The sequence below is a fragment of the Shewanella sp. 8A genome (genome assembly GCF_023475945.1).
In the GTDB taxonomy this organism is placed as follows: domain Bacteria; phylum Pseudomonadota; class Gammaproteobacteria; order Enterobacterales; family Shewanellaceae; genus Shewanella; species Shewanella xiamenensis.
In genome coordinates, this window is the sequence record NZ_JAMDJP010000012.1 from 1 (window position 1) to 112863 (window position 112863).

The 112863-nt window shown below is 46.9% G+C and carries 125 protein-coding genes and 1 other annotated feature (1 of these 126 only partly in view); of the genes, 78 read left to right on the forward strand and 47 right to left on the reverse strand.

The features are described from left to right. Positions 1-592: two-component regulator propeller domain-containing protein (locus tag M0413_RS10940; protein WP_283771950.1), on the reverse strand; the 592-nt coding region annotated here is incomplete at its 3' end. A gap of 284 nt (positions 593-876) precedes the next feature. Beyond that, on the reverse strand, positions 877-3666 hold the full coding sequence (locus tag M0413_RS10945) for an insulinase family protein (RefSeq protein WP_249554130.1): 2790 nt from the start codon (positions 3664-3666) through the stop codon (positions 877-879). Positions 3667-3835: 169 nt separating this feature from the next. Between M0413_RS10945 and sixA the strand changes: the two genes are divergently transcribed. Next, the gene (gene sixA / locus M0413_RS10950) at positions 3836-4306 is read left to right on the forward strand and encodes a phosphohistidine phosphatase SixA (protein WP_249554307.1); all 471 of its coding nucleotides are present in this window, start codon (positions 3836-3838) and stop codon (positions 4304-4306) included. A gap of 65 nt (positions 4307-4371) precedes the next feature. Here sixA and smrB read toward each other — a convergent pair whose 3' ends face one another. Continuing rightward, entirely contained in the window at positions 4372-4902 is a 531-nt protein-coding gene (gene smrB, locus M0413_RS10955; RefSeq protein ID WP_218738853.1) for an endonuclease SmrB, read from the reverse strand. An 80-nt stretch (positions 4903-4982) separates the two neighbouring features. Between smrB and prmB the strand changes: the two genes are divergently transcribed. The 6 genes from prmB to M0413_RS10985 all read left to right on the forward strand — a co-directional run bounded on the left by prmB (position 4983) and on the right by M0413_RS10985 (position 10563). Then, on the forward strand, positions 4983-5927 hold the full coding sequence (prmB, locus tag M0413_RS10960; protein WP_249554132.1) for a 50S ribosomal protein L3 N(5)-glutamine methyltransferase: 945 nt from the start codon (positions 4983-4985) through the stop codon (positions 5925-5927). Positions 5928-6055: 128 nt separating this feature from the next. Then, positions 6056-7150, forward strand: a complete 1095-nt coding sequence (gene aroC, locus M0413_RS10965; RefSeq protein ID WP_249554134.1) for a chorismate synthase — start codon at positions 6056-6058, stop codon at positions 7148-7150. 69 nt (positions 7151-7219) lie between these two features. Continuing rightward, positions 7220-8389, forward strand: coding sequence for an MFS transporter (locus tag M0413_RS10970; protein ID WP_249554136.1), 1170 nt, complete (start codon positions 7220-7222; stop codon positions 8387-8389). A 65-nt stretch (positions 8390-8454) separates the two neighbouring features. Next, complete coding sequence (locus M0413_RS10975; RefSeq protein ID WP_249554138.1) at positions 8455-9585, forward strand: ATP-NAD kinase family protein; 1131 nt, start codon at positions 8455-8457, stop codon at positions 9583-9585. Positions 9586-9669: 84 nt separating this feature from the next. Then, positions 9670-9951 (forward strand): YfcL family protein, encoded by a 282-nt coding sequence (locus tag M0413_RS10980; RefSeq protein WP_011622202.1) that lies wholly within the window; start codon positions 9670-9672, stop codon positions 9949-9951. Positions 9952-9954: 3 nt separating this feature from the next. Continuing rightward, on the forward strand, positions 9955-10563 hold the full coding sequence (locus M0413_RS10985; RefSeq protein WP_249554140.1) for an RNA methyltransferase: 609 nt from the start codon (positions 9955-9957) through the stop codon (positions 10561-10563). 171 nt (positions 10564-10734) lie between these two features. Here the strand turns inward: M0413_RS10985 and mnmC1 are convergent, their stop codons facing one another. Continuing rightward, positions 10735-12834 (reverse strand): FAD-dependent 5-carboxymethylaminomethyl-2-thiouridine(34) oxidoreductase MnmC1, encoded by a 2100-nt coding sequence (gene mnmC1, locus M0413_RS10990; protein ID WP_249554141.1) that lies wholly within the window; start codon positions 12832-12834, stop codon positions 10735-10737. Between the two features lie 138 nt (positions 12835-12972). On the opposite strand from mnmC1, the gene fabB reads away from it, so the two are divergent. The 9 genes from fabB (at position 12973) to purF (ending at position 25357) form a co-directional block, all read left to right on the forward strand. Then, positions 12973-14184: a beta-ketoacyl-ACP synthase I gene (gene fabB, locus M0413_RS10995; RefSeq protein ID WP_037420122.1), complete on the forward strand. Its 1212-nt coding sequence runs from the start codon at positions 12973-12975 to the stop codon at positions 14182-14184. 150 nt (positions 14185-14334) lie between these two features. After that, positions 14335-15465 carry a 4-phosphoerythronate dehydrogenase gene (locus tag M0413_RS11000; RefSeq protein ID WP_249554142.1) on the forward strand — a complete coding sequence of 377 codons (1131 nt, stop codon included), beginning with the start codon at positions 14335-14337 and terminating at the stop codon, positions 15463-15465. Positions 15466-15467: 2 nt separating this feature from the next. Further along, positions 15468-16484, forward strand: a complete 1017-nt coding sequence (locus M0413_RS11005; RefSeq protein ID WP_249554143.1) for an aspartate-semialdehyde dehydrogenase — start codon at positions 15468-15470, stop codon at positions 16482-16484. A 179-nt stretch (positions 16485-16663) separates the two neighbouring features. Further along, entirely contained in the window at positions 16664-19990 is a 3327-nt protein-coding gene (locus tag M0413_RS11010) for a FimV/HubP family polar landmark protein (RefSeq protein ID WP_249554144.1), read from the forward strand. 112 nt (positions 19991-20102) lie between these two features. Continuing rightward, the gene (gene truA / locus M0413_RS11015; protein WP_037420111.1) at positions 20103-20888 is read left to right on the forward strand and encodes a tRNA pseudouridine(38-40) synthase TruA; all 786 of its coding nucleotides are present in this window, start codon (positions 20103-20105) and stop codon (positions 20886-20888) included. Between the two features lie 52 nt (positions 20889-20940). Then, positions 20941-22239: a bifunctional tetrahydrofolate synthase/dihydrofolate synthase gene (folC, locus tag M0413_RS11020; RefSeq protein ID WP_249554145.1), complete on the forward strand. Its 1299-nt coding sequence runs from the start codon at positions 20941-20943 to the stop codon at positions 22237-22239. Continuing rightward, positions 22232-23062 carry an SPOR domain-containing protein gene (locus M0413_RS11025; RefSeq protein ID WP_037420105.1) on the forward strand — a complete coding sequence of 277 codons (831 nt, stop codon included), beginning with the start codon at positions 22232-22234 and terminating at the stop codon, positions 23060-23062. Before folC ends, M0413_RS11025 begins: the two co-directional genes overlap by 8 nt. 110 nt (positions 23063-23172) lie before the next feature. Further along, the gene (locus M0413_RS11030) at positions 23173-23661 is read left to right on the forward strand and encodes a CvpA family protein (RefSeq protein WP_011072963.1); all 489 of its coding nucleotides are present in this window, start codon (positions 23173-23175) and stop codon (positions 23659-23661) included. 181 nt (positions 23662-23842) lie between these two features. Next, positions 23843-25357, forward strand: a complete 1515-nt coding sequence (gene purF, locus M0413_RS11035; RefSeq protein ID WP_037420099.1) for an amidophosphoribosyltransferase — start codon at positions 23843-23845, stop codon at positions 25355-25357. Between the two features lie 113 nt (positions 25358-25470). Here purF and M0413_RS11040 read toward each other — a convergent pair whose 3' ends face one another. Continuing rightward, complete coding sequence (locus M0413_RS11040) at positions 25471-26955, reverse strand: alanine/glycine:cation symporter family protein (RefSeq protein WP_144345085.1); 1485 nt, start codon at positions 26953-26955, stop codon at positions 25471-25473. Between the two features lie 372 nt (positions 26956-27327). Continuing rightward, on the reverse strand, positions 27328-27615 hold the full coding sequence (locus tag M0413_RS11045) for a hypothetical protein (RefSeq protein WP_037420093.1): 288 nt from the start codon (positions 27613-27615) through the stop codon (positions 27328-27330). A gap of 201 nt (positions 27616-27816) precedes the next feature. Here M0413_RS11045 and M0413_RS11050 point away from each other — a divergent pair, with 201 nt between their 5' ends. Together M0413_RS11050 and M0413_RS11055 are read left to right on the forward strand one after the other, a co-directional pair. Beyond that, positions 27817-29949, forward strand: a complete 2133-nt coding sequence (locus M0413_RS11050) for a DNA topoisomerase III (protein ID WP_249554146.1) — start codon at positions 27817-27819, stop codon at positions 29947-29949. 249 nt (positions 29950-30198) lie between these two features. Next, on the forward strand, positions 30199-31368 hold the full coding sequence (locus tag M0413_RS11055) for a porin (RefSeq protein ID WP_144345087.1): 1170 nt from the start codon (positions 30199-30201) through the stop codon (positions 31366-31368). 90 nt (positions 31369-31458) lie between these two features. On the opposite strand, the gene M0413_RS11060 is transcribed toward M0413_RS11055, so the two are convergent. After that, positions 31459-32985, reverse strand: coding sequence for a sigma-54 interaction domain-containing protein (locus M0413_RS11060; RefSeq protein WP_088585382.1), 1527 nt, complete (start codon positions 32983-32985; stop codon positions 31459-31461). Between the two features lie 165 nt (positions 32986-33150). Here M0413_RS11060 and M0413_RS11065 point away from each other — a divergent pair, with 165 nt between their 5' ends. From M0413_RS11065 to M0413_RS11075, 3 genes are read left to right on the forward strand one after another with little or no spacing between them, the layout of a single operon-like run. Next, positions 33151-34704 (forward strand): flavocytochrome c, encoded by a 1554-nt coding sequence (locus M0413_RS11065; RefSeq protein WP_047539251.1) that lies wholly within the window; start codon positions 33151-33153, stop codon positions 34702-34704. A 35-nt stretch (positions 34705-34739) separates the two neighbouring features. After that, positions 34740-36377 (forward strand): HAL/PAL/TAL family ammonia-lyase, encoded by a 1638-nt coding sequence (locus tag M0413_RS11070; RefSeq protein WP_172587743.1) that lies wholly within the window; start codon positions 34740-34742, stop codon positions 36375-36377. A 42-nt stretch (positions 36378-36419) separates the two neighbouring features. Then, positions 36420-36803 carry a cytochrome c3 family protein gene (locus M0413_RS11075; protein WP_224021916.1) on the forward strand — a complete coding sequence of 128 codons (384 nt, stop codon included), beginning with the start codon at positions 36420-36422 and terminating at the stop codon, positions 36801-36803. A 218-nt stretch (positions 36804-37021) separates the two neighbouring features. Here M0413_RS11075 and M0413_RS11080 read toward each other — a convergent pair whose 3' ends face one another. After that, entirely contained in the window at positions 37022-38311 is a 1290-nt protein-coding gene (locus M0413_RS11080) for an alpha/beta fold hydrolase (RefSeq protein ID WP_249554147.1), read from the reverse strand. A 179-nt stretch (positions 38312-38490) separates the two neighbouring features. On the opposite strand from M0413_RS11080, the gene M0413_RS11085 reads away from it, so the two are divergent. The 9 genes from M0413_RS11085 (at position 38491) to M0413_RS11125 (ending at position 50252) form a co-directional block, all read left to right on the forward strand. Continuing rightward, positions 38491-39135: an MBL fold metallo-hydrolase gene (locus M0413_RS11085; RefSeq protein WP_037420082.1), complete on the forward strand. Its 645-nt coding sequence runs from the start codon at positions 38491-38493 to the stop codon at positions 39133-39135. 324 nt (positions 39136-39459) lie between these two features. Then, positions 39460-41199: a methyl-accepting chemotaxis protein gene (locus tag M0413_RS11090; RefSeq protein ID WP_249554149.1), complete on the forward strand. Its 1740-nt coding sequence runs from the start codon at positions 39460-39462 to the stop codon at positions 41197-41199. 213 nt (positions 41200-41412) lie between these two features. Then, entirely contained in the window at positions 41413-42426 is a 1014-nt protein-coding gene (locus tag M0413_RS11095; protein WP_249554309.1) for an XdhC family protein, read from the forward strand. Next, a complete protein-coding gene (locus M0413_RS11100) occupies positions 42426-43148 on the forward strand; it encodes a nucleotidyltransferase family protein (protein WP_249554151.1) in 723 nt (240 codons plus the stop codon). Before M0413_RS11095 ends, M0413_RS11100 begins: the two co-directional genes overlap by 1 nt. Before the next feature lie 3 nt (positions 43149-43151). After that, the gene (locus tag M0413_RS11105) at positions 43152-43649 is read left to right on the forward strand and encodes a (2Fe-2S)-binding protein (protein WP_249554153.1); all 498 of its coding nucleotides are present in this window, start codon (positions 43152-43154) and stop codon (positions 43647-43649) included. Between the two features lies 1 nt (position 43650). Continuing rightward, the gene (locus tag M0413_RS11110) at positions 43651-45897 is read left to right on the forward strand and encodes a xanthine dehydrogenase family protein molybdopterin-binding subunit (protein ID WP_249554155.1); all 2247 of its coding nucleotides are present in this window, start codon (positions 43651-43653) and stop codon (positions 45895-45897) included. Between the two features lie 369 nt (positions 45898-46266). Continuing rightward, positions 46267-46758: a DUF1097 domain-containing protein gene (locus M0413_RS11115; RefSeq protein ID WP_172589119.1), complete on the forward strand. Its 492-nt coding sequence runs from the start codon at positions 46267-46269 to the stop codon at positions 46756-46758. A 113-nt stretch (positions 46759-46871) separates the two neighbouring features. Next, entirely contained in the window at positions 46872-48326 is a 1455-nt protein-coding gene (locus M0413_RS11120) for a methyl-accepting chemotaxis protein (protein ID WP_249554157.1), read from the forward strand. Between the two features lie 1278 nt (positions 48327-49604). Continuing rightward, entirely contained in the window at positions 49605-50252 is a 648-nt protein-coding gene (locus M0413_RS11125; RefSeq protein ID WP_140907269.1) for a hypothetical protein, read from the forward strand. A 463-nt stretch (positions 50253-50715) separates the two neighbouring features. On the opposite strand, the gene xthA is transcribed toward M0413_RS11125, so the two are convergent. The 16 genes from xthA to M0413_RS11205 form a co-directional block, all read right to left on the reverse strand. Next, a complete protein-coding gene (gene xthA / locus M0413_RS11130; RefSeq protein ID WP_249554159.1) occupies positions 50716-51528 on the reverse strand; it encodes an exodeoxyribonuclease III in 813 nt (270 codons plus the stop codon). Then, positions 51528-51827 carry a YciI family protein gene (locus M0413_RS11135; RefSeq protein WP_011072939.1) on the reverse strand — a complete coding sequence of 100 codons (300 nt, stop codon included), beginning with the start codon at positions 51825-51827 and terminating at the stop codon, positions 51528-51530. Before M0413_RS11135 ends, xthA begins: the two co-directional genes overlap by 1 nt. Then, positions 51827-52372 (reverse strand): septation protein A, encoded by a 546-nt coding sequence (locus M0413_RS11140; RefSeq protein WP_037420040.1) that lies wholly within the window; start codon positions 52370-52372, stop codon positions 51827-51829. The genes M0413_RS11135 and M0413_RS11140 overlap by 1 nt, the downstream gene beginning before the upstream one ends. Before the next feature lie 160 nt (positions 52373-52532). Further along, positions 52533-53555, reverse strand: coding sequence for a siderophore-iron reductase FhuF (gene fhuF / locus M0413_RS11145; protein WP_249554161.1), 1023 nt, complete (start codon positions 53553-53555; stop codon positions 52533-52535). 91 nt (positions 53556-53646) lie between these two features. Further along, positions 53647-55860 (reverse strand): TonB-dependent siderophore receptor, encoded by a 2214-nt coding sequence (locus tag M0413_RS11150; protein WP_249554163.1) that lies wholly within the window; start codon positions 55858-55860, stop codon positions 53647-53649. Positions 55861-55944: 84 nt separating this feature from the next. Further along, entirely contained in the window at positions 55945-57837 is a 1893-nt protein-coding gene (locus tag M0413_RS11155; protein ID WP_249554165.1) for an IucA/IucC family protein, read from the reverse strand. A 4-nt stretch (positions 57838-57841) separates the two neighbouring features. After that, positions 57842-58483: a GNAT family N-acetyltransferase gene (locus M0413_RS11160; RefSeq protein WP_249554167.1), complete on the reverse strand. Its 642-nt coding sequence runs from the start codon at positions 58481-58483 to the stop codon at positions 57842-57844. Continuing rightward, a complete protein-coding gene (locus tag M0413_RS11165; protein ID WP_249554169.1) occupies positions 58483-59979 on the reverse strand; it encodes a lysine N(6)-hydroxylase/L-ornithine N(5)-oxygenase family protein in 1497 nt (498 codons plus the stop codon). Before M0413_RS11165 ends, M0413_RS11160 begins: the two co-directional genes overlap by 1 nt. A gap of 577 nt (positions 59980-60556) precedes the next feature. Further along, a complete protein-coding gene (locus tag M0413_RS11170) occupies positions 60557-60841 on the reverse strand; it encodes a DUF2798 domain-containing protein (RefSeq protein ID WP_249554171.1) in 285 nt (94 codons plus the stop codon). Between the two features lie 193 nt (positions 60842-61034). Beyond that, on the reverse strand, positions 61035-61460 hold the full coding sequence (locus M0413_RS11175; RefSeq protein WP_037420023.1) for a hypothetical protein: 426 nt from the start codon (positions 61458-61460) through the stop codon (positions 61035-61037). A 226-nt stretch (positions 61461-61686) separates the two neighbouring features. After that, a complete protein-coding gene (gene trpA, locus M0413_RS11180; RefSeq protein ID WP_249554173.1) occupies positions 61687-62523 on the reverse strand; it encodes a tryptophan synthase subunit alpha in 837 nt (278 codons plus the stop codon). Positions 62524-62528: 5 nt separating this feature from the next. Next, the gene (gene trpB / locus M0413_RS11185; protein ID WP_037420018.1) at positions 62529-63719 is read right to left on the reverse strand and encodes a tryptophan synthase subunit beta; all 1191 of its coding nucleotides are present in this window, start codon (positions 63717-63719) and stop codon (positions 62529-62531) included. Positions 63720-63836: 117 nt separating this feature from the next. Then, entirely contained in the window at positions 63837-65246 is a 1410-nt protein-coding gene (gene trpCF, locus M0413_RS11190) for a bifunctional indole-3-glycerol-phosphate synthase TrpC/phosphoribosylanthranilate isomerase TrpF (protein ID WP_249554311.1), read from the reverse strand. A 77-nt stretch (positions 65247-65323) separates the two neighbouring features. Further along, positions 65324-66367 (reverse strand): anthranilate phosphoribosyltransferase, encoded by a 1044-nt coding sequence (gene trpD / locus M0413_RS11195; protein WP_249554175.1) that lies wholly within the window; start codon positions 66365-66367, stop codon positions 65324-65326. Continuing rightward, positions 66367-66975, reverse strand: a complete 609-nt coding sequence (locus tag M0413_RS11200) for an aminodeoxychorismate/anthranilate synthase component II (RefSeq protein WP_249554177.1) — start codon at positions 66973-66975, stop codon at positions 66367-66369. The genes trpD and M0413_RS11200 overlap by 1 nt, the downstream gene beginning before the upstream one ends. Positions 66976-66985: 10 nt before the next feature. Next, positions 66986-68695, reverse strand: coding sequence for an anthranilate synthase component 1 (locus M0413_RS11205; protein WP_249554179.1), 1710 nt, complete (start codon positions 68693-68695; stop codon positions 66986-66988). Positions 68696-68747: 52 nt separating this feature from the next. Further along, positions 68748-68853, reverse strand: a sequence feature (Trp leader region). A gap of 210 nt (positions 68854-69063) precedes the next feature. Here M0413_RS11205 and rnm point away from each other — a divergent pair. The 5 genes from rnm to M0413_RS11230 all read left to right on the forward strand — a co-directional run bounded on the left by rnm (position 69064) and on the right by M0413_RS11230 (position 73567). Further along, the gene (gene rnm, locus M0413_RS11210; protein ID WP_037420012.1) at positions 69064-69924 is read left to right on the forward strand and encodes an RNase RNM; all 861 of its coding nucleotides are present in this window, start codon (positions 69064-69066) and stop codon (positions 69922-69924) included. After that, complete coding sequence (locus M0413_RS11215; RefSeq protein WP_037420004.1) at positions 69921-70541, forward strand: L-threonylcarbamoyladenylate synthase; 621 nt, start codon at positions 69921-69923, stop codon at positions 70539-70541. The genes rnm and M0413_RS11215 overlap by 4 nt, the downstream gene beginning before the upstream one ends. Before the next feature lie 197 nt (positions 70542-70738). Then, the gene (locus tag M0413_RS11220) at positions 70739-71527 is read left to right on the forward strand and encodes a segregation and condensation protein A (protein WP_037420001.1); all 789 of its coding nucleotides are present in this window, start codon (positions 70739-70741) and stop codon (positions 71525-71527) included. 3 nt (positions 71528-71530) lie between these two features. After that, positions 71531-72127 (forward strand): SMC-Scp complex subunit ScpB, encoded by a 597-nt coding sequence (scpB, locus tag M0413_RS11225; RefSeq protein WP_037419998.1) that lies wholly within the window; start codon positions 71531-71533, stop codon positions 72125-72127. Between the two features lie 180 nt (positions 72128-72307). Further along, positions 72308-73567 carry a tyrosine-type recombinase/integrase gene (locus M0413_RS11230; RefSeq protein WP_249554181.1) on the forward strand — a complete coding sequence of 420 codons (1260 nt, stop codon included), beginning with the start codon at positions 72308-72310 and terminating at the stop codon, positions 73565-73567. Positions 73568-73572: 5 nt separating this feature from the next. Here the strand turns inward: M0413_RS11230 and M0413_RS11235 are convergent, their stop codons facing one another. The 14 genes from M0413_RS11235 to M0413_RS11295 form a co-directional block, all read right to left on the reverse strand. Next, positions 73573-73785, reverse strand: a complete 213-nt coding sequence (locus M0413_RS11235; RefSeq protein WP_011072917.1) for a Lambda phage DNA excisionase Xis — start codon at positions 73783-73785, stop codon at positions 73573-73575. Next, on the reverse strand, positions 73785-73982 hold the full coding sequence (locus tag M0413_RS11240) for a hypothetical protein (protein WP_249554183.1): 198 nt from the start codon (positions 73980-73982) through the stop codon (positions 73785-73787). The genes M0413_RS11235 and M0413_RS11240 overlap by 1 nt, the downstream gene beginning before the upstream one ends. Beyond that, the gene (locus M0413_RS11245; RefSeq protein WP_249554185.1) at positions 73979-74182 is read right to left on the reverse strand and encodes a hypothetical protein; all 204 of its coding nucleotides are present in this window, start codon (positions 74180-74182) and stop codon (positions 73979-73981) included. Before M0413_RS11245 ends, M0413_RS11240 begins: the two co-directional genes overlap by 4 nt. Before the next feature lie 261 nt (positions 74183-74443). After that, positions 74444-74620 carry a hypothetical protein gene (locus M0413_RS11250; protein ID WP_218678808.1) on the reverse strand — a complete coding sequence of 59 codons (177 nt, stop codon included), beginning with the start codon at positions 74618-74620 and terminating at the stop codon, positions 74444-74446. After that, complete coding sequence (locus M0413_RS11255; RefSeq protein WP_249554187.1) at positions 74620-75036, reverse strand: hypothetical protein; 417 nt, start codon at positions 75034-75036, stop codon at positions 74620-74622. Before M0413_RS11255 ends, M0413_RS11250 begins: the two co-directional genes overlap by 1 nt. Next, positions 75036-75161, reverse strand: coding sequence for a hypothetical protein (locus M0413_RS22940; RefSeq protein ID WP_283771951.1), 126 nt, complete (start codon positions 75159-75161; stop codon positions 75036-75038). Before M0413_RS22940 ends, M0413_RS11255 begins: the two co-directional genes overlap by 1 nt. A gap of 8 nt (positions 75162-75169) precedes the next feature. Continuing rightward, on the reverse strand, positions 75170-76840 hold the full coding sequence (locus M0413_RS11260) for a DNA cytosine methyltransferase (protein WP_249554189.1): 1671 nt from the start codon (positions 76838-76840) through the stop codon (positions 75170-75172). Continuing rightward, positions 76828-77754 carry an MT-A70 family methyltransferase gene (locus tag M0413_RS11265; RefSeq protein ID WP_249554191.1) on the reverse strand — a complete coding sequence of 309 codons (927 nt, stop codon included), beginning with the start codon at positions 77752-77754 and terminating at the stop codon, positions 76828-76830. Before M0413_RS11265 ends, M0413_RS11260 begins: the two co-directional genes overlap by 13 nt. A 16-nt stretch (positions 77755-77770) precedes the next feature. Next, positions 77771-78544 (reverse strand): hypothetical protein, encoded by a 774-nt coding sequence (locus M0413_RS11270; RefSeq protein ID WP_249554193.1) that lies wholly within the window; start codon positions 78542-78544, stop codon positions 77771-77773. Continuing rightward, on the reverse strand, positions 78532-79047 hold the full coding sequence (locus M0413_RS11275; RefSeq protein WP_249554195.1) for a hypothetical protein: 516 nt from the start codon (positions 79045-79047) through the stop codon (positions 78532-78534). The genes M0413_RS11270 and M0413_RS11275 overlap by 13 nt, the downstream gene beginning before the upstream one ends. Then, the gene (locus M0413_RS11280; RefSeq protein WP_502957298.1) at positions 79044-79409 is read right to left on the reverse strand and encodes a hypothetical protein; all 366 of its coding nucleotides are present in this window, start codon (positions 79407-79409) and stop codon (positions 79044-79046) included. Before M0413_RS11280 ends, M0413_RS11275 begins: the two co-directional genes overlap by 4 nt. Beyond that, on the reverse strand, positions 79406-80086 hold the full coding sequence (locus tag M0413_RS11285; protein WP_249554197.1) for an ASCH domain-containing protein: 681 nt from the start codon (positions 80084-80086) through the stop codon (positions 79406-79408). Before M0413_RS11285 ends, M0413_RS11280 begins: the two co-directional genes overlap by 4 nt. Then, positions 80083-80784, reverse strand: coding sequence for a hypothetical protein (locus tag M0413_RS11290; RefSeq protein WP_249554199.1), 702 nt, complete (start codon positions 80782-80784; stop codon positions 80083-80085). The genes M0413_RS11285 and M0413_RS11290 overlap by 4 nt, the downstream gene beginning before the upstream one ends. Next, a complete protein-coding gene (locus M0413_RS11295; protein ID WP_249554201.1) occupies positions 80781-81380 on the reverse strand; it encodes an ead/Ea22-like family protein in 600 nt (199 codons plus the stop codon). The genes M0413_RS11290 and M0413_RS11295 overlap by 4 nt, the downstream gene beginning before the upstream one ends. On the opposite strand from M0413_RS11295, the gene M0413_RS11300 reads away from it, so the two are divergent. Beyond that, positions 81381-81551, forward strand: coding sequence for a hypothetical protein (locus M0413_RS11300; protein ID WP_249554203.1), 171 nt, complete (start codon positions 81381-81383; stop codon positions 81549-81551). Here M0413_RS11300 and M0413_RS11305 read toward each other — a convergent pair. The 6 genes from M0413_RS11305 to M0413_RS11330 all read right to left on the reverse strand — a co-directional run bounded on the left by M0413_RS11305 (position 81548) and on the right by M0413_RS11330 (position 84339). Then, positions 81548-82174, reverse strand: a complete 627-nt coding sequence (locus M0413_RS11305; protein WP_249554205.1) for a hypothetical protein — start codon at positions 82172-82174, stop codon at positions 81548-81550. The two genes, M0413_RS11300 and M0413_RS11305, sit on opposite strands and share 4 nt — an antisense overlap. Positions 82175-82208: 34 nt before the next feature. After that, positions 82209-82946 carry a beta clamp domain-containing protein gene (locus M0413_RS11310; protein ID WP_249554207.1) on the reverse strand — a complete coding sequence of 246 codons (738 nt, stop codon included), beginning with the start codon at positions 82944-82946 and terminating at the stop codon, positions 82209-82211. Positions 82947-83005: 59 nt separating this feature from the next. Beyond that, on the reverse strand, positions 83006-83305 hold the full coding sequence (locus M0413_RS11315; protein ID WP_249554208.1) for a hypothetical protein: 300 nt from the start codon (positions 83303-83305) through the stop codon (positions 83006-83008). Next, entirely contained in the window at positions 83298-83723 is a 426-nt protein-coding gene (locus M0413_RS11320; RefSeq protein WP_249554210.1) for a hypothetical protein, read from the reverse strand. The genes M0413_RS11315 and M0413_RS11320 overlap by 8 nt, the downstream gene beginning before the upstream one ends. Positions 83724-83887: 164 nt before the next feature. Next, positions 83888-84127: a hypothetical protein gene (locus M0413_RS11325; protein ID WP_249554212.1), complete on the reverse strand. Its 240-nt coding sequence runs from the start codon at positions 84125-84127 to the stop codon at positions 83888-83890. Beyond that, on the reverse strand, positions 84124-84339 hold the full coding sequence (locus tag M0413_RS11330; RefSeq protein ID WP_249554214.1) for an SEC-C metal-binding domain-containing protein: 216 nt from the start codon (positions 84337-84339) through the stop codon (positions 84124-84126). The genes M0413_RS11325 and M0413_RS11330 overlap by 4 nt, the downstream gene beginning before the upstream one ends. An 870-nt stretch (positions 84340-85209) precedes the next feature. On the opposite strand from M0413_RS11330, the gene M0413_RS11335 reads away from it, so the two are divergent. Beyond that, positions 85210-85926 carry a tail assembly protein gene (locus tag M0413_RS11335; RefSeq protein WP_249554216.1) on the forward strand — a complete coding sequence of 239 codons (717 nt, stop codon included), beginning with the start codon at positions 85210-85212 and terminating at the stop codon, positions 85924-85926. A gap of 59 nt (positions 85927-85985) precedes the next feature. On the opposite strand, the gene M0413_RS11340 is transcribed toward M0413_RS11335, so the two are convergent. From M0413_RS11340 to M0413_RS11350, 3 genes are read right to left on the reverse strand one after another with little or no spacing between them, the layout of a single operon-like run. Next, positions 85986-86882, reverse strand: coding sequence for an exonuclease domain-containing protein (locus M0413_RS11340; protein ID WP_249554218.1), 897 nt, complete (start codon positions 86880-86882; stop codon positions 85986-85988). 12 nt (positions 86883-86894) lie between these two features. After that, the gene (locus M0413_RS11345) at positions 86895-87317 is read right to left on the reverse strand and encodes a hypothetical protein (protein ID WP_249554220.1); all 423 of its coding nucleotides are present in this window, start codon (positions 87315-87317) and stop codon (positions 86895-86897) included. Positions 87318-87351: 34 nt separating this feature from the next. Next, positions 87352-88011, reverse strand: a complete 660-nt coding sequence (locus M0413_RS11350; RefSeq protein WP_011789791.1) for a LexA family transcriptional regulator — start codon at positions 88009-88011, stop codon at positions 87352-87354. 90 nt (positions 88012-88101) lie between these two features. Here M0413_RS11350 and M0413_RS11355 point away from each other — a divergent pair, with 90 nt between their 5' ends. The 41 genes from M0413_RS11355 to M0413_RS11550 form a co-directional block, all read left to right on the forward strand. Further along, positions 88102-88359: a helix-turn-helix transcriptional regulator gene (locus M0413_RS11355; protein ID WP_249554222.1), complete on the forward strand. Its 258-nt coding sequence runs from the start codon at positions 88102-88104 to the stop codon at positions 88357-88359. 33 nt (positions 88360-88392) lie between these two features. After that, positions 88393-88956, forward strand: coding sequence for a phage regulatory CII family protein (locus M0413_RS11360; protein ID WP_249554224.1), 564 nt, complete (start codon positions 88393-88395; stop codon positions 88954-88956). Next, positions 88953-89147, forward strand: a complete 195-nt coding sequence (locus M0413_RS11365) for a hypothetical protein (protein ID WP_249554226.1) — start codon at positions 88953-88955, stop codon at positions 89145-89147. The genes M0413_RS11360 and M0413_RS11365 overlap by 4 nt, the downstream gene beginning before the upstream one ends. Next, positions 89147-89497, forward strand: coding sequence for a hypothetical protein (locus M0413_RS11370; RefSeq protein WP_249554228.1), 351 nt, complete (start codon positions 89147-89149; stop codon positions 89495-89497). Before M0413_RS11365 ends, M0413_RS11370 begins: the two co-directional genes overlap by 1 nt. Before the next feature lie 56 nt (positions 89498-89553). Next, positions 89554-90633, forward strand: a complete 1080-nt coding sequence (locus tag M0413_RS11375; protein ID WP_249554230.1) for a replication protein — start codon at positions 89554-89556, stop codon at positions 90631-90633. Then, on the forward strand, positions 90605-91165 hold the full coding sequence (locus M0413_RS11380; RefSeq protein WP_249554232.1) for a replication protein P: 561 nt from the start codon (positions 90605-90607) through the stop codon (positions 91163-91165). The genes M0413_RS11375 and M0413_RS11380 overlap by 29 nt, the downstream gene beginning before the upstream one ends. Next, the gene (locus M0413_RS11385; protein ID WP_249554233.1) at positions 91149-91535 is read left to right on the forward strand and encodes a hypothetical protein; all 387 of its coding nucleotides are present in this window, start codon (positions 91149-91151) and stop codon (positions 91533-91535) included. The genes M0413_RS11380 and M0413_RS11385 overlap by 17 nt, the downstream gene beginning before the upstream one ends. Before the next feature lie 43 nt (positions 91536-91578). After that, positions 91579-92280 carry a DNA-methyltransferase gene (locus M0413_RS11390; protein ID WP_249554315.1) on the forward strand — a complete coding sequence of 234 codons (702 nt, stop codon included), beginning with the start codon at positions 91579-91581 and terminating at the stop codon, positions 92278-92280. Then, positions 92277-92810 carry a hypothetical protein gene (locus M0413_RS11395; RefSeq protein ID WP_249554234.1) on the forward strand — a complete coding sequence of 178 codons (534 nt, stop codon included), beginning with the start codon at positions 92277-92279 and terminating at the stop codon, positions 92808-92810. The genes M0413_RS11390 and M0413_RS11395 overlap by 4 nt, the downstream gene beginning before the upstream one ends. Next, positions 92801-93382, forward strand: coding sequence for a hypothetical protein (locus M0413_RS11400; protein ID WP_249554235.1), 582 nt, complete (start codon positions 92801-92803; stop codon positions 93380-93382). Before M0413_RS11395 ends, M0413_RS11400 begins: the two co-directional genes overlap by 10 nt. Beyond that, positions 93383-93949: a TIGR02642 family protein gene (locus M0413_RS11405; RefSeq protein ID WP_249554236.1), complete on the forward strand. Its 567-nt coding sequence runs from the start codon at positions 93383-93385 to the stop codon at positions 93947-93949. Beyond that, positions 93949-94548 (forward strand): hypothetical protein, encoded by a 600-nt coding sequence (locus tag M0413_RS11410; RefSeq protein WP_249554237.1) that lies wholly within the window; start codon positions 93949-93951, stop codon positions 94546-94548. The genes M0413_RS11405 and M0413_RS11410 overlap by 1 nt, the downstream gene beginning before the upstream one ends. Further along, a complete protein-coding gene (locus M0413_RS11415) occupies positions 94548-95783 on the forward strand; it encodes a tyrosine-type recombinase/integrase (RefSeq protein ID WP_249554238.1) in 1236 nt (411 codons plus the stop codon). Before M0413_RS11410 ends, M0413_RS11415 begins: the two co-directional genes overlap by 1 nt. A gap of 60 nt (positions 95784-95843) precedes the next feature. Next, a complete protein-coding gene (locus M0413_RS11420; protein ID WP_249554239.1) occupies positions 95844-96044 on the forward strand; it encodes a hypothetical protein in 201 nt (66 codons plus the stop codon). Between the two features lie 258 nt (positions 96045-96302). After that, positions 96303-97169, forward strand: coding sequence for an oligoribonuclease (gene orn, locus M0413_RS11425; protein WP_249554241.1), 867 nt, complete (start codon positions 96303-96305; stop codon positions 97167-97169). Further along, on the forward strand, positions 97166-97783 hold the full coding sequence (locus tag M0413_RS11430; RefSeq protein WP_249554243.1) for a hypothetical protein: 618 nt from the start codon (positions 97166-97168) through the stop codon (positions 97781-97783). The genes orn and M0413_RS11430 overlap by 4 nt, the downstream gene beginning before the upstream one ends. Then, a complete protein-coding gene (locus M0413_RS11435; protein ID WP_249554245.1) occupies positions 97783-98106 on the forward strand; it encodes a DUF4406 domain-containing protein in 324 nt (107 codons plus the stop codon). The genes M0413_RS11430 and M0413_RS11435 overlap by 1 nt, the downstream gene beginning before the upstream one ends. Positions 98107-98131: 25 nt before the next feature. After that, entirely contained in the window at positions 98132-98467 is a 336-nt protein-coding gene (locus M0413_RS11440) for a hypothetical protein (protein WP_249554247.1), read from the forward strand. 28 nt (positions 98468-98495) lie between these two features. Then, on the forward strand, positions 98496-98813 hold the full coding sequence (locus tag M0413_RS11445; protein WP_249554248.1) for a hypothetical protein: 318 nt from the start codon (positions 98496-98498) through the stop codon (positions 98811-98813). A 131-nt stretch (positions 98814-98944) separates the two neighbouring features. Next, entirely contained in the window at positions 98945-99208 is a 264-nt protein-coding gene (locus tag M0413_RS11450) for a hypothetical protein (protein ID WP_249554249.1), read from the forward strand. 3 nt (positions 99209-99211) lie between these two features. Beyond that, positions 99212-99724 (forward strand): glycoside hydrolase family protein, encoded by a 513-nt coding sequence (locus M0413_RS11455; protein ID WP_249554250.1) that lies wholly within the window; start codon positions 99212-99214, stop codon positions 99722-99724. Positions 99725-100000: 276 nt separating this feature from the next. After that, positions 100001-100402, forward strand: a complete 402-nt coding sequence (locus M0413_RS11460) for a hypothetical protein (RefSeq protein ID WP_249554251.1) — start codon at positions 100001-100003, stop codon at positions 100400-100402. Further along, on the forward strand, positions 100317-100505 hold the full coding sequence (locus M0413_RS23110) for a hypothetical protein (protein ID WP_425290055.1): 189 nt from the start codon (positions 100317-100319) through the stop codon (positions 100503-100505). Before M0413_RS11460 ends, M0413_RS23110 begins: the two co-directional genes overlap by 86 nt. A gap of 13 nt (positions 100506-100518) precedes the next feature. Continuing rightward, a complete protein-coding gene (locus tag M0413_RS11465) occupies positions 100519-100788 on the forward strand; it encodes an HP1 family phage holin (protein ID WP_133178989.1) in 270 nt (89 codons plus the stop codon). Next, positions 100781-101173, forward strand: a complete 393-nt coding sequence (locus tag M0413_RS11470; protein ID WP_249554252.1) for a hypothetical protein — start codon at positions 100781-100783, stop codon at positions 101171-101173. Before M0413_RS11465 ends, M0413_RS11470 begins: the two co-directional genes overlap by 8 nt. Further along, on the forward strand, positions 101170-101499 hold the full coding sequence (locus M0413_RS11475; protein ID WP_249554253.1) for an HNH endonuclease: 330 nt from the start codon (positions 101170-101172) through the stop codon (positions 101497-101499). The genes M0413_RS11470 and M0413_RS11475 overlap by 4 nt, the downstream gene beginning before the upstream one ends. Before the next feature lie 11 nt (positions 101500-101510). Then, complete coding sequence (locus M0413_RS11480) at positions 101511-102023, forward strand: phage terminase small subunit P27 family (RefSeq protein ID WP_140906804.1); 513 nt, start codon at positions 101511-101513, stop codon at positions 102021-102023. Further along, positions 101980-104706: a terminase TerL endonuclease subunit gene (locus M0413_RS11485; protein WP_249554254.1), complete on the forward strand. Its 2727-nt coding sequence runs from the start codon at positions 101980-101982 to the stop codon at positions 104704-104706. The genes M0413_RS11480 and M0413_RS11485 overlap by 44 nt, the downstream gene beginning before the upstream one ends. A gap of 163 nt (positions 104707-104869) precedes the next feature. Further along, the gene (locus M0413_RS11490) at positions 104870-106123 is read left to right on the forward strand and encodes a phage portal protein (protein ID WP_249554255.1); all 1254 of its coding nucleotides are present in this window, start codon (positions 104870-104872) and stop codon (positions 106121-106123) included. Further along, positions 106114-107064 (forward strand): S49 family peptidase, encoded by a 951-nt coding sequence (locus tag M0413_RS11495; RefSeq protein ID WP_249554257.1) that lies wholly within the window; start codon positions 106114-106116, stop codon positions 107062-107064. The genes M0413_RS11490 and M0413_RS11495 overlap by 10 nt, the downstream gene beginning before the upstream one ends. A gap of 66 nt (positions 107065-107130) precedes the next feature. After that, positions 107131-108402: a phage major capsid protein gene (locus M0413_RS11500; protein WP_249554259.1), complete on the forward strand. Its 1272-nt coding sequence runs from the start codon at positions 107131-107133 to the stop codon at positions 108400-108402. Between the two features lie 92 nt (positions 108403-108494). Next, on the forward strand, positions 108495-108692 hold the full coding sequence (locus M0413_RS11505) for a hypothetical protein (RefSeq protein ID WP_249554261.1): 198 nt from the start codon (positions 108495-108497) through the stop codon (positions 108690-108692). A gap of 5 nt (positions 108693-108697) precedes the next feature. Continuing rightward, positions 108698-109042 (forward strand): head-tail connector protein, encoded by a 345-nt coding sequence (locus M0413_RS11510; RefSeq protein WP_144345151.1) that lies wholly within the window; start codon positions 108698-108700, stop codon positions 109040-109042. Between the two features lie 3 nt (positions 109043-109045). Beyond that, complete coding sequence (locus M0413_RS11515) at positions 109046-109384, forward strand: phage head closure protein (RefSeq protein WP_249554263.1); 339 nt, start codon at positions 109046-109048, stop codon at positions 109382-109384. Between the two features lie 2 nt (positions 109385-109386). Then, entirely contained in the window at positions 109387-109623 is a 237-nt protein-coding gene (locus M0413_RS11520; RefSeq protein WP_249554265.1) for a hypothetical protein, read from the forward strand. Between the two features lie 2 nt (positions 109624-109625). Continuing rightward, entirely contained in the window at positions 109626-110087 is a 462-nt protein-coding gene (locus M0413_RS11525; RefSeq protein ID WP_249554267.1) for an HK97-gp10 family putative phage morphogenesis protein, read from the forward strand. Next, positions 110084-110452 (forward strand): DUF3168 domain-containing protein, encoded by a 369-nt coding sequence (locus tag M0413_RS11530; RefSeq protein ID WP_249554269.1) that lies wholly within the window; start codon positions 110084-110086, stop codon positions 110450-110452. The genes M0413_RS11525 and M0413_RS11530 overlap by 4 nt, the downstream gene beginning before the upstream one ends. 94 nt (positions 110453-110546) lie before the next feature. Continuing rightward, the gene (locus M0413_RS11535) at positions 110547-111020 is read left to right on the forward strand and encodes a phage tail tube protein (protein WP_249554271.1); all 474 of its coding nucleotides are present in this window, start codon (positions 110547-110549) and stop codon (positions 111018-111020) included. Positions 111021-111103: 83 nt separating this feature from the next. Then, complete coding sequence (locus M0413_RS11540; RefSeq protein WP_249554273.1) at positions 111104-111598, forward strand: phage tail assembly chaperone family protein, TAC; 495 nt, start codon at positions 111104-111106, stop codon at positions 111596-111598. After that, complete coding sequence (locus M0413_RS11545) at positions 111493-111789, forward strand: phage tail assembly protein T (protein WP_249554319.1); 297 nt, start codon at positions 111493-111495, stop codon at positions 111787-111789. Before M0413_RS11540 ends, M0413_RS11545 begins: the two co-directional genes overlap by 106 nt. Positions 111790-111845: 56 nt before the next feature. Continuing rightward, positions 111846-112863, forward strand: partial view of a phage tail tape measure protein gene (locus tag M0413_RS11550; RefSeq protein WP_249554275.1) — the start only. The gene runs 1727 nt beyond the window's last position; the window shows 1018 of its 2745 coding nt (coding positions 1-1018); the start codon lies at positions 111846-111848; the stop codon falls past the right edge of the window.

A 112863-nucleotide genomic window follows, 5' to 3' on the forward strand; every position in this document is an offset into this window, starting at 1 on the left:
TAAATGATAAAAGTGTTGTGCCATTATGATTTTTTAGTAAATAACCATTATTTATTTTGATAATCTTTTTTATACTGTCAAATTCATTGTTTGAGATTCTATTAGTTATACTAAGAGTATTTTTATCTATTTCAATTATTTCTTTGTCAGTACCAATGATAATGATGTTTTTTACTTGGGTAAGTGACCACACGGGAATGTTTAAGTTTTTTACTTTTTCAAATTTATCAGTATCTTCATTATAAATATTAAGTCCATTATCTGTTCCAATGAGTAGTCTTTTACCATCAAAAATGATACTTTGAATAAAAGAACTGCTTAATCCTGAACTATCATTTGAATAATATTTTTTAAATTCTTTGCCATCAAATCGATTCAAACCATTTAAAGTGCCAATCCAAACATAGCCATCTTGGTCTTCAGATATTGCTGTGACAGTGCTCTGGGATAAGCCTTCTGCAACGCTAAAGGATTTTGTGTTTAGATTGGTCGGAATTGACGAAGAAGTATGAACCAATTCTTGGCTAATAGCGGGCATACAAAACAAAAAAACATTGATAATAAATAGATACTTTAAGAGTATTTTCGGCATAGTGTTGTTCTTAGTATTGTCCGAGGATGCCATGAAACAATTGTGTTACATCACTTTTCCAGAAATAGAAGCTTTTGTCAAAAGTGAGAATGTAAAAATTCCTTTAAATTGCAGACAGATGGCGTTAGATAGTGTGCAGCATTTGATCTAAGGGGCGGATTGGCCATGTTTTACATTAATTTTTACTACAAAGACCAGAGATACTACTGCACAAATGCATGAATGCAGCGGTTTTGTTTGTTTACAGTAAATGCTGGATTAATGATCTAACAGCTTTTTTTAGGTTAAAAATTGAACTTTTCAGCGTTTTGCTTGAACAGTTTTAGATCGGTAATCATATTGTCAGATTTGAGGGCTGATTGAGATACATGCTCAGAACCGGTACTAAAAAGCACTAAGCGATCACTATGCTTAGTGCGCATTTTTTGCATCATAAACTTGATTAAATCGGGGCGGGTGAGCTTGCTGATTTCAGCCACAACCAGTTCCCGTTGATTGAACTGATAATCTCGATTACCGACACTCACCCAATAACGTTGGCCACGAGTTTTAAGATTGGCATCATGTTCCATTACCTGGTTGATGAGTCCTTGTTTTGTGCTTTCCCATTCTTCATTCGTTATTTGCATAACAGCATAGTTAAAGTCCGCGATAAACTCGTCGATTGCTTCCAGTAAATGCAATGGACCTGTTGTGGGTGATTGAATATAGAAAATGAGCCCAGGATGGCGATTCAGCGGAAGGTAACCTGTGCCAACCATGTAGCCTAATTGTTTTTCAGTGCGCAGTTCATGGAAGAAGGTTGAAGACATCGCGTGATTGAGTAAGCTAAACAGTGCCATTTTTTCTGGCGTTGCCCTTGCTGATTGGTAATAGACGATAATGGCGCTGTCTTGATGATCTATCGCCAGTTCTCTTAAAAGGGTGCCTTGTCCGGTTAAATTAATTAATTCACGGGTGGATTCTGCGCTAGGGCTAGAGACCAGAGACAAGATATGCTCCAGACGTTTGCCGAGTGCCTGAGCCTCTGAGACTAACCAATCGCCGTAAATTAATCCTTCTAGATAAATTTTTTCGTAAAATGCCCTTACATGGTTATGTAGATCATTCAAGGTTATATTTTCAAGTGCTTGGGCCATTCTGGCTGGTTCGTAACTGCGCTTCTGTAATGTTGCTGTCAGGCTGGTAAACAGTTGTGAAATCGGTTTAGCTTGAGCCAAATTTTGCCAACTACGTAACAGCTGAGACTTGATTAAGGCAAACCGTTCTTCGGTAAAATTACGTTCTCTTGCTTTATGGATAAGCAAAGCTAACAGTGTCTCTTGATTACCGGTAAAACCGGATAAATGTAGCGTTATACCCCCTTGGTGTGGATAGATGTTGTAGCTTAATCCTGCGACTTCAGCTTGATAAGTAGGCTCGGTTAGATAATCGAGTAACATCTCGACATACAAGCGGGTGAGAGCGGCATGTTTGGGGGTTTTACTTGCTTGCTCAGAGTCGAGTGATAAATACATATGCCCTTTAGGGACATTAAATTCATCGTCTTTTTTATGCCAAATCCGGTATCCCGTGGATTCCGCAACGATAACAGGGACTGCGACTTCGCTTTTATCGGGACGAGCAATAGAATCAGCCACAATGAAGGGATTCGCTGTGGGTAACTGGAGTTCTGGACGAATCTGAGTGACTTGCCAACGGGCGAGGGACTGAGGCTTTATCGGCAAAATTTGGTATGGCGTGTGATACCAGTTAGCTTTACGGTCGTTCTTAACGGACTGTGCAATAAGTTGCAACCGCATATTTTGCGGTGTCATTAGTGCCAATAACTCGAGTGTTTCGGGCACGTCTAAACCATCCATACGATAATCACCAAAGAGCAGATCTTCCACTTCATAGTGGTGCATATTGATGCTTAAGTGGCTGGCCAAATCGAGGGATTTAACGTGTTCTTGATAGCGAAATGCCATTTTTAGCAGATTTGCTCGCTCCAAATAGCGCCAGTCTTCAAGGCCTTGAGTTTTGATTAACTCAATATACTCAAAACAGCTGCAAACAATGTCTTCAATATTGCTCATGCCTTTATCTGTGAGCTGCAGGCCAATGCAATAGTCCTTGAAGTTATAGCCATTGACACCGCCACCTGCCGATAAATTATTCACTAAACCTTGTTCTTTAAGATACGACAACAGGCTGCCTTTACTCTCATTACCGAGAATATGGCTAATGTAGGTGAGTGGTTTACGTTTGTAGTAGTGGTCGATGCCTGGGAAATTAAAGCTGATGCTTAAACGTTTTTGTTCCTTTAATGGGACAATATTGATTTGCTTAAGCAGTTCATTTTGTGAAAACAGCGGAACATCAGGATACTGTTTGACTAAGTTTAAGTTACGGATCTCGCTGAAATATTGTATTGCAAGTGCTTGCAACGCATCTAACGACATAGGTGCAACTAAACACAGTGTCATTAAATTAGCACTGTAGTGAGTTTGATAAAACGCCAATAACTCGCTTCTAACCTGTGCCTGCGTTCCTCCTAAAGTAACTAAGTTTCCCACGGAGAACTTTGAGAATGGATGCTGTTGATTGACGGTTTCTTTTAGCACTTGATAGCTGCGGCGGATATCATCTTTCAGCTTTAAACTAAATTCAGATTCAATGGCTTGGCGTTCTCTATCTACCAATTCCAAGTCAAATTTCGGCGCGATAAAGAATTGGCTAAATCTGTCTAAGGAGTCGGCGAAAACATCAGCATTGATAGTAAAAAAGAAATTGGTATGCTCGGTGCCTGTCCAAGCATTATTGCTGCCACCATGCTGATTGATAAATGAGTGGTATTCGCCTGAGTCGGGGAATTTTTCGGTGCCTAAAAAGAGCATATGCTCTAAAAAATGCGCCATACCGGGTCTATCTACAGGATCATCAAAATGTCCCACTGCGACCGCCATGGAGGCGGCGGCTTGGCTAGCGTCCAAATCTTCCACCAATAATACCCGCAGCGCATTATCTAACACGAGATAACGGTACTGGCGATGATCGTTTGGACTTTTGTAAATAGACTGAGAGGCTTGCAAAGAGACACTCCGATGACGATGGCTTGTTATATATTGATAGTCTTAATGGTTTTTGGCAAATATCTCCTGTGCTTATCGACTAAAGATTAACTCTTGCAAGGTTTGTCGAAATCCATTTTAGGGCTACAATTGGGATAAAACAAAAACAAGTATGGGTAACGAGAGACGTATGCAGCTATTTTTGATGCGACATGGTGATGCTGGATTTAATGCTCAGTCGGATAGGGATAGAACGTTAACCGATGTTGGAAGACACCATACAGTGTTAATGAGCAACTGGTTAGCCCGAAGCGTCAGCGATTTTGATCTTGTTTTGGTTAGTCCTTACTTGCGGGCTCAGCAAACGTGGCAAGAATTGAGTCAGCATTTCCCCGAACCACGCAAATGGCTGGTCGTGGATGATTTAGTGCCTTCAGGCGATCCCGCCAATGTGGCCGCCTTAATTGTTGCCTATGCCGAGTTGTATAAGGCCGATAAAGTGCTGGTGATTTCCCATATGCCGCTCTTAGGCTATTTGGTTAGTGAGTTAGTCGCAGGTGTTGAGCCGCCCTTATTTGCCACCTCAGGAATTACTCTGATAGATAAACATGCCGAGCAGGCCTGCATTGTTTGGCAGCATGCGCCCCACAGCATTAGTTAATTTCTTCGATAAAACAAAGGGCTCACATCAGTGGGCCCTTTGTTTTTAGAGGATTAATTCGTCCATTAACGTCGATGCGGCTGGTCGCCAATATCGATAAGTACTAGCAGCGCCGCATCGCCACCCCATTCTTTGGGGGCCTGATGAAAGGCTTTTACCATAGGATGTTGCACCAACCACATAGGCACCTGCTGTTTTAGTATGCCAGTGCCGTAACCGTGCATCACACAACAACATTGGCTTTGCTGTTTTACGCAGGCTTGGATCAGCGCCGCGAGTTCGAGTTTAGCCTCGGATTGGCGGTAACCGTGTAAGTCCAGCAATAAATCCGGTTGGTAATCACCTCGTCTTAAGCGTTTAAGCTCGAGACTGTCGACACCCTCGTCGAGCCAACGCATTGGCCCCTGAACGGGCAGCAGAGGTTGATAAGTATCTGAGAAATAACTATTAGCATGCAACTGCTGCTCTTTTAGTTCAATTTCTTGTTTGGTTTTTAGGGGCGTGCGAAAATGCCGCTTATCTTGGTCGATAGGTTTTATCCCCTCGATCAGCGCCGAAAACATCGCCATGCCTTCTTTATCATCGTCTTTATTCATGGCGGGTATTCTATTGAATCCTATGGTTTCTGAACAGAGTTCAGTTACAATGTTTACGAACACACAAGCGGGAGAGCGTTTTGGATAAGATCTTTGTAGATGAAGCTGTGACAGAGTTACGCACCATTGGTGATATGTTGCGTTGGGCGGTGAGCCGCTTTAATGATGCTAATGTGTACTATGGCCACGGGACGGATAACGCGTGGGATGAGGCGATTGCCTTAGTGTTCCATGCGCTGCACTTGCCTGAAGAAATCGGCCAACAGGTGATTTTAAGTAACTTAACCAGCAGCGAAAAACACAAAATCGTTGAGCTGATCATTCGCCGCGTACGTGAACGTTTGCCAGTGCCATATTTAACCAATAAAGCGCGCTTTGCAGGGCTTGAATTCTATGTGGATGAGCGCGTATTGGTGCCACGTTCACCTATCGCCGAGATGATTGCCAATCGCTTTGGTCCTTGGTTATATGGCAAACCCGTTAATCGTATTTTAGATTTATGCACTGGCAGTGGCTGTATTGCGATTGCCTGTGCCTACGAATTTGATGAAGCAGAGGTCGATGCGCTCGATATCAGTGAAGATGCCCTCGATGTAGCGCAAATCAACGTCGAAACCTTAGGGGTGATGGACAGAGTGTTCCCGATGCAATCGGATCTGTTTTCAGCCATTCCTGAAGGTCCACAATACGATTTGATTGTTTCTAATCCGCCCTATGTGGATGAAGAAGATATCGACGATATGCCAGATGAATATCACCATGAGCCAGCCATTGGGTTAGCTTCAGGTCGTGATGGCCTTGACTTAACCAAACGCATTTTAGCGAATGCGGCTCAATACCTGACACCAACGGGCATTTTAGTGGTTGAAGTGGGTAACTCTATGGTGCATCTGATGGAGCAATTCCCTGAAGTACCTTTCACTTGGGTTAACTTTGAACACGGCGGCGACGGTGTGTTTGTCCTGACTCGTGATCAATTGATCGAACATCAATCGCTTTTTGCCATTTATCGCGACGCGCAATAATCACAATAAGCACATAAATTAGGTTGAGTCTTTTCCCGCTGCCAGTTAGGCTTGCAGCGGGAAAAAGAATTGTCCAGCCATTGCTGGGCGCGGAGCGAGAAGCAAATCATTTAAGGTGTAAAAAGCGGATGTCTGGAAACAGTATTGGTCAAAATTTTGTGGTGACTACCTTTGGTGAAAGTCACGGTGTGGCGCTCGGTTGTATTATTGATGGTTGCCCACCAGGGCTCGAACTCACCGAAGCCGATATGCAGCATGATTTAGACCGCCGTCGTCCTGGCACATCCCGTTATACCACCGCGCGTCGTGAGCCTGATGAAGTACGGATCTTATCCGGTGTGTTTGAGGGCAAAACCACGGGCACCTCCATTGGGCTTTTGATCGAAAACACCGATCAGCGCAGCCAAGATTATTCCAATATCAAAGATTTATTCCGTCCAGGACATGCCGATTACACCTATCAGCAAAAGTATGGCCTGCGTGATTACCGTGGTGGCGGCCGTTCATCGGCACGCGAAACCGCTATGCGGGTTGCTGCAGGCGCTGTGGCGAAAAAGTATTTAAAGCAAGTGCATGGGATTAATATCCAAGGCTATATGTCGCAACTTGGACCGATTAGTGCCGAGACCCTCGATTTTAGTCAAATCGAGCAGAACGCCTTTTTCTTCCCCGATGCGACTAAGCTCGAGGCGCTGGATGAGTATATGCGCGAGCTGAAAAAATCCGGTGATTCCATTGGCGCCAAAATCTCTGTGGTAGCGACTGGCGTTCCCGTTGGACTGGGCGAACCTGTGTTCGACAGGCTCGATGCCGATATCGCCCATGCCTTAATGGGCATAAACGCGGTAAAAGGCGTTGAAATCGGCGATGGTTTTGGCGTTGTCACGCAAAAGGGCTCGGAAGGGCGCGATTTAATGTCGCCACTGGGTTTTGAATCAAATCATGCCGGTGGCATACTCGGTGGCATCTCATCGGGTCAGCCTATTGTTGCCCATATTGCATTAAAACCGACCTCGAGTATCAGTGTGCCGGGCCAAAGCATGACGGCCCAAGGTGAAATGGCGGAAGTGGTGACTAAAGGTCGTCACGACCCCTGTGTCGGGATCCGCGCGGTACCGATCGCCGAAGCTATGCTGGCGATTGTGTTGATGGATCATCTGTTAAGACACAGAGCTCAAAATCAGGATGTTCGCAGTCATACACCGATCCTCGGCATGAGATAGGTGCGATGAATGAGACAGTCTGCATGGAATAAAGATGCATAGCGGCTGTGTAATAAATGGAATGCGTTAATGTTTACAATCTCTAGCACAAGCCAGCAATTACGCTGGTTATGTGCTTGCTATTTTTTCTTCTTTTCAATTCTCGGTACTATGATCCCCTACCTTGGGGTCTTCTTTGAAAACCGAGGATTTAATCCTCAAGAAATCGGTTTTTTACTCGCGATTTTAATGGCGACCCGTATCGTGGCCCCCAATGTGTGGGCGAAGGTGGCCGATCGCACTGGCATGCGTTCCGAATTAATTAAGATGGGCGCGGGCGCGGCGATGCTGGCGTATTTAAGCTTTTTCTACCACGGTGGTTTTGTGTATATGGCACTCAGTCTTGCGCTGTATACCTTCTTCTGGAACGCGATTTTGGCGCAGCTTGAGGTGATCACCCTCGAAACCTTAGGTGAAAATGCCAGCCGCTATGGACAAATCCGCAGCTTTGGCAGCATTGGCTATATCTGCTTAGTCGTCGGCGCCGGTTTTGCCATTGGTCAATGGGGCACCGAGGTGTTGCCCTATATTGGTTTAGTTTTGTTTACGGGGATGCTGGTGTGTGCCTTGCCATTGCCAGCCAATCGGGCTGTGCGCCCACAAGGACAAGAGCGCCAGCCACTTAAATGGACTAAACCCATTCTGTGGTTCATGGTGTCGGCGATGTTATTACAGATGAGCGCAGGGCCTTTTTATGGTTTCTTTGTGCTTTATCTTAAGCAGGCGGGTTACACCGAAGCGGCCGCAGGGGTCTTTGTTGCCTTAGGGGCAATGGCCGAAATCGTGATGTTTATGTTTGCGCCTCGCTTGCTTGGACGTTATGGCGTCAATACCTTGCTTGTTGTCAGTATCGCCATGACCGCCGTGCGCTGGTTGCTGGTCGCCTTTGGTGTTGAGAGCATGTTGTTACTGGGTTTAAGCCAAGTGCTGCATGCGTTCACCTTCGGCTTGACCCATGCGGCCTCGATTCAATTTGTGCATCGAAATTTTGATGCCAGTCATCGCAGCCAAGGGCAAGCCCTGTATGCCAGCTTAAGCTTTGGGGTTGGCGGCGCGCTCGGCACTTGGATTTGCGGGTATATCTGGAGTGATGGTAGCGGCGCTGTATGGTCTTGGGTATTTGCGGCGGCCTGTGCCTTTGCGGCCATGTTAGCGGTGTTTTTTATCCCTAAGGATAGGGCGCAAGCGGTTGCGGTATAAGCTAACTCTTTATTGTATAAAATAACTCATTGTAAAAACTAGAATAATGAACAAGAGAGGTTAAGGTGATCCGGTTTCGTTTAGGCTTAGTCATCAATCCACTGGCGGGTTTAGGTGGCAGTGTGGGTCTTAAGGGCAGCGATGGCGTGGCCGAGCAGGCACTCGCCTTAGGTGCCGAGCCCAAGGCGATAAAGCGTATGATGCAAGCCTTAGAAGTGATTGTCCCTTTTGCCAAAGATATCGAAATCATTACCGCCTCAGGTGTGATGGGGGAGGATGCCGCCAACGCCTTAGGCTTTAACACCCGTGTGGTATATCAAACTCCGGATAAAACTCAAGCTATAGACACGCAAGCCGTTGTGCGTTCCTTGCTTGATGAACCGTTAGATTTATTACTGTTTGCGGGGGGGGATGGCACGGCGCGTGATGTGTATAGCGTGTTTGAGCAAGCCGTTATCGACGATAAATTACCCGTGCTTGGTGTTCCTGCTGGAGTAAAAATCCATTCGGGCGTTTACGGCATCACCCCCCATGCTGCGGGTATGGTGGTCAAAATGTTGCTCGAGGGTGAGTTAGTCAGCCTGATGAGTGCCGATGTGATGGATATCGATGAAGTAGCCTTTCGCCAAGGCACGGTGCGCGCTAAACGTTTTGGTGAGCTATTAGTGCCCGCTGAACCCCGTTATGTGCAAGCGGTCAAAATGGGCGGAAAAGAGGTCGATGAGCTCGTGCTTGCCGACATTGCCGCCGATGTTATCCAGCAGATGGAAGACGAGCTGTACATTATGGGCTCTGGTAGTACGGTCGCCTTTGTAATGGAAGAGCTTGGGCTCGATAACACCCTGTTGGGGGTTGATCTTATTCAAGATAAAGCCTTAGTAGCGAGCGATTTAACCGCCAAGCAGTTGCTCGACTTTACTCAAGATAAGCCGGCAAAACTGGTTATTACCTTGATTGGCGGGCAGGGGCATATTCTCGGTCGTGGCAATCAACAGTTGTCGCCAGAGCTGATCCGCCGCCTCGGTAAGGACAATATTATTATCCTCGCCACAAAAACTAAGCTAAAAGCACTTGAAGGACGCCCCTTAATTGTGGATAGTGGCGACCCTCAATTAGATCGTGAGCTTTGTGGCTATTACAAAGTGACGACGGGTTACCATGATTATGTGATGTATCAGGTGGCCAACCCCGACTAATCAGATTTATTCTCCTCGGAGATTGCAAGCACCGAGGGGCCAGCGGCCATTTGGGCGAAATACGTTATTGGAGAGTTTGACCCGATGTTAGAGCAGTATGAAGAAGCACTAGAACAGTGGATTGAGTCTGTAGTGAGCCATGGTGATGACGACGCCTTATTTGCCTGCGGTTATCTGCAAGGCCATGTGGCGGTGGTGTTATCGCAACTCGAAGACGAAGGCGAGAGCACTTTAGAAGCCTTACTTGAAAAAATGACCGACTGTTTAGCCCTCGCGCGCCAAGAATTAAATGATGCCGATTTTGCATTAGTGGAAGCGGCTTGGACACAATTACATGGCAAGATTGTTAGTCATTTAGCGGCCTAATTAATGAGTATATCCACGACGACTTCGGTTGATGCCATGGCTGAATCTGAGGGGCCGCAAGCGGTTTATATCGGTCTAGTCAATCCGAAAACCCCGACGAACGTAGGCGGCATTATGCGCGCTTCGGGTTGTTATGGTGTCGATGCGGTGTTCTACACGGGCAAACGCTATGAATATGCCGCCCGTGGGCCGCAGCAATATAACGCCGATACGCAGAGCGCCGCCGAGCGCATTCCGTTAACTGGGGTGGCCTCCTTACTCGATGCGCTCCCCTCTGACACTAAGCTGGTGTGCGTGGATTTAGTCCTAGGGGCGACACCCTTACCTGAGTTTGTGCATCCCGAGAAAGCCTTTTATGTGTTTGGCCCTGAGGATGGCACTATTGGCCAAGAGATTATCGATAGAGCCGATGCCGTGGTGTATGTGCCGACTGTAGGCTGTATGAATCTGGCAGCGTCGGTCAATGTGCTGCTGTACGATAGATTAGCGAAAGCCCATCGTGAGCAAGTATCAGCTCAAACCGAGTTCGATGGTGATGCCTTGATCCGCACAAGTCGCGACAACAATAATCGCACTCGTGTTAAAACGACTAAGCAGGGTACTTCGCTCTAGGGTTAACGCTTAATAGTTAATGCTCAGTCTAAATACAAAAAGGATTAAGCACTGCTTAATCCTTTTTTGTTTTGGGCTGCCAATCACTGGTGCGATTAGATGCAAGCCTGATTAGCATTCAATGATAAGCCTTTGTTTTAATCAACTAGTTTTCACTCAGGCCGCACTTTACTAAAGTGCTTTACCCTTTAGTAATTTGCGTAACCACATCCGATTTGGGTTGAGTTTATTTAAGGTTGGCCAATCCAGTGGCAGCGGCTCACCGGTTAATTGTGCCGCCAAGCATTCGGCCGCCAAGGGGCCGGAGCTTAATCCCCGCGATCCTAAACCGCCCAGAATATAAAGGCCATTGAGGATCGGAGCCGGGGTCGTTTGCCAATAATGCTTGCTTTGTTCGGCCTGCTGCTGATTGAGTTGATGCTGTTCATAGCGCGCCAATATTTCAGCCACATCGGGCGCGCAGCCCATCATCGGGAAATGATCCCGCGTTACCATGCGCACGCCAACTCGGGCGCTATTGCCGCTGATGTCGATATCGTCAACCCAGGCTTGATTGGGGTAGCTTTCTTGCATTTTCCCCAGGTTTTCCCGTTGCTCCTGCGGGCAAAAATCGAGGTGATCTGCCGCTTTTACATAACTGGCGCCAAGACAATGCAACCCTTGATGACTCGGCGTGAGGTAACCATTCGCGCATAACACGGTCGCCAATTGGCTCAGTTTAAATTGGGCGGGGACGTGGCTCACTTGGCCGCGAAACGGACTTATCTGTAACCGCTCGCTGGCCGAAAACTGTGTCAGCTGCGCGCCATTGGCGAGCACGAGTTGGCTGTATGGTCCAAAACGTTGGCCTTGACTGTGGAGATACCAAGCCTTTGCATCACACTCGATTTCGGTGATCTCGGTATTGAAATGGCATTGCACATTGGCAAGCTGCGAGGCTTTATCTACCGCGGCTTTGGCGTATTCAAATGGGCATACCCAGCCCCCAAGGGGATAGAAAAATCCAGCCTTATCAATACCTATTCGGGCAATCTCGTTGGCTTCATTCACATCAACGGCGTAGGCGATTTCCACTGGCCAGTCTTGGCTTTGGATGATTTTATCCAGCCGTTGTTGACTGCGCTCATCATGACCTGTTTGCAGCACGCCACAAAAATCATGGGAAATTGGCGTCACACCAGATGTTCCGTTCGTGCCCATCGTTGATGCAAGACTCAGCGCCTCGATTCGGCGGCGACTGAATAGAAACGCCTGTTGGAAAAAACGGCTAAGTTCATCATTTTCTGGCGTGAGTAGGGGATAGATCGCCCCTTGGCGATTACCAGACGCGCCTTGGCCTAACTCATTATCCTTACAAAACAATATGCTACTTTGGCCTCGTTCGGCGAGTGATAGCATCAGATGTGCTGACGCGAGTCCGCCGCCTATGATGGCAATTGGCTGCTCTTTAGTGGCGAGTGCCGAAGGTTTTGGGGTAAATGCCTGAACGGTATCGGCTTGCTGACGCAGCAATTTACGCTCATGGATCAGAATATTGTCGCTGATAATCTGGCTTCGCAGTGAGTCGCAGACATTTTCATTCAGAGCGTCTTGTCTGACGTCAAGCGTGCTAAAGCCGCTGCTGTGGGCAAGGTGCAGTGCTGTTTCATTAAGATTAAGCCCAATCAGTAGGGCATCATCCGCACTCAAGCGCGCCATTTGCCAGAGCTGCTTACCATTTAGCTGCGCAGATAAATGCGGTAAAACCAGCCATTGCTGAATGGGATGAGAAGTACTGTGGGGGAGTTGGCTGAGTGCTGTGTTCAGATCGCCAAAATGCAAATCGACTGTGATTAGACCGTCATCAAAAATTAATCTCTGGCACCCTATAATGCGCGCAGGCTTTGCCTTAAGTATGGCATTGGCAATGGGTTGTAAATGAGGCTTGGAAATTAAACTTTGCGATTGATCCCAAAGTAATTTAAGTTCGTAATCGTTAATGGGATTGGGCTCAAACACTTTGACTAACAGACGCGTTTTGCCTTGAGGTTGAGTATGCGTTTGCCAGTGATGCAGTAAAGAGAGTAGCTCGAGTCCATCGCCTAATCCCCATTGCCCCATGACGTGCAAGCCCTGAATGAGCTGAGTTGATTGCGTCGGTAAGCGAGAGAGTTGAAGGAGAGTAAAATTGTCCAGAGACTTTGCAGTAGTCAATGCGCATGGGGGATAAAGGTTGATTAGTTGCGGGTAATCACGCTTAAATTGGTAAGATTTTTGGGGCTTAGCAGTCAAAGAAATATACTCTCGGTCTCATATTAGGCATTATTTTACCCGCCTTTATGGAAAGCTGACCACTTAATTGAAGCAAAACAGATACTATTGGCTCAGCAAAAAGTAGGTACTGACATGTACACAATGGATAGCAATAAAATGAAAAGAGTCGTGATCACCGGAATGGGTGTTGTTTCAAGTATCGGTAATAACAAGCAAGAAGTGACTGAGTCACTTAAAGCGGGCCGTAGTGGTATTACACATTCCGCTCAGTTTGAAGAAATGCAACTACGCAGTCATGTATGGGGCAATATCAAATTAGATCCTTCAGAGCTGATTGACCGTAAAGCGCTGCGTTTTATGGGTGATGCTGCGGCATATGCTTACATTGCAATGCAAGAAGCCATTAAGGATGCTCAGTTAACTGAAGAGCAATATTCAGATCCTCGCGTAGGGTTGATTGTGGGTACAGGCGGTGCTTCGTCTTCTAACCAAGTGCAAGCGGCTGATATTCTACGCGAAAAAGGCGTAAAACGCGTGGGTCCTTATATCGTGCCACGCATTATGTCGAGCACGGCCAGCGCTTGTTTAGCGACACCCTTCAAAATTAAAGGTATGAACTACTCAATCAGTTCAGCCTGTGCGACCAGTGCTCACTGTATCGGTCACGCCGTTGAACTTATCCAAATGGGTAAGCAAGATATGGTGTTTGCGGGCGGTTCGGAAGAAGTGGATTGGACTCTGACCATGGGCTTCGATGCGATGGGCGCGCTATCGACTAAATACAATGCCACTCCAGAAAAAGCCTCTCGCACCTATGATGCTGACCGTGATGGTTTCGTTATCTCTGGTGGTGGCGGTATCTTAATCGTTGAAGAGTTAGAGCACGCTCTGGCTCGTGGTGCGAAGATTTATGCTGAAGTGATTGGTTATGGTGCATCATCAGACGGTTACGATATGGTGGCTCCGTCTGGCGAAGGTGCGGTGCGTTGTATGCAAATGGCACTGGCCGATGTGGACACACCAATTGACTATATCAACACCCACGGTACATCTACTCCAGTAGGTGACGTGCGTGAATTAGAAGCACTACGTGAAGTCTTTAAAGACAAGTGTCCACCAATTGCATCGACTAAGTCTATGACTGGCCATGCATTAGGCGCCGCAGGTGTACATGAAGCGATTTACAGCTTGATCATGATGGAAAACAGCTTTATTGCCCCAAGCATCAACATCGATAACTTAGATGAAGCTGCGAAGGACATGCCAATCGTGCGTGAATACCGCGATGCAGAGCTAAACACTGTCATGAGCAACAGCTTTGGTTTTGGTGGCACTAACGCAACGTTAGTGATGCGCAAATATAAGTAAACTATTATTTTAGTTAAAAAAGGAAGCTTCGGCTTCCTTTTTTATTGGCTAAAATTGGGCAATGCGACTCAGGGATTGGGTTTATGATCAGAGTCTTGCTAGAATCCTTGGCTACTCACTCTCTAGCCCATTTTTATCAGAAAGGTCCCCATGAAGATTGTTGTCGATGAAAATATGCCCTATGTCGAACCCTTATTTGGGGCGTTAGGCGAGATAATTCCAGTCAATGGCCGCACGCTAACGCCTGAGCAGGTGCAAGATGCCGATGTGCTGCTGGTGCGCTCGGTCACCCGAGTCAATGCCGCACTGTTAGATGCCAATCCAAAACTTAAGTTTGTCGGCAGCGCCACCATAGGGACTGATCATGTGGATCTGGCCTACCTTGCTGGGCGTGGCATTCCCTTTTCGAATGCACCCGGCTGTAATGCGACCGCTGTCGGGGAGTTTGCCTTTATTGCGATGTTAGAACTGGCGGCGCGGTTTAACTCGCCGCTCAAGGGTAAAGTTGTGGGGATTATCGGTGCGGGCAATACTGGCAGCGCGACGGCCAAATGCCTCGAAGCCTACGGTATTAAGGTATTACTCAATGACCCTATCAAAGCGGCCGAAGGCGATCCCCGTCATTTTGTGAGTCTTGAGACCCTATTACATGAAGCGGATATCATCAGCCTACATGTGCCCATCACTCGCTCTGGCGAGCATAAGACACTGCATTTATTCGATGAAGCGCGCCTGATGAGTCTTAAACTTAATACGTGGTTGGTGAACTGTTGCCGCGGTGATGTAATTGATAATCAAGCCTTAATTAAGGTTAAGCAGCAAAGGGATGATCTTAAATTGGTGCTCGATGTTTGGGAAGGGGAGCCAAATCCCATGCCTGAGCTAGTGCCTTTTACTGAGTTTGCCACGCCGCATATCGCCGGTTACAGCTTAGAAGGTAAGGCTCGTGGCACTTTTATGCTGTACCAAAAATTGTGTGAGTTGTTAGCCATTCCGGCCACTAAACGCATATCCGAGCTATTGCCTCCATTTCATTTTAAGGCGGTTGAACTCGAACAAGTCCCCGATGAAAAAGCTCTATTACAGCTCGCAAGATTCGTCTACGACCTGCGTGATGACGATGCCGTATTCCGAAATGGCTTTGCAAGGTCGAATGGCTTCGACACTATGAGAAAAAATCACAAACATCGACGCGAATTTAGTGCATTGGCGCTGGCTTATCACGGCCAATCTGAGGTAGATTGGTTGTCCAATTTAGGTTTTTCAGGAGTCGGTCGGTAATTATGTCGCAGGAATTTAATGTTGTCGTTTTAGGTGCATCGGGTGCAGTGGGTCAAACAATGATTGAGATCCTCGAAGAGCGTAACTTCCCGGTTGCGAACTTATATCCTTTAGCCAGTAGCCGTAGCGCCGGTGAAACGGTCAGCTTCCATGGCAAACAAGTTACCATTTTGGACGTCGAAACCTTTGATTGGAGCCAAGCGCAGTTAGGCTTCTTCTCTGCCGGTGGTGATGTCTCGGCCAAGTGGGCGCCTATCGCTGCTGAAGCGGGTTGTGTGGTGATCGATAACACCTCTCACTTCCGCTACGACATTGATATTCCATTGGTTGTGCCTGAGGTTAACCCCCATGCGATTGCCGATTTCCGCAACCGTAATATCATTGCGAACCCGAACTGCTCGACCATCCAAATGCTGGTGGCTCTAAAACCGATTTACGACACTTATGGCATCAGTCGTATTAACGTCGCGACTTATCAATCGGTCTCTGGTACGGGTAAAAAAGCGATTGAAGAACTGGCAAAACAATGCACCAAGTTGCTACAAGGCTTGCCTGCTGACGCTGACGTTTATCCAAAGCAAATCGCGTTTAACGTATTGCCGCAAATTGATAAATTTATGGACAACGGCTACACCAAAGAAGAAATGAAAATGGTCTGGGAAACCCAGAAGATTTTTGGTGACGATGACATTCTCGTTAACGCGACTGCTGTGCGCGTGCCGGTATTCTATGGCCATTCTGAAGCGGTTCACATCGAAACTCGACAACCTGCCGATGCAGAAGATATTAAAGCTTTACTGCGCGATGCCGAAGGAGTGGTATTGTTCGAATCCGATGACGAATATCCAACGGCTGTGACCCATGCAGCGGGTACCGATCCGGTTTATGTGGGTCGTGTGCGTAAGGATATTTCCCATTCTCACGGTATTAACCTTTGGGTGGTGTCGGACAATATCCGTAAAGGCGCAGCCTTAAACAGTGTGCAAATTGCCGAGATTTTAGTGAGAGACTATTACTAACTCTTAAGTAGCAATTGATGCCCAATGAAAAAGCCTGCTGCCAGCAGGCTTTTTTTGTTTTACAATTGTGAACAGTAGCAGGGCTGGGATTTCTAGTTTATAGTAATCTCAATAAATACAATTGCCTAAAGCCTGTTATCAGCGAGATAACTTAAATAGCGCTTCAAAGGGAAGGATTGATGAAATTTCGCACTTCGTATCTTGTGGGCCTGATGGCCACCGTTTTAGCTGTTTTTTCCACGACCTCTTTTATTGATCCTGCGATAGCTGCCGATACTCCCAAAATAAAACCTTTAAAAATCATGGGACCAGATGGACAAATCCGTCAGGTCAATCATCAATATGGGCCAACGACCGCTAAAGATACTTTCTGGAGTATTGCGCAAAAAGTCCGTCCCGATGCCAGTGTCAGTGTTTATCAAGTCATGGCTGCAGTATTTGATGCCAACCCCCATGCGTTTAACTCCGACAGTTACAATAGCCTCGAACGTGGCATGATTTTGCTGATCCCTTCGAAAGAAGTGATGTTATCCATTCCCAATAGTGTAGCGATTGCCCGCGCCGAACGCAGCGATAAGCAAGTCCGTAATACCGCCAAAGCGGCGACTAAACCAGTATCTAAACCGACTGTTGTCACTCCTGTAGTTGAAAATAAACCTAAGGTAGAGCCTCAACCTAAAGTCGATGTTAAACCCGAAGCGGCTAAGACCGAAGTTGCTAAAACGGATGCCGTTGCGACGCCACCCGCTGCGCCGAAAATGGTGAGTTCCGATGTGAATACTCGCCTTGAGACCGCGGAGAGCAAAAATTTATCCTTAACTGATGAGTTAGCCAGAGCACAAGATCAGCTCGCCGTGAGAAATGCCGATGTTGAAGCCCTTAAAGCCAAAATTGAGGATTTAAACCAACAAATTGCAGTATTAGAGGAAACCTTACAGGCGAGTAAAAAGCAAAATCTTGCACTGAAGGCCGAGGTGGAAGCTGCTCAAGCCCCATCAGATGCCGATGCGCAGCCGCAAACGCCTACTGAGCCTGAAGATCTATGGCGAAACTTGATAAATAATCCGCTGTTATTGGTTGCAGCAGCGGTGGTCCCTGCATTGTTACTACTGCTGCTTGTGTTCTGGATGCTTCGTCGTAAGCGTAATAAAGAACGCCGTGAGTTAGCAGCCCAGCAGGTAGCCATGGCGACAGGTGCTGCTGGTGTGGCAACGGGAGCATCAGTGCTGGCGATGGATGATGATGATCTTGACGACATGGCAGTGCATTTAGACACTGACCATGCCGATTCCATCGATAGCTTATTAGATGTCGGTAGCGTGAGTTTACAACCAGAGCATGAAATGACCGATGGCCATGAGCAGATGGACATCGCTTCTGAAATGTTTATTGACCCAGGTGTTAACACTGCGGCAGAACCACAATTTGAAGAGGACGAAGGCCAATCCTTAGATGATCTCTGGGCTGAGGCCATGGGCGACCAAGAGGAAGCCTTTGCGGAAGAAAAACCCAAATCAGGTAATATTCTCGAAGAAGAGGATCTTGATGCATTATTGGCTGGGCTTGGCTCCGAAGAGCCTGATGCGCCATCTACTAATGAAAACCTTGATGAATTAGCGGGATTTGATATTCCAGCTGACCCAGAGGTGGTTGATGCGGCAGAGTTAGATACCGATCAAGATTTAGCCGCATCGCTTGCTGCGGAATTAGATAATGAACTTGAAAATATAGCGTTAACTGAAACGGCTGAAGATGATATTGATGCCTTGCTCGCCGGGTTTAATCAATCTGAAATGAACGATTCAGTATCTGAGCCAGTGGCTGAGGACGACCTCGATGCATTATTAGCGGATTATGGTAAGGAAAACACCGCTACAGCATCCGATCTAAGCGATGAAATTGCTGCTGAATTAGATAATGAGTTAGCAGAGCTAGGGGTTGCACAAACCGACGATATTGATGCGTTACTGGCCGATTTTGATAAACCAGCTGCGCCAGAGCCTGACTTAAGCGATGAAATCGCCGCAGAATTAGATACTGAACTTAATGATATCGGTGTCATTGAATCCGACGATATTGATTCTCTGCTCGCAGGTTTGGATGCACCAACCGCGCATGATCCTGCGCTTGCAGCAGCCATTGCTGCCGAATTGGAAGAGGAATTAAACACCGACCTGCCAGTCAATGATGATCTTGACCAGTTGCTCGCAGGTTTTGAGGCCCAAGATTCGGCGGAACAACAAACGTCTAGCGATGAATCCGACATCCCTCACGATATGCTGGCAGCAGAGCTCGAAACGGCATTACCTGAAGAGTTATCGTCTGCAGAGGATGATCTCGAATCTCTTCTCGCCGAATTTGATGTGCCAGAGCAGGCTGAAGCCGACGCGGATGAGTTTAATTTCGACCTCGAAACCACCTACCCTGAGACAGATGATAAGCTCGAGGATGAAGGCTTACTCAAGGGCATCGGTGCTGCCCATGCGATTGATGGTACGGATGATACCTTTGAGCTTAGCGATACGATTGCGAAGAGCCCAGATGATAATCCAAATGAAACCGCAATTGAGCCAACATTTACCGGTTTCGATGCTGATAATCAAGCGGATGATACGGTACTCGCCACAGCAGCTTTAACGGCTGCGACAGCTGCCGCCGCGGCAAAAGTTAAAGAGAAAGAGGCTTCTTTCTTTAACGACTTAAAAGCTAACAAGAGTAAAGATCCCCACGTACTGGATTGGGACACTGAGCTTAACTTTGCGCCTACGTCTAGCGCACAAACTGACAGTCCTAAATCCGAACCTGTTGCACCCGTGGATCCTATCGCTGTCGATCCGCAGGCGGTTTCCCCGCGTCAACCTCTGGAATTTGTTTTAGACGAACCGATTGATAAGGTCGAGCCTACATTCGAGCTTATCACTGACAAAGATGATGATATTGTTGATGAGGATGTCGCTCATGAGTTTGCCTTTAGAGCGGACTTAGATACTGATGACGATATCGATTTAAGTGACGACAATGTGCTTGCTGCTTTTAGTGCCAATACCGAAGTTGAAGATGATGAGGTATTAACACCAGAAGATAGCTTTGCCCTCGATGATGAGCATACTCTCACGGTCGATGAAGCATTAGCAGCGCTAGATGCGCAGGAGTCACGTCAGTCGAAGAAGTTTGTACCTGAGCATGATTTGACTAATTTCCAAAACGAACATGGCTATATCGATATTGAAAAACTGCTTAACGACGCCGAGCAGGATAACACAGAGACAGATCTCTATCCTGAAATGGATGTGGAGATGAGTGATGTGGGTGCCCTGATTGGTGATGCAGCCATGATTGATGTGGACGATGAAGAGAACTCTGTTAACGCTAAGCTCGATTTGGCCCGTGCCTATATCGAAATCGATGACAGTGACAGCGCCAAAGCGCTACTCCGTGAAGTTCAAATTGATGGTAATGAGCGTCAACAGGACGAAGCGGCTCGTTTACTTAAAGAGATCGGCTAAGTTTGAACTGGCATTAAGCTTTAATGTTAACGATCAACGGCGCTCACAGCGCCGTTTTTTTTACGGGCTGCTGTGATAAAATGCGCCGCTAAATTAATTGTGAGGATGTGTGATGCGGATTGCATTAGGTATTGAATATGACGGCAGTGGCTATTTTGGTTGGCAGCGTCAGGCCGAAGTCGATTCAGTACAAGGGCAATTAGAACAAGCCTTGTCTAAGGTGGCAAACGAGCCCATTAGCTTGTTTTGTGCAGGAAGAACCGATGCTGGTGTTCATGCAACGGGGCAGGTAGTGCATTTTGATACCAACGCCGTACGTAACGAAGGTGCCTGGACCTTAGGTGTTAATGCCAATTTACCCGATAATATTGCCGTACGCTGGGTAAAAGAGGTAGATGAGAGCTTCCATGCCCGCTTTTCGGCCACGGCTAGACGTTACCGCTATGTGATTTACAATCATAATCTTCGCCCAGGGATCCTACGCCACGGCGTCAGCCATTATCATGGTGATATCGACGTTGATAAAATGCATATTGCGGCGCAGGCGCTGCTCGGCGAGCAGGATTTTACCAGTTTTCGTGCTATTCAATGTCAATCTAAAACCCCGTTTCGCAATGTGCACAGCGTTAAAGTGACGCGTCAGGGCATGTATGTGATCGTCGATATATCTGCCAACGCCTTTTTGCACCATATGGTGCGTAATATTGTCGGTTCGCTGCTGGAGATTGGGCTTGGCAACCAGCCATTGACCTGGATGGCGGATCTGTTGTCACTAAAAGATAGAAATCAAGCCGCGGCAACGGCTAAACCGAACGGACTTTATCTTGTGGATGTGACATATCCGGAGCAATATCAATTGCCAAAGTTAGCGCTTGGGCCATTGTTTATGTTGGATTAATGGCTTTTATAGTGGCAGAGCTTAAATGCGTTTCGAAGGAAGGAAATAACCGATGACCATAGCCCCAAGTGAATTGACAGCCTTAGTTGCGCCAGGAGCAAACGCGCCACTGGATCAATGGCTCGCGTATTTATTATCGATTCACCCAACCGAAATCGACATGGGATTAACTCGGGTTTCTAAGGTTGCCGAGCGCCTTAATGTATTGGATTTAGGGCCAAGTCAAATTGTCACTGTTGCTGGCACCAATGGTAAAGGCACGACCTGCGCCATGCTAGAGAACATCCTGCGTTTATCTGGGTTGACGGTGGGCGTCTACAGCTCGCCCCATATGCTCAAATACAATGAAAGGGTGCGCATCAACGGTCAGGACGCCAGCGATGGCGCCTTTGTAGCGGCTTTTGAACAGATTGAAGCGGCACGTGGCGAGATTTCGCTGACCTTTTTCGAATATGCCACCTTGGCGGGCTTAATCCTATTTAAAGCGGCCAAGCTGGATGTGGTGATCTTAGAAGTCGGTCTTGGCGGCCGTTTAGATGCCACTAACATGATTGATGCTGATATCAGCGTCGTGACCTCGGTTGATTTAGACCATGAGGCGTATTTGGGTAATACCCGTGAGCTGGTTGGCCGCGAAAAGGCGGGGATTTTTCGCCAAGGAAAACCTGCCATTGTCGGCGAGCCAAACTTGCCCCATACCGTCAATGATGTCGCCCAACACCTAGGCGCCAAGTTGTATCGAGTCGGGACAGAATTTACCTATCAGCAAAATGGCAACACTTGGGACTATCAAGGGCAAGTACTTAAATTAACACAGCTTAGTCTCCCCACATTGCCATTACCCAATGCTGCGACAGTGATTGCCATTGTCGAACAGGGTTGGCCACATATTTCTGCCGATATTATTGCCAAAGGCATCAGCAGCGCCCGTTTAACTGGACGTTTGGAGCAAGTCAGCGAACAGCCGCTGATTTTACTCGATGTGGCTCATAATCCCCATGCTGCAAGGTTTTTAGTCAAGCAACTCACGCCCATCGTCGCGGGTAAGCGAGTGTTTGCCCTGTGCGGTATGCTAAAGGATAAGGATATTGGCGGCGTATTACCTGTGGTTTCGCCCTTAATTGACACTTGGTACTTAGTGAGTTTACAGGGCGAGCGTGGCGCTAATGCCAGCTTGCTACGTCAAACCTTAGCTCAAGACTGCAAGGCCCTCGAATTCGAGGATATCGCCACGGCTTGGACGGCATTAAAAGCGCAAATTCAACCCGATGATGTGGTAATTGTGTTTGGCTCCTTTTACACTGTGGCAGGTTTTAAGTCTCTCTTTAAGCAGGATAACCGTTTTGTCTAGCCAGTTTCATAATCGATTAGTCGGCACTGTGGTGCTGGTCGCCCTCGGGGTGATTTTTTTGCCGGATATTTTAGACGGTAAGAAGGAGCGGCAAGAGGAGCAATTTGCCGAAATTCCCTTACGTCCTACCGCGATAGCGCATAAAAATGCCGATGACACGTTTGAAGTGCTATCTGCGCAAGAAGTGGATGGCAAAGATGTTATGCCAGAAGAGCCTTCTCCCAATGATGAGGCGACATTAGCGCAGGCAGTGGGTGCGGATGCTAAGCCAGAGTCTAAACCTGAGTCTGCATCTGAACCCGTGCAAGCTGCGGCTAAGGAGCAACTTAAGCCACAGGCCGTACAAACTGATGCCAAGGCTGAGTTGAAGGAAACGGCAAAAACTGAAACGGCAAAGTCTGAACCTAAAAAAGATGCGCCTAAGCCTGCGATAGCTAAAACCGAACCTAAAAAGCCAGAGGTTAAACCAACCACGGTTGCAAAAGCTGAAAAGCCTAAGGCCGAAACGGCGAAAACTGAATCTGCAAAACCTGCCAAAGACGATGGCATAAAAGTGGTGAGTCGTGATTCATTAAAGCCCGGACTTACCCTGCAACTGGGCGCATTTAGCAATGCCGCCAATGTGAAAGCGCTAGTGGCGCAGTTGCGTAAAAGTGGTTACAAGGCGTACACAATTCCAGACACACCAAAGGATGGCGTGTTGACTAAAGTGTTTGTGGGGCCAGATGTGTCAGAAGTTAAGTTGAAGAAAATACAAGAAGAAGTTGAAAGTCTGACACGTTTAAAAGGTCGGATTGTGCCTTTTAATCCGTTGGAGTCTTAATGCAGAACTGCCGAGGCTGAAATAATTTATTTACCTCTCTAGGGGTGAGAATCGTTTCAGTCTCTGGTAGAATCGCGCCGTCTTAAAGCCTATGCTGGAAAGCCATCTCAATGGTTTGGATTGATTACGCTATCATCTTCGTTATCGGGTTATCGACTCTTATTAGTCTGATCCGTGGATTTGCCAAAGAAGCCATGTCGTTAGTGGTATGGTTTGCTGCTTTCTTTGTTGCCAGTCAATTTTACCAAGACCTCGCCATCCATCTGACACAAATGAACGATGAGATGCTGCGCAATGGTGTTTCTATTGCCATTCTTTTTATCACCACATTAATACTCGGTGCCCTTATCAATTACATCATTGGGCAATTAGTGGTTAAAACCGGATTATCTGGCACTGACAGACTTTTAGGTCTGTGTTTCGGTGCTATTAGGGGTGCGTTGATTGTCAGCGCGCTGCTGTTTTTTATGGATGCTTTTACAGGCTCACCTAACGCCCAATGGTGGAAGGATTCTGTATTAGTGCCCGAATTTGGCGTTGTCATCCAGTGGTTCTTTAACTATTTGGAAAACACCTCCAGCTTTGTACCCAAACTATAAAAAAGACAATAAATTTATCCTAAGTGATGAAAAATAAGTCTGCCTTGAACTCTGTCGCGCTATTGGTGCAGACTCAAATCGAGGCGAAGGTCGCTGGTCAAATGGCTGGGGAGTTACTTCGTGTTTTACTTATATTTCACATGAAAGGGCATAGAACATCTTACAATGAGGAAGCTTACCCATGTGTGGTATCGTCGGAATAGTTGGCCAATCATCGGTTAATCAGACCATTTATGATGCACTGACTGTGCTTCAACACAGAGGTCAGGATGCGGCAGGTATTGTCACCGTTGATCGTGGTGCTTTCAGACTACGTAAAGCCAATGGTCTGGTCAAAGACGTATTTGAAGTCAAACACATGCAGCGCTTACAGGGCAATGCGGGCATTGGTCATGTGCGTTATCCTACTGCTGGCAGTTCCAGCGCGTCAGAGGCGCAACCTTTCTATGTTAACTCGCCATTTGGGATTTCATTAGCCCATAACGGTAACTTAACCAACACGCTTGAATTGGCCGAAGGCCTGATTAAAAAGCGTCGCCATGTGAATACCACATCCGACTCCGAAGTGTTGTTAAACCTGCTCGCCGATGAGCTACAAAAAACCACGAGCTTAGCACTGACGGCTGATGAAGTGTTTGACACTATCGCTAAAGTGCATGAGCAAGCCCGTGGCGCTTATGCCGTTGTGGCGTTGATTGTTGGCCAAGGTTTAGTGGCGTTTCGTGATCCTTTCGGCATTCGCCCCTTAGTGCTGGGTAAGCACGAAACCCCAACTGGCACTGAATATATGGTTGCCTCTGAGAGTGTGGCACTCGATGCTGTCGGCTTTGAAGTGATGCGTGATGTCGCGCCGGGTGAAGCGATTTATATTTCCCTCGACGGTAATCTTTATACTCGCCAATGTGCAAAAGAGCCAAGCTACTCGCCCTGTATCTTCGAATTTGTGTATTTTGCGCGTCCAGATTCGACTATCGATAATGTCTCGGTTTACGCCAGCCGCGTGAACATGGGTGCCAAGCTCGGTGAAAAGATCAAAAAAGAATGGTACGACCATGATATTGACGTGGTGATCCCAATTCCGGAAACCTCATGCGATATCGCATTAGAAATCGCCCGTTGCATGGACTTACCTTACCGCCAAGGTTTTGTGAAAAACCGTTATATCGGCCGTACCTTTATTATGCCTGGCCAACAAGAGCGTAAAAAATCGGTACGCCGTAAACTCAATGCCATCAACACTGAGTTTAAAGGTAAGAATGTCCTGTTAGTCGATGACTCTATTGTACGTGGTACTACTTCAGAGCAAATCATTGAGATGGCCCGTGAAGCAGGGGCGAAGAAAGTGTACTTTGCTTCGGCTGCACCAGAAATTCGTTTCCCAAACGTGTACGGTATCGACATGCCAACCTCGAATGAGCTTATCGCACACGGTCGTGATGCCGATGAAATTGCTAAGCTTATCGGCGCCGATGGCATTATCTTCCAAAATCTGCCGGATCTGGTCGAAGCGGTGAGAATGGAAAACCCAGAGATCAAACGTTTCGAAACGTCAGTATTTGATGGTCACTACATCACCAACGACGTTGATCAGTCCTATCTCGATCATTTAACGCAGCTTCGTAACGATGATGCCAAAGCTGACCGCAATAAGGATATTGGCACTAACCTTGAGTTACACAACGTCTGCCATCCATAAGACGAAACGCTTAAGATGAAAGAGTGTGCTTGGCGTTAAGCGTCGGCACACTTTAAAATACACAATAAAAAGCCAGTGATAAGTCACTGGCTTTTTGTTTGGAATTTTAAGCCTTAGGAGATTTTTGGATTCTCGTTGGATTGGCTCTGTGTTAGCTCATCCTGCGCATTTTTACGTTCAACCCAATAGTCCGCATGGTGAATACCGAGTTTTTCAGGATCAAACTGTGGCTCAATACCTTGTTTTTGTTGAGATTCATAATCTTTAAGACAAGTGAAGGCAATTTTTTGCAGGAGAATAATGGCAATAATGTTTAACCACGCCATAATTCCCACACCAATATCACCCATCCCCCAAGCCAAGTCTGCGGTTTTCACTGTGCCATAGACTGTGGAGGCCATTAGCACGACTTTCAGTACCACTGTAAGCCAAGGACGATTCACTTTGCGATTGATATAAGCGATGTTTGTTTCGGCAATATAGTAGTAGGCCACAATGGTGGTGAAGGCGAAGAAGAATAGCGCAACGGCGACGAACATATTACCAAAGCCTGGCATCATGCTTTCCATTGCGGTTTGTACATAACCAGGGCCCGCCGCAATCCCCGCAATCCCGGTATAAAGCGCTGCGCCATCAGGGCCCTGCACATTATACAGGCCTGTGATCAGCAGCATAAAGCCAGTGGCTGAGCAGACGAACAGGGTATCAACATACACTGAGAAGGCTTGCACTAACCCTTGTTTGGCTGGATGACTCACTGCGGCGGCAGAAGAAGCGTGCGGCCCAGTACCTTGACCCGCTTCGTTGGAGTAAATACCGCGTTTTACCCCCCACATAATCGCAAGACCTAAAATCGCACCAAAGCCTGCATCGAGTCCGAAGGCACTTTTTAGGATCAGCAGAATAATGTCGGGCAGCTGGTCAATGTTAAGGGCGATAATCACGCAGGCGACAATGATATAGCCGAGCGCCATAAAAGGCACTACAGTACTGGCGAACTGCGCAATCCGTTTCACCCCTCCAAAAATAATAAAACCTAATAGCATCGCAAGAATGGCTGCTGTGACATTAGGGTCAATATTGAAGGCGGTTTTTAAGCTTGAACCAATCGAGTTGGCTTGTACCCCAGGCAGTAAAATCCCGCAGGCAAAAATGGTCGCAATGGCAAATGTCCAAGCGTACCACTTCATGCCTAAGCCTTTTTCAATATAAAAGGCGGGGCCGCCGCGGTACTCACCGTTGATTTTTTCTTTGTAGACTTGTCCTAAGGTGGATTCAACGAATGCTGAGCTTGCGCCCAGAAACGCTACCATCCACATCCAAAAAAGAGCGCCAGGGCCACCAAAGGTAATCGCCGTGGCAACACCAGCGATATTACCAGTACCAACACGACCGGCTAAGGTCATGGCTAAAGCTTGGAAGGAAGACACGCCAGCATCGGTGCTTTTGCCATCAAACATTAGACGGATCATTTCGGGTAAATGACGTAACTGTAAAAAGCGTGAGCGCAGGGAGAAAAAGAGTCCTACACCGAGGCAAAGATAAACGAGCGCGGGACTCCAGACGATATTGTTGACCGCATTAACAATCTCATTCATATAATTCAACTCCAATATTCTGTTGTTTTTTGCAGAGTTTTTAAGATTTTTTTAGGTGATTTTGGGTACTAAACAGCCAATTAGGCCTAAGGTTAAAACGCGTGTGTGCGTCCAAGAGCTTCAACATAACGATTTTTTTAGTCACTTCATAGCTAAAGTTGTTAAATATTTGATAATTTAACGTTCTTTATTTGATGGGGTTACTGAGGAGCTTTATTTTGCAGCGTTTTATCTCTGCTGCATTGAGATTTGTAATCTAGCAACTTGAATCATTGAGAAAAGCGGGGGAGATAAGGCGAATTGATTGAGACTATTAACTCAGCCAAAGTGGATAGCGGGGACGGTATTTGTGCAAGGCAAAGAAAACTTGGCTTAAATTACCAGCCATAACAGCATCCACAGTCCAAATAGCCATGCCAGACTACGGCGGCTAACGCGATGTTTTAATAGCAAAGATAGACTTACAGCTACAGGTAGAAACAGGATAAAAGCCCAAGAGAGGAACGGAACCTCAAGATTTAATGTTTCAAGACCCATCCCACAAAGCAGACTTAATGCCAGTAATAAGAGGCTATGAAATAGCATTAATTGATTGAATCTTAATACTAGTGCTGGTTTAAATGCGGGTTTAGCATGATAGGGCAAGGTCAGTGTATTCATCTCTTTTTCCTGATTCCTCTTTAAGTGATGGAAGGAATAATAAATCTAGATGAGAACCATTCTCAACTAAATTTACATAGCTTTAGTGTTCAGTTAGAGCTAAACGAGCTAAATTGGCTCTCGAGCTAAAGAAGGCTGTTTGCACTATTGTCTGCTTTGGGCTAAATTACACTGTAATTATATCCAGTGTTTAATGTAGATATGATCCTCTATATTGCTGAAAAACCAAGTCTTGGGCGTGCAATCGCCGATGTGCTACCAAAACCCCACAAAAAAGGTGACGGGTTTATTGAAGACGCCCAAGGAAACTGCGTGTCTTGGTGTGTTGGGCATTTGCTTGAACAGGCCGAGCCCGATGCCTATAACCCCGAGTTCAAATCGTGGAAGTTTGAACATTTACCCATAGTGCCCGAGAAGTGGCAGCTTAAACCTAAGGTCGCGACCCGTAGCCAACTCACTGTACTTAAAAAGCTGGTAAAACAGGCCGATACCTTAGTGAATGCGGGTGATCCAGACAGGGAAGGGCAATTATTGGTTGATGAAGTAATCGCCTATTTGGGCGTGACGGGCGATAAATTACAGCAAACGCAGCGACTCCTTATCAGCGACTTAAACCCGCAGGCGGTGAAACGTGCCTTGTCGCAACTTCGTAGTAACCGTGAGTTTATTCCTTTGTCTACTTCTGCACTTGCCCGGAGCCGTGCCGATTGGCTCTATGGCATGAATATGACACGGGCCTACACCATCCAAGGGAAAAAGGTCGGCTATCAGGGCGTGCTATCCGTCGGTCGAGTGCAAACCCCGCTCCTTGGGCTTATCGTGCGCCGCGATGAGGAAATCGCGCGATTTCAATCTAAACCCTTTTATGAAGTCTTAGCGCATTTAGTAACGGATAAACAACAATCTTTCACTGCGAAGTGGCAACCCAGTGAAGCCTGTTTACCTTATATGGACGAAGAAGGGCGAGTGCTTGCTAAGGGCTTAGCACAAAATGTGGTGCGTCGGATCACCGATAAACCCGCCAAAGTGACCCAGTTAAGCACTAAGGATAAACAGCAGAATCCGCCATTACCCTACAGCTTATCGGCACTGCAAATTGATGCAGCCAAGCGGTTTGGGATGAGCGCTAAGGACGTGCTCGATACCTGCCAGAGTTTATATGAGCGCCATAAGCTGATTACCTACCCGCGCTCTGACAGCCGCTATTTACCTACAGAGCAACATGGTCTAGCAAGCAGTGTATTAGCGGCCATTATGGGGGGGGCGCCCGAGTTAGTCGCACACGCTGAGGCGCCGAATCCTCGGCTTAAATCTAAGGCGTGGGATGATAAAAAAGTCGATGCCCACCACGCCATTATTCCAACGGAAAAACAGCCCAATTTAGGCAGTTTAAGCCAGCGGGAAAGGCAGCTTTATCTACATATTGCCCGCCAGTATTTGGCGCAGTTTTACCCCGCCTATTGCTACAGTGAAACGGCGGTCGAAGTGACCATTGAAGGTGGTCTCTTTAAAACGAAGGCTAGACAGGATAAATCCCTAGGTTGGAAACAACTGTTTGCACGGGAAGCTGATGAACATAAAGAGTCTATGGGGCGAGAATCGCTTCAAAATACTGATGATAAAAGTACCGATAAGGATGCAGAAGATGAGGTGTTTTGTGGCATTTTACCGCCTTTAGCCCTAGGACAAATCCTTCACTGCAACCAAGGTGAATTGGTCGAGAAGCAAACTCAGCCCCCCAAAGCCTTTACCGATGCGACCTTGCTGAGCGCCATGACGGGGATTAATCGTTATGTGACTGACCCCGAGACCCGCAAAATTTTAAAGGAAACCGATGGCTTAGGGACGGAAGCGACCCGCGCAGGCATTATTGAACTGCTATTTAAACGGGGATTTATTCAGCGTCTGGGAAAGTCGATTGTGGCAACTGAGGTGGGTAAAGGTTTAATCAATAGCTTACCCCTTAGTGCCACCACGCCCGATATGACGGCGCTGTGGGAGGCAAGCCTAAATGGCATCTGCCATAAGGAAATCTCTTATCAAGGATTTATGCAGCCACTGTTGGGGACGCTAAATCACTTAATCGAAAATGCGGGCGCCCAATTACCCTCAGCCCTCAATGGCTTAAAAGGACAGGGTTTTAAGCGAGCAGCTAAAAAGTCCGGCTATCAAAAAGCTGGAAACAAAGGCGCTGCTGGCGGGAAAAAAGCCGGAACGGGCGCTAAAAAAGGAAATGCTAGAAATTCAGCCGCAGCATCTTCCACATCCACATCCACAACAGCTAAACCGACCGTCCCTAGACGGCGAACGAGCAAAGCGACCGCCCAAGCCTGATGACACAAATGTAATCAAACTGTCGCTAATGTTCGCGATTTGGTAACGATATTTAATTTATTCCGCGATATTTAATTACCGCCAATCACGTTATTTCGTGATTGGCCGATCCACTTCTAAAAAATACCTCGAAACTCAGCTTTTCTGCGCCGTGGCATGCTAACTGCTTTGCCTTGGCCGGAGAATATAATAAGCCAATCAAATCATAAGATTATTTATGATTTAGCGGAATGAATAGGTATAGATGATATGAAAAAGAAATTGCTTGCAGTGATGATCCCCGCGATGTTACTCACAGGTACAACTCATGCGGTCGAGCTGTATAACGATCAAACCAATAGCGTCAATATGATGGGGTGGTTAGGCTTTGCGGCGTTAAATGATGGTCATGAAACCTCAGTTATCGATAACTTTTCCCGGGTGGGATTTCGTTTTGACCGCCAAGAGAAAAACGGCTGGCGCTCCTTTGCCCATACTGAATGGGGTATTAATATGGTCACCAGCGACGATGGTCTAATTTATACCCAAGGCCAAGGTGGCGGCCAATTATCCGCTTCAAAAACCTCAGATTTCCTATTTAACCGCTTAGGTTATGTTGGCATGTCGCACGACAAATGGGGCACCCTCAGCTTTGGTAAGCAGTGGGGAGCTTACTACGATGTTGCCTATACCACGGATGTGCTCAATGCGTTTACTGGCTGGTCGGTCGGTGCTTATACCTTCGGTGATGGTGGGTTAACGGGGGCTGGACGTGCCGATGCGGCGCTGCAATACCGTAATACTTTTGGCAATCTACATATCGCGGTGCAATACGCTTCTAAGCAAAATAGCGATGTAGCAATTTATGACAACCAGGGTCACGCCTTAAACGATGGTTCTGAGCTGAGCTTCGACCCAAGCTATGGTGCGAGTGCGACTTACTATTTCACTGATAAATTTAAGGTGTTAGCAGGTTTTAACCGTGGCGACTTCACTGGCAATCTTGCGGGTAAAGACGTAGACAACACCAACCAAATCATCGGTATCGGCGCACAATACGGCAGTTTCTATCAATATGCACCGGGTCGTGATGCTAAGGGATTGTATGTTGGTTTTAACGCCCATAAGAGTGAGCAAAACGAGTTAGTGGGGGGCGAATTGTACGACTCAACTGGTGCTGAATTTATCGTCGCCTACCACTATGACAACGGATTCGTACCTAGCCTATTGCTGACTTACCAAGATTTGGATACCGATGAAAACACGGCAATTCAAGGTAAATGGACCCGTCAGTTTGCCGTGCTTGGTCTGCATTATCGCTATAGCCGCGACACCATCATGTATGCCGAAGCCAAAATCGATTTCAGCGATATGGACGATAAAGCCTACGAAGACCTACAAGATAACAACTACGCCGTTGGTATTCGTTATTTCTTCTAAGTTCAATGACTTGAGCGACTAATTCGGCAGCATAAATCAAAGGCCACAGATTGTGGCCTTTATTATAACTATCCATTTCTACTCAAAGAGTTAAACAATCCCTAACTTCTTCATTTTACTGCGCAGGGTATTAGCATTGATATCCAGTAATTCAGCGGCACCGCCCGGGCCATAGAGTTTACCCCCCGTGATCCTTAAGGCATGGTTGATGTATTTTTTGGTCATCACCTCTAGCGGCACCAGCTTATCGCTGGCATGGCTTGGATCGATAATCACGGTTTGATTTGATGGGGTTTTCACTTCTTCACAGTGTTGTGGAACCAGAAAACGAAAGTCAAGCGGACCTGCAGGATGCTGGATCATGGCGCGCTCAAGCACATTGATAAGTTCTCGCACATTGCCGGGCCAGCCATATTGATTGAGGATATTCAACTGTTCTGGTGCAATCCTTGGTAACTGCGGCAAATTAAACTTGGCACTGAGCTGCTCGACAAAATGTTGCACTAACAGAGGAATATCTGTGCGTCTTTGTCTGAGTGACGGGATCTCGATGGGGAAAATCGCCAGTCGATACCAGAGATCTTCACGGAACACTTCTCTGTGCACCATAGCTTGAAGGTTTCTGTGGGTCGCCGCGATAATACGAATATCAAGTTGCACTGCATCGTGGCCGCCAACACGGGTGATACAACTATTTTGTAGAACCCTGAGTAGTCTAACTTGGGCTGAAAGCGGTAGCTCGCCAATCTCATCCAAGAAAATTGTGCCGCCGTTGGCTTGTTCGAAGTAACCAATTTTGCGCGAATCGGCACCTGTAAATGCGCCTTTTTCATAACCAAAAAGCTCGGAGTCAATCAAGGTATCAGGGATAGCGCCACAGTTAACCTTGATAAAAGGTTTACCCGAACGTTCCGACAGCTCGTGAATGGCGTTGGCGATGACTTCTTTACCGCAGCCGGTTTCTCCCAGCATTAACACTGTGGTGTTGATTTTGGCGATGGATTGCACCTGCTGCATCACCTGTTTTAGGCCCGAATTGGCACCAACCACGCCATTTTGAATATCTAAAGTGCGGCGCAGACTGACGTTTTGTTTTGAGAGCGCTTCATTTTCTTTGAGTAAGTTTCGATCCCTTAAATTTAGCGCCGTGATCAGCGCTAAGTTCTGCATATGCGGCGCGATTAAGTCGGCGTGACGTGGTCTAAATACCCCTGTCGTTTTGGCGTAAAAGCCAACAATTCCAAGATGAGTATTTTCTATCGACATTCGCAGGATAATCAGTGACCGAATATCTTTAATCACCTGAGGTGCGACTAATGCAGTAACAGGATCATGCTCAATATCATTAACAATTCTAACCCTTGGTCGCTCGGGATCTTCTAAGTATTGCGCCATTTTTTCAGGAATTTGGACACGCTTATCGAGCGTACAACATTGGGTGTCATCTACATGGGCAATAAACTGTATATCATTAAATTGTTTGCGGAAAATGTTCACAAATAGCCCATCAATGGGCAGTTCATCCCGAATAAACTCAAAGTAGCTCTGTAGGGATTTCTCCAGTTGCAGACTACTACAGAGCCTTAGGGTTGATTCGTAATAAAAGTGTTTTTCCATTGATATTTCAAGTTGATCACTAAGTATCGTGATTGTAGATCTTTATATTTCGTGATTTTGTGCCTGCAATCAAAATTCACCACTTAAATACCTCCTTTTAGGTGCTTGGCACAGCACCTGCACTTTCATGCTGACAAGTTTCAGTGATTATTGAAGGAAATCAGCATGAGTAAAACCCAAGATATTAATGCGGGGCGTCGCCAGTTATTAAAGGGAGGCATGGTCATGGCCGCAGGGCTGGGGGCAAGTATGGCGCTGCCTGCCACAGCAAGTTGTAATTCGGCCCCTGTCAGCTTTGATGAAATAGTGGATGTGCTGGTTGTTGGCAGCGGTTTTGCTGGTATGTCAGCAGCACTGCAAGCCAGAGAGGCCGGTGTGAGCGTGATGATTATCGATAAAATGCCTGTCTTTGGTGGCAACTCGACCATCAACGGCGGTGCGATGGCGGTAGCAGGTTCTGTCCTACAGAAGCAGGCTGGGATTGAAGACTCAGTCGATGCCATGGTCGAAGACATGTTACGGGCAGGCCGCGGCATGAACGATGTTGAAATGCTTAAACTGGTGTGCAACGGCACAGCAGAATCTTGCCAATGGCTAATTGATTACGGTGTTCACTGGAAGCCCTTTGTACAACATTTTGGCGGTCACTCAGTACAACGGGTACTGCAAACCGTCGAAAGCTCAGGTGCAGGCATTATTCGTCCCTTGATCAAAGCTGCGCGTGACAAGGGCGTGGTCATGAAAAATCAGACCAAGCTCGAAGGCTTTGTAAAAGATGAGGCTGGGCGGGTGATCGGTGTCGAAGTTCGTGAAGGTTTTTATTTTCCTAATGAGCGCACGGGTAAAATACGCCGTATCGGCGCGCGCCGTGGCGTGATTATGGCGACCGGTGGTTTTGGCCGTGATATCGAATACCGCATGATGCAATTACCTGAGTTAAATAGTGATTTAGATTCAACCAACCATGCAGGTGCCACCTCTGAGGCACTCAAGCAAATGATGCTGATTGGGGCCAATCCCATTCATTTAGACCAAATTCAACTCGGTCCCTGGGCATCTCCTGACGAGAAGGGGTTTGGCACGGCTTCACAATTCAACACTATTGCCACTTATCCCCACGGCATTGTTGTCGATGTACGCACCGGCGAGCGTTTCTTCAATGAATTAGCCGACCGTAAGGCGCGGGCCGACGCCATTATGACCAGACGAGATGAAAAGGGACAGCCTGTCTACCCCATTGGCTTTACTAATGCCGCTGGTGCCAGCAAAGCGCAAACCCTAGATTGGGGACTGAAATATAACGTCATCAGCAAAGCCGAGACCTTAGACGAACTGGCTGCTATTTACGGCATGCCTGCTAAGGCGTTAAAGGCGCAAGTCGAGCGCTGGAATGAGGCGGTTAAGACTGGTGTAGATAAAGAATTCGATCGCCCAATGCAAGAGGCCATCGTGCTAGACAAAGGACCTTGGTATGCGGTGCGCATGTGGCCGAAGGTGCATTACTGCATGGGCGGCGTGAAGGTAAATACCCAATCCGAAGTGCTGCATTTGGTCAGCAATAAAGCCATCCCCGGATTATATGCCGCTGGCGAAGCAACCGGTGGTATCCACGGTGCAAGTCGATTAGGTGCCTGTGCCGTTGCTGAAGGGGTGGTGACGGGGCGTAACGCTGGCCGTAACTGCGCCGCAGCGAGTGCTGTGACACTTAAGCAAGCCTAGATTTTACTAAATATAACAAAATGTTGGAGATGATTATGAATAAATCAGTGTTGATGGCTTCACTCACCTTGAGCTTACTCTCAGGCAGTGCGTTAGCGATGGAGCAAGTCGTGCTTGATGGTAAACATTTAACCCAAGACCAAGCTTGGGCAATTGCCGATGGCGCTAAAGTAAAAATTGCTCCACAAGCGAAAACCCAATTAGTGAAAGCACACGAGCTATTGATGGAAGCCGCACGTCTAGGTAAACCCGTTTATGGTCTAACCGTAGGTGTTGGACTTAATAAAGACCACAAACTGTTCGATGCTAATGGCAAATTGAGTGATGCAGTACTCGATGCCTCAAGAAGTTTTAACTTTAGTACTTTTCGTGCTCATAGTGCAGGCGTGGGTGACGCTGCGCCCATCCGCTTAACACGTTTGGCATTAGCTGTGCGGTTAAATACTATGCTAGCCGGACAAACCGGTGTGCAGCCTGTGGTGGCAGAGCTTTATGAAGCTTATCTTAACAAGGGGTTGACACCTGTGATCCCAGCCAAGGGCACGGTAGGTGAGGCGGACATTCTACTCTCATCCCATGTCGGTTTAGCAATGGTTGGCGAGTGGGAAGTATTCTATAAAGGTCAGCGTGTTAGCAGTAAAGAGGCGATGGCTGATGCGGGCATTACGCCATTAGTCCCAATGGGAAAAGATGCGCTGTCGATTTTATCTAACAACGCCTTTGCTGTGGCGTATGCAATGCAAGGTTACCGCGAGGCGAAGCAACTATTGGCCGTGTCGCCCACCGTCTTTGGCTTAAGCCTTGAGGGATTAAACGGCAACGTGGCGCCATTCTTGCCACAAACCAATGATATCCGTCCGTTCCCATATATTAAAACCGCCACGAGTGACATCTTAAAACAACTCGATGGCAGCTATTTATGGCAGCTGAATGATGAGCGTCCCTTGCAGGATCCGCTGAGTTTTAGAACGACAGCTTATACTTTTGCTGGCGCCGAACAGGCCTTAGCTTCATTGGATGAAGTACTCAATATCCAAATCAACCATTCAGATGATAACCCCGCAGTAATTGTGGGTGCCTCAAACCAGTATGCGCAGTTCCCACAAGTGGCTAAGTATTTGGTTGAAGGACAGGGCGGGGTATTCCCAACCACTAACTTCGAGCCGCTGCCTGTGGCTCTCGCGGTGCAAAACCTGAGTGTGGCCTTGACCCATGTGTCCCATAACAGTGTGATGCGGACCATTCATTTGTCCGATGAACACTTTACTAAGCTGACGCGCTTCCTAAGTGCGCCTGAAAACCAAGGCCATGCCTTTGGTGCAATTCAAAAAGCCTTTGTGGATATGCAAGTGCGTAACAAGCAGTTAGCGACGCCAGTCTCCTTCGATGGGATTTCTATCGCTGGTGGTATTGAAGATACCTTCACTAACCTTAAGTTAGCCTCGGATAACCTGATCCAAATCGTGGATAACACGCGAGTCATCTATGGTTTAGAGCTGCTACATTCAACTCAAGCGATTGATTTACGTAAACAAGCGAACCCTGAGCTGCAACTTGGTAAAGCGACGCAAGCCATGTACAAGGCTTACCGCGAGAAAGTGCCTTTTGTTGCGAAAGATCGCCCATTCACGCCGGATATCCAAGCGTCGACTGACTTTATTACACACTATTAATCTGCGATGCGGGGCACCATGCCCCGCCCTAGGAAGACTCTGATGTTAAAACCCGTATTTATTCTATTACTCGGTGCCATACTGGCAGCACCTATGGCTGCTAATGCAATGAATATCAAGGATTACCATAAAGAGGTAATGACTGGAGCCGATGGTAAAGTCGATTGTGCGGCATGCCACGGTGATGCAAAACGTAAAACCGTTCCTGATGCTGCGACTTGCAGTCGTTGTCATGGATCACCCGAGGAAGTGGCTAAGTTGACTGCGCGCCCTGCGGATGCGGGTCATTCGGTTGAGCCGAATCCCCATAACAGTCTGCACTATGGTACTGATCTGCCTTGTACTTACTGCCATCAGGAACACAAAGAAAGTAAAGTCTATTGCAATCAATGCCATGAGTTTACTTATCCTCAAATGAAACGTTAATTTCATCCTCGTTAAACACCCGCTCCCCTGTATTTTGACGATTATTGTCATGCACTCAACTTTGTTGAGTGCATTTTTTCAGCAAAAAAAAGAGTAATCCAACTCGGATTACTCTCACGGAAAATAGGTCGTTGAACGTTGTAGCCAAAATCACTCATTTGGATGAGGAGCCTGCACACAATGACAGCTTTTACTTAATTAACCCTTAAAATTAACATTTATCTTAAGAGTTCACCGCGGTTGAGACTGATGAGCTTATCTAAGATCCGCTCGCCATCCATTCGAATACCATTGTGTTCATATTCTGAGGTTAACCAATACTTTAGGTGCGCTACCTGTTTGGCGGTTTCTAGGCTGAAATCCATCTCGACATACATATCTTCGCTATAAATCGCGGCCGCAACTGGGACGCGGTTTTGGCTGAGCTGCTCAAGATTGTAAAGCGCTGGCCAGTCCGTTTTATGGGCAAGAATATTGGCTGCGGCTTTAAGTGGCGCTAAATGGCTAAATTGTTCAAACATCCAAGGGTAAATCATCTCGCCAGTAAACAGGAAAGGCTTACCCACTTGATAGTTAAAGGCCGGATACTGCTCCCGTACCCTATGGGCAGACCACTGTGACGCACTGTGTTGGCAGTAGATTGCCTCGTGTAACAGGGCAAAAATTGGGTTGGTGTTATAGTCGAGTAATTGGCAGAAATGATTTAAAAACAGCGGGTTGACATAATCACCTTGGGGCGAGTGCACTAGGGCCTGTTCAAGCAAATAGTAAACTGACTCAGGGCCTTGCTCCATGCCTAAATTAATGCCAAGCAGTTGCAGCATTTCAACCGTGAGGCGTTCACCCGTGGCTAACTGCACTGGATGTTCGAGTAAATGTTTGGCGAGGCGAGTCACCAGATGCTGCGCATCGTGGAAGCGCTGGAAGAAGTCCTTATTCTTGGCGAGTACGCGCTGATAGGTGGCTTGATAAACCTCATCACTGCTGCTCGTGAGGGAAGGAATACCACCTGTGATATAGGCTTCACTTACGCCCTGAGGCGCAGCACTTAAGTAGTGCAGCACGCAGAAACCACCAAAGCTTTGACCGAGGATAGCCCACTTGTCGGCGGGGCAGAGCTGGGTGCGGATTGATTCGGCGTCACGGACGATATTGTCGGCTCTAAAATGGCTTAAATATTCGGCCTGTTGCTCAGGGGGTAAGTGACTGAGGCTCTGATAATTGATGGGGCTAGAAAGGCCTGTGCCCCGTTGATCGAGCAATAAGACTCTAAACTCTTTGAGTGCTCGACGGATCCAGCCGCTATTGCTGGCGGGCCGCATAGCGGCAAAGCCAGGACCTCCTTGGAAAAAGACGATATAGGGTAATTTTTTATCTTTATTTTCAATGGCGCAAAGTTCTCTCGCAAACACAGTAATCTGCTCACCAATGGGTTGTTGGTAGTTGAGTGGCAAAGTAAATGTGTGTTTCTTGGCGAAAACACCAGCGAGCATCATATCGGGTTTCATCAATTGACCTTAAGGGCTAGGCTTGTTATTTATGGCAGATTGTATACAAAAGCCCTGTTGTCGCAAGTTAGGATTATTTGATTAGCCTTTGGTTGAGATCAATTTTTATTATAAAAAATTGAGCCATGATAACCCTCTTAGCGTAATCTATCGGCTATGGATAACACGAGATTGAAGCTATGAAGTACCAAATTATTCCTGTGACACCTTTCCAGCAGAATTGCAGCTTGATCTGGTGTGAAAAAACTAAGCATGCAGCGGTTGTCGATCCGGGAGGGAACGTTGACCGTATTTTAGGTGAAGTCACTAAATTAGGGCTGACCCTTGAAAAAGTGTTACTCACTCATGGTCATATTGATCATGTTGGCGGTGCTAAGTTATTAGCACAACAAACGAATGTACCCATCGTTGGTCCACATGAGGCGGATAAGTTTTGGATTGAAAATCTGCCTAAACAGAGTCAAAACTTTGGTTTTCCCCACTGTGATGCCTTTGAGCCCGATCGATACCTGTGTGATGGCGATACCGTCACCGTGGGCGAGCAAAGTTTGACTGTGCTGCACTGCCCTGGCCACACACCAGGACATGTGGCGTTTTATTCGGCCTCATCCAAGCTTGCATGGGTCGGAGATATTCTCTTTAGAAGCTCGATTGGCCGTACTGATTTTCCTCAGTCAAATCATCAAAGCTTGATCCATTCAATCACCTCTAAACTCTGGCCTTTAGGCGCTGATGTGGAATTTATTCCTGGCCACGGACCTATGTCTACCTTTGGCGAAGAGCGTGAACATAATCCCTTTGTGGCTGATCAGTTACTGCTCTAAGTTGCATAACACTGCGTCGATTGACTTAATATCAGCCAAAATGCGAGTTTTAATCAGGTACAATTCATATTTACTGTGCCTGATTAAACCTGCAAACCTCATCTCTGCTTGACACACATCTTGGGTCTTTTTAGTTAGATTTATCCGCAACTATCTATTTTTAAGCATTATATTTTGACCTAAACCAAATATCGGTTATTTACGCAACTGAGAGTCGCTCGTAACTCTGTGTATTATTCATCAAAATTCTGTTTTTTTTACTTTTTAGTTACATTTTACTGGCTAGACTTAAAGCTAACGTTGTAGGTGTCTATCGGGGTAACTATGAATACAAAAACGATGATGAGTGTTGTTTTTTCCACAATCGTCGCTAGTGCAGTGATTACGGCGGTGCTGAGTTTTAATGTCAAATCTAAGATTGAACTCTTTAATGATGCTGCGAATATTCGCTATCAATCCTACCAAATTGCTGATGAACTTCGGCAAAGTTCTGATGATTTGACCAGACTCGCCCGTACCTATGCGGTGACTGGGGATGAAAAGTACGAAAAAATGTATATGGATATTCTGGCCATTCGTAACGGTGAAAAACCTAGGCCGGAAAAATATCACCAGATTTATTGGGATTTGGTGCTCAGTTATGGCGATAAACCTAAGCCTGATGGCGTCAGAGTGGCCATCAAAAGCCAAATGAAGGCTTTGGGGTTTTCCGATGAGGAGTTCCATTATCTCGAGCAGGCACAGCAAAATTCTGATGCTTTAGTCGCCCTTGAGGTCAAGGCGATGAACGCGGTGAAAGGAATTTTTATCGATCCAAATACCCAAACCTACAGCATTAAAGGTGAGCCGAATCTCGCGATGGCGAGGGAATTACTACATAGCGATCAATATCATAGTGAAAAAGCCAAGATTATGCAGCCGATCGATCAGTTTTTTACCGCCTTGGATAAACGCACTGAGGGTGAGGTGAGTAATCGATTGGATTCTTTAAATATGGCACTCAATGGTTCGCAGTTTGTACTCTTTTTGGTGATTTTAGTTGCCGTTGGCGGCTTTATTATTGTTAAAAGTAGGATTGTGACTCCACTCGTACAAACCTGTCGCGAATTACTTGATATTCAAAGGTCTAAAAATCTTGCCCGTAGGATCTCAGTTTCGACTCAGGGTGAAATTGGGGAAATTGTTAGCCAAATTAATTTATTCATTTCATCTCTAGCCAGTTCATTAGCGACGACGGACAGTATTGCGAAGGAGGTGGCAGATCTCGCTAAACAAACCAAAGCTTCGATTCAAGTTTCCCGTCAAAGCTCAAACCGAGTCGCCAAAGAGCTCGATGCCAGTGCGAGCGCGATGGAAGAAATGACGACCACCTTAGTGCATGTTAGTGAGAGCACCTCGAACGCCGAAATTCGGGCAGCGGAAAATGAGACCCATGTGGGCGTTGGTCAGGATACGGTTTCAGAGGCATTGAATGCGATGGCGGTGCTCGAAAGTGAATTTACGACTACCCAAGATTCGATGCAGCATTTGGTGAATGAGAGCACTCAAGTCAGTAATGTATTAAGTGTGATTAAAGCGATTGCTGAGCAAACTAACTTATTGGCACTCAATGCCGCCATTGAGGCGGCGAGGGCGGGTGAGCAAGGGCGTGGTTTTGCGGTGGTAGCCGATGAAGTGCGTTCACTCGCACAGCGCACTCAAGATTCTACCAAGGAAATTGATGATATTGTTGCCAGTTTACAAAATCGCACCAATCAGGTGGGCAGCTCAGTCACCCAAGCGGCTAACTTAATGAAAAAAGCCTCAGGTGAATTGCAACGTATCGTGACGGTTTTTGATGATATTCGCCATAGCACTGCGGCGATTCATGGGATTAATACCCAAGTAGCGGCATCAACCGAAGAGCAATCTCTGGTGTCTAAGGATATTGCCACCAGTCTTATGGTAATCCGCGATAATTCCCGCGAAGTGTCACAAATTATTGAGCAAATCGAATTCACCTCTATTAGCTTAGATAATCAATCCCAAGCACTACGAACTAAGGCTGGTGAGTATCAGTTTTAACCCTTAGTTCAAGGCTATCTCACACTTGTTGACAGGGATGTCAGCTTTATCCTTTAGCTATTTTGTGTTTCCCCGCTTTTGCCCTTTTAAATTCAATTTTCCTTTGTTAGCTTGTTCTACATAAAGATAATTTTTTAATCAGTTACGCTGATTTCAATCGTGGATGCATTAAATGTGTCCCTAAGTTAGCGAAATAGAGAGGAGTCAATGTCGATGGATCACCAAATGGAAGACTTATTAGAACATTGGTTGCCCCTCGCGGATGATTCATGGGTGCTGGCGGTGATTACCCATATCCAAGGCTCGTCCTACCGTAAACCCGGCGCCATGATGTTATTCCACGAGTTTGGCCAAGGCGCAGGGATATTAAGTGGTGGCTGTTTAGAGGCCGATCTTCGCCGTCATGCGCAGCAAGCCATGCAATCGCAACAGATTACTTGTATCACCTATGATGCGACCGATGAATCCGATGCCAGCTACCGCCTAGGTTGTGGTGGTAAAGTCGATATCATGTTGATCCCTCTGCTTAAAGAAAATCATGATCTTGGGCTAGTGGACATAGTACAAGCGTTTCGCAAGGGGCTGTCGGGCTACTATCAATTGCCCTTAGTGCCTGCGGGCAGTGATGCTCGCAGTTACGCTGCACAGTTTTATCCGGCGCAAAGTGCCCCTTTTCCTACGGCGGACTTTCCAAAGGCGGGCATACTCAGTCAGCCTGAAGGGGAGGCGCTTATCATCCCACTCAGACCGCGATTTCATTTAGGGATTTTTGGTGGAGGAATAGATGCTAAACCCGTGGCAGCGATTGCCCACAGTTTAGGTTGGCAGGTGAGCGTGTTTGATACTCGAACCGCCTATGCGAGAAGCGCCGACTTTCCCCATGCCCATATCGTCAAGCAAAGCCTTGATGATGCCGAAGCGCTTGTCGCGCAATTAGATTGCGCCGTGGTCATGCACCATCACCTGAATTTGGATGCAGCGGCGCTCAAAGCTATTCAACCTTTTGATCTTAAATATGTTGCCCTCTTGGGGCCCGCTCATCGGCGGGATAAAGTGCTGGCGATGGCCGAACTCAGTACAGATTCGTTTAGTGGCTTTTTCTCGGCACCCGCGGGGCTTGCTCTTGGTGGCGAGTTACCGAGCGCCATTGCCTTGAGTATCTTGGCCCAATGCCATGGGGTGCTTCATGGCGCGGCATTTTCCTCGCTTGATGGAATGATGCCTTAATGCGCATCAGGCAAAGATTGCTCATTGCTGTGCTCGCGGCAGGTGAGAGCCGGCGCTTTCAGGGGGCGAAGCTGGCACAACGTTTATCAACAGTGGCGAGTGAGGGGCAAGGGCATAGCATCTTACAACGCCATATCGACCGTTTGGCTCGCTTCATCTCGGCTCCATTAGTAATGGGAGCATCCAATCAAATCACCGCAGAACTGTTGGTAGTGCTTGGTGCCCATCAAACATTATTGCGTCCGCAACTTGACGCTCTCGGAGCGGTAAAACTGACGTTACTTGATAATCCTAATTGGCAAACAGGTTTGGCGTCGTCGCTGCGAGTTGCGGCGGACTTTGCAAAAGCGCAGCAGTTTGATGGCATGTTACTCACCTTAGCGGATCAAGTCGCGCTGACATTTGAAGACTATCGGCTGGTGATTGAGATTTGGCAGATGAGTCAACAATCTGTGGCCGCTCTTTATACGAACGAAGCTGGGATGTTGAATGGACAAGGGACGTTGGATGAACAAGGGACGTTGGATGAATTAGGCGCCCCTGCTATTTTTAATGCCTCAATATTCGATTTATTAACGGATTTGACCGGCGATCGCGGCGCCAAATCCATCTTAAAACAACTGGCAAATATGGGTGAGTTAGTGGCTGTTCCCTTACCCCATGCCGCGATTGATATTGATACTAAAGCCGATCTTGCGTCGTGGTTGGCACTTAAGGAGTGAGTTATGGCAATACCATCCTCGGAGGCGACAAAGGACCAGAGTCTTGCGATGCCTTCCCAAAACCTGACCATTAATGGCAGATCCTTTACCTTAAATGCGGATCCGAATATGCCTATCCTCTGGGCGTTACGGGATATTTTAGGCTTAACGGGCACTAAATATGGCTGCGGCGCCGGACTCTGTGGCGCTTGTACCGTGCATGTAGATGGTCAGCCTGTGCGCGCCTGTTTAACCAGCGTATCCCAGGTGCAGGGTAAACAACTGACTACGATCGAAGGGCTGAGTAATCAAAAGCTTAAAAATGCTTGGGCCGAACACAATGTGCCTCAGTGTGGTTATTGTCAGGCGGGGCAATTAATGTCAGCAGCGGCTTTAGTCACTCAGCATCCAAAACCATCGGCGGAACAAATCGATGCTGCGATGTCGGGTAATTTGTGTCGCTGCGGTACCTATCCTCGGATAAAAGCGGCGCTGCAAAGCTATGCCAAACAGGAGGGCTAAGATGAGTACATTCACCGCAGTTGAAAATATCAGTCGCCGCGATGTGTTAAAACTCTTCGGCGCCGTCGGGGGCGGTCTCGCCCTTGGTGCCAGTGGCCTCAGTTGGAGTCCAATGGCATTGGCACAGGACCAACAGGCGCGGCTCAATCTGTTTATCGCTATCGGTGAGGACGACAAGGTCTATTTGACCTGCCACCGCTCCGAAATGGGTCAGGGGATCCGCACGGGGATTTTACAAATCTTGGCCGAAGAGCTAGAGGCTGATTGGGATAAAATTGTGCCTATTCAAGGGCTCGCCGATAAACGCTACGCCAGCCAAAATACCGATGGTAGTCGCAGTATCCGCGAAAACTATGATCGCATGCGTGAGATGGGCGCGATGGCTCGAACCATGCTTGAGCAAGCCGCAGCAGCCCGCTGGAAAGTCCCAGTGAGTGAAGTGCAGGCTAAAGATCATCAAGTGCTGCATGCCAAATCTGGCCGTGCTGCGCGCTTTGGCGAATTAGCCCTTGATGCGGCGGCGTTACCACTGCCTGCGGCTGATTCGCTGCGATTAAAGGCGGTTAAGGATTTCAAGCAAATTGGGGCTTCGCGTCAGATAGTCGATATGCAGGCCATGCTCACGGGAAAGGCTATCTATGGTTATGATATCCAAGTGGATAACATGCTTTATGCCAGCATTATGCGCCCACCCGTATTGGGGAGCGATGTGGCAAGTCTTGACGATAGTGCAGCGCGCAAAGTGGCGGGCGTGGTCGATGTGTACCGTTTGCCAACGCCCAAGGGCGCGCCCGCTTTTCAAGCCTTAGGCGGCGTAGCTGTGGTGGCGACAAATACTTGGAGTGCGCTGCAGGGACGTAAAGCCTTGCAAGTGGGCTGGACTCAGTCTGCCAACAGTAGCCACGATTCTAAAACCTATCTGCAAGAGCTGGTGGACAAGGTACAAGCTCCTGGCAAGTTGGTACGTCAAGTTGGTAATGAGGTCAAAGCTTGGCCGAAGGACTATACCCTTAAGGCGATTTATACCGTGCCTTACCTTATCCATTCCTCCATCGAGCCGCCTGTGGCCACCGCCAATGTGACCGATAAGGGCTGTGAAATTTGGGCATCGACACAAACACCACAGAGTACCCAGCAAAATGTGGCAGCAGCCTTAGGTATCGCCGAAGATGCGGTGAAAGTGAATGTGACGCTACTGGGCGGCGGCTTTGGGCGTAAGTCCAAACCAGATTTCAGTGTCGAGGCGGCGCTACTCTCCAAGCAATTTAAACGGCCAGTTAAGGTGAGTTGGAGCCGTGAGGATGAGATCCAAAACGGTTATTACCATGCTATCAGCGCCCAGTGTTATCAGGCCTTGTTCGATGCCAATAACAAACCAACGGCGCTGCTCGCGCGTACGGGCTTCCCGTCGATCAGCTCCACCTTTGCCGAGGGCGTTGAGTATCCATCCGGTGGAGAGCTGGATTTAGGCTTTGTCGATGTGCCCTTTGCCCTCGCAAATTTACGCTACGAGGCCGTTAAAGCCAGCGCCCACAGTCGTATCGGTTGGATGCGCTCGGTATGTAACATCCAACACGGGTTTGGCGTGGGCAGTTTTGTCGATGAAATGGCCCATAAAGCCAAGTTATCTTGCCCTGATATGTGGCGCAGCTTACTGGGCCAAGCAAGGCGAGAGACCTTTGAGAACCAAGGCTTTAAATATGGTAACTATGGTGAAGACTTAACTCGTCATCCCGTCGATGTGAGCCGTTATCTCAAGGTAATTGAGGCGGTTGAACAAGCTCAGGCTAAGGCGCCTAGAGCGGGTAAACATCAAGGTTGGGGCTTTGCCGTGCATCGCAGCTTTGTGAGTGTGGTGGCGGTGGCGATACGAGTTGAGGTCGGTAAGGATAAACAGCTTAAAGTGCTGAATGCCATTGCCGCGATTGATGCCGGCACTGTGGTTAACCCCGATAGGGTGAAAGCGCAGACCGAAGGCGCGATAGTCTTTGGCTTAAGCTTGGCACTAATGGGGGAAATCAGTTATCAAGAGGGTAAGGTTGTGCAGTCTAACTTTCATGATTATCCGCTGCTGCGTTTACCCCAAGTGCCAGAGATGGAGATCATCATTATTGACTCGGATGCGCCGCCTGCGGGTGTAGGTGAGCCCGGCGTACCGCCAGTGGCGCCTAGTCTGACCAATGCGATATTTGCCGCAACAGGCCTTAGGATCCGCGACCTGCCGGTTAATAAACAGTTAAAGGTGTGATGCTGTAAACGACACCTGAGTGAGCAAAAAAGCGCCTAATAAGCGCTTTTTTCGTTTTTTTACCACAAATAAATTGCTTGTTAGCAAATTTACGGGCATTAATGCCGAAAATTAGCAATAGATCAGGTTTTTGTTACCGAACTTGAGGTAATTTAACCAATATGTTTACTCAAGTGACCTAAGGTATGCGGACTCGCGTACACATTCATTTGAATCGGTTACTAGTCGGCCTGTGAGTCAGTTTTCGATTGCAGATCCCTACTAAAAATTGATCGACACGGAAGTGAAGGGCGCTATAACACCATAATACAGCCGCACCTTGAGCGCATTTGAGTAGTTAACTTCCGTGAAAACAATAAAGGGGTCATCATGGAAAATCGTTGGCAGGTCGCTATTTCTGCGGGGTTATTAGCCGCAATATGGTGTGGTATCGCAGATACTTTTCATCTTGTTACTTGGATTGGCTTTTTAGGTTGTAGCACGTTTTTTGCTCAGTCGAAGGCCGGTTTTCAAGGCGTGATGATGGCGTGGTGCACCAATATCTCCGGTGTGTTTTGGGCTTGGCTCATTATCAGCGGTAGCAGTTTTTTCGTATCGCCTGTGGCGGGTTATCTGTTTACGGGTATCGCTACCTCGGCAATGTGCCTACAGGCCAGTTATCAAAAACTCAGTTTTATTCCCGGTGCCTTTATCGGCTGTTGTATTACCTTTGCTATGGCTGGGGATGTGGCCAATATTGTGCCGCCTTTAGTGTTAGGCGCCCTGTTAGGTTTTTGCATGAGCTTATTGACGGCGCAGTTAATCACCCTTCGCCAAAAATGGTCAGCATCAACAGGTTCTGAAATCGCCAGTGCCGATTAATCTTCCATCACTTTTGTGTTCGCATGATAGCCATGCGGTAACTGAGTGATCGAATAGATGAGCTATAATGCTGATTTAGTACCCGATAGCTTTAGGTCTTAGGAAATATCAAGATGAAACAAATCCAGTTTCGCACCATTGATGCCATATTGATCAAGTTCAGTCTTAACGGCAAATTTTGGATTGTCTGTTCTATGGTGGCGTTAATCACGGCTACTATCGCACTTATCAATTACCAACATGCTCACCGCAACCTAGAAGCAGCCTCTTTGGCTCGAGTTCAGGCGACGGTTGATGCCTTTGCCCAAGTCGCAAATGCGCAACAGTTGCAGGGTGATGCATTATCAAAATTTGCCCGAGACAATGGGCTGAGTGTTGTCTCTCGCCAGACTGAGGCGCAGCGCCAAAGGGATAATGTCACCGCCAGCGCCACGGTGGCATCTGGCAGCGCGCTCGCACTGTCGCAAAATGTGTCCGAATGGGAAAGTGATGGCCGCAGCGATGCTAATTTGATGTTTTGGCTTGCATTAATCGGTTTATTGCCCTTATTCCAATTAAGCTATTGGATTTCAACTTCCCTCGGCGGTGGTCTGTGGGATATGTACATGGCCATCAAACGCTTAGCCGATGGCGACTTAAGTTTCAGATTAAACTTTTTCGGTACCGATGACTTCAGCTTAATCGCCCGCGAAATTGACCGCTGCGCCGACAATATGAGCGAAATGGTGAGCGCTATCCGCAATAATGCCCAAACACTTTCCCTCGCAGCTGATGAGTTTAATCAGCAAGCAAAAATCAGCGGTGAGTTAATTGGTGCCCAGCATCAATTTTTAGATTCAGTGGCTGTGGCAATGGCGCAAATGACTTCGGCGATTGAAGAAGTGTCGGTCAATGCCAGTAACACTTCACTACAGACTAAAGATAACGCCAGCCAAATGACTGCCAGCCAAGGGCGTATTAGCCATACGGTGGACAGCATTGGTTTGCTCTCAACCAAAATTGGTGCAGCCTTTTCATCGGTAGAACAGTTATCTAAGGATGCGGCGGCTATTGATGCGGTAGTGACAACCATCAATAGTATTTCTGGGCAGACTAACTTGCTGGCGCTGAATGCGGCCATTGAAGCGGCGCGCGCAGGTGAGCAAGGTCGCGGTTTTGCGGTGGTTGCCGATGAAGTGCGTACCTTAGCGGGACGTACTCAACAAGCGACAGTTGAGATCCAAGCGATGATCGAAGGATTGCAATCGGGCACTCGTCAGCTCTCCAATATCACCACTGAGATTGTGGACCGCGCCGATGAAGGCCGCAGTGCCATTGTTGAAGTGGGTAACGATGTTGAAGGGATGGCGCAATCGGTAAATGCCGTCTTTGATATGAGTAGCCAAATTGCCGCATCGGCGGAAGAACAAAGCGTTGCCGCCCGTGATATTGCTGGCCAGCTTAATGAGATCCGCCATCAATCCGATACCATTAAACAGACGGCGCAGCGCAGTGTCACCCTAGCGCATGATTTGCAGCAGGCTTCGGTTCAGCTTGAAGGCATTTTAAAGCAGTATCGAACCAGCTAAGCGATTGCTTTATGTGAATTAGGTTTATGAATCCTCATTAGTTTTGAAGCTTAACGCTCTATCTTTTGGCGAAGCGTAATAGCTAAAAAATGGCGGTTACATTTGATGTAACCGCCATTTTTATATTCTTAAAATAGGCAATATCGTTGATTTAGTTTAACTGTCAATTGACTGTACATTTGGCCAAAAATTTATACCCATGTCGTTTTGCTATTCAAAGGTAATAGGGCGAGTAACGTTGTCGAGATAGAAAGCCAAAGTCGCTAGTGCGACTTGGAAGTTATGTCAGTCTCAACTTTTTTCTAATGAATTAGCTCGATTTTTCCTCAGATGCAGTCCTGCGACTTTTGATGACTCTTATCCAAGCTATTTCGGCCTGTGTAGGTTGTGGAAGAACAGAAAGTGGATTATGTTGTTGAGCTAAAATGGATGGCCGGATTTTTCAATAGGATTTTTCTATAATATGAAAAAATTTATATCTCTAATCAGAGGGAGGGGAATTAACTATTTTTCGTATTTTTTATTAATCATTTTGATGACAATCATCGGAGCCAAGTCATTTATCAGGCCTATATACTTAACTGTTATTGATTCTAACCCGATAACTGGAAAATGTGACGATCTTTATCTTTACATTTTTAGTTTTGGTTTCTGCTCGTTTGCATTTGGGTTAGGAGGAATGACAGTTTCATTAGTCAAATTACTAACTAATTGGTCTAAACTAGGTAATCCTTTTTTGATTGCTGAAATTAAGGAGTACATTTTTATGGGCAGCGCAGTTGTGATTGGAGCACTATTGGTTTTGTTACTTTTGTATTTTCAGTAATTTCCCCAAATTTTAATGGACAGAACATAAGAACAGAAGCCATTAACTTTGGTCATAAAGCCTTCATGACCCAGCGAGCACTGTGCTAGATTTGACCTATTATTGCGAACATATCGAAAAGCGACGACGGCACTTTGCGGCAAGTTGTCATCATTTTCACATCAACTGACAACGACTTACATTACTCTGAAAGATGTCCTATACAAATGCCTCCCAAGCACGATGGGACGATATAACTTGTCTAAAATCCCCATTTTTTTAATGAATTAGCGCAAGTTATTGCCTTAGATACTGTCCCTGCGACTATGGTGGTTATTTTTAAGCAATATTAACTTTTACAAGTTGTAGGTAAACGGAAAGTGCATTATGTTGTTGATTTAAAATGTGTGGCCGGAATCCCATTTTTACAAATTAATTATTTTACGACTGTAACTCAAAAGGAATCGTCATAGATGAAAAAATCTATTCTGCTCACCATTGCAGCAAGTATGTGCTCATCATTTTCTTGGGCTGAAGTCTATGAGGACCACTCGAATCCAAATTTGCAACTTTGTAAAGATTTTAAGGCTTATCTCGAGCGTAATGTGGATAAACCATTGCAATGTGGTCTTGTAGCAGATGAGCAATTTAAAGGCTTTCGCTTGCCTAAGTTACAGCCTGCACCAGAGGGGCTAGGTCTACGTATTAATGTGCAAGCAAGAATGGTTATGAGTGATAGTTATCAAAAGCATTTAGATGAAGCAATCAGGCTAGAAAAAGGAAAGCGCTACCGAATAACTCGTTTAGATTTTAATAATGATGGTAATACAGAATCTGTGTTAGTTGAAGATTATCCGGATGAATGCTTACAAGCGCCACGTTACTATGCAGCTTATTCTTCATATGTTTATGATGAAAAGCATTTAAATATTGATTCGAGCTTTATTTCAACTCATAAGTCCTATGCTAACCAATCTGGTGAGCCGTTTTTTTATGATGGCAGAGTCTACGGCGCTGTGATAAGTAAATCTCTTGTAGAAATTTACGAGCCAAGAGGTTTTCGAGAGAATAAATTAGTTAGTACAAGACCAATTTGTTCATACAAAAAAATGGAAAACTAACAGTAGTTTTTTTTAACAGAAATTATGGACATTCAGCGTTAGTAACGCGGTAGTTAGCCTCTGGCTATGCTTTGGTTGAGCATTGAACAAGGAGGTTTGTATGCCGGGCCCTCGTAGAACCCAGATAAGTCTTGAACTGTAGTGCCATCAAGGCATTCGTGAATCCATTCACATCAGACGGGGCGGCCCTGCATCCAAGGATGGACTTGAACAACATCCGTGTTTAACGGCCATTTCGCCATCTGATAGGCAGGACGCCTGAATGTCGTGCAATGCAGGGACGTATGAGAACGACCATGGCTCTCGTTCATAAGCTTAGAAACCCAAGGTGTCTATTCATCGTGTCGTCGAACGAATATCATGGCTCGCCTATGAAGCCTGCACTTAACGTACTCATTCTTAAACAAAAACATCGGCCTAGGCCGATGTTTTTTATATCGATTAAAGTAGTCACTCAAGCGAGTTAGGCTTCTTTAAAGGTGCTCCAAATTGGCGCGTGATCTGAGGGTTTATCGATGCCGCGCAGCTCGTAATCGACGTCGGATTCGATTAAACGCGCGGCCAGTGACGGCGTGGCTAAGATCACATCGATGCGTAGGCCGCGGTTATCATCGAAGCCTTTGCTGCGGTAATCGAACCATGAATAACGTTCGCTGCGGTCGGGGTGCAGTTGACGGAAGGTATCCACCAGTCCCCAATCTTGCAGGGTTTTGAGCCATTCACGCTCTTCGGGTTGGAAGCTACATTTTCCGGTTTTTAGCCAACGCTTGCGGTTGACTTCACCGATGCCGATATCCAAATCGATGGGCGAAATATTGATATCCCCGATAATGGCGATATCTTCATCGTTGCTATGATTAGCGTGCAAATGCGCCATTAAGTCCTGATAAAACTTACGCTTAGCAGGGTACTTAGTCGGATGGTCAATGCTTTCGCCCTGAGGGAAATAACCATTCAGCACAGTTAGCGGACGGCCATTTGCCTGCGCAAAGGTGCCGATAATCATGCGGCGCTGCGCATCTTCTTCATCGGTTGCAAAACCCTTTTGCACCTTAATTGGGGCGACTTTGGAGAGCATGGCTACGCCATAGTGTGCCTTGCCACCGTGGTAATGCACGTGATAGCCCATGGCCTCGACTTCGGCGAGCGGGAAGGCTTCATCGTGCACTTTGGTTTCTTGCAGGCCGATAATATCGGGCTGATGGCTGTCGATTAACGCTTGCAACTGATGCAGGCGAGAACGCAATCCATTGATATTGAAAGAAACGATTTTCATTAAGGGAGAACTCGTTTGAAGGGCTTTACCACGACGCTTTGATATACGCCCGCAGCGAAGTAAGGATCGGCATCTGCCCAGGCTTGAGCCGTGGCTAACGAATCGAAATCCGCCACCACTAACGAGCCACTAAAACCCGCATCGCCAGGGTTTTCGCTATCGATAGCTGGGTGTGGACCCGCAACCAGCAGGCGACCTTCATCGGCCAGTTCCTGTAAGCGTGCTAAATGCGCAGGGCGCGCCGCTAAACGTTTTTCTAAGCTGTTCTCAACATCTTGAGCTGAAATCATATACCACATTATTTGAGTTCCTTGCGTTGATCTTCGGGAAGATGTTTATAAAGGTAAAAGACGGTGATTACGGTATTAATCAGGGTTAAGGCGGTGAGGCCAAACACTTTAAAGTTCACCCAAGTTTCTAATGGCAGACTAAAGGCGACATAGATATTGACTAGGCCACAGATGGCAAAAAAGCTTACCCAGTACCAAGTTACATGTGCCCAAATATTATCGGCCACCTTCATCTCTTTACCCAACATGGACTTTAAAATCGACTTGTCGAGTAGTTGGCTCACGCCAAGGGCTAGGGCAAATAACGCATAAATAATAGTGACTTTCCACTTGATAAAGGCATCGTCATGGAACACTAAGGTGAGGGTGCCAAACACTGTCACCATAGCGAAGGTAATCAGGTGCATCTTCTCCAATTTTTTATACAGCGCATAGGTCACGACTAATTGCAGTGCGGTGGCTGCGATTAAGGCGCCACTGGCGATATAAATATCGAAAAATTTATAGACGGCAAAAAAGATAACGAGTGGCAAAAAATCAAGCAGTTGTTTCATAAATAATCGTGTTAAGAAGACGTGGGCTTGAGTGTAGCACGGGGGGCTAGAGGGAAAAAGCCGTGAAAGGTGACCGATTGCTAACTGTTGCATGAAAGCGGCGGCAACGGCTGTTGTAATCCATATAGTCCATCAAGTCTGCGAGCTGCGACCGATAATGCTAAGCGTGAGCAGCACATTTTGCTTGGGCGCGCGTGGCTAACGGGCAATCGCCGCAGCGATGACTATTCGTGAGTTGATACCTTAAGCAGCACACGCGGCGAATATTGCCCACGTCAGCAACTGGGGCGGGTAGCAGATTAATGCTGTTATAGAGTGGATTAACCTCGCCATCGTCAAAGGATGTTGTGTTAAATAGCAGCGCCTTGAGGTGCTCAAATTCAATTTCTGGCAATGCCATTTCGCCTAAATACCAGTGAATAAGGTAGCCTAAATGGCTCCAATACAGCTTTGCGGGTGTTGGGCTTAGACTGGTTAATCGCTCAATGCTAGGGATTAGATGGTTTTGAATCCACTTAATAAGTTGTCGCTCGCGGTGGGGCTTTAAGACCGTGGTTTTAACTATGGCGGTTTTCACCTTAGGAGTGGGTGTTAATTGAAACTCAAAACCTGCGACTCTGCCCGAATTGTGGGGCCGAAGATAAAAATGCTCAGGCGCTATATCAATCAGCTCAATTTGCTCAATCGTGCTCGCGAGCGAGTGCGGCGCGTTAATAATCCATTCCAACATGGGGGGCACTAACAGACCAAAATACCACTGTCCCCAGAGTGAGTGCAGGGCTTTGGAATTATGGCTATGGCTGAGCAATACCTGCTCGGGTATATTTTCTAACGGGATGGAAGATGAGGTTTTCCCCAAGGGTGGATAGGCCTTGGCAAAATCCAGTAATAGCGATTGATAAACGGTTGGCTGACTCCAAGTATCAATACTGAGTCCTTGGGGCTTGGTGGTTGCTACAAAATGCTGAGCATAAAAAGGGGCACGCAGCGCCAGTCGTTGATTAAACTCCTGAGCTACTCGAGTTAAATCCGCAGGGCTTAGCGCTGTTAAGTCGGTTGTTTGCGCGCCGCCTACAGTGCCAACACTCTGTGAGGGTTTGTGATGACACTGCTTGGTATGATCAGGTTGAGTTCCTCTGGAAAGCTTGGCTAAGGTCGGTAGCGTTTCCCTTTGGCGCGCCATAATCACTCCTTTGGCTTGAATTGATTAAACTGCGGTGAACGCTAAACTCACCGCAGTTTTCATTGATGAACAGCTGGTTATCGACAGTCCGTTAGAAGCGATAATCTAAATTCACGCTCATGCTGCGCGGGGTGCCATATTGGAACTGGCTATATTGCCCCACTTGGCTGTAATAGGTTTTATCCAAGGCGTTGTGCAGATTGGCGCTTAGCTTTAGCTGCTCGGTAAAGGCATAACTTGCCATTAAGCTTGCTAATGCGTAGGAGTCTTGCTCAACCTCGACTCTGCCTAAGGGCGAGTTCACGGTTTGATAGACTCGGCTTTGCCAATTGACCCCAGCGCCAAGCAGCAACTTGTTCCAATCGCCGCTAAAGGTGTAAGTGGTAAAGAGTTTTAGCTGCTGGCGGGGGGACGTGGTGTTGATGCGATTGCCCTTAGGATCATCGGTACTGAACTGGGTGTAGCCGAAGTAGATATTCCAGTCATCGGTGATTTTGCCCGTGGATTCAAACTCAAAGCCTTGGGTCTTAGTGCCGTTAACCTCTCGATACACTGGGATAGTGGTGCCTGGCAACACATCGCCAGTGCGTTCGCCAACATTGTCTTGGCGAATTTCAAATACCGACAACGACATATCTAAGCTTTCATCCATCAAGCTGGCCTTAATGCCCGCCTCGTAGTTTTTACCTTTGACGGGATCGATGTAACTGGCATCGATCCGCTGCAAGGTTTGCGGCGCAAAAATATCGGTATAACTGGCGTAAAGGGAGTATTGCTCGGTCAGCGCGTAGGTCAGGCCAAAATAGGTGGTGAGCTCATTGTCGACCTTAAAATCATACATGCTGCCAAAGTTATCTTGGTCGGTTTGCCACTGGTTAAGGCGCAGCCCCGCAAGTAATGCCAAGGCATCGGTTAGATTGAGCTGCGTGGCCACATAGGCGGCGCTTTGCTCGGTTTCGCCGAAGGAACCCGTGGTGTGAGTCTCCTTCCACTGCGGTTTTGGATACTGGAAGTTGGGATCGCGAAAATCTCCCAAGGGCGGTACGGCGGCTGTGGGATAATAGTACGGGTTGGCAAACTCTTGGCGCTGACCCGTCCAGCCAAAAGTGAGCTGATGTTCTTGGCCAAACAGGGCAAACATTCCCTGCGCCCGTAAGTCGAGGTTATGTTGGCTGCGGCTACCATCGACATAGGCGATGGAGCCTGCGGTTGCGCCTATGTTTGTTACCGGATCGGGATACCCCGTAGCCCAGAGTACATCGTATTTCAGTGAGTTATCGCCGTAACTGTAGGTGCCTTTTAGTTCCCAACCGTTATCAAAACGATGTTCAAGGCTGGCGAAGGTATTAAGCCCTTGAGTATGCGCCGAGGCCCAATCGGGGGCGGTAGAAGTGGCGCGATCGTAATTTGTACGGCTGCCATCACTGTGGAACAGCGGTAGACCGCCGGACATAGTGCCTTCGGGCGTGGTGTCTTGATAATCCACTCCTAAGGTCAGCATTGTGCTGGCGCTAATATCGGTTTCAACAATGCCATAGAGGGTGGTGCGTTGTTGCTCATATCTGTCTTGGAAGGATTCTTTATCCTGGTAGGCGGCGACAACACGGCCACGAATGCTGCCACTGTCATTTAAGCCGCTGGATAAATCGACCATACCGCGCAAATTGTTCCATGAGCCGATACTCACTGAGGTGCTGCCCATAAATTCTTGCGTCGGGCGTTTACGAATAAGGTTAATCGCGGCCGAGGGATTACCCGCACCCGTCATTAATCCTGTGGCGCCACGGACAATTTCCACCCGCTCGTAGATGGCGGTATCGATAAGGTTATCGCCGTAGTTAAAACGGGTGTCATAGGTGGTGGGAACGCCATCGTAAAGAATGCTAGTGACCGCAATCCCCCGCGAGCTGATGCTGTATCTGTCGTTGTCCATCGGCCTAGCATTGATGCCAGCCACGCTGGTCATGGCGTCGATCACGCTGTTTAGTTGTTGATCGTGCATCATTTGGCTAGTCACTGAGGTGACGGATTGCGGCGTCTCTAAATAGGACAAATCTAAGCCCGTTGCCGTATTCATCGCCTGAGTTTTGTAGCGATTATCGTGGAGATCCTTAGCGCCAACGACATTAATGATTTCAATGTCTTTGGTGGTTTTTTTCTGGGTGTCGCTGGCATCGGCATAAGCATAGGGCATGCTGAGTATGGCAGAGCAGAGGATAAGCTCAGGGCGTGTGATGGCGAGTTGGCAGTGCGCCGCGAGTCGGTTGAGGGGGAAGGTTTTCATAATAATGATCTTAAATTCCATTTAGGCTGTTTGATTGACTAGGTTGTTTTTGGGCACAGATGAGTGCCCAGGGTGGGCGCAGGCCCACTCAAGGTTAAAAATGCTTTAGGGTTTTAGCTTCATATTTGCTGAGCCAAAGGCATGGCTTTGCCTGAAGGCGGCTAGCGGATTATCAAGTCCGCCCGCAAAGCGCAGATTTTTTTCTCGGTCGGCAAGGTCAATCATCTGCTGGTTGTTATTAAGCTGAATGCGATTCAGGCAAGTGCGCACGAAGCTGTCTTTAAAGAGATCGTATTGTGCAAATTTGTCCGCCAAGTGCGGATGCTGCGCTTGATAGTCGCGCACATTGTCTGCCACAAGCTCCCAAAATAGCGCTTCACTGACCTCGGTTTGCTTATCCAGAATGGGCGCTAAATAACGGAAAATACAGTCGAAAATATCGAGCAAGATATAGTTGAGCTTCATCTCTTCCTCAAGCTCGACCGCAAGGCGCTGCACTTCTTGCGGCAGTGGCTCGCTGCCGTTCAGTACTGCGACTTCTTCGCCGATATCCTTCATCAATATTTTGACTGGGATGCCAGCATCGAGCACTAAAATCAGGTTCTCGCCATGGGGCATAAACACCAGATCGTAGGCAAAGAAGGCGTGCAATAGCGGTGATAAGTAGAGGTTGAGATAGCGCTTGACCCACTCCTTGGCGCTTAAGCCCGAGTCGGCGATTAAGGCGGCAAGCAGGGCTTGCTCCTGATGATCGACGTGTAATAGCGCCGCCATGGTCATCAGGGTTTGCTGCGGCTCAATATGCGGCAACGGACTCTCGCGCCACAGCGCCGACAGCATTTTCTTATAGGCGCTATCTTGGGTGAGTGCCTCTTCGTAATACCTGTGGTGATAACCAATTGCGGCGATTTCTTTTAGGATCACAAAACCTTGCTCGGCAAAATAGCTGTCGCTTTCTATAAGCTTGGCTACCCAAGCGTTGATCTGCGGGGTGCAGCTCATATACAGCGGCGAAAGCCCGCGCATAAAGCCCATATTTAAGATAGAAAGCGCGGTTTTGACGTAGCATTTTTGCGGCGCACTTAAGTTAAAGAAGGTGCGGATCGATTGCTGAACTTGGTAGCAATCTTGGCTTTCGCCTAGGTAAATAATGTCGCCGCGGGCGATTTCGCCAGCAAAGGTGCGGGCAATTTTTTCGCGCCATTGCCACGGATGAACGGGCATAAAATAAAAGCTATCGGCCGCTTGTCCCAGTGCGCTTAAGTGTTGTTGAAACTCGGTGAACTGTTCACCAAGCTCTTGTTTTAACAAACTATCATGGTCTAATCCTTCGAGAGCGGAGAAGGTGGTTTTGTCCTTACGTACCGCAATCCACACTAGCTGAAGCGCGCTGGCACTCTCGGGGGCAAATTGGTAATAGTCCTGCATATCAAAACCAATGCGGCCATTGTTGGCAATAAATACCGGATGCCCCTCGGTCATGCCCGCCTCAATAGTCTGATAATCGGCCTTAGCGAGTGTAGCGGCGGGGATGGCTTGATGGGCCAACTTGTAGGCCTTGCTGTAGAGGGTGCTGGTGATTTCTTCAAGATAAGTGGGCAACAGGGTTTCACTCATGCCCAAGGCATCTTTCAGTTGGATAATCAAACTCATGGCATCGAGTGGCTTGTCTTGGCCCGCACTGCTGACTCGGATAGAATCTGTCGCGATATCAAGGTGGTCGAGCTGATAATGGCGCGCGCTAAAGTAGTATGTGCAGTCATTTAACCTGAGCTCATAGTGATTTACCTTTGCGCCTTGGGCGTAAATCTGTGGGCTGATGAGCTTCTCATGGGTAAATTCACAGAGAATTTTTTTCACCAAATGGCGATTGGCAGCCTGCCAATGCTGGGGCGTTAAATGGGCGGGCACATGGGCGTAAGAGGATAAAGCCTCGATATTCGGCAACTCGGTTTGGGCGAATGGTTTGAGTAATAAGGTGTTAGTGGCTAAGTTCATCGGTTCACCTACAAAGTGATAAGGTTAAAAGTGACTGGGTAACAGGACGATTTTTACTCGGCAATTGGTGGGCAGCTTGAGTTGTCGTCTGGCGGCTTTGGGCACTGCAAAAACCTAAAAATGCGGCTTTGGTACTGAGTTGAATGGCTTTTTGGTAGCGGATCCCGATTTGGCAATTTAAGCGGTGGATTTTGTGGTTTTGCTGATCCGGCTCGACCACGAGTCGCGTAAAAGCAAGGGTTTCAAGGACAAGTTGGGCGATAGTCTCCATCACTTTGCGGGATAAGCCATGAACGGGTTTGCCTTCAATCGGCGCAAGAATTAAATGCATACCGCAATCGAGCGGCTTAACCTGATAGTGCAGGCCAATTTCGTCATGGGCTGGGTCGTAGAGTTCCACCATAAATAAAGGTTTTGCCCGCCATTCCCCAATCAGTGCCACTTTGTGTTCCGAGGGCGCCATAGCGGCTGTAATAGTTGCTTGCGTCATCCCCTGCATGCCCCAAAACTTGGCATAGTCTTGGTTAAGCCATGATTGCAGCATGGCAATGTCTTGCTCAAGGTTCAGTGGTTTAAGCACAAACTCATTGATTACAATCTGTTTTGAGAGTAAATCTAAACAGCGTTGGCTCCATTGACTGGCCATTACAGTGCCTCCTTATTCGGTGCCATTAAGGCCGGTGTACTGCCACCAGAAGGGCTTATCCGTAGCACGGTTTGTGGCTCATTACTGGGTTGTTGCGTGGGCTTGGCTGACGGATTTAACTCCTGACAAGGCTTAGAAGACGCAACCGCTGAGTGAGTGTTGCTTTCGACGGGTTGGTTTTTCGCGTCGTTGATGTTGTTGGGGTCAAAGGTTTGGAAGGCGATCCGCGTTTCAATCGGATAGGGGGCGTAACCTAAAACCGCTTGCAGAATGATGGCATTGCGATAGCAGCCCATACCCAAATCGGGTGAGCTAATGCCATGGGTATGTAGGCCCGCATTTTGGATAAAAATATCGCCTCTGACATCGATGCCATAGTCACGCTGGATGGCGAGTTGGCCACGATCATCAAATTCGATTTGTGATTTAATCCCTTGAATAAACTCGGGTAAACGATATTGATAGCCAGTGCCTAAGACGACGGCACCTGTCAGTTGCTCGAAGGCATATTCTTGCTCGAGGTGGTTGAACTTGAGTGTCAGCTTGTCGCCCGAGGTATCGATTGCTGTCAGTGCCACGTTAGTCAGCAGCTGGCATTGGATATCGCTGACTAAACGCTTTTGGTAAAGCAGGTCATAAATATCGTTGATTAGCTCGGCATTGATCCCCTTGTAGAGGGACTTTTGCTCTGCGATTAAGTGATGGCGTTTTTCCGGCGACAGTTCGTGGAAATAATCCACATAATCTGGTGAGGTCATCTCTAGGGTGAGTTTGGTGTATTCCAGCGGATAAAAGCGTGGCGAGCGGGTCATCCAATTTAGTTGATAATCATAAATATCAATGTCTTGTAGAAGATCGTAAAAGATTTCCGCTGCACTTTGGCCACTGCCAATCACGGTAATGGCACTTTGGCTTTGCAAGTAGGCTTTTTGCCGGATATAGCTGGCGCTGTGCATGACACGCGGGTCTTGAATTGGGCAATTATCGGGTAGATAGGGAGTCGTGCCAGTACCTAATACCAGTTTGCGGCAGAGATAAGTGTGGGGTTTACCACTGCGTCTATCTACTCCCGTAACATGGTAGATGCCTTCACCGGCGTTGTAATCTAATTGTGTGACCTTAAAACTGAATCTCAGATTGGATAGTTGTGTACTAACCCATTGGCAATATTGGTTATATTCATGCCTTGGGAGAAAGAAGTTTTCACGGATATAAAAGGAATAGAGTCGGCCTGTTTGTTTGGCAAAGTTAAGATAACTAAAACGACTTGTCGGATCGGCCATAGTGACCAAATCGGACATAAAAGGTGTTTGTAATCGAGAGGAGTTGATCAGCATACCCGGGTGCCAATCAAACTCGGTTTTAGCATCTAAAAATAAACAGCTGAAGTTATTAAGAGGTTCACACAGAGCCGCCAGTCCTAGATTAAATGGGCCTATGCCAATGCCGAGTAGATCGTAAATCGTACGATCAGTTTCCTTTTTTGGGGTAGTCACTTACGCCTCCTTGAATTCCTATTAAAACGGTTGCAGCCACCATCGACTGATGGATGAGTAGATGAGTGGACCTCTCTACTGTTGCTTTATGAATCATTCTTTTGTGCTGCCGAACAGGAGCTTTACCGCTTGTTTTGCTATTACTCGCTCAGTGCAACGAGGAATAAATTAGCATCATGAAAATTACAAATGCAAATCATTCTCATTTGTTGCTTGTCGGATGAGTCGTACTTTTGACTGTTAAATAAAAGGCTGAAATACGGTTTGTCGGTGAGTTGATCAATGGGGAAGAAGGAAGGTCTAAGAGGTGTCTAAATATATCAACAAAAATAATATTTATTTAAAAACAGTTAATTAAGTTGTTTTTTGGTTGGTGAGATTTTGTCCTAATTGCTTTTAGTGGCTTTTGAGGAGGCAACGAAAGTGTGAATAACTGCTGAGTGTAAATTGACTGTAAATCCGAATTAGTTCGACAATAAACACTGCTAGTCAGCTATAAAAGATTGGATAAGCAAACGTAAAAGCCATCTTAAAAATGGCTTTTTGTGGAGTCAAAAGCAGAGGGAGAAGCAAAGGCCTAAGGTAATTGCACAAAAGCGGCGGTAAGTTTATGCACTAGGGGCAATACCATCAGCAGAGTCGGGAATGCCACCACCCAAGAGATAAACCATGCGCTCAACCAGAGCTCAACAAATTGTGCTGATGCGCCGACACCATTAAAAGTACTAATCCCAGAAACGATGCAACTCATTAAAATAGAAAGAAAAAATGGCATCACAACTGTGGCGTATTTTGCGGGTAACTTTGGTGTACCAAAAATAGTGCGGCTTTTATTTGTTGGTACAGAGTGTAAGCTGGACATGGAAACCTCAACAGGGTGTGACTTAGGCGAAAGAGCTTGCTGATTAGTGCTTAAGATTTACATGTATTTATGTAAACCCAAAGCGCAATCCGTTCGCCATTTTAGGAGCAAAACACGGCAAAAGCTATGGTGATACAGACCGATACTGGTCGTTTTGCGTTGGGTGAATAATCTGAACTAATCGTTTTATCGCCTAGGCTTGCCAATTGGTTGCCCATAATTCCCCGGTCACGTTTACCCAATGACCGCGAGAAATTGGTGAGGTACCGAGTTCATTATCAAAGGGTAGGGTGAAACTTGATTGCAGTAAATACACAGTATCATCAGGCGTTTGGGTGATTTCGACAATTTGTCCCGAGGCCTCAAAGTGACAATTATGTTTGGGGAATTGCAGACTTTGGCGATGTTCAATAATGTCGGTTTGCAAATTTGCCTTGGCTAAACGGCCAAACAGTTCAACCGTCACCCATTGATTGACGGGGAAACGTTGCTTAGCTTGTTGATCATTGCCTTGATAGTAAAACCACACTGGAGCGCCATTATCCCATTGGGCAGCGACTTCACCTTGAAAACCACAGCCCCAAGGTGTGACGTCGAGAATATAGATCCGATACTGCATATAAAGTCCATTTACCATAACAAAAGCGTCGATATTATTTGCGCTATATTAACATTTATGTCGTAAACGCATGAGACACAGATCCTAATATAAGCCTTGGGTTTGACAGTTTTAAGATGCTGTTGATTCTGTGCTAGTTATGGTTGTTACTGCTATGGGGAATATCTAAAAAAGGGCCAACTCTGCTGATTTGGCCCTAAATCGGGATGTTATTCAGATGAATAGATTAGGTTGCCGCTTTCATCGCGCGGGTAAAATCGCCTAATGCTGCCAGCAGTTTCACTTCATCTTGTTGATAGGTTTCGATAATTTTAACTACGGCTGAGCCTGAAATCGCACCCGCGGCGCCTGCTTTGATGGCGGCGCTTACTTGAGCAGGCTCTGCAATCCCAAAGCCTAATAGCGGTGGCGGCGCATTAAATGCTTGCAGCTTAGCTAAAATGTCTTCAACGGGCGTACCTGCCTTAGTATCTGTGCCTGTTACACCGGCGCGGGACAATAGATAGGTATAGCCTTCACCACTTTGGCTGACCTTCGCAAGGGTGTCACTGTCGGCATTGGGCGGCGCAATAAAAATTGGCGCAATGCCATGGGCTTTGGCCGCTTGAACAAATGGTGCAGCTTCTTCAACTGGCACATCGGCAATTAACACTGAATCCACGCCCGCTTGCTGCGCTTTGGCATAAAAAGCATCGATCCCATTGGCGAATACGAGGTTCGCGTACAGCAATAACCCAATTGGAAGTTCAGGGTATTTAGCGCGGATCTTGGCCAGCAATTCAAAGCAGGCTGTTGGTGTTGTACCCGCGGCTAAGGCTCTGAGATTTGCGCCTTGGATCACTGGGCCATCGGCGAGCGGATCAGAGAAGGGAAAGCCTAACTCCAGCGCATCGGCACCGTTTTGCACTAAGGTGTCGATAATTTTCAGTGACAGCTCAGGACTAGGATCACCCAAAGTAACAAAGGGCACAAAAGCGCCGCGGCCTTCGGCTTTTAAACGGCTAAAAGCGGCGTGATAACGTCCAGCTTGATGAGGGATAGTTTGGTTTGAAATGCTGCTCATCTTTGTTATTCCTCTTTACCGTTTAAAATGTCTGACACAGTGAAAATATCCTTATCGCCTCGGCCTGAGAGGTTGACAACCAAAATGGTCTCTTTGGTGCATTCTTTCGCCAGACGCATTGCATAGGCTAGGGCGTGGGCCGATTCGAGCGCCGGAATAATCCCTTCGCTGCGAGCCAATAATTGGAAGGCTTCTAGGGCTTCATCATCGGTGGCCGATTCATAGCGGGCACGGCCGATGGCGTTCAAATGGGCATGCTGTGGGCCGACCGAGGGAAAGTCTAATCCTGCTGAAATCGAGTAAGACTCTTCGATTTGGCCTTCGTTGTCCTGCATCAATGGGGCTTTCATACCAAAGAAAATCCCGGTTTTACCATGCTTTAGCGGCGCGCCGTGCATATGGGTATCAATACCTTTACCCGCAGGCTCGACGCCAATCAGCTCAACATTGGCTTCATCAATAAAGTCGGCAAACATCCCAATAGCATTTGAGCCGCCGCCGACACAGGCGATGACCGCATCGGGCAGGCGACCTTCGCGCTCAAGTATTTGTTTTTTGGTTTCTTCACCAATAATACGTTGGAATTCACGCACTATGGTCGGGAACGGATGTGGCCCAGCAGCTGTGCCGAGCAGATAGTGGGCTTTTTCGTAACTGCCAGACCAGTCGCGCATCGCCTCGTTACAGGCGTCTTTCAAGGTGGCAGAACCAGAGGTTACAGGGATAACCTCGGCGCCCATCAGCCGCATTCTAAATACGTTGGGTGATTGGCGGGCAACGTCTTTCGCGCCCATATACACTTTGCATTTTAATCCCAGCAGTGCACAGGCAAGGGCGGTGGCAACACCGTGTTGGCCTGCACCGGTTTCGGCAATGATTTCTTTTTTACCCATACGCTTAGCCAGTAACGCTTGGCCTAATACCTGGTTGGTTTTATGGGCGCCGCCGTGGAGTAAATCTTCCCGCTTGAGGTAGATTTTAACCATGGGATTGGGACTTAAATTGCGGGTTAAGGTGAGTGCCGTGGGGCGACCCGCGTAGTTTTTCAGTAAGTCGGTAAACTCGGCTTGGAAGGACTCATCGGTTTGTGCGTCGACAAAAGCACTCTCAAGTTGCTTGAGGGCGGGGACTAAAATCTGCGGTACATACATACCACCGTATTCGCCGAAATAAGGGTTAAGCTTTAACTGTGACATACCTTGTTCCTTATCCTATTCATTTATTTCGATAGCGTTGGTTATTAACGGCTATCGATGTATCAATCTTTTCTGCTTAATGGGTGCTAAACATCGCTTAAATGCGCTTTAGTCGGATCAGAGCCTTAATTGGGCAAAGGCTGTTTGGATCTGTTCTGCAGATTTAACGCCGGGGGCGGTTTCGAGGCCAGAATTAAAATCTAAACCGTAAAATCCTTGGGCATTCGCGTTGGCGGCATTGCTGGCATTAAGACCGCCAGCCAGTAAGGCTTTAGCTTTATGGGCAAGAGGTAAGTGCCAATTAAAGGGCTGCCCAGTACCACCAAAACCTGCGTCATTCTTGCTATCGAAGAGATAACGCTGCACACCTCTTGGCATAGCAGCAAGTTCGCTGCTTTGGGCATCAACACTGACCGCCTTCCAAATTTGGGTGTTCAGTCCTGCCTGTTGTAACAATTGGCTTAGCTCAGTAATGTCTAACTCGGTTTCATTGCCGTGCAGTTGCACTGCGGCTAAATCACATGCTTTGGCGATACTTGCGATTAGCTCTGGCTCGCTGTTAACGAACACCCCTATAAACTCAATGGCGGGCAAGTTGGCGGCACGGTATTGCTCGACTAACTGTTTGGCGGCATCTTTTGTGAGTGCTCGTGGTGATTTTTCAGCAAAAATGAGTCCAGCATAAACTGCGCCCGCAGTGGCTGCTGCTTGAATATCCTCAAGGCGGGTGAGACCGCAGACTTTATTGTGACCGAAGATCAATTTACGACAGGCTAAATCAATGTCTTCTTCGGCCATAATCGAGCTACCGACCAAGAAGCCATCGACCAATGGACTTAAGCGGCGCACTTGATCGTTAGTGTAAATGCCCGATTCGCTGATCACCACGCGATCGCTGCCAATGTGTGGCGCAAGGGCTTCTGTGGTGGCTAAATCGGTACTTAAATCCCGCAAATTACGGTTATTAATACCAATAATCGGTGCATTTAAGGCGATGGCGCGCTCAAGTTCTTCCTCATTACTGACTTCGGTCAATACATCGAGTTGATACTTGGCCGCTTCGCTTGCAAGTTGCTGATATCGCTCATCATCGAGCACAGAAAGCATCAGCAAAATCGCATCGGCGCCCTGATGTGCGGCCAACTTGATTTGATATTCATCAACAAAAAAGTCTTTACACAGAATCGGTTGGCTCACTTTGGCCCGCACTTTCGGGATATAGTCCATGTCCCCTTGGAAAAATTGCTCATCGGTTAAGACTGAAATCCCCGCAGCATACTTGGCATAAATCGAGGCGATGACTTCGACATCAAAGTCTTTACGGATTAAGCCTTTGGAGGGACTGGCTTTTTTGCACTCTAAAATATAACCCGCCTTAGGGGCTTTTAAGGCGGCAAATAGACTACGGTCCGAGATCTTGGGGGTTAAGCTGTCTTCAGGAAAACGCAACTTAAGGGCGGCGATATGGGCGGCCTTAGTATCGACGATACGGGTTAAAACGTTGGCTTTTGCGGTGCTGGTTTGCATGCTACCCCTTACATCCTGCGATGCTTGATTATCTTCCGAGCGATGCGCGTCGGGTTGTTGAACCTGTGCCATGGTCATTATTCCTGTGCTTCGCTGCTGACTTTAGCGAGTTGATTCAGTAATTCAAAGGCTTTGCCGCTTTTTATGGTATTGAGCGCAAGGGCGGTGCCGGCTTTGACTGAGTCCGATAGGCCACACAGATATAAGGCACAACCCGCATTGATGGCAACCGCATGGGTGTGGGCATCGCTGCCTTGTCCTTGCAAAATAGATTGAGTGATTTGGGCGTTTTGTGCAGGCTCGCCCCCTTCAAGCTCAGTAATGTGGGCTTGAGGCACACCAAAATCCGCTGGCGTTAATTGATATTCAATAATCTCACCGTCTTTGAGTTCGGCGACTTGGGTGCTGCCATGGAGCGCTACTTCATCTAAACCACTGCCATGTACCACCATGGCTCTTTGCGTGCCAAGGGCTTGCAGTACGCGGGCGATGGGCGTGACCAACTCTGGGCTATACACCCCAAGCAACATAAATTCTGGGCGCGCTGGGTTAATCAATGGCCCTAACACATTGAATAAGGTGCGAGTTTTCAGCGCTTGGCGCACAGGCACGGCATGTTTGACACCGCCATGGTAGTGGGGCGCGAACAGAAAGCACAGATTAAGTGATTCGAGGCTGCGGCTCGCCAGCTCGGGTGACATAGTTAAATCGATGCCAAATTGGGCGAGTAAATCTGACGAGCCCGATTTGCTCGAGACGGAACGATTACCGTGTTTTGCGACCTTGGCGCCAGCAGCTGCGGCGACAAAGGCGGCTGTGGTGGAGATATTAATGGTGTTAAAACCATCGCCTCCGGTGCCGACGATATCGATAATCCCTTGGCTGCGGCTTGATTCCGAATAAGGGAAAGGCTTCGCGGCGGCGAGCATCGCATCGGCGGCGCCACTGATTTCAGCTATGGTTTCGCCGCGAATTTTAAGCGCCATTAACATCGCCGCCATCACGGCCTCATTCATTTCACCTTGGATAAGGGTGCTAAAGAGGCTGGCGGTTTGCTCGCGTGTTAATGCCTTGCCCTGAAACAAGATATCGAGCAGGGGCTGAATCGATGTTGCATTCATTATTGCGCTCCTGCGGTATTGTGGGCGATGTCTTGAGTCAAAAAGCTTAAGGTTTGGGTTAACAATGTGCTGCCCAAGGTCGTTAAGATAGATTCTGGATGAAACTGAAAACCGACTGCCCTGTGCTTGGCATGCAAAATCGCCATAGGCATATCTTCTGTGGTGGCAATAACATCAAGACAATCAGGTACTTTTGTGGCTACTAAGCTGTGGTAGCGGGCGACAGGTAAGGGCGAAGGTAAGTTAGCAAACACGCCTTCACCATTATGGAAGGTGGGACTGGCTTTACCGTGCACGACAAAAGGCGCGCGCTCCACTTTACCGCCGTAATATTCCACCATGGCTTGATGACCTAGACAGATCCCAAGCATAGGCACTTTGCCCGCGACTTTGTCTATTAGCGCCATCATGGAGCCCGCTTCATGGGGCGCACCTGGGCCTGGCGATAAGACTAAGGCGCTAGGCTCGGTTTCCGCCAACAGCTTGTCGGCAATATAGTCGGCGGCAACATCGTTACGGTAGATCACTACTTCACAGCCAAGGCTTCTAAATTGGTCGACTAAGTTGTAGGTGAAGGAGTCAAAGTTATCGAGTAAATAGAGTTTCATCTTAGGCTCCTTATCTTGGTTGTTCAGTCGTAGTGGTCGCAGTTGCTTGATGGCTTTCATCTAAGCCTGCGCCCATCTTGATGGCAGAAATCACCGCCTGTGCCTTTTGGCGGGTTTCATCGGCTTCACTTTGAGGATCGGAGTCAAACACCACGCCAGCTCCCGCTTGGATATGGGCTACGCCGTCTTTCACAAAGGCGGAGCGGATAACGATACAGGTGTCCATATCCCCAAGGGCGTTGAGGTAACCTACGGCGCCGCCATAGCTACCTCGGCGGGTCTTTTCCGCCTGACGCACCAATTGCGAGGCACGTACTTTGGGCGCGCCAACTAAAGTGCCCATATTCATACAGGCTTGGTAGGCGTGGAGCGCATCTAAGTCTTGGCGTAATTGGCCAGTAACGCGGCTGACTAAATGCATCACGTGGGAATAACGGTCGACTTTAAGTAACTCGGCTACTTTGCGACTGCCACTTTGGCTGATTCGAGCGATATCATTACGGGCTAAATCAACCAACATTAAGTGCTCGGAGAGCTCTTTTTTATCTAAGCGCAATTCGAGTTCGATACGGCTATCGAGGTCGAAATCAATCTCGCCGCTGGCGGTTTTGCCGCGCTTACGGGTGCCTGCAATCGGGTAGACTTCGACCTGATTGTTGCTGGCTTCATATTTCAGTGCGCTCTCGGGTGAGGCGCCAAACAGGGTGAAGTCATGACCCCTGAAATAAAACATATAAGGGCTGGGATTGGTTAGACGCAGTGCGCGGTAAGCACCTAAGGTATTAGGGCAAGGCAGGCTAAAACTGCGTGAGGGCACCACTTGGAAGATATCGCCAGCAATAATGTGTTCTTTTAAATCGATAACGGTTTGTTTAAAGGCCTCATCACTGATATTGACTTGCTCAGTCGCAGTTATCCCAACCAGCGCGGGCGCAGGTTCTATATCATTGGCTAAGGTTTGGCAGTCAGCGCTAATGTGGCTAGCTCGTTTGGCTAAGGCTTGGGTCACCTCAACCTGTTTTGCAGAACCTTCACTAAAGTTATGGGTGATAATCTCGGCTTGTTTTTGTTTGTGATCAATAAGAATTAAGGTTTCGGCGAGATAAAATAAATAATCAGGACAATCATTTGCACCATTTGGTGCTTCAGGCAGTGGCTCGACGGTATCAATCAAATCGTAGGCAAGCACGCCACCTAAAAATAAGTCTTCGAACGCAGGCTTGGATTGGCTGTCAGTATGAGCGCCGCAGTCGATATGCTTTACAAACAAGCGCAAACCATCAAGTGGCGAGGTGGACTTTAAGCGGGCATCTTCGTCCTTAAGCTCAGTGTCTTTTTGTAGCGTGACCACTAGGTTGTGGCCATCGCGTTGGCATTGAGTTTGGCTTGAGCGAGCACTAAAAAATTGCTCGATGGGGGCAAGTAAACTGGCACCATTGTCGCTCAGTGCGCTAAAGCGTAAACAATACCCGTCGCAGCGGATCATCAGCGCCGCATGGGTCATCACCATGCTCTTAAGATTTTCCTTGCTGTTTATTTCTGCTGATTCCAACAACATGGTATGGGGCGCATCTTGAGTGATGTGTTGGTACAAACGCAGCGGATCGCTATGGTATGCCAAGGTGGCCTTGATCGTATGTGAACGTGCAAATGTCTGCGGAGGTGAGGGGAAATTCCCTCCATCGGCTTGGGTAACCTGATTAAATGTCTTTAGGGTCATGCTGTTATCTCGCTTTTATCCGTTTACCGCGTTGCAGACATTTTTCGCACCAACAAAAAAGCCCGCATTTCTGCGGGCTTTTGTTGATTCTGTTACTTTCAAATGAGCACAGAGCTTCACACCACCCGCTACGTTGGGAAGTGCCACCACCAAATGATGTTGAAAGAAGCGTTAGTATGGGTCATTCAAAAGGGTCTCAATAATTCGTTAGTTGAGCTATAGAAAACATGAGCCTGAGGCGAAAGTCAATTGAATATTTTTCAAAATGATGGATTCATGTGGCTAACTCACTGTGTCAAATGCGGTTCCTGCTGGATAAAGTGTGAGATAAATGCACATTTCATCTTAAATTAACGTACAATAACGGCATGAATACTCAAAGCATCTTGGCTGACTTGCACAGCCACACGACCGCATCTGACGGTCATCTCACGCCGTCCGAGCTGGTCGCCAGAGCCCTTGAAAAGGGCGTGCAGTTATTTGCGATAACGGATCACGATACGGTTGCAGGCTTAAGTGAAGCCCGCGCCTTCAATCAAGCGCAGACCGAACCGTTAAAGCTGATTTCTGGGGTTGAGATTTCAACCCGATGGAATAGTTACGATATTCACATTGTGGCGCTCAACTTCGATGAAACCCACACTGAGTTATTAACGTTTTTAGAAAACCAGCGTGAGTTACGTGAGCTTCGCGCCGAAGAAATCGGCCATCGATTGGCTAAAGCCGGGATCGAAGGCGCCTATGAAGGCGCAAAAGCAATTGCGGCAGGCGCAGCGTTAAGCCGTGGTCACTATGCTCGTTGGCTTGCCGATCACGGTTATGCGGTGGATATGCCCAGTGTATTTAAGCGTTACTTAGCCCGTGGTAAGACGGGTTATGTGCCCAATAATTGGGGCGATATGGCCAGCGCAATTAAGGTGATCCACAACGCGGGCGGGCTCGCGGTATTGGCACATCCGAGTGGTTATAAGCTGTCTGCCAAGTGGTTAAAGCGTTTAGTGCGAGAATTTAAAGAAGCTGGTGGGGATGCCATGGAAGTGGTGCTCGGCCAGCAAACGGTGGATGATAGGGCCAATTTAGTGGCGCTGAGTGTCCAAAATCAGTTGCTTGCATCGATAGGAAGTGATTTTCACTTTCCAAGCAATTGGATTGAATTAGGTAAAAATCTCTACCAGCCTCAAGGTATTGATTGGGTCTGGCAGTCGGGATCTTGGGTGGAACGACCATGAGTCAATTTTTTTATGTACACGAAGTAAATCCACAGACACGTTTGATTAGTCAAGCCGTGGCTGTGCTGAAGTCCGGCGGCGTAATTGTGTATCCAACCGATTCGGGTTATGCCCTCGGTTGCATGATCGGTGAGAAAGACGCAATGACGCGCATTACTCGCATTCGTCAAATCGAACACGATCATAATTTCTCGTTAATGTGCCGTGACTTATCTGAATTAGCGACCTACGCCAAGGTGGATAATCAGGCCTATCGAATCCTAAAAAGTTGTACGCCAGGGCCGTACACTTTCATTTTTAAGGCGAGTAAGGAAGTCCCCCGTCGTCTGCAAAATGACAAGAAAAAAACCATTGGTATCCGCGTGCCAGACAATGTGATTGCCTTAGCACTGCTCGAGGCGTTAGATGCGCCGTTGATGTCGACCAGTTTGGTGATGCCAAACGCAGAATTTGCCGAGTCGGACCCTGAACATATTCGCGACCTGTTAGAGCATCAAGTGGATGTGATTATTCATGGTGGTTATTTAGGTGAAAAGCCAACCACTGTCATCGATATGTCGGAAGATGGGTTCGAAGTCCTGCGTGAAGGCGCTGGGGATGTGACTCCGTTTCTGTAAAATCAGATTTGTCTCAGCGATAGTGTGTGGCAGCGTATGTTAGCCCGATAAAACCGTCATTTGGCAGTTTTATCGCCACTAAATTACGGGTATAATCGCGCGTTTGCAAAGAAGCGAGTCAACTCGACTTAATGAGACTGATACTGTTTGCTTGGGAATGGCGGTTTCAAGGTGATTGTTTTACATGGGGATAGCGGATGCAGGGCACGCAACAAAGTTTACCCTTAGCCGTTGTTCGTGGTCAGGCGATGACCGAAATGCCGCAGGATTTGTTTATTCCACCTGAGGCGTTGGAAGTGTTCTTGGAGTCCTTTGAAGGGCCGCTAGACTTACTTTTGTATCTGATCCGTAAGCAAAAATTAGATGTTGTCGATTTACCCATTTCTCAGATCACCGCGCAATATTTAGAATATATCGCGATGCTCACTCAGGCGCGTATTGAACTGGCCTCGGATTATTTAGTCATGGCGGCTACACTGGCCGAGATTAAATCCCGTCTGCTGCTGCCGCGTATGGTGGCGGAAGATGAGGTGGAAGAAGATCCACGGGCCCAGTTGATCCGTCAATTGAAGGCCTATGAGGTAATCAAAGAAGCCTCGCAAAAAATTGATGATTTACCTCGGCTTGAACGCGATGTGTTTCAAGCAATCGCGGCACCTTCACCGAATATCAAACCTTTGGTGATCCCGCCTGATGTATCGTTATTTGAAATCGCCCGCGCCTTTGGCGAGGTGCTTAAACGTATCGATGCCAATGAAGATCATCATGTTAAGCGTGAACAGTTATCGACCCGCGAGCGCATGAGCCAAATTTTAGCCATGCTTAATAGCGAGACGTTTACGCCCTTTGAGCGTTTATTCAGTGTCGAAGAAGGCCGCGCCGGTGTGGTGGTGACCTTTTTAGCGCTAATGGAATTGGTCAAAGAATTATTAGTGGAATTGTACCAAACAGAGCCGTTTTCAACTATTTATGTAAAGGCCTATTAATTGATGCAGATAAATCCAATTCAATTAAAACAGCTTATTGAAGCGAGTCTGTTTGTATTGGGGAAACCCTTGTCGGTGAAAATGTTGAAAGAAACCGTGTTGGCGGATTTCAGTGTTTCCAGAGACAAAATCAAAGCCGCATTGGACGAGTTGCAACAGGATTATCAGGAACGGGGTGTTCAACTTGTGAAAGTGGCTGGAGGTTATCGCTTCCAGACCTTGGAAGTCCTGAGTCCGTTTTTGCAACCCCTGTGGCAGGAAAAAGCACCTAAGTATTCGCGGGCAACATTAGAGACTCTGGCGGTGATCGCCTATCGTCAACCTGTGACCCGTGGTGATATTGAGCAGGTGCGTGGTGTGGCCATTAGTAGCCACATCATCAAAAGTTTGTCAGATAGACATTGGATTAAAGTCGTTGGCCATAAAGAAGTCCCGGGGCGACCCGCACTCTACGCCACGACCTTAGAATTTTTAGCCTATTTTGGCTTAGATACCCTCGCGGATTTACCCGCGCTTACGGATACTGAGTCATTGCAGGCGGTATTTTCGGGTTTGAAAGTAACGCCTGAACAGTCAGAAGAGCAAGATACTAATGAGTGATTTAAACACTATTGTTTCATTATCGTTCATTGTCTTACGTTTTTCCGCTAATTCTCTTTGAAACTATTAAGAAAAATGGATTTTCATTGAAAAGTTTTTCACTTTCGTTCGATTCTATTCTTGATATTTGTGTACATATTTGCGTACATGAAAGACTCATGTACAAGATGGAGAAAGGTTATGGCACTTTCTGACTCATGGTTAAAAGCAAACCTGAATAAAGTCGCTGATAAGCCTTATGAGAAAGCAGATCGTGACGGCCTTAGCGTTAGGGTTTCAGCTAAGGGCGCTATTACTTTTCAAATGCGCTACCGCTGGGCAAGCAAGGCTGCTCGGGTTGATATTGGGCCTTATCCTTTGCTCTCGCTTAAAGAAGCCAGAGAACAGTGTGAAGTCTACCGCAAGTTGCTACTGGATAACCAAGATCCGCGGGAATACAAACGCGATAAAGCGGCAAAGGCCGTATCAAACGAAGGCTCAGTCGAGCAGGTTTTTAGAGCTTGGCATAAGTCACAGTTTAGTGATGGCCGTGCCAGTGTAAAAGACAGTACCGCGCATGAGTATTTGCGCGCACTGGAAATTAACGTTTTCCCGGTGCTTGGCAAAAAGCAGGTAGAACAAGTCACGCTGCATCAGTGGCTAGATTTGTTTGAGTCTATCGCAGCCAAGAAGCCAACCATTACCAATCTAACGTTAACAGTGAGTCGCAGGGCGCTTAAATGGGCTGTTCGTCGGCGAATAATTAGCACAAATGAGTTGATGGGGATTGAGTCGAAAGAGGACTTAAATATTTCTCGCAAAAGCCGTAAACGCACGCTTAGCGATGATGAACTCAAGATTATTTTGCAAGCCATTGATAACGCCAAACGGCAGCGCCTTGGTAACCGGATTATGGTTTTCATGGCATTATTCTTTGGCTGTAGGATTGGTGAATTACGATTGGCGCAGAAAGCGCATTTTGATTTTACTAAGATGATCTGGACCGTGCCAGTTGAAAACCACAAAACAGGGTACAAGATGCAGCGGCCGCTATTGCGGCCGATCATCGACGAGATAGTACCATTGCTTGAGCTAGCATTTTCACTTAGCCCTAACGAGCTAGTGTTTCCGACAGAGAAAGGCGGGATATATTCGCAGGCGGCGACAACACGCATGTCTAACCCTATTAATACGTGGGCTAAGCTGAATGGTACACCGTTAAATGAGTGGTATTTGCACGATTTGCGCAGAACGCAGCGCACTAACATGAGTAAAATTACTACTACAGAAGTGGCAGAAACCATGCTTGGGCATAAGCTGAGCGGGATTCAGTCGATTTATGATCACTACGACTACTTAGAAGAACAAGCTAAGGCATATCGAATTTGGTGGCAGAAGCTGCAGCGCCTCAAAGATCCCGCAGCCTACCACAACGTAGTTGAACTTAAGGCCGCGCAGTAACGGCCTCATTGTTCGTTCTCGTAAATCCACGCTTTAACTTCTTGAAAGTTGTACTTGTTTTTAAAGTGTGGGTTAGTTGTTGGCTTTGGGAAGTCTTCCAACTTAAACAGTTGGTATAGCTTGGTTGTGCCAATCCCCAACGCTTTTGCAAGTTGAGCTGGCGAGAAAAACTGCTGCACCACTTTACCCTGCATAGCTTCTATTTCTTGCTGAAACATTATGCACCGTCCTTATTTTTACCAACAGGTTTTACTTTGGCATCAGGTTTAACATCGATGTACCACGCTTCACCTTCTGCGTTAATTACGATAAATCGCCAGCCAAAAAGCCATTTCATCGCTATTTTTTTGCCAATCCATGTGAATAAAATCCAAATTAGCGGAAGCAGAAAGAGACAGATGAAAAATGTGCTCATGCTGCACCTGCCTTATTACTTACCAACCCTTGTATTTTAAGTCTATCAATCACGGCTTGTTCGCGGCCTTGTGTTGTCGATAAATCATATTTAGGTCGCTTGCTGAGAATGGACACTTGATCCTTAAGTTCTGCAACTTCGGCTTTAAGCTGCTCGTTCTCTGCGATAAGCAAATTCATGCGGTCATTTAGAGTCATCATGCACCTCATTGCATTGTGGGATTGATGGCAATCGTGAATAAAGTTGGTAATAACCTTTATTTCCAACCCACTCAATAATGATGAAAAAGAGCATTAATGGACTAAACAAAACTCTTATCCAAAATTGCCAATGCTTATATCCATTGTTAAATGTTTTACGTATTCCGCGCTTTGTATAAAATTTAACTACCACGACAACAGTCAGCGTAATTAATATGGAAATGGCGAAACAGCTAAGTACTGCGGTGAGTACGTTGATCATCACGCACCATCCTTATTGCACTTGGACTCATGCTCAAGCATCAAGGCAATTGATAAATCAAGTTTCTGCTTTAATTCAATTGCCGCCTTTTTAGTGAACCAAATAGCTTCACCTTTCAGTTCAATTTCAATAGGGAAGTTTTTGTTTTCTTCAACGAAATTTACTTGTGCTGCCATCACTCACCATCCTTAGCTGCTTGCCTTGTTATCCATTCCTCTGCAAGGTCCTCTATAAATGGCATTTCGCAACCATCTGCGGATTCTTTTGCAAAATCGCGGATAGCTTTAGCGCGTGTATCAGCAAGGCATTTAATAGGTGCCATTTTTACTAATTCTTCAGCGTCTGTTATTGCGCTATTTATCCCTAAACACTGAGGATAATCAGCACTTAATACCAATAAATTAGGAATTGCTTGTTGTGATATAAATGACTTAAGCATTTCAACTTGAGAAGCTAGCTGATCACGTTCAGTTGTTAGCGAATCAATTACTTGAGCGGCTTCTGCTGCAAGGTTCTTTTCACCGCGACGAGATAGATCATCCTGATCTGTAGCGAACTGCTGTAAACGTTCTGATAGTAATAATTGCTTCATCACTTACCTTCCTTCTTCAATTCTTCGGCGAGTTGTTTCATAAATTGTTGGCAGCTGCATGCTTGTTTGCGTGGCAGGGCGTACCACTTTTTAAGCGCTTCGCGGATGGCGGTTGATTGCTTCATGCTGCCTCCTATGCTGCTTCGGCGGTTTGTGTGCAAAGCTCGGGGAGATTTGCGCGGGTGAGGGCTTCGGCAAATTGCGGCGGTACGCTGTTGCCAACACGGGCGACTTGCTGCTTTTTGCTCGATTTGCCGTTGTAGTTGTTGATGATGTAGTCAGCATCAAAGCCTTGGCAGGCGAATAGCTCATGGGGTTCGAGCATGCGCATACCGATATCGATTATTTGATAGGGCTCACCCTTGAACATCACTAGGCCAAAGCGGTCATTGGTGGTGATAGTGTGCAATGGTTCGTTACATGCCACGCCGTCTTGCTCGTTGCCGTAGTATTTGATGAAGAACGCGCGCACTTCGCCGAGGTGTAAGCCGCCAGCGGTGATGGTGTGTGCGGGTTCGTCCATCGGGAAGCCGATATTAGTACCGCGCAGCTTGATCATGTGGCTGGTGATTAGCGCGTTATGATCAACTGTTGTCACCGTTGGCAATGGGTTATTTAGGTTATCACCTGGTCCCGTATAGTTACCGCCGTAATGCTTGCAGATATTGGCGGCAGTACGTGGCTCGAGTAATTGATCATCACCATAAAGCTTTACGTATTCTTCATAGCTACCACCAAAATTCTTTGTTTTGGCAAACCATGCTGTGAAGGTTGGGATGGTTTCGTTAACTTTCTCGATCACAGGTTGCACCACGGCAAAGTGACCGCCTTTGACTTGAGCGCAAATGGTGCGCAAGGGTTCATCAACGGGCATATTGCGTTGGCTGCTGGCGTTAGCGTGCTCGGTGATGAAAGGCGCTAACTGCACATCATTTGGTACAATAAACGGCTCTTTGGCATCAATCACAAAGCGCTGAATGCCTTTGGCAATACGGCGCAGGGTGTTTTCAGCCAGTGGCTTTTTACGGCCAAAGATGGATTTGCAGGGAAGTGACCAGTCGATGCACTCAGCCGCGGTGCGCCATGGTAATAGCTTGCCAGATTTAACCGCTTCGCTATCTGGTGCGCCGTGGGTTGGCTGTGGCCATACAATTGGCTGACCATCGCAACGTGCTACCATAAATAGGCGCTTGCGAATAGTTGGGGCGCCGTAGTCACAGGCCCGTAGTTCGCGAAACTCCACTTTATAGCCGAGTCCTTTGATTAACTTGGCGCTATCGAGCAAGCCTAAGGTTTCAAGACATTCGGTTAGTGCAGGGTGATCGGCATCAACGCCAGTGCTTAACATGCTAACAAAAGCGTTAAAGGTTTCGCCTTTGCGCTCTGGGCATGGGTGCATTGCATCCGTTACCTGGCATTGAATTAACGGCCCCCACGTTTTAAATTCTTCGACGTTCTCAAGCATGATCACGCGAGGGCGTACCTTCATTGCCCAGCGAATCGCTACCCACGCAAGGCCGCGAATTTCTTTATTTACTGGCTTAGTGCCTTTGGCCTTGCTGAAGTGTTTGCAGTCAGGCGAGAACCACGCCAGCGCAACCGGCTTACCAGCAGTGGCTTGTACTGGATCAACATCAAATACCGATTCGCAATAGTGCAGCGTTTCGGGATGATTGGCCGAGTGCATTGCAATAGCATCTTGATCATGGTTGATTGCGATATCAACGCCGCGACCTAGTGCCCAAGCCATGCCTGTGGAGGCCCCACCACCACCCGCAAAGTTATCTACGATTAAGCCGCGCATGGTTTTTTCTCCGTTGGCAAAGCAAAGTAAAACAAGTCATCAAGAATTTCGTCAGTCGAGTGACCTTCCAGCCGTTTTTTATTTACTTCTTTGCAGATTTCTTGAAGCCTATCTTCTGTGGTTTCAGCTATAGTTTTGCCGCGAATCCGCAATACTTCTGTAGCAATATTAAGCACTTCAATCGGCCATACGCTGTTTGTTGCAGTGCTGTCACGCGCAATTTGATCTTCGATATCAAGCTGTTTAGCTTGATTTCGTTTCTTTCTAGTCTGTTTGGGTTTAATGGTGTCAACCTGATCAGCCGATTTGAGCGGAATATCGATTGAATCAGCGGTTTCGTTACCAAACACATCCCACCCCTTGGTTTTGGTTCTGGCGAACATTTCAAGACGCGGAACGTCACCCATGAGTTCGACGCATTTATCGCGAAACTCATCGGGCTTTTGGCTGTGGCGAATGTTTTGATAGGTGCCCACGTAGCAGAGGTGAGCAAGTACTTCATCAAGGCTTTGTGGGTCGAAATTGCCCACGGCGCGAACGCTGCGGCAAGCTGGCGTGGGTTTGCCCTTGATGGCAATGATGGCCGACTCGCTACCTGCGCGGGTCCAAAAACCCATGCCAAAAAATGGGTTGTTGTTGACCGTTAGCTTGTTCCACACAAAGCCATTCATGTTTTTAAGGGTGAAGCCCCAGCTTTTAACCAGATCAATGGCATCCTGCGGCATGGCGCCCACATACCACATCACCAGTACACAGTTGTCATCGGCAATGCTGTTAACATCGAGGCGTTTTAAGTCATTGGTGCTAGTGACGGTGTACTTGGCTTGGGCGCTGGATTTCATTGAGCAGCCCGTGTTTTGGTTGCTAAAAGCCCATGGCGGATCGGCGTAAATCAGCTGATATTTTTTATTCATGGTTAACCCGCCTTATTTAAATTACTTGTTGAATTTGAAGATTGAATTCAGGATTTCTTTCTATTTCATTTTTTATAAATAAAGGGGATGAATTATATTGTTCAATTCTGCTTGCTATCACTTCAGCTCTTTGTGCTGCTGTTGGTGGCGTATACATACCAAATCTTTTAATGCTTCCAGCATTTATTCCAGCGTTGGCGCTATCTGCTGATGACAGTGGCAAATGTGAAAATATATTTGGATCGAGCATTCGAAGACCATGAATTTTACGTTTTGGTCTACCTGCGCTATCACAGAGTACATCCATAATTTGCTCCATTCTGATCCACCAACTTGAAGTTCCAGGCGAAGACCATTCACCTGAACTTCCTAATGCAATAATTCTGAACTTATCTATCAGATAACTAAGGTAGTCTATTGACTCGTGAAGATGAAAAACAGGAACTGACAATGCTTCAATCCCAATGGATTGCCATTCTTCAATAAGTGCAATGTTTTCATCTTCTGTTCCGTCAATTTTGTCAGGAATAATGCACCAATCAAAAGATGGATGGTTTTCTAAAGACTGAACCCATTTGGCATAATCTATTACTGAAATTTCCCCGCCTTGCTTCCAATGTGAAAATGCAGAGTTATCTAGGATAAAAGACTGGCAGCATTCCTGAACTATTGGCAGATCATTTTGATATAAGAATGGGATTAGTGCATGCCTTCCAAGATAAAATCTTGATTTATCTTGTTGAGGTCCGCTAATAGGTGTTCCGTGATAATGAATCATTATTTTATCCATCTTATGAAAGCTAATGATAAAAACTTGCTTAAAGTCATAACAGTGAATGAAAGCAATGAAAGTTGGTCAATAACAGCCAAAAACACAAGAGAATCTGCAGGGCATGAAATTATAGAACTTAACCACACCCTTTGTTTAAATGGCTTATTGGTAACTGAATATATTGCCCAGTCGATTAGTTCTGATACTGCAAATGCTAATGAGCTTGCAATGGCTACATATGGTGATGCCATAAAATAACTAAAAAACAATGCAATGATCATTGCTATAAAAACATTATTCCCAGAGTATCTTTGTGCATAATCTCTAAAAATAAATATAAAACCTGCAAGAATAGAACCAAATGACCAAAGGCTACCGTCAGGTAATTTTATTGGCGGAATTACAGTGAACATTAAATTTATAATAATTACTGATAAAACATAAAGTAATAAATATTTAATTTGTATTATCTGATTTATGAATACTGAGCATTGTTTGATCACTTGATATTTTGTGCTCATGCGGCATGCTCCTTTGAATCAGTTAACTGATAACTGGCTAATTGGGTTTCTAGCTGTGCGATCCGCGCATTGGCTGCGTCCAGCTTGGCAAGATGCTTTTCCCAGTCGATTTCTTTGATTGCTTCAACTACGCCCATGGTGCTGTTGAGCGTGTTTTGAGCGCGCATCAGGTTTGATAGCTCGATAAAGTGGCGAGCGGCGCAGCGTTCTGGATCCAAGCCTGTGGTGTAGTGCAACTTTAAGGCGGCAATGGTTGGCTCGGAGGTGATGCGCGTTAGCGATAGCAGCAAGTCGAGCTTTGGCTCTGGCTCGCTGCCTGCTAGCAGGTAAAGCATTTCGCGGGATGATTTAGGGGCGCTCATGCTTCACCGCCTTTGGTGCTGATCACCTTGAACTCAATCACCCAAACCCAAGGATTTGATTGCTCTATTGATTGCTGGCCATAAATTGACTCCCAAGCTTCGCAAAACTCTGAATAGCCGTTTTTGCCACCAGTCACATCATCGTCGTAACCTTCAAACCCTTCTGCCCATGCGTCACGCTCGCTTATGTCTTGTACGCGCTCTACACGAATATCTGTCACTTCAAGAATGATGCGAGCCGCCCAGCGCGGCATATGGATAGATGGGCGCTTTCTCCAAAAATCTTCACCAAATTTATGTGATACTTTTTTTATCCGATCAGAGGCAAAATACTTCGCCTGTTTTGTTCTACTCCAGAATGCATCATCAAGATCAGCGCCATCCCACATCGGCATGCAGTAATGTCCTTTTTGATACCAAGTTTCGCGAACATAGAGCTGATCGCCGACTGAGCAAATTGGGCAAGCATCACTAGCCATCCCACGCCATAATGGATCTTTCAAATCCTCTACATGCACCATCGATTGAAATGCACGGCAAGGAAACCAATAACCTCCCTTGGATGTTTCAGTGTCAGGCTCTGGTTGTGGGTTCATTGGTCTACGCGTTTGTGTTTTGCGGCCGTCTAGGATGGCACGCACCATTTCGGTGTTGAAGATAATAGGACGCTGTTTCATGCTGCTTTTCTCCTTGCCTTGCTCGCTTTAAAATCTTCGCAGGGAGCCGATAAGATGTAGATAAGGCCATTGCGTTCACTGTATTGCTCTGCGCAGGTGTAAGCTTCGTATGGGTTGAATCCCCAAGTGATGGCGCCACAATGTGGGCAGTTGCCGCGAGTTTTGCCTGTGGTTTGGCGGTGGCGTTTGCGCTTAGGTTTGCGGATGCCTGCGGCGGTGATCATCTTGCGTTCGTTGATGTTGGCCGCTTGAAAGGTACGGCGAGCGATCGCGTCGATTTCTGATTTGGCGTAGATGTTTGCATCAATGCCAAGTTCATCGATACGTGCAAGTGCGTTGCGGTAACTGAATACCGCTGCGCCTTTGTAGTTAACACTCAAAAAATCAAAAGTGAACCAGTAAACATCGTTGCCGTCCCACTTGCCTTTTGGCGAGATAACGTATTCATCACATCCGGCTTTTTCGCCATCTGCTGGCAGGTACTGGCAATCAACGCGTACGGTTGCTAGCTCATCCACAAGCTCTTTGCATAGCGGAACGTCTGTGTGACGGCTGTTGAATTTGCGCTGTGCTTCTTCAAGCGTGTAAACATGGGCCTTGTTTAAATCGCTTGTATAGCCACAACCATCTTTAGCCCAAAATAGGCAAGTGCTGCCGACATTGGAGCGCGAATCGCGCAGGTAGAATAATTGACTCATGCTTTCACCTCTGGCGTTGTGAGTGACATGATCCAATGGCGTAATTGGATCATCTGTGGGCAAAACACCATTGATTCGACATAGGTGAAAAGCTTTGGATAGTCGTGCTGTTTACGGGCGATAAAGGCCCGTGCATCGGCTTCGGTAAAACAGGTTTTGATCACTTCTTCCGTTTCTTGAAGATGGAACTTTTTAAGCGGATCAGGTAGCTGGTCGTGATCTGATTCAACATTAAATTTATCGATAAATGCGTTGATAAACACTTCATCAAATGCAGGACCATGAACATGAGTTATGTCTGAATATTCGCTTTCAATGTCGTTATCAAACAGCCAATTACTACACCATTGATGGTCGTTTTCAGCTAACCATTCAGCCAGTGCTTTCTTATCGCATTTATCAGAGCGATACAGCGCGGTGGTATCACCATCGGTATCAACAATCTCCCAGTGATGTTCGTCATAGCCTTCTTCGGTAGGCAAATAGCGCTTGCAGCGGACTTGCCAGATGGGTTCTGCGGTGCAGCGGTTATCCTGCTGGTGCATTTGCTGTGACATTTCGAGCAGGAATGCAGGGATTTCGATTTGTTGGCTCATGTGACGTCCTTATCTTTTAACCAAGAAGCGGTGCAGGCCTTTGGCTGCACGGATGGCAACGGCGCGATTAGTGGTGAACTTGCCACCTGGCAACATCCAACCGTCTTTGGTGGCTACGATATGACCGAGGCCGATTGTGATATCGCGGTGTTGGGGTTTGTCGTGGGTTAGCATGCTGCACCGCCTTCACGTTTGGCTTCGTATTCATCCCAAGCGGCTTTATCACCATTGGCAATAAACCATTGGATATTGCCGTCACCGTTTTGGTCTGTTGCACTGCCGCCGTATTTAGATCCCGGGAAAGTGAATCTGGCAGTCATAGTTATCCAAGCCCATCCGCCAGTAAATTCCGTAAATGTAAGATCAGGGCGTTTTTCTTGGACTGACTTTTTGAATGCTTCGAACGCTAAATTTCTGTTAGCTTTTTCGTTGTAGAGTTTGTCTTTGCAGGATTGAGAACAGTAAATGGCGCTACCATCTTCTACAGGCTCTAACTTGATGTAGTTGCCTTGTTCATCCTCACCTTCAAGATCACAGTCGATTTTGCAATTGCAATGCATGCACCTAAACCACCAACCGTGCTCAATACAAACCAGTGGTGGCACACCACCTTTAACGCCTGCGTATTGGTCGGCCCATGGTAATCGGCGGCAAGAATCAACATCTTCCCAATCAATACCTAATTCAGCCGCACCTTCTCTGCGTGCAGTTGCTGAGTTAGTTGCAAATACGATGCTGCTGTAACCCTCTTGACGTTCTTGCACTTCGTAGGCTTTAAGCGGTTTAGTGTTCATGCTCTATTCCTTGTTTCGTGAATGGCGGCAACTATCAAGCGGCGCTTGACTGTTCAGGCTCGGGTGAGGTGGTTTGAGTAGTGGATTCTGGCGCTGGCTCGATTGGCTGATGGCCTGCAAAGTTAACAAAGTCGGCGGGAGGAACGCATTCTGATTCATCCAATGTCATCGGCATGATCATTGCGACGATTTCTTTTTTTAAGCCCATGACTGCAATCAGCGAATTCTTTTCTGATACGTGCAAAGCAGCGCCGTTAATTTTGCAGTAATTCAATTTTGATAGGCGGCTGAGCAGGTTTACATTCATGCCAATCGTTGATGCTGGCTTTAAGTTTTCATCACTTAGCCGTGATTTAAAGAGTTTGCCTACATTTGGGTAACGTGCATCGATGGGGTTAATAAACTCAATGTGAGTAATAAGCTTACGTTCCTGAGTGTCCAACGCTTCAAAGGTGGTGAAGGTATCAAGGATGTCGTAAATCGATGTGAGCATGGCCACGCCATCGTTAATAAAGATGTTTTGAATAGACGGTAATGCTTTTTTGTTGGCGGCTTTTAGCAACTCTTTACTGATTGGGTAAATGTAATCGCCATCGCTAAAGCCGTCCTCGTCATGGATAGTGACAAGGCAATGGCCATCAGTGGCGGTTAGGATTACGCCTTTTTCTGGGTGCGGCTTTACGTGAAAGCCGTTTAGGAAGTAACGAACATCATTTTTAGCGGCGAACGCTGCCAGCATTGGCAGGTATTCAATGTTGAATTTGGTTTTCATGGTGATTACTCACTAGGCTGATGATCTAAGACGATTGGCGTTGAACGTGTAACGATGACTTACACGTTCAACTTGTGTGCTTGACTGGTTTGGCTGGCGAGTTGTGCATACTGGGAATCAAGCAGATCTTGTGCGCTGCTGTAGCCGTGCTTTTGCTTTATCTGCTGCCAGCTATCGATATGGCGCAGCCATGCGGCTTTTGACTCTGGATAGTCGATGATCAACTGGTTTAATTCGGCTATTGAGCGATCACAATAAGCTGCAATGGCGTTACCTTTAGCTTGGCGTTCTTGCTCAAGCTCTTTACCCAGCATGGCGACTAGGGCGTCGCTGGTGGCGTGGGCCTGTGCATCAAACATGGCTATCTGCCTTATTAATCATTAGCTGGCTTGCGTGATGGCTTGTGTGATGAGCGCTGCGGTTGAGCCAGCTGATGGTTCTATCGCTAACCGTGATATTGATTGCTGGTGGCTCGGCGATGCGGGTGAGTTTTACGCGACCGCTGCGGCTGACTTGGATGTTGGCCACTTCGTTTAATGCGGTGGTTTTAAGCGGGGCTTCGTCCAGTTTGGTGACGTGGTAGCGCTCGCGGAAGGCGTAGCTGCAAACATGGCTTTGCAAGTAGGCCTCGAGTTCGTTTTTACGCTGGATCACCGTTGGGCAATGCATTAGGTCTGGCAATTGTGCGAGGCGACAAGCAATGCCGAGGTGTAACAGCAGTTGCGATTCTATGGGTAGCAGTGGGGCGCAGTGATGCGCTGCGATGGGGTGGGGCATAGGTCACCTCGCATGGTTGATTGTATGAATTAGGGTTGTGTTTAATGGGTTGGTTTTGTGCTGCGCTGTTAGCGCTGGCACGGTTTAGAACAAGTCGAAGGGGATTAACTTGGCTAATAGCATTAGCACTAGGTCGATAAAATCAGGTTGTTGGGCTTTCATGGCTAGGCATTCCCATTTTTTACTTCATTAGCAAAAAGCGTTAGTTCTTGACTTAAACCTTCAAGAATCTCTACAGCAGCTACTTCACTAATAGATGGATCTGTAATAGCAAACTGAATTCTCAGCATTGCTTCAGCTCCTGCGTAAAATGATCTGCGCATTTCCTGTTTTTGATATGTCGAAGCATCTTTAGGAACAACCAATTTAGAAAATGCGCTCCATTGTTCTTGCACTGTGTTCATGCAAATTTACTCCAGCAGCATTTTTTAAATTTCTTGCCGCTTCCGCATATACATTCGCGGTTGCGCATACTGTTTTTTCGTTGAATTTTAGTCATCGGTTGCAGTTCATTGAACTGTTGTTCACTTAGCGGGATAAGAGGCGCTCCTTCCTGCTCCTCCATTGCTAACAATTCAGCTTGTCTAAGCCTGTAAAGTTCTCCTCTTGTGTCCATATTTTCCTCACTATTAAATTGTTGCGGATTGCTTATTTGAACTATCCGGCAATTCCGGATAGTTGGGTTTAAACGTTGCCGGTTACGTCATCCGGCGCCCTAGTGCCGTCGTGGTGTCGCGTCATGCCGCTAATAACAGGTGTGCAGCATCTAGGCGTCTGCACTGCTTTACCTGCATTACTTTTGTTATTAACCCTGACCAGCGAATGACACTGGCTAGCAATACTTGCGCTACTCGGGGCATCTCTTACGGGTTGCTCGCAAAGTGGCCGCTTCTAACGGCTAGTTAGTCACATGGGCTTGTCCTCTTTTGGTATGCCTGATGACGCCACAGGCTGGCTTGTAAGTCGCATTGGTGAAGGTGTTTCGATACCACACTGGCCGAGCACATTTCCCTGGGGCGCTTCTCGCGTTACATCCTTTAACCACCTTCCCAATGCAACCTGATTTAACAGGTGCATTGTGTTCCTACCTAACCGCCAGAACTGGGCGGGGTTGTGCTCTTAACGGGTCATGCTCGCAGAACGTGATCATGTCACTTAGCCGCCGCTGGTTGTTCCAGCGTTTTATCCCTTATCTGGGGGAGCTGCTATCCGGTCGCCGCAAGAGGCGCACAAGTCTATTTACGCGGATTACTATCCTCCGCCGCGTGATCCTCGGAGTAACCTAGCTTGGTTCCCTCATAAATGAGGGTGCCAAGGTTAGTTGTTCATGGGCCAGTCTGTTAAAGAGCGTGATTAGAATCTTTTCATTTCCGTTCTAATCGATGCGTTAAATGTACATAATGTATATTTTGGCGTCAATACAAAATGTACATTTATTTTTTGTTTAGTGTATTATTGGTATGCCAGCAAGGTGGAACTGATGTAGATGTACAAAGTGTTATGTCTAAAAACACCATTTCTTAATTGGTTTAAGAAGATATTTGGTTGGATTCTGGAGGGGGTAATCATGGATAATAATCAATGCACCATTATTAAGTTGTCGGGTTCGCTAGCTAAAAAATTCTGGCGTGAGCACAAGCGCTACTTAGATACTGGTACGACGACAGAGGCATTTAGCGCGATTAAAAACACTCTGCAAGGCTTTGAACAATTCATTAAAGAACAAGCAAAGCTTGGCCTGCGTTATGCGATTTTTCGTAATGGAAAAAACACAGGCGAAGATGAATTTGGTTTGGCTGGGTCGCGGGAAATCCGGATTGTGCCTGTAATTGGTGGCAGTAAACGCGGTGGAGTACTTCAAACGATAATTGGGGCTGTGTTAATAGTCGCATCGTTTATACCAGGCTTACAGATGTTAATGGCACCTGGTATTGCGCTAGTAGCTGGCGGTGTGGTGCAAATGCTTTCACCTCAAGCTAAAGGGTTAAAGGGCAGGGAGGCATCGGAGAACGCGCCTAGCTATGCTTTTGGTGGCGCTGTAAACACGACGGCTGCGGGGAATATTGTTGGTATTGGTTACGGTAAGCGCCGCATTGGTGGCGCAATTATTAGTGCTGGTATTTATGCTGAAGATATAGCAACCACTAAGCGCCCGATACAATCAGGCGGTGGCAATGGAGGCAATGGTACACAAGAGCCATAACATTATCTTTTTTTGATAAACCCGCTTAGGCGGGTTTAAAAATAAATTTTATTTAGGTTTTATCCTTCAATTAGCTCCATAAATTCATCTTCATCTAAAATTTGAATATCAAAGCCTTCATCAATTAGATCTTGTGCTTTTAGTTGCTTACTAGATATGCCACTTGGGCCAACTAGACTTTCATCCTGTTCACCAACGACAAGATAATCAGTCTTTTTAGATACGCCTGATTTAATTTCAAGCCCGAGTTCTGCTGCGGCTTCAAAGGCTTCGGCTCTGGTCATTGATAGTTCGCCCGTAAAGACGATGGTTTGGCCGTATAGTTCACCATATTCATTGGGTTGGTAAGCTTTATGATCAGCGCCTTTGGTTTTACCAAATGCTGATTTAGGTTTGATTTCATTAATATGCCCAAGGGTGACCGCTGCGCACATAAACACTCGGCCAGCGGCAATCGCATCAGATTTGGCACGGTGTGCTTCATCAAGCGGAATATTACAGTGCTGGGCTACCGTGGCTAATTTATAGTTTGGTAAGTTGAATGCTGCTTTTGCCAGATTTAATGCACAGTGGTACTGGTTAGTGAGCACGATGCCAACATTAGCGAACTCAGCATCTAAAAAGCCTTTATCAAACTTGGCATTGTAGGCCACGATAGGAAGATCACCAATAAACGCTTTTAAGTCTTGCGCGAGCTCAGCAAAGGGCGGCTGGTCTACCAGCATCTTGTTGGTGATGCCTGTGATATTGGTTATTTTTCGCGGTAGCTTTACCGCAGGATTGATCAATGACTCAAATACAGGGTGATCGTTAGATAGGAGATCAAATTTGATTGCGGCAATCTCGATTATCTTGTCCGCTTCAGCCTCAAGCCCAGTAGTCTCGGCATCTAATGCGATAAATTTGGTAGGGATGTAGGGGTGTTTTGCTAAAAACTCTGCGGTTTCTTTATCCATTTTACTATTCCTTTAGTTTTTAAAAGTACCGCCAGCTAATATTTGCAGACCTGCACCATCATAGTTAACGTGAATTCTGTATATTTTATGCTTATCTAATTCAAGAAAGGCTTCATAGTGATTTGTGCCTCCATCAAAAGAGCAAAGTGCCGCACCTGAGTTAGTCACTTTAAGCATGACTCTATTATCATCTGTTCTAAAAGTTGACTTTTCACCTGACTCGAATTTGGCAGCAAGTTGTTCATCAATATAAAGGTCTGCATAGCAGCCGCTACCAGTCCATCCACTATCTCTGATAACGGTAAATGAGTATTTCCCTTGCGTTTTTAGCGCCACTCTATCTTCAGGAACATTTTTGGCTTTATCGTAGCTAACTGATGAAGTGGCGCAGCCGCCGAGCATAAACAGCACTAGTGAAATAGTGATCATTCTCATGGTAATAATCCATTATCATTAAAATTATAACTAGCTAGAAAATCTTAATTTTAGCATCCACAACAACACCAATAATTTTACAATTCCCATTTATTGGTAGCGTAGGGTATGCGTTGTTTAGTGGCTTAAGGAACTTTTGCCCAGCATCAACTACCAACTTTTTAAATGTGGCCTCATTAACATCAGTTAGCTTTGCGACCACAAATGACCCATTCAGCCTATCTCGATCTGGATCAACAAGTATCAATGTCCCTTCAGGAAAGCTAACGCCAGATGGAGATGTCATTGAGTCACCAATCACCCGCAGCCAAAAACAATGTTCACTTGTTCTTTCGGTTGTTTCATACCATTCGTCTGAAGCTGATGCTGGTGATTCCTCAACGGCCTCTGACCAAACCCCCGCTTTTACATAGCTAATAACAGGGAATTTTTTTAGGTATTTGGTAGATAAATTAGCATTGCTAACATTAACTAGCGCTTCGTCTGGATATTCAAGCATTCCATCTGAATGCAATACCAGTGAGTCTAAATTAAGACGCTTTAATATTGATGCGATCTTACTTAACGAAGGCTCTCTTCTTCCATTAAGCCAATGCCCCATTCCGCCAGGAGTTACTTCTTCTAACTCAGCAAGCCTTTCTTGGGTAATCCCAAGCTCTTTCATTCTGGATTTAACCAGCTCATTCCACTTCATTTTCATCCTTAAAATGTACGATATGTACAAAAACAATCAATAAACATAATGTACATTTATGTTGATAACGAAATATACATAATGTACATTATGGGAAATTCCATTATTGAGGTAGCTATGCAGCATATCCGTCAAGTTCGAGTAAAAGCAGGTATCTCGGTAAAAGATATTGCGAAGTTAATTGAGACTGATGTTTCAAGCTTTTATCACTATGAAAAAGGGAGGAGAACACCCGATTTCACTCAGTGCTGGAAGATTGTAAACGCTCTAAATCAACTTGGAGCCAAATGCACCTTCTCTGATGTATTCCCTAACCCTATTGAGAATAGTGACGGAAAGGTTGCTTAACTGCTCTTGTTAATAGCAAGGATATCTAACCCTATGACTAAACACACATTAAAGCGCGAAGCTCTTTCATGCACCGATCCACTCTATGCCGCCCATGCGCTGGGGCACGATTACGGGGTGGATAAGCTGGCGAAGGATTTATTCCAGCAGCCCGGGGTGATGTACAACAAATTAAACCCTGAGAACGACAGCAATCACTTGTATTTGCGCGATGCGATTCATTTGACTGAGCTAGCCGACGATGACCGCATTTTATCGGCATGGTGCCATAGCCGTGGTGGGGTGTTTGTAAAGCTGCCTGAGTCGGTTAACTGCGATGAAGAGTTAAGCGATCAGTTACTGCTGATTAGTGAGCAAATGGGCATTGCACTGGCAGAGATCCGCGATTCACGATCTGATGGGGTGATTACACCAGAAGAGTTTGAGTGCATTAGCCGAGAGCTTAACAAAACAGTACGCGAAGTTATTTCGCTTAAAGCGGTAGTGAGTAGCCAAGTGCGGGAACTGCCGAAAGCGAATGATTTTAGCATTGAATTACAAGCTGGTACTTCTGCCACTGCCATTCGCGCAAGCCTTACCAAAGAGTGCATCCAATGAGTGATGTTATTGATGATGCCGCAATCGAGCATGAAGCGCATATCAAAGCTGCTTTATCTGTTCGCCAACCTACGCTGCCTTTTACGGGCCTGTGTCATTACTGCAAGAGCCCTGTTTTGAATAATCAGCATTTTTGTGATGCCGACTGCCGCCATGACTATGAGCGGTTAAAGGCTAATGGGAGAGTGTGATGAGAGCTTATGACCCTGTGATTGCGGTAAATGTTGGTTCAAATCAGTTAACTGATAAGTGCAGCACTAAGAAAGCCGAATTCCCAAATTTTGAGGCGTTAAATGAGGTCTGCAACCATCTTAGCGGTAAGCACCAAAATATCCCTCATACACCTGAAGAAGATGCCGAGTTTGCTCGCATTGAACGTAATCAACAAATGTCTGAGTTTGCTCGCATTGAGCGCAATCAAGAGATTGCGTTGTTAGCCAATGTTATTCGCAAATCACCTACGACCAGTGCAGAGGCAATTGCTGAAAGGGTTTTAGACGCTGGGTATCAGTTTTCGGGTAGTGCAGTACGGTTTAAATAAGAAAGCCCACTAGAGCTGTGGAGGCTGTGGGCTTAATACCAAAGAGAGGCAAAACAATGGTACTGGAATCAATTGATAGCGTCAATCATGGCGCTGGTGGCAGTAATGTGGTGCCGTTACGGCCCGTTGCTGAGCACAAACAGCATGGGCGGGGTGAAGTCGTGAAAGCAGATTTGGAAGATGGTTATTTACGACTCTCCAATACGCTGGTGGACGCCCTGTGCCGCACGAAATTAAGCGATCGTGAGAGTCGGGTCGTATTTGCTGTTATCCGTAGAACCTATGGCTACGGCAAGGCCACTGATTGGGTATCGTACAGTCAAATAGAAGAAATGACGGATATCGATACTGACAACGTATCTCGGGTGATTGGCGGCTTATTAAAGCGCAATGTGCTGATCAAAGACGGCAAGAAAATTGGGGTTAACCCGACAGTTTCTTCTTGGACTGATAAACCAGCAAAGGCAAAAACTGTCAATTCTGACAGTAAAAATTCACTGTCTATTCTGACAGTAAAACCTGTCAATTCTGACAGTGAGGCTGTCTATTCTGACAGTAAAAACTGTCTAGATAGACCCCCACAAAAGAAAGACATTAATACAAAAGAAATACAAAAGATCTCTTCGTCGAACATTGCTGACGCAATGGCCTACACACAGATAAAACCCGATGCTGCGATTCAAACTCCTAACGGCAAGCTTTGGGGCACTCAAGACGATTTAACCTGTGCTGAGTACATCTTCAACAAAGTGCTGATTGTTAACCCCACTGCAAAGCAACCGAATTGGCCTGATTGGGCTAACCAAGTGCGCTTGATGCGTGTGCAAGACAAGCGCACTCACCACGACATCTGCAAGCTGTTTAAGTTTGCCAACTCCGACTCATTTTGGGCGAGCAATGTGTTATGCCCAAAAACCCTGCGTAAACAATGGGACAAACTAAACGCCAAACTGCTAGCGAGATCATCACATGAAGCCAATACAGCAACTGATACCGCAAACCCTGCACGCTATGAACACTCAACAGCACGAGTCTTCCGCGAACTACGGCAAATGGCAAAGCAGCTCGAGCATTCAGCAGATCACAACAGTGGTGGCAACACAATTGATGCCGACTATGAACCTGTACAGCCGTGATTTTAGCAAGCGCTTTGGTGCAGAGCTTGGCAGTGTAGTACAGGAGTTTGTTAAGCAAATCGGTGAGGCTGGCTTGAGTGTGGCTGATGTGATGATTGGCATTGAGGCATTTAAACAACGCGCGGCGACAGCACCATGGAGCGTTAACCCCGCTGAGTTTGTGGCGATGTGTACACCTACACCTGAGCAGTTGGGCTTACCTAACGCTGAACAGGCGTACCGCGAGTGTTGCGCCCATGGCCGTTGGCCGAGTGAGCACAATTGGAGCCATGGCGCTGTATTTGCTGCTGGCCGTGAAACAGGTTGGTATGAGCTGCAAAACCGCACTGAACAGCAAACATGGCCGTTATTTAAACGCAATTATGAGGTGATGTGCCGCCGTGCTGTGAAGGGTGAAAGCTTTGATGCCTGTATCCCTAAGGCGCTTGCCGCCCCAGTAAACAAGCCTGTTGAAAGTCAAAAGGCTTGCTCGATTATCGCTGATTTGCGCCAAAAGTTTGGGCTAAGGACTGCCAATGGCTCTGGCAATTAAACACTTACCAGATGATGCACCTGATTTTTATAGCGAGATTGTGGCACCTACGGCCATCGATTCAGCCGCTATCCAAGTCGTGCAAGAGGCGGTTAACGATGCGGTGTTGTTTGTGCCGGTTAAGACTAGCGCCGCTGAGTTACGGGCCCAAGGGTTATTGCGCGAACGCGAACTGCCGCAAATGTGGCATTGCCGCGGTGGTGAGTCAGACATGGAGAAGATTGTAAAGCATATGTCGGTGATCCCCCCTGAGTTTAAGCATTCCGTTTGTATCGAGTACGAAAGGATATTTGCTCAGGGTGGGCCAACTGCACGTAAACAGGCTAATCAGTTTTTAGTAAGGCAGTCAAAGCGGTTTAGAGGGGTTTAGCAGTATGGACTTCAGATTATTACACGGAGATTGCTTGGAACTGATGAAAAGCATTCCTGATAACAGCATTGATTTGATTTATGCAGATGTTCCTTACGGAACCACTCGCTGCGCATGGGATGAGGTTATTCCTCTAATTCCAATGTGGGAGCAGCTTAAGCGAATTATTAAGCCTAATGGTGTTATTGCAATGCATGCTGCACAACCATTTACCTCGGTTCTTACATGCTCAAACTTACCTTGGTTTAAAGAAGAAATAGTTTGGGAAAAGGGTAATGCAACAGGTTTTTACAATGCTAAAAAGCAACTCATGAGAGCTCATGAACATGTGCTTATTTTTTGCAATGGAGTTGGTACCTACAATCCACAAATGACGCATGGCCATCCAAGAAAAACATCATCAAGAAAGAAAACAGGCAGTGAGTGCTATGGAGAAGGCTCAAAAGGGTCTGTTTACGACAGCACTAGCCGTTACCCTCGTTCTGTTCAGTTTTTTTCATCTGATAAGCAAAAAAGGAAGGGTGAAAGAATTAACCCTACCCGCAAACCAGTAGCCCTTTGCGAATGGATTATCAGCACATATAGCAATCATGGAGAGACCGTCCTTGATTTTTGCTTTGGTAGTTGCTCAAGCGGAATAGCAAGCATGAACACTGGCAGAAATTACATCGGAATCGAAAAAGATGATGAATTTTATGCTGATGCGTTTGCTAAGTATTGCGCTGGTAATGCGGAGGCAGCATGAAGCTAATTATTGGTATTGATCCTGATCTCACTAAAAGCGGTGTGGCGCAAGTAAGAAATGGAAAAATTGAAGGCTTAAAAAGCATGACATTCAGTGAATTAATCAATTATGTCGTTTTAACAAAAATGGCAAATGACTTAACAGGAACTCGAATTGAAGTCTTGCTCGAAGATGTGGATAACAAAAAGCCAGTATTCGCCAGCAAGTTAAAGCGGACTGCCAAAGGCCAAAACCCATTGCTTGCCTACGTTGGTCATGCCCCAAGCCAAGGCGGTAGCGAATTTAAGATCAATATGAGCAAGGCCGAGGACTTGGGCAAAGTGAAAGCCACGGCAAGATTAATTAAAGAAGTCCTCGAGGGCAATGGTATTACCGTCACCTTAGTTAAACCGCTGCGTGGCCCTGTTAAACAGGCCAAGGATAGCAGTGTGTATTTTAACAAGATCACTGGCTGGACTGGCCGCAGCAATGCTGATACTCGTGATGCTGCGTTGATCGCCTTGTTTGGTAAGGGGGAATTATGCCGTTAAAAGCCCCATTTGCTGAGCGCTTGGCGCGTGGTGTTGAGTTGTATGTAAACCAAAAAATGACGCTGGCAGAGAGTTCAGCCGCCGCGCCTGTGTCAATGAGAAAACTTTCAAATGAGTTGAAGGACAGAGGTTTATTGCGCAAGGAACCTAAAAAGATCAGCGAGCAATTTGAAAAGGCCATCAAGCTGTATGTTGATGAAAACTTATCTGTTTTTAATGCGGCGGCTAAAACAGGCGTATGCAAGACGGCATTATCAAAAGTATTAAGAGAGCACGATTTACTGCGTAATACGGCCGAAAAGAGCGCCGCCAACTTGGAGCAAGCGATTGCCTTGTATGTTGCTGGCGCCACGATTTTTGCGGCATCACGCCAAGCCAAGGTTGGCAACCAAACCTTAGGCAATGCACTGAGTGCCCGTGGATTACTGCGCAAGCCAGAACGCAAGCCAAAGAGCACTGTGTCTCGCCAAGATCCGCTTGAAGCTGCCGAAAGCCGTGTATCAAGTATTGCACTAAGCATTATTCATTCCGCTGCCCGTGCTGCAGCTAATCACCAAGGAGATGGCAGATAAATGATTTCAATTAAGCGCTTGTTTGAGCTGCTATCTCCACGCGGGTTATCGATCGGTGCTGCTGGAGGTAAAGGGGTTTTTAGTAAGGAGGATGCTATGGGTGTTGTTGCACAGGTACAGGGTAAGTTCCCCGTTGGGGTGAAGGTGTTAGAGGCGACCATTTGCGGCGATGTAGATGCCGAGGATGTACTGGTTAAGGCGCTATGTAAGCAGTATGAAGTGGATTTTAGGCCTGTTGCCGCTTCGGCCTTGGCAAAACTGGCCGTGAATGAAGTGTGTGGTACCCGAGTTTGCAATAAGTGCCATGGCACAAAACTTAACTATCACCGCAATGGTGAGTGCAAGCACTGCAGCGGTACCGGGAAGATGTTGAACACCGTTGAGCAGCTGACTAAATCGTTTTGTGATTTGAGTGGCGCCAAGATCACGCCAGAGCAATTTAGTCAGCATTTTTACGACAAGTATATGGACGGTGTAGATGCTCTGCATCAGCACGAACATGATGCCGCTCGCTTTGCTAAAAAAGTACTGCGCCTCGTGGGTGAAGAAATGGGGCTAGCTGGCTGATGATTGAAACGGTAAGCGACTTAGTTAAACGGCTTAAAGCTGAGGCAGAACAACTCGAGTCTATGGGCTCGGTTGATCTGGCCTGTGGGGTTGAGGCGGCGGTGAGGGTGATTGCTAATGAGCTTGATGGACACCTACCCATTGGCAATGCTGATTATTACCGGATTGAGCCATTGGAGCGGATGAATAAGCGCTTAATGGCAGTGTTGGCAACCCAATCATCGATTAATGAGCGGTTTGATTTGCATTGTAAACAGCTGGTGTTATCTACGCCAGAATACAAGGCTTTGGTGAGTGCTAAAACGGCCATCCATCAGCAGATTAATGCGTTGCCAAAGTGCAATATCTGCCGTGGTGTTGGCAAAGTTAAGCCGATGTTCGAGCTGTATCCGTGCAATAAATGCTGCGGTTCTGGCGTTGATTTAGCGGCGAATAGCGAGCTGATTAAACTGCAGCAAGCGTTGATATTGGCTGAGTTTGAATTGATTGAAAAACTGACCTCAGCGCTATTTAAGGTGGGGTTGTCAGCTGCTGATAAAGAGGCGATCTCGGTTGAATATTTTTACGCAGACTGCCGAACTAACCTGAGGTGCGACTAATGGCCATTGCCTGTATTGCCTTAACTGATGCCGCCATTAAACGGGCTGTGGCTGATGAATCGATTACCGAAATTAGGGACCCACGTTATCCGCTACGGTTGCGCCTTGGCAGTTCGCGCAGTCGTGGCAGTTGGTATTTAGTCACCAATAAAGAAGGCAAGGCGAATTGGTCAAAGGTGGCGAACTGGCCGCTGGTGAGTGCTAAGGCGATCATCGATGATTTGCCCACGTTGAGCATTCAGCATCGGCAAGATCAAAGCGTGAAGGTGAACACCTGGTTAAGTTGCGGCGGTTTGCTTAATTGGTATTTAACCCGGTCACAGTCGGATACCAGCTTATCGATTAAACGTCGACGCAATATCAAATGCACCATCGCTAAGCATTTATTGCCGGTGCTAGGTGAGGTGATGCTGAGTGAGCTCAATCATCATAAAGTCGATGAGCTATTAATTTGGCCACTGCAGGCGCGTTATTCAATTGGCAGTGTTCGCCAGTATTACGCAGTGCTGCGCAAGGCATTTAAGCAAGCTACTGTGCTAAAGCTGATTAGTGATGATCCGTTGGCATCGTTAAGTTTTACAGATTTTATTGCTACGCCCATCGCGACAAAACCACCGCAATTACAAGCAACTGATTTACCTAAGCTGCTGAGTGACCTTGATACCGCCAGTGATAGCGCAGCATTGTTGGTGTTTATTATGCTGGCTTACGGTACCCGCATTGGTGAAACCAGATTACTGAGGTGGAGCTATTACGACGAACCCAACGCCAAGTTGGTGATCCCCGCCAATATCACCAAAACCCAAGCTCAACTGACTATTCCTATCTCTGGACTGATGGCCGATGTATTGCGCTGGCATAAGTCAATGCAAGCCGCTGCAGGTTATCGCGGCGGGTACCTATTTCCGCACCCATGCCGTAACACTGGGTTGGATGAACGTGGCGCTAATAGTTTGGTTAAACAGTTGAGTGGTGGTGAATGGACTGCCCATGATTTACGCAAGTTGGCTCGCTCATGTTGGGCTGATTTAGGTATCGATTACATGGTGGCCGAGCAGATGCTAAATCACTCTATGACCAAGCTAGACCAAGCCTATATTCACACCTATTTAGCTGATCAAAAGCGTGAGGCTATCGAGCTATGGCATAAGCATTTGCTATCGATACATCACCCATTTTCAACACGGTTAAACCAAGACAGTTTCAAGATGGAAAATATTAGCAAAACAGCTTAAAGCCTTGTTGGTTATGGCTTACAAGGCGATTTATGCATCTTCAAAAGAGGAAGATATTTAATGAGTAAAGTCGCATCTTTTAAACCTTTCTATCATGGTGAAAACAGCTTTGTTGTTCTTGATAGAATTAATCATTTTGCTAGCTATAGCAGCAATGGACACCACGGTACCAAGATTCATTTTGATGATGGTACCGAACTGTTAGTTGGTGAATGGCCATCGGCAGTGCGCGATGCAATCGAGCAGGCGGGGAAAGAGTAATGAACAATTGTACCCACCTAATTACAAAAGATCATAAATGCGTCGATTGTGGCGAAGTGATTTTTGCTGTTGAGTCTCGTCAGTGCGGATCCTGCAATAACTTTAAGTTAAACCAAGGAGCTAATGTTATTGGTGGATGCCTTCCAAAACTAATGACTGTAATTAGCACAATGCACGTCACTTATAAGATTAAAGATGGTACGTGCTTTGTTCCAAAAAAGTTGAGATCACCGAATTAAAATTAGCGGAGTAAGTGTAATGGGATTATCGAAGTTATTAGCGTTACTTGGCTATATGGCAGAACAGCAGGCACTTGCCGAAGGATTTACCAACCACGGAAGCTATTACGGGATCCCGGTGTGGATTGGTGACGTAGAAGGTGATTTTATGGTGGCGACAAAATGGGCTCCTCTAGAGTTACTAATGTCGTTATTCCATATTATTGAGGGAGTGATGAGGCCAATATTATTCCCCAATGAACCAAACTCCTTTCAGTTTCAGCTAGGACACAAGATCAAAGGAAGTATAGGTAAACCCTATTTTCTATTTGGTGATATTGAAACAGGTGGCCTTAATGGCCGGATTGATAACGGTCAGCTTGGTATGGAGTATTACCCTGTTTTTGAACTGGCATTTATCGTCACTGATATCGATTTAAATCAGGTGGGTGAAGCACTCAGGATAGTGGTTCATCAAGATGAAGAAGCTATTTGCCGATCACACCAATGGGCGATTGATACCCATACAAAAAGCGGATTGCTGGATGAAGTGAGGCAATCGACTTGCTCACTGCCAGAGGCAGAGCGGCAGATCATTAATTACCTGAGCAAGATGGGTGTTGAAGCCTATAACCGACAAACCAAAAACGGGGTGATCTTCGCTGGTAACTCGATCATGTTCGACCGTTCATACATCCTGTGCCAACTTCCGCGACTGCATGAGTTTATGCATTATCGCCAGTTGGATATTTCGGCATTAGCTCTTGCTGCAAGAGCATGGGCGCCAGAAGTTGAACAACAGGCCATTGGAGCAAAACAATATAAGCATGAAGCATTAGCAGATATCAGAGAGTCGATCGCTGAACTTAAGTGTTATCGCCAGGTGCTGTTTGGGGGTAATGCATGAGCTTTGCAAGAACATTAATGCGGTTATCAGCCGCAGCACATGAACGCCAACGTGGCATAAGCGAAACACATCGTTTAATACGTGCTGATGACTTATGCGCTTTGCTTGATCAGTTTAATGAACTTAACACGCAATACCGTGCAAGTTTGCAAAGTATAGATAATGACCCAAGAGCAATTGCTCTTACAGTCAAAGCTTTATCAGAATCACATCCAGAAGATGAAAGTGGCTTTTACTCATTAGCCAGAGCAATGAATGACTATCTGTATGATGACAAGCCATCGGCTTATGAACACCTAGAGACTGCTATTAATGAGCATTCAGCATTTAGAAAGGCTTATTCATCTAAAGCGATTGCAAAGCCTGATAGTTTGGGAGTTGATCATGTTGGATATAAAAGCGGTGGTTTAGTACCAAAGAAACTACCACATCCATTGCCGAGGAATTCTACTTATTGCCAACTATGTCATAAACCAATGAAAAAGCGTTATTGGCTATTCGGTGAGTATTTTTGCGATAATCTATTTTGTTTTAGCAGTCATGGGTACATTCCTGATCGCCCATATCCACCAAAAAAACCGCCTTCAAGCATTAATCCGCCTGGTGATGATTGATGATAACCACCTATATCGCTGGTCCAATAAGCGGCAATGTCGAGATCAATAAGCAGGCGTTCTTTAAAGCGGCCGAGCAGCTGGAGGGAACTGGCAGAGTAGTGCTTCACTCTGCTTGCCTGCCGTTCGGCCTAACCGAACCACAGTATATGGATATCTGTTACGCCATGATCCGTGCTTGCAATGAGATTGTGATGTTGCCCGGTTGGCGCAGGTCTGCAGGCGCCACCGCCGAGTATTACTACGCCAAGAAGATAGGGCTTAAGATAGTGTTTGTCCCAACTGGAATAGACATTGAACGCGGTATGAGTTTAGTATCGTGATAGTGAAATTTAAGAGCTAAAAATAATGGAAAATGAACGAAATTACACCATTGGCGCAGAAGATATCATTGCCGTGGATGTGCATTTTGAAAATCAGATTGAAAAGCTGATAAATGACGTCCTCGGTGTTGATGTGGGTGAGTCTTTTGCTATCAGCATTGAAGCCCTTGTTAACACAATGCTTCCTACATCTAAAGAGGATCCTTTTAAGGTGTACTGGCGTGCAGCAAATAGGCTTCTTGCCAGACTTAACCATGCTAACAGAGACAAATTTAAAGGTTGGTGCTTTTGTTGTGATGAAGGTCGTTCAATCGTTTATTTCGGAATTAAGGATGAGTTCGGCCGAATTAAAATCATTTAAGTGATAAGTAATTAAATAAGGTTAAATTATGGATAATGAAAAACTAAGAAAGCTCAGGGAACTTATTGATGATGTGGCCAACTCAAGCACCAAGAAGAACGCAGCGCATTATGTACAAAAGCTAGATTCTATGGTTGCAAGTATTATTGGCGATTTAAATGGGTATACGGCAGGTAAGTTAACAGAAGCTGTTAGTTATGCAAAACATGCATCAGGCCAAGTAAGTAATCGAGAAAACCTCCTATCAAGCATGAGAAACTCATGGGCAGTATTTGAGAGTGATGTCAAAAATGGGGATAGCGGGAAACAAAAAATAGTAGAACAAAATGATTTACCCAAGCATTAAGTTTTACTATCCTGCTATAACAATGCGGGTTATAGCATCTAAAGCCACCAAATAGGTGGCTTTTTGCTATCTAGACCTTTCAGTTTATTCAAGCCTCGGCCATCGCCGGGGCTTTTTGTTTTGGGGCATCTATGAATAAGATTTTGATGAGTGTTACTAATCCAAATGGATTCAAGCTAGAGTTGCTGCTTAAACAATTGCAAGAAGAAGTATCCGAAAAGACGGCACGTGTTGCACATGATACAAGCGAATTAGCAGAGAAGGTTAAGTCAAATAATCTTCAAATCATCAAACTATTATCAGAAGCTGAAGCGTTACAGGTAGAAAGCTTTAAACTCATGGCCGCTAAAGCACCAGATACAGGTCCTCTAGGTTCTCCACGGATTGGTAAGTAAATCATGCGCAATAAGGTATTAGTCACAGGCCTGAGCTTATCAGCTGCTGCACTGATCACCTTGGTTTCATCTGAGGGCTTCTCGCCAGTTGCCGAGATCCCTGTTAAAGGTGATCGCCCTACACTAGGATTTGGTTCCACTTATCACGCAGATGGACGGCCAGTAAAGCTAGGCGAAACCACTACCCCAATTAACGCACTTAAAACCGCAAAGGCTCATATCGATAAGGATGAGCAACGCTTTCGCGCTAGCCTGCCTAACGTGGAGATTAACCAAGCATCTTACGATTTATACATCGATTGGACGTATCAATACGGCATTGGCCGCTGGTTAGACTCTCCGATGCGTGGTCATCTTATCCAAGGTGAATACCAACAATCATGTGATGCATTGCTGTTGCCAGAGTATCGCACCGTCGCTGGCTATGACTGCTCAACGCCTGGCAACAAGCGCTGCTATGGAGTGTGGCTTCGGGCGCAGCAGCGGCACCGCGCCTGCCTCGATGCTCTCAATTGATTTTATTTAAGTTACTGATAATTAAGATGTTTGCTCTTTGGTGGGTGGGGCGGGTCAAAACTTCAGGGCTTTTGCCTAACTGACCGTGCGCCTCCAGTTTTATGCAAAACCGCGAAATGAGACCTTTTTTTCTGGCAAATTTAGGCGTTAAAAATGCTCTCGACAATATCAAGTAAAATCATTGCGTTACTTATCGTTTTGTTGATTGTTTTGATAGGCGCATTCAGTGCTTTTTTTGTGATCAATAAGGGGCAAATTGCGCTATTAAATGCAAATTTGGATAAATCTGAGCTTGCCCGTTCAGAGCTGCAAAAAAATTTATCCTCGGTCACCTCATCACTTGAGTCTGCAGAAAAAGACAAACAAACCTTGCTAGGCAATCTTGCATTGCTGGCAAAGGCCTTGAGCGATCGTGAACGGTCACGAAACGAGATTAAGCGCGAGTTCGAGCAATCCACCAAAGAGTTAACTCAGGTATTCGAAAGGTCCAGCGATGAAAAAACGCTTACTTGGGGCGCTACTGGTATCCCTGATGCTGTTAACAGCGTGCTCGAGCAGTCAGCCAGATGTGCGAACCGTTACCGTAACCAAGATTCAGTATGTTTTTCCGCCCAAGGAACTGATCAGTCAGTGCATCGTTCCGCCGTATTCCAGCAAGAAAAACCAAGATCTTTCTGAATACACTAACTCGTTGATGAAAGTGATTTCTTTATGCGATCTCGATTGGCTATCGCTAGAAAACTGGATTAACGAGCAAAAGTCGAAACTGTCTGCCGAGTGATCGGAGGCTAACAATGAATATCAAACCCTTGGCGCCAATTATGGATAAAGCAACGACAACTGGGAGCTATATCGCTTCAATCTCTACGGCAATTGGCGGTTTTCTATCACTCGATAAGATTGCGTTATTGCTCGGTATCGCATCAACAATCGTTTTATTCGTTGTTCAATATCGCCTATCAAGAGAAAAGAAACGGCAAAACCGTGAATTTCACGAAGCAAGAATGGCCGCGATAAAAGCTGGCAACCTAAACGTAATCAATATGGACGATAGCAATGAATAAAGTCGTCGTTATCTTCAATGGTGCCATCGTTTCCGTGCCAGCTGTCGAATCTGATATTGGTAATGGCGGCAATGGTCAAAAAAAATTAGTGCCACTGGTGCCTGCTGATTGGGTTGATGTAACCGCATTAAACGCCGCATACCCAACATTTCAAGGTAAAACCAAGCCGCCAGTTATTAAGCAAAGCAAGCAAGACGATTTAATCGAGCATCTTCAGGCGCTAACGTTAGCAATGACAGCCCAAACCGCAGCCATTACCGCCCAAACAACAGCGATAAGCCAACTGGTGAACAGTAATCTGGATATTGTTGATCAGATGATGGCTACCGAAGACGAACAGCAAGATGGCTCTTCACTCTATCTGGACGGCTCCGGTGAACTATGAGCCAACCAAGCTGGCGCGATGACAAACGCAAAACCGCTGAACGTGGTTACGGTGGACGCTGGCAAAAAGCGCGTGAAACCTTTTTAAAGCGCCATCCGCTATGCTGCTTCTGCGAGCAAAAAGGCATTATCACCGCCGCAACGGTAGTGGACCACAAAACTCCGCACAAAGGCGACACAACCCTATTTTGGGATACCAACAACTGGCAACCGCTGTGCAAGCCTTGTCACGATAGCACCAAAAAAATAATGGAGAGCAGAGGGGTAAAGCTTGGCGCCGATGAAAGCGGCAAGCCAACAGACCCAAATCACCATTGGAATAAATAGCGAGGTAAAACGTGGCAGTAGGACGAAAAACCACGCCAACCGCGCTCAAGCTCGTTACAGGAAACCCCGGTAAAAGGCCGCTCAATAAAAAAGAGCCAAAGCTAGAAGCGGGGATCCCGCGAATGCCGGCTTATCTCAGCCCAAGAGCAAAAGCAGCATGGAAAAAGCTAACAAAACTGCTTAAAGACATGGGCGTGCTCACACTGGCCGACGGTATGGCGCTTGAGCGGTTATGCGACGTCTACTCAGAAATCCTCGACCTGAGGGACGAAATAAAACAAAACGGCCGAACGTACCAAAGCATCAAAATCATCGGCGAAAATATCGATGAAGATACCCGCGAAGTCACCCAAGTCGAGCAAATGCTAATGAAGGCAAACCCAGCCGTTCAAATGCTGGCCGATGCCGACAGGCGATTTAAAGCCTATCTCGTAGAATTTGGGCTAACTCCATCGGCCCGTAGCAAAGTACAGGTAACTGATGGCGACAAGAAAAAAGACGAGATCGACGAGTTCTTCGGATAGCGTAGAAGATCGCGTCACTCGTTGGGCAAAAGAGGTCGTCTCAGGGGAGTTTCTCGCTGGCCCCGATATCCGCAACGCCTGTAAGCGGCACTTAAAAGACTTAGAGTCTTGCCACGCAACAGGTCTTATTTGGGATTTATCCGCCGCCAACCGCGCCGTTAGCTTTTTCCCAAAAGTATTGCGCTTAAGTGGTGGTGATCATGAAGGCAAGCCGTTCCATCTGCTCGACTGGCAAGCATTTATCGTCGGCTCGCTGTTTGGCTGGAAGGATGCCGACGGTACCCGCCGTTTTCGCATGTGCTATGTCGAAAGTGGCAAAGGCTCTGGTAAATCGCCGTTAGCCGCAGGTATCGGGCTTTACGGTTTAGTGGCCGATCAAGAGGCGAGCGCCGAGGTATATGCCGCCGCACCACTTGCGCTTGACACGCCAGTACCCACGCCAAAAGGATGGACAACACAAGGCGAATTAAAGGTTGGCGATAAAGTATTTGATGAAAATGGCAAACCATGCACGGTTACCTATCTATCACCAATCCTTAATGATAGAGAATGCTTTGAAGTAGAGTTTGATGATGGCACTGTAATTGTTTCAGATGCTAATCATCGCTGGCAAACTATCGATACTCGTGGCCAAAAACCATCACTTTATCAGCCTAAAGTTGTTACTACTGCTGAAATTGCTCGTACTTTACGATCTCCATCAGGTCGTTTAAGGCATAGGATAGAAATTGCAGGCGCAATCAAAACGACTGGTAAAAAACTACCAATCGATCCTTATACCCTTGGTGTTTGGCTGGGTGATGGCCGAGTAAATCGCGGTGCAATTTGCTGCCATAAAGATGATGTAGAGCATTTAGATCTGATTTCCGCGGCAGGCTATCAGCTATCAAGCATGAATTCTCAGGGAGATACTCGTTACTTCACCATTTTAGGGTTAAGAACTCAGCTAGGGCGTCTTGGCTTACTTAACAATAAGCATGTTCCTGATATTTATCTGCGTGCGAGCTATCAGCAAAGGCTAAGCCTATTAGCTGGATTAATGGATACAGATGGAACCTGCACAAAAACAGGTGAATGCCGTTTTACAAACCGTGAGAAAAGACTTGCTGAAGCAGTTCATGAGCTAGCCACTGGCCTAGGCATAAAATCAAATATTAGGCAGATAGAGGTAGAGCAAGCGCCGCATTACGTTGTTAGCTTTAAAGCGTCTAAGTCAATAAAGGTTTTCAACCTATCTCGCAAACACGCGAGACAAATTGAAGCAGTAGATACCAGAGCAAAAGCAAGATACGTAAAAGAAGTTAGACCCTGTAAAAGTGTGCCAGTGCGCTGTATAGAGGTTGATTCACCAAATCACCTTTACCTAGTCACTAAATCACACATCGCGACACACAACACGAAAAAAGATCAGGCCATGGTGTTGTTCCGCGACGCGGTTTCCATGGTTAACCAATCGCCTCAGTTAAGCTCAAGATTAAAAAAATCGGGTACCGGGCAGAGCGTTTGGAACCTTGCCTATCTCGCTAAAAACTCATTTTTTAGACCAATCAGCTCCGACAACGGCCAATCAGGGCCGCGTCCGCACATGGCGCTGATTGACGAAGTACACGAACACAAAAACAACAACGTCGTCGAGATGATGCGTGCGGGTACCAAAGGCCGCAAGCAAGCGTTGATCTTCATGATCACCAACTCAGGCCACGACCGCACTAGCGTTTGTTACTCGTACCACGAATACGGCAAGGCCATTTGTGCGGGTACCAAAGAAGATGATTCCTTCTTCGCCTTTATCTGTTCGCTCGATGAAGGTGACGACCCGATTAATGACGAAAGTTGCTGGCAAAAAGCCAACCCATCACTGGGGCACACCTTCACGCATAAATACCTGCGTGAACAGGTCACCCAAGCCAAGGGGATGCCAGCCAAAGAGAGCATTGTTCGCCGCTTAAACTTCTGCCAATGGGTAGATAGTGCCTCGCCTTGGCTATCCGCCGACACATGGATGGATTGCGAAGATGATTTTGATATCACTGAGCTCTACGGCGAAGAATGCTTCGGCGGGCTCGACTTATCTGGTACCCGCGACTTAACCGCCTTAGCGCTTTACTTCCCGCGAGTAAAAACGCTGTTAGTAGACTTTTGGACACCCAAAGACACGCTACTGGATCGCGAGCGCACCGATAACGTGCCGTACTCGGCATGGCTCAGGCAAGGTTTTATCCATGCGCCACCAGGTCACGCAGTGGACTACAGCTTTGTGGCCGAACGCGTTGCAGAGCTATCTGCACTGTTCGAGATAAAAAGCATCGGCTTTGACCAATACCGGATCCACTACCTCGAGCCAGAACTCGCCGAGGCAAATGTATTTATCCCGCTGGTTAAACACGGGCAAGGTTATTACAAAGCATCAGAGTCAAACCTCTGGATGCCGCGCTCAATTGAGCTATTCGAAAAGCTGATCACCAGTAAAGAGATCAGAATCAAAACCAATCCATGCCTAAGGTGGAACGCTGCAAGCGCAGTGCTTGAGGCCGACGCCAAAGACAACCGTATTTTTACCAAGAAAAAATCCACAGGTCGTATCGACGGCGTAGTCGCCTCAGCTATGGCAGTGGGAACGGCTGACCCAGTAAGTGATGCTCAGTCAACTTCAGTTTACGAGACTTCGGACGTTCTATGTTGATTTATATCGCTTTCATTATTGGTATAGCAGGGGTTTTATGCGTGTCTTACGGCGCGTGGCTGCTGCTTCCCGCGGTAGGGTTTATCACGCTTGGTAGCTTATGCCTGCTTTGGTCATGGATGGTGACTCGAGCTATGAGCACAACCAAAGGACCAGGTGAATAATGTTTATTCCGCAAATGTTCAAGGGCTCTCGCCAGCAAGGTAACGACTGGTGGCGATGGGTGAGCTCTATTAGTGGCAGCTCTACCGCATCAGGTATTCATGTTACGCCAGAAAAGGCGCTAGCGCTTTCTGCTGTACGAGCTTGCGTTACCTTATTGGCCGAGTCAGTTGCCCAATTACCCTGTGAGCTTTATCGCCGCGAAGGGGATGGCCGAGTCAGAGCCACAGATCACCCGCTATACGACATTATTCATAACCAGCCAAACCAAAAAGACACCAGCTTTGAATACTACGAGCAATCAATGGGCTGTCTCGGGCTGCGCGGCAATAACTTTGCTTTAAAAGAATATGATAGTGATGGTTACATCAAAGAACTTATCCCGATTAATCCTGACAAAATTCAGGTATTAAAAGGGCCAGATGGTTTGCCTTATTACCATCTAATCGATTTAAACGAGACGTTACCCGCAAGATTAGTCCATCACATAAAGGGATTTAGCCTTGACGGTTACATTGGCCTATCACCCATTCAAACCAATGCCGATGTATTTGGGCTGGCGTTAGCGACTGAACAACATGCAGGCAATGTCTTTGCCAACGGCACCACGCTCAGCGGCGTTATTGAGCGCCCGCATGAAGTAAAAGCGATTGACTCACAAGATAAAGTCGATGCAATCCTAAATAAATTTAAAGAGCGTCACTCAGGCCTGCGCAATGCGTTTTCCGTGGCCATGCTGCAAGAGGGTATGAGCTACAAGCAGTTATCAATGGATAACGAAAAAGCCCAGCTGTTAGAGAGTCGTGGCTTTGGTATCGCTGAAGCTTGCCGCTTGTACAAAATCCCGCTTCACATGGTGCAGATGACGGAGAAAACCACATCTTGGGGTTCTGGCATCGAGTCAATGTCACTTGGCTATGTGATTTACTCTTTGCTGCCATGGCTAAAACGGATTGAAGCCGCGCAAACCCGCGACTTGTTACTGCCATCCGAGCGCGGTCAGTACTACATCGAGTTTAACGTTCAAGGGTTGCTACGTGGTGACCAAAAATCCCGTTACGAATCTTATGCAATTGGCCGCAACTGGGGCTGGTTGAGTGTGAACGATATCCGCCGCCTTGAGAACATGAGCCCAATCACAGGCGGTGACACCTATTTAACCCCGTTAAACATGGTTCCAAGCAACTCAGCGCAACAACACCTGAACGCCACACCAGAGCAAATGCAGCAAATCGAGGCAATACTATGCAAGTAAACTACCCAAATTTAGCCAGCATGGTATTCAATACCCCATTGCTAGCCACCAGAACTGCAGTTGATGCCGTAAAATCAGTCCTGATCCCGCGCATCACGGGTAACTTGTCAATCGACATTCCATCACTGCAACAAGATCAACAACCGCCAGAGCGACTTGCCACCATTGCGGATGATGACTGCGATGTTTCTGGCATGTACACCATTGCAAATGGCCGAGTAGCAGTTATTCCTGTTCATGGCCTGTTAATGGCTCGCCGGGGCCACATCACCGCCGCCTGCACCGAGCTAAACAGCTATGAAAAGCTGCAAGACCGTATGACACGGGCGCTTAACAACAACATGGTCGAAGAAATCGCCTTAGATTTTAATACTGGCGGCGGCATGGCAGTTGGCTGCAAAGAATTGGCTGATTTCATCTATCAATCGCGCCAAATCAAGCCCATTAATGCGATCGTCAACTACAGCGCCTATTCAGCTGGCTATTTTATGGCATCTGCGTGTTCAAAAATCATTGTATCCGCAACCTCTGGTGTAGGTTCAATCGGCGTGATTATGGAACACATGGAAGTCAGCAAATTAGAAGAAAAAGAAGGCCTTAAATTTACAACCTTCTACCGTGGCGATCATAAAAATGATGGTAGTCCACACGAACCCATCACCGAACAAGCGATCATCGAAATTAATGCTCGCTTAGACGAAACCTATCGAATGTTTACCGAGTCTGTCGCGCAATACCGCGGCATGGAAGTGCAAAAGGTTATCGACACCCAAGCCAAACTATTTGGCGCAAGAGAAGCCAGCTCAATGGGGCTAGCCGATGAGCTAATGACGCCATTTGAAGCCATTAACGCCATTGCAAAACCCTACATGACGCAAAGTCGCCCAACAAGAAGCATTGGCATGCAAGCCAAAGCCATGAATATCAAAAACCAGCTCTAGCCAAGCGGCGGGGCAAACAATGTGCAGCCAATAGGCTGCATTTTTTTCACCTGAAGGAGCTTTACCATGTTTAAAATCGAAGAACTTCGCCGCAAACGCGCAGAGATTAACGCTCAAGTGCAATTGCTAGCGGCAAAAGACGCTGAGGCCTCTTTGAGCGCCGAAGAGTTAACTCAATTCGAATCCTTATCCAAGGAATTTGATGAGATTACCGCTCAAATCGGCCGCTTAGAAGCCGCAGAGCGCATGAATGTAACCCACGCAAAACCAGTTAAAAATGGTTCTGCTGCCGTACACACCCCAAAAGAAGCCGAGCAGTATCAAGGCGCAACATTTGCGCGCTTGGCAATGTCAATTGCGGCTTCAAAAGGGGATTTGGAAGGCGCTGCGCGTTTTGCTAACGACACCATTGGCGACGGTAACGTAGCTTTAGCCATTGAAACCTCAGCGGGTTCTGGTGGCGCATTGGTGCCGCAAAATACCGCAATGGAAGTTATCGAGCTATTGCGTAATCGCACCATTGTGCGCCGCTTAGGTGCGCGCTCAATGCCATTACCAAACGGTAATATGTCATTGCCACGTATGGCAGGTGGTTCTACTTCATCCTACGTTGGTGAAGGAAGTGATGTTTTAGCATCAAATGCAGCACTGGATGATGTTAAATTGTCAGCCAAAACCATGATCACCTTGGTGCCTATTTCTAACCAGTTGATTGGTCATGCTGGCCGTAACGTCGAAAACTTAGTGCTGCAGGATATGCTGGCATCAATGTCGGTGCGTGAAGATAAAGCCTTCTTACGTGACGACGGATCATCATCAACACCAAAAGGCTTTAAAAAGACTGCCATGGATGCAGGCCGTACAGTACCTTGGTCTGGCTCGGCAGGTCTCGCCACTATCGATGCTTACCTCGATAGCTTGATCCTGAAATTGATGGAGTCAAACTCGCTGATGATTTCCCCTGGTTGGGGTTTATCACCACGCAGCTATATGACGTTATTTGGCCTGCGTGATGGTAATGGTAACAAAGTTTACCCAGAAATGTCTTCAGGCATGCTGAAAGGTTACCCAATTCAACATACCAACACCATTCCATCAAACCTTGGTACCGGCACCAACGAAACCGAAATCTACTTTGCTGACTTTAACGATGTGCTCATCGGTGAAAGCGGTAGTTTCGCAATCGACTTTAGCCGCGAAGCAACCTACAAGGACGATCAAGGCAACTTGGTTTCAGCGTTCAGCCGCAACCAATCGTTAATCCGTGTGGTTACCGAGCACGATATCGGCTTCCGCCATAACGAAGGCCTAGTATTAGGTACTGGCGTCACTTGGTAATAAGAGCTTGGTAATAAGCGCTCAGTAATCAGTTAACTGATAAGTAACCAACAAAAATGGGGCGTTTGCCCCATTTTTTAGAGGAAATTGCAATGGCAAAGCCACCTGTAAAAAAAGAAGCCTCGACTGAATCTGCAAAAGTCGTCGTTGTTTTCACCAAACCATGGACCCGTTATTCACCTGAAGATGTAGCAGGGTTTGACGCAGAAACCGCAGAAAAACTAATCAATATTAAGGTTGCAGAACCTTTTGAAGCCACGGCAGAACAAGCCGAAGGCAAACAGGAGTAAGCGAAATGCCGCTGATCACCATTGAAGCTGCTCGGCGGCAAGTTAACCTGCTCGAGTCAGAAACGTATCACGACCCATATTTACTACAACTTATAGCCGCAGTTGAGGCGCACATTCGCCGCCGTTTGAACTGTACCTTTTTTGATACTGCAGCCGAATATGAAGCGGCAGATCCAAAGCCGCCAAAAGCAATCATCATAGAAGAAAGCCAAGACTTAACCCATGCAGGGTTATTGCTATTGTCGCATTGGTTTAATAACCGTGAGGCCGTATCAACGGTGCAAATGGTTGAAGTCCCCGCGGCATTTGAAAGCCTGATCTTTGAATTTAGAGACTTGGCAATAGGATAAGCTATGGCAAGCGGCAAACTAAGGCATCGAATCGATGTTTTTACATCGCAAAAGCAGCAAGACCCACTCACAGGCGAAATGCAAGATCAGTGGACGTTAGCATTTAAAACCATGGCCGGATTTGAGCCGCTTTCAGTGAAAGAATTTATTGCAGCATCCGCTGCCCAGTCGCAAATTTCAGGCAAGTTTGAAATCCACTTTAGAGCAGAATTCCCAAGCGAGTTTCGCATTCGCCACGCAGGCAAGGTTTATAAACCGGAAGGCGCTTTACCCGATAGCCAATCAGGCCATCAACGGATGATCATCCCGGTATCAGAAACAAAAGACGTTTTAGTAGGTTAACCATGAATACACCTCAGATTTTCACCATTGAAAATACCAGTGAAATAGGTAAGCCTGTTGAGGTGTTTTTAAATGGTAAAAAAGTGGACCACTGTGTTTATGCCGATACTAAAAAAGGCAAGGTGGTGTTTTGTCCGCAGCCACTTAAAGTCCATAAACATAAAAAGAAAGTGATCTGCAAAACGCGTTACGGCCGCGTCACAGTTGAGTACCTAAACAGCCAAAACAAAGCAGGTTAACCATGGCAACCTCAGATTTCAGCATTGTTGGCTTAAAAGAAGTTAAAGCCAAAATGAACAAGGTTAACCAAACCGTGCTTGATACAGGCACTCGTTCAGCGCTTCGCAAAGCCGCTGGCATTGTTAAAAAAGCGGCGCAACAAAACGCGCTGGGAGTGGATGACCCAAAAACAGGGCGAAGGATCCGCGACAACATCACCCTGCAGTTTGCTAGCCGGTTATTTCAACGCAATGGGGTGATTATGTATCGCGTTGGTGTAGTAACCAATCGCGGCCGTATTCCAACGCCAAATGCCGACGAAGGCGCCCGCGGAAATACACCACACTGGCATTTAGTTGAGTTCGGTACCGAACGCGCCCAAGCACAGCCATTTATGCGCCCAGCATTGGCTAACAATATCAACCAGGTGATAAACAGCTTTACCTTTGAATTTGATAAAGAACTCGATAAGGCACTTTCATGAGTACCGCGCCTATTTTTGTGGTTTGCCGCAATAGTCCAGAGGTAACCGCGCTACTCGGTACCAACCCAACAAGGCTCTTCCCCTTTGGCCAAGCACCGCAGGACGTAGTAAAGCCATATGCCGTTTGGCAAGTGATCGGCGGCAGTCCTGAAAACTATTTAGCCGGCAGACCAGATACCGATGCATTCACCCTGCAGGTGGATGTATATGCCGACTCAGGCAGCACAGCCTCAGCGGTGGGTGATGCCATTCGTTATGCCATTGAGCTAGATGCCTATACCACCAATTACAACGGTGATGACCGAGATAAAGAAACAGGCAATTACCGCCACAGCTTTGATATTGATTGGCTAGTCACCCGTTAGCCACTCTCAAAAATACCGCACTTAAAACCAAAAGCCTCTGCAACCGCAGAGGCTTTTTTGTATCTGCCGCAAGGCTATTGTTAGGAGCAACAACATGAGTATGAAAACGCAGGGCACCCAGCTCTATGCACTAGATCCGGCAGATGATTCTGTTTTAGCCATCATTGCCGTGACAAGTATCGACGGTATCGATAGCCCAGTAGACCCAATTGAAACCACTCCGCTTGAAGCTGATGCCCGTGAATTTGTGGCTGGTTTAAAGTCACCAGGCGCGGCGACATTTGGCATTAACGTAGACCCAAAGCATGAATCACACCTACGTTTGCACCAACTCAAAACCGCAGGTACTACCCTTAAGTGGGCGCTTGGTTGGTCAGATGCTAAAGATGTTCCGCCAACAGTTACCAGCAAAGCCTTTGTATTGCCAACAAGTCGTACATGGATCACCTTTGAAGGCTTTATGACGGCCTACCCATTTGCCTTTGCGCAAAACGATGTGGTTAAAAGTACTATCGGCATTCAAGTATCAGGCGATCCTGTGCTGACTCCTGCATCAACAACGCCGTAATTTCAGTTAAACCATACAAAAGCCCACCTAACCGTGGGCTTTTTGCTTTTTCATCTTAACTAACTTAATCCTAAGGAATAATCATGGAATTAAGTGTTGCAAACCTTCTTAAGACTGGTTCATATTCGCCAGCCAAGCCAGAACGCCGCGAAATTTCGTGGATAAACCCCGAAGGTGTTACTTGCACTGCATTTGTGTACATCCGTAAAAAGTCATTCGCTACCGCTAATATCGAAGCCAACAATTACAACAATGGAGTCGATTCGCTTACGTCTCGCATTGTTTCAAGTGTTGTTGATGAGCAGGGAAAACCTCTATTTGAGATTGACGACATCCTTGGTAATAAGGCTCACGGGCCCATTTGCGACTCATTAGGCATGGCCTTAATTGGTGCAATTAACGAGGTTAACGGCATTGGGCTAAAGCCAGACCCGGAAACCTTACCGCCGACTCAGAATTCTGGCACGAGCTCGTGCTCGCAGGAGTCGGCGGACGAACTATCGAAGAAGCCCAGCAAAACCTCACGCATCGAGAAGTTATCGACTGGATCGCCTACCGAGCAAAGTTCGGCCCCTTAAGCATCCAAGCGCGGCAAGAGCGCATTGCCGCAGCACAAATGCATCACATCAACACCATTCACGGCGGCAAAGCCAAGTTTGAAGATTTTATGATCTTCAGCCAGTTAGACGAGGCAGCTCAGCCAGAAGCCACCGTTAACGATGTATTAATGATGCTCAAAGCCAGCGCGATTAAAAAGCAAACCGATTAACAGCAATAAGGCCAAGGACGGCCACCCATCAAGCAGAACACCAAGCAGGAATTCCCATGGCGAATAAGTCTCTCGGCACACTCACGCTAAACATGGTTGCCGAAACAGGCAGCTTTGTTGAAGGCCAAACTAAGGCAGAACGCGCCTTAGCAAAAACCGAAGCTGCCGCAGCCAAACAAAAAGCCGAACTTAACCGCTTACTTGGGCAAATTGATCCGCTAGTTGCTGAGTACAGCAAGCTAGACAAAATGGAGCAGCAGCTACGCCGCCACCGTGAATCTGGCTCTCTAGGTCAAAGTGAATACGATACCTACAGCAAAAAAATTGCGCAGATGCGCAATGATTTGGCTGTTACAAATAAAGAATACGTTTCCGGATATAAGTCGTCACAACAATTATCATGGGCTATAAGATCGTTGCCAGCACAGTTTAACGATATAGCAGTATCACTCCAAGGTGGACAAGATGCTCTGACAGTATTACTGCAGCAAGGTGCTCAAATCAGCGATATGTTTGGCGGCATCGGTCCCGCTATTAGCGGTGTTGGTACATATATTTTAGGTTTAGTTAATCCATTTGCCGTAGCTGCTGCGGCAGCGGGTGTAATGGCATTGGCCTATTATCAGGGCAGCGTAGAAGCCGATAGGCTGCGTAATGCGCTGATATTAACGGGTAACTCAGCGGGTGCAACCTCTGACCAACTCATGGGCGCCGCCAAGCGTATTGATGCCATTAGCGGTACTCAACGCCAAGCCGCTGCAGCACTGGCAGAGGTCGCCAATACAGGCAAGTTTACCGCCAGCCAAATTGAGTTAGTCGGCCTTGCCGCTGTGCAAATGGAAAATACCACGGGTAAAGCCGTTGCCGATACGGTGGCGGAATTCGTCAAACTGGCAGATGACCCGGTAAAAGCCTCCGAAGAGCTCAACAAAAAGTTTAACTTCCTCAGCGCCTCGACCTATGAGCAGATTGTCGCCTTAAAAGAAGCGGGTAAATCCACTGAGGCCGCAGAACTCGCCTTTAGTGCCTATAGCAATGCTATTGATCAGCGCACTAAAGAAATCACCGGCAACC

What these genes read in the sequence shown, in the direction of transcription:
- sixA (WP_249554307.1), top strand. Translation starts at nt 3,836, where the DNA reads ATGCAGCTATTTTTGATGCGACATGGTGATGCTGGATTTAATGCTCAG.
- smrB (WP_218738853.1), bottom strand. Translation starts at nt 4,902, where the DNA reads ATGAATAAAGACGATGATAAAGAAGGCATGGCGATGTTTTCGGCGCTG.
- aroC (WP_249554134.1), top strand. Translation starts at nt 6,056, where the DNA reads ATGTCTGGAAACAGTATTGGTCAAAATTTTGTGGTGACTACCTTTGGT.
- M0413_RS10970 (WP_249554136.1), top strand. Translation starts at nt 7,220, where the DNA reads ATGTTTACAATCTCTAGCACAAGCCAGCAATTACGCTGGTTATGTGCT.
- M0413_RS10980 (WP_011622202.1), top strand. Translation starts at nt 9,670, where the DNA reads ATGTTAGAGCAGTATGAAGAAGCACTAGAACAGTGGATTGAGTCTGTA.
- M0413_RS10985 (WP_249554140.1), top strand. Translation starts at nt 9,955, where the DNA reads ATGAGTATATCCACGACGACTTCGGTTGATGCCATGGCTGAATCTGAG.
- fabB (WP_037420122.1), top strand. Translation starts at nt 12,973, where the DNA reads ATGAAAAGAGTCGTGATCACCGGAATGGGTGTTGTTTCAAGTATCGGT.
- M0413_RS11000 (WP_249554142.1), top strand. Translation starts at nt 14,335, where the DNA reads ATGAAGATTGTTGTCGATGAAAATATGCCCTATGTCGAACCCTTATTT.
- M0413_RS11005 (WP_249554143.1), top strand. Translation starts at nt 15,468, where the DNA reads ATGTCGCAGGAATTTAATGTTGTCGTTTTAGGTGCATCGGGTGCAGTG.
- M0413_RS11010 (WP_249554144.1), top strand. Translation starts at nt 16,664, where the DNA reads ATGAAATTTCGCACTTCGTATCTTGTGGGCCTGATGGCCACCGTTTTA.
- truA (WP_037420111.1), top strand. Translation starts at nt 20,103, where the DNA reads ATGCGGATTGCATTAGGTATTGAATATGACGGCAGTGGCTATTTTGGT.
- folC (WP_249554145.1), top strand. Translation starts at nt 20,941, where the DNA reads ATGACCATAGCCCCAAGTGAATTGACAGCCTTAGTTGCGCCAGGAGCA.
- M0413_RS11030 (WP_011072963.1), top strand. Translation starts at nt 23,173, where the DNA reads ATGGTTTGGATTGATTACGCTATCATCTTCGTTATCGGGTTATCGACT.
- purF (WP_037420099.1), top strand. Translation starts at nt 23,843, where the DNA reads ATGTGTGGTATCGTCGGAATAGTTGGCCAATCATCGGTTAATCAGACC.
- M0413_RS11040 (WP_144345085.1), bottom strand. Translation starts at nt 26,955, where the DNA reads ATGAATGAGATTGTTAATGCGGTCAACAATATCGTCTGGAGTCCCGCG.
- M0413_RS11045 (WP_037420093.1), bottom strand. Translation starts at nt 27,615, where the DNA reads ATGAATACACTGACCTTGCCCTATCATGCTAAACCCGCATTTAAACCA.
- M0413_RS11050 (WP_249554146.1), top strand. Translation starts at nt 27,817, where the DNA reads ATGATCCTCTATATTGCTGAAAAACCAAGTCTTGGGCGTGCAATCGCC.
- M0413_RS11055 (WP_144345087.1), top strand. Translation starts at nt 30,199, where the DNA reads ATGAAAAAGAAATTGCTTGCAGTGATGATCCCCGCGATGTTACTCACA.
- M0413_RS11060 (WP_088585382.1), bottom strand. Translation starts at nt 32,985, where the DNA reads ATGGAAAAACACTTTTATTACGAATCAACCCTAAGGCTCTGTAGTAGT.
- M0413_RS11065 (WP_047539251.1), top strand. Translation starts at nt 33,151, where the DNA reads ATGAGTAAAACCCAAGATATTAATGCGGGGCGTCGCCAGTTATTAAAG.
- M0413_RS11070 (WP_172587743.1), top strand. Translation starts at nt 34,740, where the DNA reads ATGAATAAATCAGTGTTGATGGCTTCACTCACCTTGAGCTTACTCTCA.
- M0413_RS11075 (WP_224021916.1), top strand. Translation starts at nt 36,420, where the DNA reads ATGTTAAAACCCGTATTTATTCTATTACTCGGTGCCATACTGGCAGCA.
- M0413_RS11080 (WP_249554147.1), bottom strand. Translation starts at nt 38,311, where the DNA reads ATGAAACCCGATATGATGCTCGCTGGTGTTTTCGCCAAGAAACACACA.
- M0413_RS11085 (WP_037420082.1), top strand. Translation starts at nt 38,491, where the DNA reads ATGAAGTACCAAATTATTCCTGTGACACCTTTCCAGCAGAATTGCAGC.
- M0413_RS11090 (WP_249554149.1), top strand. Translation starts at nt 39,460, where the DNA reads ATGAATACAAAAACGATGATGAGTGTTGTTTTTTCCACAATCGTCGCT.
- M0413_RS11095 (WP_249554309.1), top strand. Translation starts at nt 41,413, where the DNA reads ATGGATCACCAAATGGAAGACTTATTAGAACATTGGTTGCCCCTCGCG.
- M0413_RS11100 (WP_249554151.1), top strand. Translation starts at nt 42,426, where the DNA reads ATGCGCATCAGGCAAAGATTGCTCATTGCTGTGCTCGCGGCAGGTGAG.
- M0413_RS11105 (WP_249554153.1), top strand. Translation starts at nt 43,152, where the DNA reads ATGGCAATACCATCCTCGGAGGCGACAAAGGACCAGAGTCTTGCGATG.
- M0413_RS11110 (WP_249554155.1), top strand. Translation starts at nt 43,651, where the DNA reads ATGAGTACATTCACCGCAGTTGAAAATATCAGTCGCCGCGATGTGTTA.
- M0413_RS11115 (WP_172589119.1), top strand. Translation starts at nt 46,267, where the DNA reads ATGGAAAATCGTTGGCAGGTCGCTATTTCTGCGGGGTTATTAGCCGCA.
- M0413_RS11120 (WP_249554157.1), top strand. Translation starts at nt 46,872, where the DNA reads ATGAAACAAATCCAGTTTCGCACCATTGATGCCATATTGATCAAGTTC.
- M0413_RS11125 (WP_140907269.1), top strand. Translation starts at nt 49,605, where the DNA reads ATGAAAAAATCTATTCTGCTCACCATTGCAGCAAGTATGTGCTCATCA.
- xthA (WP_249554159.1), bottom strand. Translation starts at nt 51,528, where the DNA reads ATGAAAATCGTTTCTTTCAATATCAATGGATTGCGTTCTCGCCTGCAT.
- M0413_RS11135 (WP_011072939.1), bottom strand. Translation starts at nt 51,827, where the DNA reads ATGTGGTATATGATTTCAGCTCAAGATGTTGAGAACAGCTTAGAAAAA.
- M0413_RS11140 (WP_037420040.1), bottom strand. Translation starts at nt 52,372, where the DNA reads ATGAAACAACTGCTTGATTTTTTGCCACTCGTTATCTTTTTTGCCGTC.
- fhuF (WP_249554161.1), bottom strand. Translation starts at nt 53,555, where the DNA reads ATGGCGCGCCAAAGGGAAACGCTACCGACCTTAGCCAAGCTTTCCAGA.
- M0413_RS11150 (WP_249554163.1), bottom strand. Translation starts at nt 55,860, where the DNA reads ATGGAATTTAAGATCATTATTATGAAAACCTTCCCCCTCAACCGACTC.
- M0413_RS11155 (WP_249554165.1), bottom strand. Translation starts at nt 57,837, where the DNA reads ATGAACTTAGCCACTAACACCTTATTACTCAAACCATTCGCCCAAACC.
- M0413_RS11160 (WP_249554167.1), bottom strand. Translation starts at nt 58,483, where the DNA reads ATGGCCAGTCAATGGAGCCAACGCTGTTTAGATTTACTCTCAAAACAG.
- M0413_RS11170 (WP_249554171.1), bottom strand. Translation starts at nt 60,841, where the DNA reads ATGTCCAGCTTACACTCTGTACCAACAAATAAAAGCCGCACTATTTTT.
- M0413_RS11175 (WP_037420023.1), bottom strand. Translation starts at nt 61,460, where the DNA reads ATGCAGTATCGGATCTATATTCTCGACGTCACACCTTGGGGCTGTGGT.
- trpA (WP_249554173.1), bottom strand. Translation starts at nt 62,523, where the DNA reads ATGAGCAGCATTTCAAACCAAACTATCCCTCATCAAGCTGGACGTTAT.
- trpB (WP_037420018.1), bottom strand. Translation starts at nt 63,719, where the DNA reads ATGTCACAGTTAAAGCTTAACCCTTATTTCGGCGAATACGGTGGTATG.
- trpCF (WP_249554311.1), bottom strand. Translation starts at nt 65,246, where the DNA reads ATGCAAACCAGCACCGCAAAAGCCAACGTTTTAACCCGTATCGTCGAT.
- trpD (WP_249554175.1), bottom strand. Translation starts at nt 66,367, where the DNA reads ATGAATGCAACATCGATTCAGCCCCTGCTCGATATCTTGTTTCAGGGC.
- M0413_RS11200 (WP_249554177.1), bottom strand. Translation starts at nt 66,975, where the DNA reads ATGAAACTCTATTTACTCGATAACTTTGACTCCTTCACCTACAACTTA.
- M0413_RS11205 (WP_249554179.1), bottom strand. Translation starts at nt 68,695, where the DNA reads ATGACCCTAAAGACATTTAATCAGGTTACCCAAGCCGATGGAGGGAAT.
- rnm (WP_037420012.1), top strand. Translation starts at nt 69,064, where the DNA reads ATGAATACTCAAAGCATCTTGGCTGACTTGCACAGCCACACGACCGCA.
- M0413_RS11215 (WP_037420004.1), top strand. Translation starts at nt 69,921, where the DNA reads ATGAGTCAATTTTTTTATGTACACGAAGTAAATCCACAGACACGTTTG.
- M0413_RS11220 (WP_037420001.1), top strand. Translation starts at nt 70,739, where the DNA reads ATGCAGGGCACGCAACAAAGTTTACCCTTAGCCGTTGTTCGTGGTCAG.
- scpB (WP_037419998.1), top strand. Translation starts at nt 71,531, where the DNA reads ATGCAGATAAATCCAATTCAATTAAAACAGCTTATTGAAGCGAGTCTG.
- M0413_RS11230 (WP_249554181.1), top strand. Translation starts at nt 72,308, where the DNA reads ATGGCACTTTCTGACTCATGGTTAAAAGCAAACCTGAATAAAGTCGCT.
- M0413_RS11235 (WP_011072917.1), bottom strand. Translation starts at nt 73,785, where the DNA reads ATGTTTCAGCAAGAAATAGAAGCTATGCAGGGTAAAGTGGTGCAGCAG.
- M0413_RS11240 (WP_249554183.1), bottom strand. Translation starts at nt 73,982, where the DNA reads ATGAGCACATTTTTCATCTGTCTCTTTCTGCTTCCGCTAATTTGGATT.
- M0413_RS11245 (WP_249554185.1), bottom strand. Translation starts at nt 74,182, where the DNA reads ATGATGACTCTAAATGACCGCATGAATTTGCTTATCGCAGAGAACGAG.
- M0413_RS11250 (WP_218678808.1), bottom strand. Translation starts at nt 74,620, where the DNA reads ATGGCAGCACAAGTAAATTTCGTTGAAGAAAACAAAAACTTCCCTATT.
- M0413_RS11255 (WP_249554187.1), bottom strand. Translation starts at nt 75,036, where the DNA reads ATGAAGCAATTATTACTATCAGAACGTTTACAGCAGTTCGCTACAGAT.
- M0413_RS22940 (WP_283771951.1), bottom strand. Translation starts at nt 75,161, where the DNA reads ATGAAGCAATCAACCGCCATCCGCGAAGCGCTTAAAAAGTGGTACGCC.
- M0413_RS11260 (WP_249554189.1), bottom strand. Translation starts at nt 76,840, where the DNA reads ATGCGCGGCTTAATCGTAGATAACTTTGCGGGTGGTGGTGGGGCCTCC.
- M0413_RS11265 (WP_249554191.1), bottom strand. Translation starts at nt 77,754, where the DNA reads ATGAATAAAAAATATCAGCTGATTTACGCCGATCCGCCATGGGCTTTT.
- M0413_RS11270 (WP_249554193.1), bottom strand. Translation starts at nt 78,544, where the DNA reads ATGGATAAAATAATGATTCATTATCACGGAACACCTATTAGCGGACCT.
- M0413_RS11275 (WP_249554195.1), bottom strand. Translation starts at nt 79,047, where the DNA reads ATGAGCACAAAATATCAAGTGATCAAACAATGCTCAGTATTCATAAAT.
- M0413_RS11280 (WP_502957298.1), bottom strand. Translation starts at nt 79,409, where the DNA reads ATGAGCGCCCCTAAATCATCCCGCGAAATGCTTTACCTGCTAGCAGGC.
- M0413_RS11285 (WP_249554197.1), bottom strand. Translation starts at nt 80,086, where the DNA reads ATGAAACAGCGTCCTATTATCTTCAACACCGAAATGGTGCGTGCCATC.
- M0413_RS11290 (WP_249554199.1), bottom strand. Translation starts at nt 80,784, where the DNA reads ATGAGTCAATTATTCTACCTGCGCGATTCGCGCTCCAATGTCGGCAGC.
- M0413_RS11295 (WP_249554201.1), bottom strand. Translation starts at nt 81,380, where the DNA reads ATGAGCCAACAAATCGAAATCCCTGCATTCCTGCTCGAAATGTCACAG.
- M0413_RS11305 (WP_249554205.1), bottom strand. Translation starts at nt 82,174, where the DNA reads ATGAACACTAAACCGCTTAAAGCCTACGAAGTGCAAGAACGTCAAGAG.
- M0413_RS11310 (WP_249554207.1), bottom strand. Translation starts at nt 82,946, where the DNA reads ATGAAAACCAAATTCAACATTGAATACCTGCCAATGCTGGCAGCGTTC.
- M0413_RS11315 (WP_249554208.1), bottom strand. Translation starts at nt 83,305, where the DNA reads ATGTTTGATGCACAGGCCCACGCCACCAGCGACGCCCTAGTCGCCATG.
- M0413_RS11320 (WP_249554210.1), bottom strand. Translation starts at nt 83,723, where the DNA reads ATGCCCCACCCCATCGCAGCGCATCACTGCGCCCCACTGCTACCCATA.
- M0413_RS11325 (WP_249554212.1), bottom strand. Translation starts at nt 84,127, where the DNA reads ATGAACACAGTGCAAGAACAATGGAGCGCATTTTCTAAATTGGTTGTT.
- M0413_RS11330 (WP_249554214.1), bottom strand. Translation starts at nt 84,339, where the DNA reads ATGGACACAAGAGGAGAACTTTACAGGCTTAGACAAGCTGAATTGTTA.
- M0413_RS11335 (WP_249554216.1), top strand. Translation starts at nt 85,210, where the DNA reads ATGTACAAAGTGTTATGTCTAAAAACACCATTTCTTAATTGGTTTAAG.
- M0413_RS11340 (WP_249554218.1), bottom strand. Translation starts at nt 86,882, where the DNA reads ATGGATAAAGAAACCGCAGAGTTTTTAGCAAAACACCCCTACATCCCT.
- M0413_RS11345 (WP_249554220.1), bottom strand. Translation starts at nt 87,317, where the DNA reads ATGAGAATGATCACTATTTCACTAGTGCTGTTTATGCTCGGCGGCTGC.
- M0413_RS11350 (WP_011789791.1), bottom strand. Translation starts at nt 88,011, where the DNA reads ATGAAGTGGAATGAGCTGGTTAAATCCAGAATGAAAGAGCTTGGGATT.
- M0413_RS11355 (WP_249554222.1), top strand. Translation starts at nt 88,102, where the DNA reads ATGGGAAATTCCATTATTGAGGTAGCTATGCAGCATATCCGTCAAGTT.
- M0413_RS11360 (WP_249554224.1), top strand. Translation starts at nt 88,393, where the DNA reads ATGACTAAACACACATTAAAGCGCGAAGCTCTTTCATGCACCGATCCA.
- M0413_RS11365 (WP_249554226.1), top strand. Translation starts at nt 88,953, where the DNA reads ATGAGTGATGTTATTGATGATGCCGCAATCGAGCATGAAGCGCATATC.
- M0413_RS11370 (WP_249554228.1), top strand. Translation starts at nt 89,147, where the DNA reads ATGAGAGCTTATGACCCTGTGATTGCGGTAAATGTTGGTTCAAATCAG.
- M0413_RS11375 (WP_249554230.1), top strand. Translation starts at nt 89,554, where the DNA reads ATGGTACTGGAATCAATTGATAGCGTCAATCATGGCGCTGGTGGCAGT.
- M0413_RS11380 (WP_249554232.1), top strand. Translation starts at nt 90,605, where the DNA reads ATGCCGACTATGAACCTGTACAGCCGTGATTTTAGCAAGCGCTTTGGT.
- M0413_RS11385 (WP_249554233.1), top strand. Translation starts at nt 91,149, where the DNA reads ATGGCTCTGGCAATTAAACACTTACCAGATGATGCACCTGATTTTTAT.
- M0413_RS11390 (WP_249554315.1), top strand. Translation starts at nt 91,579, where the DNA reads ATGAAAAGCATTCCTGATAACAGCATTGATTTGATTTATGCAGATGTT.
- M0413_RS11395 (WP_249554234.1), top strand. Translation starts at nt 92,277, where the DNA reads ATGAAGCTAATTATTGGTATTGATCCTGATCTCACTAAAAGCGGTGTG.
- M0413_RS11400 (WP_249554235.1), top strand. Translation starts at nt 92,801, where the DNA reads ATGCCGTTAAAAGCCCCATTTGCTGAGCGCTTGGCGCGTGGTGTTGAG.
- M0413_RS11405 (WP_249554236.1), top strand. Translation starts at nt 93,383, where the DNA reads ATGATTTCAATTAAGCGCTTGTTTGAGCTGCTATCTCCACGCGGGTTA.
- M0413_RS11410 (WP_249554237.1), top strand. Translation starts at nt 93,949, where the DNA reads ATGATTGAAACGGTAAGCGACTTAGTTAAACGGCTTAAAGCTGAGGCA.
- M0413_RS11415 (WP_249554238.1), top strand. Translation starts at nt 94,548, where the DNA reads ATGGCCATTGCCTGTATTGCCTTAACTGATGCCGCCATTAAACGGGCT.
- M0413_RS11420 (WP_249554239.1), top strand. Translation starts at nt 95,844, where the DNA reads ATGAGTAAAGTCGCATCTTTTAAACCTTTCTATCATGGTGAAAACAGC.
- orn (WP_249554241.1), top strand. Translation starts at nt 96,303, where the DNA reads ATGGGATTATCGAAGTTATTAGCGTTACTTGGCTATATGGCAGAACAG.
- M0413_RS11430 (WP_249554243.1), top strand. Translation starts at nt 97,166, where the DNA reads ATGAGCTTTGCAAGAACATTAATGCGGTTATCAGCCGCAGCACATGAA.
- M0413_RS11435 (WP_249554245.1), top strand. Translation starts at nt 97,783, where the DNA reads ATGATAACCACCTATATCGCTGGTCCAATAAGCGGCAATGTCGAGATC.
- M0413_RS11440 (WP_249554247.1), top strand. Translation starts at nt 98,132, where the DNA reads ATGGAAAATGAACGAAATTACACCATTGGCGCAGAAGATATCATTGCC.
- M0413_RS11445 (WP_249554248.1), top strand. Translation starts at nt 98,496, where the DNA reads ATGGATAATGAAAAACTAAGAAAGCTCAGGGAACTTATTGATGATGTG.
- M0413_RS11450 (WP_249554249.1), top strand. Translation starts at nt 98,945, where the DNA reads ATGAATAAGATTTTGATGAGTGTTACTAATCCAAATGGATTCAAGCTA.
- M0413_RS11455 (WP_249554250.1), top strand. Translation starts at nt 99,212, where the DNA reads ATGCGCAATAAGGTATTAGTCACAGGCCTGAGCTTATCAGCTGCTGCA.
- M0413_RS11465 (WP_133178989.1), top strand. Translation starts at nt 100,519, where the DNA reads ATGAATATCAAACCCTTGGCGCCAATTATGGATAAAGCAACGACAACT.
- M0413_RS11470 (WP_249554252.1), top strand. Translation starts at nt 100,781, where the DNA reads ATGAATAAAGTCGTCGTTATCTTCAATGGTGCCATCGTTTCCGTGCCA.
- M0413_RS11475 (WP_249554253.1), top strand. Translation starts at nt 101,170, where the DNA reads ATGAGCCAACCAAGCTGGCGCGATGACAAACGCAAAACCGCTGAACGT.
- M0413_RS11485 (WP_249554254.1), top strand. Translation starts at nt 101,980, where the DNA reads ATGGCGACAAGAAAAAAGACGAGATCGACGAGTTCTTCGGATAGCGTA.
- M0413_RS11490 (WP_249554255.1), top strand. Translation starts at nt 104,870, where the DNA reads ATGTTTATTCCGCAAATGTTCAAGGGCTCTCGCCAGCAAGGTAACGAC.
- M0413_RS11495 (WP_249554257.1), top strand. Translation starts at nt 106,114, where the DNA reads ATGCAAGTAAACTACCCAAATTTAGCCAGCATGGTATTCAATACCCCA.
- M0413_RS11500 (WP_249554259.1), top strand. Translation starts at nt 107,131, where the DNA reads ATGTTTAAAATCGAAGAACTTCGCCGCAAACGCGCAGAGATTAACGCT.
- M0413_RS11505 (WP_249554261.1), top strand. Translation starts at nt 108,495, where the DNA reads ATGGCAAAGCCACCTGTAAAAAAAGAAGCCTCGACTGAATCTGCAAAA.
- M0413_RS11510 (WP_144345151.1), top strand. Translation starts at nt 108,698, where the DNA reads ATGCCGCTGATCACCATTGAAGCTGCTCGGCGGCAAGTTAACCTGCTC.
- M0413_RS11515 (WP_249554263.1), top strand. Translation starts at nt 109,046, where the DNA reads ATGGCAAGCGGCAAACTAAGGCATCGAATCGATGTTTTTACATCGCAA.
- M0413_RS11520 (WP_249554265.1), top strand. Translation starts at nt 109,387, where the DNA reads ATGAATACACCTCAGATTTTCACCATTGAAAATACCAGTGAAATAGGT.
- M0413_RS11525 (WP_249554267.1), top strand. Translation starts at nt 109,626, where the DNA reads ATGGCAACCTCAGATTTCAGCATTGTTGGCTTAAAAGAAGTTAAAGCC.
- M0413_RS11530 (WP_249554269.1), top strand. Translation starts at nt 110,084, where the DNA reads ATGAGTACCGCGCCTATTTTTGTGGTTTGCCGCAATAGTCCAGAGGTA.
- M0413_RS11535 (WP_249554271.1), top strand. Translation starts at nt 110,547, where the DNA reads ATGAGTATGAAAACGCAGGGCACCCAGCTCTATGCACTAGATCCGGCA.
- M0413_RS11540 (WP_249554273.1), top strand. Translation starts at nt 111,104, where the DNA reads ATGGAATTAAGTGTTGCAAACCTTCTTAAGACTGGTTCATATTCGCCA.